General features: G+C 60.7%; 96 protein-coding genes and 9 tRNA genes (2 of these 105 running past the window's edge). 58 read left to right on the forward strand and 47 right to left on the reverse strand.

Annotation, left to right across the window (positions count from 1 at the left end):
- Window positions 1-484, reverse strand: the 5' portion of a protein-coding gene (locus tag AACW87_RS12825) for a LysR family transcriptional regulator (RefSeq protein ID WP_241325135.1). It extends 437 nt beyond the left edge of the window; the window shows 484 of its 921 coding nt (coding positions 1-484); its start codon is at window positions 482-484; the stop codon falls past the left edge of the window.
- A gap of 183 nt (window positions 485-667) precedes the next feature.
- Between AACW87_RS12825 and AACW87_RS12830 the strand changes: the two genes are divergently transcribed.
- The 4 genes from AACW87_RS12830 to ygjK all read left to right on the forward strand — a co-directional run bounded on the left by AACW87_RS12830 (window position 668) and on the right by ygjK (window position 6,208).
- Window positions 668-1,924 carry an adenylosuccinate synthetase gene (locus AACW87_RS12830; protein WP_241325136.1) on the forward strand — a complete coding sequence of 419 codons (1,257 nt, stop codon included), beginning with the start codon at window positions 668-670 and terminating at the stop codon, window positions 1,922-1,924.
- Between the two features lie 264 nt (window positions 1,925-2,188).
- Entirely contained in the window at window positions 2,189-2,728 is a 540-nt protein-coding gene (locus tag AACW87_RS12835) for a YbhB/YbcL family Raf kinase inhibitor-like protein (protein WP_241325137.1), read from the forward strand.
- An 11-nt stretch (window positions 2,729-2,739) separates the two neighbouring features.
- The gene (locus AACW87_RS12840; RefSeq protein WP_241325138.1) at window positions 2,740-3,543 is read left to right on the forward strand and encodes a helix-turn-helix transcriptional regulator; all 804 of its coding nucleotides are present in this window, start codon (window positions 2,740-2,742) and stop codon (window positions 3,541-3,543) included.
- A gap of 184 nt (window positions 3,544-3,727) precedes the next feature.
- Window positions 3,728-6,208 carry an alpha-glucosidase gene (gene ygjK / locus AACW87_RS12845; protein WP_241325139.1) on the forward strand — a complete coding sequence of 827 codons (2,481 nt, stop codon included), beginning with the start codon at window positions 3,728-3,730 and terminating at the stop codon, window positions 6,206-6,208.
- Between the two features lie 73 nt (window positions 6,209-6,281).
- On the opposite strand, the gene tyrS is transcribed toward ygjK, so the two are convergent.
- Window positions 6,282-7,481: a tyrosine--tRNA ligase gene (gene tyrS / locus AACW87_RS12850; protein WP_241325140.1), complete on the reverse strand. Its 1,200-nt coding sequence runs from the start codon at window positions 7,479-7,481 to the stop codon at window positions 6,282-6,284.
- A gap of 110 nt (window positions 7,482-7,591) precedes the next feature.
- Between tyrS and AACW87_RS12855 the strand changes: the two genes are divergently transcribed.
- Window positions 7,592-8,914, forward strand: a complete 1,323-nt coding sequence (locus AACW87_RS12855; RefSeq protein WP_043135571.1) for a peptidoglycan DD-metalloendopeptidase family protein — start codon at window positions 7,592-7,594, stop codon at window positions 8,912-8,914.
- 259 nt (window positions 8,915-9,173) lie between these two features.
- On the forward strand, window positions 9,174-10,277 hold the full coding sequence (locus AACW87_RS12860; RefSeq protein WP_241325141.1) for an anhydro-N-acetylmuramic acid kinase: 1,104 nt from the start codon (window positions 9,174-9,176) through the stop codon (window positions 10,275-10,277).
- 107 nt (window positions 10,278-10,384) lie between these two features.
- On the opposite strand, the gene cfa is transcribed toward AACW87_RS12860, so the two are convergent.
- The gene (gene cfa / locus AACW87_RS12865) at window positions 10,385-11,533 is read right to left on the reverse strand and encodes a cyclopropane fatty acyl phospholipid synthase (protein WP_241325142.1); all 1,149 of its coding nucleotides are present in this window, start codon (window positions 11,531-11,533) and stop codon (window positions 10,385-10,387) included.
- 270 nt (window positions 11,534-11,803) lie between these two features.
- Window positions 11,804-12,667 carry a patatin-like phospholipase family protein gene (locus tag AACW87_RS12870; protein WP_098983071.1) on the reverse strand — a complete coding sequence of 288 codons (864 nt, stop codon included), beginning with the start codon at window positions 12,665-12,667 and terminating at the stop codon, window positions 11,804-11,806.
- A 1,308-nt stretch (window positions 12,668-13,975) separates the two neighbouring features.
- Here AACW87_RS12870 and AACW87_RS12875 point away from each other — a divergent pair.
- Both AACW87_RS12875 and AACW87_RS12880 read left to right on the forward strand, forming a co-directional pair.
- Window positions 13,976-15,241 carry a RidA family protein gene (locus AACW87_RS12875; protein WP_241325143.1) on the forward strand — a complete coding sequence of 422 codons (1,266 nt, stop codon included), beginning with the start codon at window positions 13,976-13,978 and terminating at the stop codon, window positions 15,239-15,241.
- Between the two features lie 179 nt (window positions 15,242-15,420).
- On the forward strand, window positions 15,421-16,245 hold the full coding sequence (locus AACW87_RS12880) for a hypothetical protein (RefSeq protein ID WP_241325144.1): 825 nt from the start codon (window positions 15,421-15,423) through the stop codon (window positions 16,243-16,245).
- 85 nt (window positions 16,246-16,330) lie between these two features.
- On the opposite strand, the gene tkt is transcribed toward AACW87_RS12880, so the two are convergent.
- A complete protein-coding gene (tkt, locus tag AACW87_RS12885; protein WP_241325145.1) occupies window positions 16,331-18,322 on the reverse strand; it encodes a transketolase in 1,992 nt (663 codons plus the stop codon).
- Window positions 18,323-18,664: 342 nt separating this feature from the next.
- Here tkt and metK point away from each other — a divergent pair, with 342 nt between their 5' ends.
- The 5 genes from metK to gshB all read left to right on the forward strand — a co-directional run bounded on the left by metK (window position 18,665) and on the right by gshB (window position 23,036).
- Window positions 18,665-19,816, forward strand: coding sequence for a methionine adenosyltransferase (metK, locus tag AACW87_RS12890; protein ID WP_043135581.1), 1,152 nt, complete (start codon window positions 18,665-18,667; stop codon window positions 19,814-19,816).
- A gap of 68 nt (window positions 19,817-19,884) precedes the next feature.
- Window positions 19,885-20,418 (forward strand): SprT family zinc-dependent metalloprotease, encoded by a 534-nt coding sequence (locus AACW87_RS12895; RefSeq protein ID WP_241325146.1) that lies wholly within the window; start codon window positions 19,885-19,887, stop codon window positions 20,416-20,418.
- A gap of 72 nt (window positions 20,419-20,490) precedes the next feature.
- A complete protein-coding gene (locus AACW87_RS12900) occupies window positions 20,491-21,174 on the forward strand; it encodes an endonuclease (protein ID WP_241325147.1) in 684 nt (227 codons plus the stop codon).
- Window positions 21,175-21,299: 125 nt separating this feature from the next.
- Complete coding sequence (gene rsmE / locus AACW87_RS12905) at window positions 21,300-22,031, forward strand: 16S rRNA (uracil(1498)-N(3))-methyltransferase (protein WP_241325148.1); 732 nt, start codon at window positions 21,300-21,302, stop codon at window positions 22,029-22,031.
- A gap of 51 nt (window positions 22,032-22,082) precedes the next feature.
- Window positions 22,083-23,036: a glutathione synthase gene (gshB, locus tag AACW87_RS12910; RefSeq protein ID WP_241325149.1), complete on the forward strand. Its 954-nt coding sequence runs from the start codon at window positions 22,083-22,085 to the stop codon at window positions 23,034-23,036.
- Between the two features lie 87 nt (window positions 23,037-23,123).
- On the opposite strand, the gene AACW87_RS12915 is transcribed toward gshB, so the two are convergent.
- Complete coding sequence (locus tag AACW87_RS12915; protein WP_241325150.1) at window positions 23,124-24,749, reverse strand: methyl-accepting chemotaxis protein; 1,626 nt, start codon at window positions 24,747-24,749, stop codon at window positions 23,124-23,126.
- Between the two features lie 118 nt (window positions 24,750-24,867).
- Here AACW87_RS12915 and AACW87_RS12920 point away from each other — a divergent pair, with 118 nt between their 5' ends.
- Both AACW87_RS12920 and ruvX read left to right on the forward strand, forming a co-directional pair.
- On the forward strand, window positions 24,868-25,422 hold the full coding sequence (locus tag AACW87_RS12920; protein WP_042037546.1) for a YqgE/AlgH family protein: 555 nt from the start codon (window positions 24,868-24,870) through the stop codon (window positions 25,420-25,422).
- Between the two features lie 46 nt (window positions 25,423-25,468).
- The gene (ruvX, locus tag AACW87_RS12925; protein ID WP_042867427.1) at window positions 25,469-25,891 is read left to right on the forward strand and encodes a Holliday junction resolvase RuvX; all 423 of its coding nucleotides are present in this window, start codon (window positions 25,469-25,471) and stop codon (window positions 25,889-25,891) included.
- A 48-nt stretch (window positions 25,892-25,939) separates the two neighbouring features.
- Here the strand turns inward: ruvX and dtpB are convergent, their stop codons facing one another.
- The gene (gene dtpB / locus AACW87_RS12930) at window positions 25,940-27,442 is read right to left on the reverse strand and encodes a dipeptide/tripeptide permease DtpB (protein WP_043135594.1); all 1,503 of its coding nucleotides are present in this window, start codon (window positions 27,440-27,442) and stop codon (window positions 25,940-25,942) included.
- Between the two features lie 745 nt (window positions 27,443-28,187).
- Between dtpB and AACW87_RS12935 the strand changes: the two genes are divergently transcribed.
- Window positions 28,188-28,589, forward strand: coding sequence for a DUF6232 family protein (locus AACW87_RS12935; protein ID WP_241325151.1), 402 nt, complete (start codon window positions 28,188-28,190; stop codon window positions 28,587-28,589).
- Between the two features lie 97 nt (window positions 28,590-28,686).
- Here AACW87_RS12935 and ampC read toward each other — a convergent pair whose 3' ends face one another.
- Entirely contained in the window at window positions 28,687-29,835 is a 1,149-nt protein-coding gene (ampC, locus tag AACW87_RS12940) for an FOX/MOX family class C beta-lactamase (RefSeq protein ID WP_241325152.1), read from the reverse strand.
- Window positions 29,836-30,059: 224 nt separating this feature from the next.
- Here ampC and AACW87_RS12945 point away from each other — a divergent pair, with 224 nt between their 5' ends.
- Genes AACW87_RS12945 through AACW87_RS12955 form a run of 3 tightly spaced genes read left to right on the forward strand, consistent with a single transcriptional unit; the run spans window position 30,060 to window position 33,944 of the window.
- Window positions 30,060-30,980, forward strand: coding sequence for an AAA family ATPase (locus tag AACW87_RS12945; RefSeq protein WP_043556310.1), 921 nt, complete (start codon window positions 30,060-30,062; stop codon window positions 30,978-30,980).
- 14 nt (window positions 30,981-30,994) lie between these two features.
- Window positions 30,995-31,984, forward strand: a complete 990-nt coding sequence (locus AACW87_RS12950; RefSeq protein WP_241325311.1) for a DUF58 domain-containing protein — start codon at window positions 30,995-30,997, stop codon at window positions 31,982-31,984.
- Window positions 31,971-33,944 (forward strand): transglutaminase TgpA family protein, encoded by a 1,974-nt coding sequence (locus tag AACW87_RS12955; RefSeq protein ID WP_241325153.1) that lies wholly within the window; start codon window positions 31,971-31,973, stop codon window positions 33,942-33,944. Before AACW87_RS12950 ends, AACW87_RS12955 begins: the two co-directional genes overlap by 14 nt.
- An 84-nt stretch (window positions 33,945-34,028) precedes the next feature.
- On the opposite strand, the gene AACW87_RS12960 is transcribed toward AACW87_RS12955, so the two are convergent.
- Window positions 34,029-35,471: an alanine/glycine:cation symporter family protein gene (locus AACW87_RS12960; protein WP_043135606.1), complete on the reverse strand. Its 1,443-nt coding sequence runs from the start codon at window positions 35,469-35,471 to the stop codon at window positions 34,029-34,031.
- Window positions 35,472-36,193: 722 nt separating this feature from the next.
- On the opposite strand from AACW87_RS12960, the gene tal reads away from it, so the two are divergent.
- Window positions 36,194-37,144 (forward strand): transaldolase, encoded by a 951-nt coding sequence (gene tal / locus AACW87_RS12965; RefSeq protein ID WP_043135607.1) that lies wholly within the window; start codon window positions 36,194-36,196, stop codon window positions 37,142-37,144.
- A gap of 160 nt (window positions 37,145-37,304) precedes the next feature.
- Window positions 37,305-37,487: a DUF3545 family protein gene (locus AACW87_RS12970; RefSeq protein WP_042867775.1), complete on the forward strand. Its 183-nt coding sequence runs from the start codon at window positions 37,305-37,307 to the stop codon at window positions 37,485-37,487.
- A gap of 50 nt (window positions 37,488-37,537) precedes the next feature.
- Here the strand turns inward: AACW87_RS12970 and AACW87_RS12975 are convergent, their stop codons facing one another.
- Together AACW87_RS12975 and ung are read right to left on the reverse strand one after the other, a co-directional pair.
- Window positions 37,538-38,086 carry a hemerythrin domain-containing protein gene (locus AACW87_RS12975; RefSeq protein WP_043135610.1) on the reverse strand — a complete coding sequence of 183 codons (549 nt, stop codon included), beginning with the start codon at window positions 38,084-38,086 and terminating at the stop codon, window positions 37,538-37,540.
- A 224-nt stretch (window positions 38,087-38,310) separates the two neighbouring features.
- Window positions 38,311-38,979 (reverse strand): uracil-DNA glycosylase, encoded by a 669-nt coding sequence (ung, locus tag AACW87_RS12980; RefSeq protein WP_241325154.1) that lies wholly within the window; start codon window positions 38,977-38,979, stop codon window positions 38,311-38,313.
- 734 nt (window positions 38,980-39,713) lie between these two features.
- Here ung and grcA point away from each other — a divergent pair.
- Complete coding sequence (gene grcA / locus AACW87_RS12985; RefSeq protein ID WP_042867771.1) at window positions 39,714-40,094, forward strand: autonomous glycyl radical cofactor GrcA; 381 nt, start codon at window positions 39,714-39,716, stop codon at window positions 40,092-40,094.
- A gap of 163 nt (window positions 40,095-40,257) precedes the next feature.
- On the opposite strand, the gene AACW87_RS12990 is transcribed toward grcA, so the two are convergent.
- The 7 genes from AACW87_RS12990 to hemA all read right to left on the reverse strand — a co-directional run bounded on the left by AACW87_RS12990 (window position 40,258) and on the right by hemA (window position 47,391).
- Complete coding sequence (locus AACW87_RS12990) at window positions 40,258-41,535, reverse strand: dicarboxylate/amino acid:cation symporter (protein WP_043135611.1); 1,278 nt, start codon at window positions 41,533-41,535, stop codon at window positions 40,258-40,260.
- 304 nt (window positions 41,536-41,839) lie between these two features.
- Window positions 41,840-42,694, reverse strand: a complete 855-nt coding sequence (gene kdsA, locus AACW87_RS12995; protein WP_042037513.1) for a 3-deoxy-8-phosphooctulonate synthase — start codon at window positions 42,692-42,694, stop codon at window positions 41,840-41,842.
- 155 nt (window positions 42,695-42,849) lie between these two features.
- Window positions 42,850-43,650, reverse strand: coding sequence for a SirB1 family protein (locus tag AACW87_RS13000; protein WP_103471016.1), 801 nt, complete (start codon window positions 43,648-43,650; stop codon window positions 42,850-42,852).
- An 11-nt stretch (window positions 43,651-43,661) separates the two neighbouring features.
- On the reverse strand, window positions 43,662-44,045 hold the full coding sequence (locus AACW87_RS13005; protein WP_103471015.1) for a SirB2 family protein: 384 nt from the start codon (window positions 44,043-44,045) through the stop codon (window positions 43,662-43,664).
- A gap of 43 nt (window positions 44,046-44,088) precedes the next feature.
- Window positions 44,089-44,943, reverse strand: a complete 855-nt coding sequence (gene prmC, locus AACW87_RS13010) for a peptide chain release factor N(5)-glutamine methyltransferase (RefSeq protein ID WP_241325312.1) — start codon at window positions 44,941-44,943, stop codon at window positions 44,089-44,091.
- 49 nt (window positions 44,944-44,992) lie between these two features.
- A complete protein-coding gene (prfA, locus tag AACW87_RS13015) occupies window positions 44,993-46,081 on the reverse strand; it encodes a peptide chain release factor 1 (RefSeq protein WP_005317010.1) in 1,089 nt (362 codons plus the stop codon).
- Window positions 46,082-46,134: 53 nt separating this feature from the next.
- Window positions 46,135-47,391 carry a glutamyl-tRNA reductase gene (hemA, locus tag AACW87_RS13020; protein ID WP_043135619.1) on the reverse strand — a complete coding sequence of 419 codons (1,257 nt, stop codon included), beginning with the start codon at window positions 47,389-47,391 and terminating at the stop codon, window positions 46,135-46,137.
- 121 nt (window positions 47,392-47,512) lie between these two features.
- On the opposite strand from hemA, the gene lolB reads away from it, so the two are divergent.
- From lolB to AACW87_RS13095, 15 genes are all read left to right on the forward strand, one after another.
- Window positions 47,513-48,097, forward strand: a complete 585-nt coding sequence (gene lolB / locus AACW87_RS13025) for a lipoprotein insertase outer membrane protein LolB (protein WP_043135621.1) — start codon at window positions 47,513-47,515, stop codon at window positions 48,095-48,097.
- Between the two features lie 26 nt (window positions 48,098-48,123).
- Window positions 48,124-48,993, forward strand: coding sequence for a 4-(cytidine 5'-diphospho)-2-C-methyl-D-erythritol kinase (gene ispE, locus AACW87_RS13030; RefSeq protein ID WP_241325155.1), 870 nt, complete (start codon window positions 48,124-48,126; stop codon window positions 48,991-48,993).
- Window positions 48,973-49,047: transfer RNA gene (locus AACW87_RS13035), tRNA-Gln, on the forward strand. The genes ispE and AACW87_RS13035 overlap by 21 nt, the downstream gene beginning before the upstream one ends.
- Window positions 49,048-49,358: 311 nt before the next feature.
- On the forward strand, window positions 49,359-50,306 hold the full coding sequence (locus AACW87_RS13040; protein WP_033131039.1) for a ribose-phosphate pyrophosphokinase: 948 nt from the start codon (window positions 49,359-49,361) through the stop codon (window positions 50,304-50,306).
- A gap of 99 nt (window positions 50,307-50,405) precedes the next feature.
- A complete protein-coding gene (locus AACW87_RS13045) occupies window positions 50,406-52,394 on the forward strand; it encodes a bifunctional metallophosphatase/5'-nucleotidase (protein ID WP_241325156.1) in 1,989 nt (662 codons plus the stop codon).
- Between the two features lie 197 nt (window positions 52,395-52,591).
- On the forward strand, window positions 52,592-53,188 hold the full coding sequence (pth, locus tag AACW87_RS13050; protein WP_042065624.1) for an aminoacyl-tRNA hydrolase: 597 nt from the start codon (window positions 52,592-52,594) through the stop codon (window positions 53,186-53,188).
- 232 nt (window positions 53,189-53,420) lie between these two features.
- On the forward strand, window positions 53,421-54,512 hold the full coding sequence (gene ychF, locus AACW87_RS13055) for a redox-regulated ATPase YchF (RefSeq protein ID WP_098983018.1): 1,092 nt from the start codon (window positions 53,421-53,423) through the stop codon (window positions 54,510-54,512).
- A 235-nt stretch (window positions 54,513-54,747) separates the two neighbouring features.
- Window positions 54,748-54,824, forward strand: a tRNA-Met gene (locus AACW87_RS13060).
- Window positions 54,825-54,837: 13 nt separating this feature from the next.
- Window positions 54,838-54,912 (forward strand) — tRNA-Gln (locus AACW87_RS13065).
- Window positions 54,913-54,959: 47 nt separating this feature from the next.
- Window positions 54,960-55,034: transfer RNA gene (locus AACW87_RS13070), tRNA-Gln, on the forward strand.
- Between the two features lie 146 nt (window positions 55,035-55,180).
- Window positions 55,181-55,255 (forward strand) — tRNA-Gln (locus AACW87_RS13075).
- Window positions 55,256-55,388: 133 nt separating this feature from the next.
- Window positions 55,389-55,465: transfer RNA gene (locus tag AACW87_RS13080), tRNA-Met, on the forward strand.
- 17 nt (window positions 55,466-55,482) lie between these two features.
- A tRNA-Gln gene (locus tag AACW87_RS13085) sits at window positions 55,483-55,557 on the forward strand.
- Between the two features lie 36 nt (window positions 55,558-55,593).
- Window positions 55,594-55,670 (forward strand) — tRNA-Met (locus AACW87_RS13090).
- An 8-nt stretch (window positions 55,671-55,678) separates the two neighbouring features.
- Window positions 55,679-55,762: transfer RNA gene (locus AACW87_RS13095), tRNA-Leu, on the forward strand.
- Between the two features lie 182 nt (window positions 55,763-55,944).
- On the opposite strand, the gene AACW87_RS13100 is transcribed toward AACW87_RS13095, so the two are convergent.
- Window positions 55,945-57,777: an SLC13 family permease gene (locus AACW87_RS13100; protein ID WP_241325157.1), complete on the reverse strand. Its 1,833-nt coding sequence runs from the start codon at window positions 57,775-57,777 to the stop codon at window positions 55,945-55,947.
- Between the two features lie 297 nt (window positions 57,778-58,074).
- Here AACW87_RS13100 and pnuC point away from each other — a divergent pair, with 297 nt between their 5' ends.
- The 11 genes from pnuC (at window position 58,075) to nifJ (ending at window position 72,188) form a co-directional block, all read left to right on the forward strand.
- Window positions 58,075-58,797, forward strand: a complete 723-nt coding sequence (gene pnuC / locus AACW87_RS13105; RefSeq protein WP_098983013.1) for a nicotinamide riboside transporter PnuC — start codon at window positions 58,075-58,077, stop codon at window positions 58,795-58,797.
- Window positions 58,794-59,519, forward strand: a complete 726-nt coding sequence (locus AACW87_RS13110) for a nucleoside phosphorylase (protein ID WP_241325158.1) — start codon at window positions 58,794-58,796, stop codon at window positions 59,517-59,519. Before pnuC ends, AACW87_RS13110 begins: the two co-directional genes overlap by 4 nt.
- A gap of 128 nt (window positions 59,520-59,647) precedes the next feature.
- Window positions 59,648-60,319 (forward strand): Crp/Fnr family transcriptional regulator, encoded by a 672-nt coding sequence (locus AACW87_RS13115; RefSeq protein WP_043555232.1) that lies wholly within the window; start codon window positions 59,648-59,650, stop codon window positions 60,317-60,319.
- 34 nt (window positions 60,320-60,353) lie between these two features.
- On the forward strand, window positions 60,354-60,671 hold the full coding sequence (yqfB, locus tag AACW87_RS13120) for a N(4)-acetylcytidine aminohydrolase (protein ID WP_241325159.1): 318 nt from the start codon (window positions 60,354-60,356) through the stop codon (window positions 60,669-60,671).
- 78 nt (window positions 60,672-60,749) lie between these two features.
- The gene (locus AACW87_RS13125; protein ID WP_241325160.1) at window positions 60,750-61,130 is read left to right on the forward strand and encodes a DUF1622 domain-containing protein; all 381 of its coding nucleotides are present in this window, start codon (window positions 60,750-60,752) and stop codon (window positions 61,128-61,130) included.
- A gap of 200 nt (window positions 61,131-61,330) precedes the next feature.
- Complete coding sequence (locus AACW87_RS13130; RefSeq protein WP_241325161.1) at window positions 61,331-62,971, forward strand: alpha-glucosidase; 1,641 nt, start codon at window positions 61,331-61,333, stop codon at window positions 62,969-62,971.
- Between the two features lie 399 nt (window positions 62,972-63,370).
- Window positions 63,371-65,161: a protein bicaudal D homolog gene (locus tag AACW87_RS13135; protein WP_241325162.1), complete on the forward strand. Its 1,791-nt coding sequence runs from the start codon at window positions 63,371-63,373 to the stop codon at window positions 65,159-65,161.
- A 380-nt stretch (window positions 65,162-65,541) separates the two neighbouring features.
- Window positions 65,542-66,870 (forward strand): ABC-F family ATP-binding cassette domain-containing protein, encoded by a 1,329-nt coding sequence (locus tag AACW87_RS13140; protein WP_241325163.1) that lies wholly within the window; start codon window positions 65,542-65,544, stop codon window positions 66,868-66,870.
- Window positions 66,871-66,876: 6 nt separating this feature from the next.
- Window positions 66,877-67,101 (forward strand): hypothetical protein, encoded by a 225-nt coding sequence (locus AACW87_RS13145; protein WP_241325164.1) that lies wholly within the window; start codon window positions 66,877-66,879, stop codon window positions 67,099-67,101.
- Window positions 67,102-67,111: 10 nt separating this feature from the next.
- A complete protein-coding gene (locus AACW87_RS13150) occupies window positions 67,112-68,248 on the forward strand; it encodes an MFS transporter (protein ID WP_241325165.1) in 1,137 nt (378 codons plus the stop codon).
- Window positions 68,249-68,657: 409 nt separating this feature from the next.
- Window positions 68,658-72,188 carry a pyruvate:ferredoxin (flavodoxin) oxidoreductase gene (nifJ, locus tag AACW87_RS13155; protein ID WP_241325166.1) on the forward strand — a complete coding sequence of 1,177 codons (3,531 nt, stop codon included), beginning with the start codon at window positions 68,658-68,660 and terminating at the stop codon, window positions 72,186-72,188.
- 84 nt (window positions 72,189-72,272) lie between these two features.
- Here nifJ and AACW87_RS13160 read toward each other — a convergent pair whose 3' ends face one another.
- Window positions 72,273-73,637, reverse strand: coding sequence for an MDR family MFS transporter (locus tag AACW87_RS13160; RefSeq protein WP_241325167.1), 1,365 nt, complete (start codon window positions 73,635-73,637; stop codon window positions 72,273-72,275).
- 185 nt (window positions 73,638-73,822) lie between these two features.
- On the opposite strand from AACW87_RS13160, the gene AACW87_RS13165 reads away from it, so the two are divergent.
- Complete coding sequence (locus tag AACW87_RS13165) at window positions 73,823-74,419, forward strand: HAD family hydrolase (protein WP_241325168.1); 597 nt, start codon at window positions 73,823-73,825, stop codon at window positions 74,417-74,419.
- Between the two features lie 7 nt (window positions 74,420-74,426).
- On the opposite strand, the gene AACW87_RS13170 is transcribed toward AACW87_RS13165, so the two are convergent.
- The 21 genes from AACW87_RS13170 to tapM form a co-directional block, all read right to left on the reverse strand.
- Window positions 74,427-74,642: a hypothetical protein gene (locus tag AACW87_RS13170; RefSeq protein WP_241325169.1), complete on the reverse strand. Its 216-nt coding sequence runs from the start codon at window positions 74,640-74,642 to the stop codon at window positions 74,427-74,429.
- Complete coding sequence (locus AACW87_RS13175; protein WP_241325170.1) at window positions 74,642-74,893, reverse strand: hypothetical protein; 252 nt, start codon at window positions 74,891-74,893, stop codon at window positions 74,642-74,644. Before AACW87_RS13175 ends, AACW87_RS13170 begins: the two co-directional genes overlap by 1 nt.
- 81 nt (window positions 74,894-74,974) lie before the next feature.
- On the reverse strand, window positions 74,975-75,235 hold the full coding sequence (locus AACW87_RS13180; RefSeq protein WP_043555167.1) for a hypothetical protein: 261 nt from the start codon (window positions 75,233-75,235) through the stop codon (window positions 74,975-74,977).
- A 185-nt stretch (window positions 75,236-75,420) separates the two neighbouring features.
- Window positions 75,421-76,218 (reverse strand): DUF1338 domain-containing protein, encoded by a 798-nt coding sequence (locus tag AACW87_RS13185; protein WP_219591097.1) that lies wholly within the window; start codon window positions 76,216-76,218, stop codon window positions 75,421-75,423.
- Window positions 76,219-76,481: 263 nt separating this feature from the next.
- Window positions 76,482-77,951: a succinylglutamate-semialdehyde dehydrogenase gene (astD, locus tag AACW87_RS13190; RefSeq protein WP_241325171.1), complete on the reverse strand. Its 1,470-nt coding sequence runs from the start codon at window positions 77,949-77,951 to the stop codon at window positions 76,482-76,484.
- A 71-nt stretch (window positions 77,952-78,022) separates the two neighbouring features.
- The gene (astA, locus tag AACW87_RS13195) at window positions 78,023-79,042 is read right to left on the reverse strand and encodes an arginine N-succinyltransferase (RefSeq protein ID WP_042867721.1); all 1,020 of its coding nucleotides are present in this window, start codon (window positions 79,040-79,042) and stop codon (window positions 78,023-78,025) included.
- A 75-nt stretch (window positions 79,043-79,117) separates the two neighbouring features.
- Window positions 79,118-80,335, reverse strand: a complete 1,218-nt coding sequence (locus AACW87_RS13200; RefSeq protein WP_241278504.1) for an aspartate aminotransferase family protein — start codon at window positions 80,333-80,335, stop codon at window positions 79,118-79,120.
- A gap of 277 nt (window positions 80,336-80,612) precedes the next feature.
- Window positions 80,613-81,194 carry an aminodeoxychorismate synthase component II gene (locus tag AACW87_RS13205; protein ID WP_241325172.1) on the reverse strand — a complete coding sequence of 194 codons (582 nt, stop codon included), beginning with the start codon at window positions 81,192-81,194 and terminating at the stop codon, window positions 80,613-80,615.
- A 21-nt stretch (window positions 81,195-81,215) separates the two neighbouring features.
- Window positions 81,216-81,431, reverse strand: coding sequence for a hypothetical protein (locus AACW87_RS13210; RefSeq protein ID WP_042867714.1), 216 nt, complete (start codon window positions 81,429-81,431; stop codon window positions 81,216-81,218).
- A 123-nt stretch (window positions 81,432-81,554) separates the two neighbouring features.
- Window positions 81,555-82,559 (reverse strand): tryptophan--tRNA ligase, encoded by a 1,005-nt coding sequence (gene trpS / locus AACW87_RS13215; protein ID WP_042867712.1) that lies wholly within the window; start codon window positions 82,557-82,559, stop codon window positions 81,555-81,557.
- Between the two features lie 39 nt (window positions 82,560-82,598).
- On the reverse strand, window positions 82,599-83,270 hold the full coding sequence (locus tag AACW87_RS13220; RefSeq protein WP_241325173.1) for a phosphoglycolate phosphatase: 672 nt from the start codon (window positions 83,268-83,270) through the stop codon (window positions 82,599-82,601).
- A complete protein-coding gene (rpe, locus tag AACW87_RS13225) occupies window positions 83,257-83,931 on the reverse strand; it encodes a ribulose-phosphate 3-epimerase (RefSeq protein WP_108536660.1) in 675 nt (224 codons plus the stop codon). Before rpe ends, AACW87_RS13220 begins: the two co-directional genes overlap by 14 nt.
- Before the next feature lie 435 nt (window positions 83,932-84,366).
- Window positions 84,367-85,239 (reverse strand): Dam family site-specific DNA-(adenine-N6)-methyltransferase, encoded by an 873-nt coding sequence (locus tag AACW87_RS13230; protein ID WP_241325174.1) that lies wholly within the window; start codon window positions 85,237-85,239, stop codon window positions 84,367-84,369.
- Window positions 85,240-85,309: 70 nt separating this feature from the next.
- Window positions 85,310-86,911: an SPOR domain-containing protein gene (locus AACW87_RS13235; protein WP_241325175.1), complete on the reverse strand. Its 1,602-nt coding sequence runs from the start codon at window positions 86,909-86,911 to the stop codon at window positions 85,310-85,312.
- Window positions 86,904-87,983, reverse strand: coding sequence for a 3-dehydroquinate synthase (aroB, locus tag AACW87_RS13240; protein WP_241325176.1), 1,080 nt, complete (start codon window positions 87,981-87,983; stop codon window positions 86,904-86,906). The genes AACW87_RS13235 and aroB overlap by 8 nt, the downstream gene beginning before the upstream one ends.
- A gap of 14 nt (window positions 87,984-87,997) precedes the next feature.
- A complete protein-coding gene (aroK, locus tag AACW87_RS13245) occupies window positions 87,998-88,516 on the reverse strand; it encodes a shikimate kinase AroK (protein WP_005298388.1) in 519 nt (172 codons plus the stop codon).
- 191 nt (window positions 88,517-88,707) lie between these two features.
- The gene (locus tag AACW87_RS13250) at window positions 88,708-90,906 is read right to left on the reverse strand and encodes a type IV pilus secretin PilQ (protein ID WP_043135665.1); all 2,199 of its coding nucleotides are present in this window, start codon (window positions 90,904-90,906) and stop codon (window positions 88,708-88,710) included.
- A 15-nt stretch (window positions 90,907-90,921) separates the two neighbouring features.
- Window positions 90,922-91,452, reverse strand: a complete 531-nt coding sequence (locus AACW87_RS13255) for a pilus assembly protein PilP (RefSeq protein ID WP_241325177.1) — start codon at window positions 91,450-91,452, stop codon at window positions 90,922-90,924.
- Window positions 91,449-92,048, reverse strand: a complete 600-nt coding sequence (gene tapO / locus AACW87_RS13260) for a PilO family type IV pilus biogenesis protein TapO (protein WP_103470993.1) — start codon at window positions 92,046-92,048, stop codon at window positions 91,449-91,451. Before tapO ends, AACW87_RS13255 begins: the two co-directional genes overlap by 4 nt.
- The gene (gene tapN / locus AACW87_RS13265) at window positions 92,045-92,623 is read right to left on the reverse strand and encodes a PilN family type IV pilus biogenesis protein TapN (protein ID WP_043135670.1); all 579 of its coding nucleotides are present in this window, start codon (window positions 92,621-92,623) and stop codon (window positions 92,045-92,047) included. Before tapN ends, tapO begins: the two co-directional genes overlap by 4 nt.
- On the reverse strand, window positions 92,611-93,684 hold the full coding sequence (gene tapM / locus AACW87_RS13270) for a PilM family type IVa pilus assembly protein TapM (RefSeq protein WP_241325178.1): 1,074 nt from the start codon (window positions 93,682-93,684) through the stop codon (window positions 92,611-92,613). Before tapM ends, tapN begins: the two co-directional genes overlap by 13 nt.
- Before the next feature lie 285 nt (window positions 93,685-93,969).
- On the opposite strand from tapM, the gene AACW87_RS13275 reads away from it, so the two are divergent.
- Window positions 93,970-96,459: a penicillin-binding protein 1A gene (locus tag AACW87_RS13275; protein ID WP_241325179.1), complete on the forward strand. Its 2,490-nt coding sequence runs from the start codon at window positions 93,970-93,972 to the stop codon at window positions 96,457-96,459.
- 64 nt (window positions 96,460-96,523) lie between these two features.
- Here the strand turns inward: AACW87_RS13275 and oxyR are convergent, their stop codons facing one another.
- The 4 genes from oxyR to AACW87_RS13295 form a co-directional block, all read right to left on the reverse strand.
- A complete protein-coding gene (gene oxyR / locus AACW87_RS13280; RefSeq protein ID WP_241325180.1) occupies window positions 96,524-97,420 on the reverse strand; it encodes a DNA-binding transcriptional regulator OxyR in 897 nt (298 codons plus the stop codon).
- 161 nt (window positions 97,421-97,581) lie between these two features.
- Window positions 97,582-99,222: a methyl-accepting chemotaxis protein gene (locus AACW87_RS13285; protein WP_241278513.1), complete on the reverse strand. Its 1,641-nt coding sequence runs from the start codon at window positions 99,220-99,222 to the stop codon at window positions 97,582-97,584.
- Window positions 99,223-99,447: 225 nt separating this feature from the next.
- The gene (locus AACW87_RS13290) at window positions 99,448-100,083 is read right to left on the reverse strand and encodes a DsbA family protein (protein ID WP_241325181.1); all 636 of its coding nucleotides are present in this window, start codon (window positions 100,081-100,083) and stop codon (window positions 99,448-99,450) included.
- An 82-nt stretch (window positions 100,084-100,165) separates the two neighbouring features.
- The gene (locus tag AACW87_RS13295; protein ID WP_043555148.1) at window positions 100,166-101,026 is read right to left on the reverse strand and encodes a Vmh family MBL fold metallo-hydrolase; all 861 of its coding nucleotides are present in this window, start codon (window positions 101,024-101,026) and stop codon (window positions 100,166-100,168) included.
- Between the two features lie 127 nt (window positions 101,027-101,153).
- Here AACW87_RS13295 and AACW87_RS13300 point away from each other — a divergent pair, with 127 nt between their 5' ends.
- Complete coding sequence (locus tag AACW87_RS13300; RefSeq protein WP_043135682.1) at window positions 101,154-102,053, forward strand: LysR family transcriptional regulator; 900 nt, start codon at window positions 101,154-101,156, stop codon at window positions 102,051-102,053.
- A 66-nt stretch (window positions 102,054-102,119) separates the two neighbouring features.
- Here the strand turns inward: AACW87_RS13300 and AACW87_RS13305 are convergent, their stop codons facing one another.
- Window positions 102,120-102,896 carry a BPSS1780 family membrane protein gene (locus tag AACW87_RS13305; RefSeq protein WP_241325182.1) on the reverse strand — a complete coding sequence of 259 codons (777 nt, stop codon included), beginning with the start codon at window positions 102,894-102,896 and terminating at the stop codon, window positions 102,120-102,122.
- A 177-nt stretch (window positions 102,897-103,073) separates the two neighbouring features.
- Between AACW87_RS13305 and AACW87_RS13310 the strand changes: the two genes are divergently transcribed.
- Both AACW87_RS13310 and AACW87_RS13315 read left to right on the forward strand, forming a co-directional pair.
- Window positions 103,074-103,919 (forward strand): hypothetical protein, encoded by an 846-nt coding sequence (locus tag AACW87_RS13310; protein ID WP_241325183.1) that lies wholly within the window; start codon window positions 103,074-103,076, stop codon window positions 103,917-103,919.
- A 47-nt stretch (window positions 103,920-103,966) separates the two neighbouring features.
- Window positions 103,967-104,791 carry a M23 family metallopeptidase gene (locus tag AACW87_RS13315; RefSeq protein WP_241325184.1) on the forward strand — a complete coding sequence of 275 codons (825 nt, stop codon included), beginning with the start codon at window positions 103,967-103,969 and terminating at the stop codon, window positions 104,789-104,791.
- A 74-nt stretch (window positions 104,792-104,865) separates the two neighbouring features.
- Here the strand turns inward: AACW87_RS13315 and AACW87_RS13320 are convergent, their stop codons facing one another.
- Window positions 104,866-106,212 (reverse strand): MATE family efflux transporter, encoded by a 1,347-nt coding sequence (locus AACW87_RS13320; protein WP_241325185.1) that lies wholly within the window; start codon window positions 106,210-106,212, stop codon window positions 104,866-104,868.
- Between the two features lie 155 nt (window positions 106,213-106,367).
- On the opposite strand from AACW87_RS13320, the gene mscM reads away from it, so the two are divergent.
- The 5 genes from mscM to AACW87_RS13345 form a co-directional block, all read left to right on the forward strand.
- A complete protein-coding gene (gene mscM, locus AACW87_RS13325; RefSeq protein WP_241325186.1) occupies window positions 106,368-109,649 on the forward strand; it encodes a miniconductance mechanosensitive channel MscM in 3,282 nt (1,093 codons plus the stop codon).
- Window positions 109,650-109,673: 24 nt separating this feature from the next.
- Window positions 109,674-110,360, forward strand: a complete 687-nt coding sequence (locus AACW87_RS13330) for a glycerophosphodiester phosphodiesterase (RefSeq protein WP_241325187.1) — start codon at window positions 109,674-109,676, stop codon at window positions 110,358-110,360.
- A 156-nt stretch (window positions 110,361-110,516) separates the two neighbouring features.
- Complete coding sequence (locus AACW87_RS13335) at window positions 110,517-112,394, forward strand: methyl-accepting chemotaxis protein (protein WP_043555132.1); 1,878 nt, start codon at window positions 110,517-110,519, stop codon at window positions 112,392-112,394.
- A gap of 517 nt (window positions 112,395-112,911) precedes the next feature.
- A complete protein-coding gene (gene frdA, locus AACW87_RS13340; RefSeq protein WP_043555131.1) occupies window positions 112,912-114,696 on the forward strand; it encodes a fumarate reductase (quinol) flavoprotein subunit in 1,785 nt (594 codons plus the stop codon).
- Window positions 114,689-115,343 carry the 5' portion of a succinate dehydrogenase/fumarate reductase iron-sulfur subunit gene (locus AACW87_RS13345; RefSeq protein ID WP_241325188.1) on the forward strand. The gene runs 80 nt beyond the window's last position, so the window shows 655 of its 735 coding nt (coding positions 1-655); it begins with the start codon at window positions 114,689-114,691; the stop codon falls past the right edge of the window. The genes frdA and AACW87_RS13345 overlap by 8 nt, the downstream gene beginning before the upstream one ends.

Below are 115,343 nucleotides of genomic sequence, written 5' to 3' on the forward strand. Positions count from 1 at the left end.
CCTGCTGCAACTCTGTGTAGAACAGCGGTTCGCTGCGCTTTTGCGCCATCACGAAGCCGAGATCCGCCTTGCCGGCCTTGACCAGCTCGGCCGCCTGATCCGAGGTGGTGTTGAACAGGGTGAGATCGATGCCGGGAAAGGCCTGCTTGAAGCGCTGGAACGGCTGGATCAGCAGCAGACGGGAGATGATGTCGCTGGCGGCAATGGCCAGCGTGCCCTGGCTCAGCTGGTTGAGGGCATTGAGATCGGACTGGCACAACAGCAGCTCGTTGATGGCGCGCTCGGCGCTTTGCAGCAGTCGCTCACCGGCCTGGGTCAGCCGAAACGGGCTGCGTTCAATCAGCTTGACCCGGGTGGCCTGCTCCAGATTCTTGAGATGCAGGCTGACGTTGGGCTGGGTCATGTGCAATTCGGTGGCAGTCTGGCCGAAGTGCTGCAGGCGGGCCAGGGTAACGAAGGTGTGCAGCCAGTGAATGTCCAGCATGAGGGTCCTCTTGTTTTTCCACATCTGCGCCCATGACGCGGGCCAGCGCGGCAACACTGGGTGTCTTGCCGGTAAATTCACCACGATTATATGGTTTTCTTATCGGAATTATAAAGATAATTAATTTTTCTAATCCGCCCCAGCCTCCTAGGATGGACGCCTAACGTCTTAGGAGAAAGAGTCATGTCGTCTATCGTAGTCGTAGGTGCTAACTGGGGTGATGAAGGCAAAGGCCGCATCGTCGATTATCTGGCAGGTCAATCCGCCGCCAGCATCCGTTTTCAGGGCGGCAACAACGCCGGCCACACCGTCGTCAACGACCTGGGCACCTTCAAGCTGCACCAGTTGCCGAGCGGCGTATTCAACCCGGACTGCCTGGTTGTCCTCGGCCCTGGCATGGTCATCAGCCCGGAGCCGCTGACCCGCGAGCTGGCTGAAGTGAAAGCCGCCGGCGTGACCCCGAAACTGGCCATCTCCGATCGCGCCACCTTCTGCCTGCCGATCCATGCGCTGGAAGACACCCTGGAAGAAGTCCGTCTGGGTGATGGCGCCTATGGCTCCACCCGTCAGGGCATAGCCCCGGCTTACGGTGATCGGGTCATGAAAAAAGCGATCCTGGTCGGCTGGCTGAAACAGCCGGACGTACTGGTCGAGCGCATCCAGTTCTTCCTCGACTGGAAACTGCCGCAGCTCAAAGCCCTCTACCCGAGCTTCGAATTCAGCCAGACCGCCCAGGAAATGGCCGACTGGCTGCTGGAAGTATCCGCCCCCTGGATCGACGCCGTCTGCAACGTCAGCGAGCCGCTCAAGGCCATCCAGGCCCAGAACGGCACCCTGCTGTTCGAAGCCCAGCTGGGCGCCGGCCGTGACCTCATCTACGGCGAGTACCCCTGGGTGACCTCTTCCCACGTTTCCGGCGCCTACGCCGGTATCGGTGGCGGCCTGCCGGCCCTGCGCCCCGAGCGCGTGATTGCCGTGGCCAAGGCGTTCAGTACCTCTGTCGGTACCGGCACCCTGATCACCGCCATGGAGAACCAGGAAGAGTTCCGCAAGTTCGCCAACGAGTTCGGTGCCACCACAGGCCGTCCCCGTGACATCGGCTACTTCGACGCCGTTGCCACCAAGCAGGGTCTGGAGATCCAGGCCGCCAACGAGATCGCCCTGACCAAGCTGGACTGCCTCTCCGGCATGCCGGATCTGAAGATCTGCGTGGCCTACGAAGGCGCCAACACCGAGAACCCGATCTGGCCGCAGACCGCCGGTCTGAAGCCGGTGTACGAGTCCATGGAAGCCTGGAGCGAAGACATCTCCCACATCCGCAAGTTCGAAGACTTGCCCAAGGCTGCCCAGCACTACGTGCTGCGCATCGAAGCCCTGCTGGGTGTGCCGGTTCCCATGGTCTCCGTCGGCCCGGGCCGCGAGCAGATGATACTGCGCTAAGCCGCCTCGCTGCTGCCAGCAAGATGTCAAAACCGGCCTCCATGAGGCCGGTTTTTTTATGGCCGCCGCACCACGAGCCGTCCACTCCCTTGCCACCTCGCCGTCCCACTCTTTTCCCACCCAGATGCAGTTCGGCTCACAATCAGCCACCGACAACCCGATATTGAGCCTTTGGGTTGCACCAGAATCGCCCCGCTTCGCTAGACTGATCCCGTCATCAGGATCCTCTCGGCGGGATCCCCTCATCCATAAAGGAGCACCACAATGAAATTACCCCTGCGTTCCACCCTGCTCTCCCTACTGTGCCTGGCGGCCCTGCCCGCCTCTGCCATGACCTTGAAGAGCACTGACATTCAGGAAGGCCAGCTGATGGACAAGGCGTTCAGCTTCAACGGCTTCGGCTGCAAGGGGGAGAACCGCTCGCCCCAGCTGAGCTGGCAGGACCTGCCGGCCGGCACCAAGAGCGTCGCCATCACCGCCTATGATCCCGACGCCCCCACCGGCAGCGGCTGGTGGCACTGGCTGGTGGTGAACCTGCCGGCCAACCAGAGTTCACTTGCCAGCAACGTCTCCGGCAAACTCAAACAGGGCCTTGAGCTGAGAACCGACTTCGGCAGCCAGGGCTACGGCGGCCCCTGCCCGCCCGCCGGTCACGGCATGCACCGCTACCAGTTCACCGCCTGGGCTCTGCCCGAAGCCACACTCGAGGTGAAGGCAGATACCCCGCCCGCCATGGTAGGCTACATGCTCAATGCCATGGCGCTGGGCAAGGCCACCCTGACCGCCACCTTCGTCACCCCCTAGGAGCCCGCCGGATGAGCGCCCCCTTGCTGCAACTGCATCACTATCTCGGGATCCGTCAGCAGCCGCTGCACAGGGTGCTCATCTATGCGCCGACCATCATCTGGGTACAACAGGGCCACAAGCAGCTGTGGTGGCAGGACAGGCGCCTGTCGTTTGACAAGGGGAGCTGGCTGCTGATCCCGGCAGGCCACCAGCTCACCTTCGTCAACCAGCCCGAACAGGGCAAGTTCAGCTCCCATGCCCTGACCCTGCTGACCCCGCCCCCTACTGAGTGGCTGACTGACGCCCCGGGCACCCGGCTCAGGGAACCACGCCTTGAGATAAGTCCGGCGCTGGCGTTCTGCTTCGAGCTGATCTGCTCCATGGCCAGCCGCACGCTGAGCCAGGCCACCCAGACCCAGCTGCTGCACGGCTTCTATGCCGAGCTGCAGGCCGCCGGCGGTCTCGACCTGCTGTTTCCCGCCAGCACAATGACGCTCGGGGAGCGGCTGGCCCGCTACCTCGGGGTGGAGCCGGGCGCCGACCACAGGCTGGAGACCATAGCCCCCCACTTCGCCATGAGCCGCGCCTCCCTGGTGCGCAAGCTGGCCGCCGAGGGGCGCAGCTTTCGCCAGCTGCTGACCCAGGTGCGCATGAGCCACGCCCTCACCCTGCTGCAACAGGCCCTCACTCCGCTGGAGGTGGCCCTCGCCTGCGGTTATGACTCTCCCAGCCGCTTCGCCGCCCGTTTCAAGCAGGAGTTCGGTCTGACTCCCCACCAATATCTGCGTACCTGTCCCTCAATGGACACTCAACGCCAAGTAAATAGTTACTAAAACACCCTGCAATGTAACCTCGTGTAACCCGGTGATCCGGCTCACATCCCCTCGCTCCACAGTGTGACGAAGCGCCAATATGGCCCGCAGCATTCCCCTACAATGTCTCTTGCAAAAGATTTCACTAAAATAAACGCTAAAAAAGCACCTTCCTTAACCTACAAAATCGTAATTGGAGCGAGACATGTTTCGTAAAAGTTTACTTTCCATCACCCTGAGCGTCGCCCTGTTTGGCCTCACCGCCTGCAACGGCAATGACTCCAGCGCCCCGACTCCGCCCAGTGCGACCCTGGCGAGCCAGTACCAGAACGTGATCGATCGCAGCGGTACCCCGCTCCAGTTCCGAGACTTTGACGGCTACTCCAACCTCAAATACAACCCGCTGCTCGATCTGGGGGCCTGGCACGGCTTCCTGCTGCCCGCCAGCGACAGCGAATGGGGTGGTTTCACCGGCCCCATGGTCATCTCGGAGGAGTACAGCCTCTTCTTCGCCAGCGAGCTGGACCGGCTCAGCCTGAGCGATGAGAGCGGCCGCTCCTATCCGCTCACCGCCGCCAGCAAGTACGAGATCTACGCCATCCCGGGGGCGCTCATCCAGCGATTCGAGTTCGCGCCCTTCACCCTGGAGTTGGAGCTGCGCTACGGCGATGCCCGCACGGCCCTGGTCCGAACCCGACTCATCAACAATCAGGACGCGCCGCTCACCCTCAACCTGACCTGGCAGGGGGAGTTGCTCCAGCAGTGGGATGCCAACAAGACGGTGGCCGAGCAGTACCCGGATTGGACCCGCACCATCAGCCAGAGCGAGCAAGGCATAGAGTTCCAGTTCGGCGAGCTGCGCAGCACCTGGAACATGATGCAGAGCGGCAGCGCCCGCTATCGCATCGATCGCACCCTGCCCAGCCGCACCATCCTGGACGAGAAGGCACTCGGCTACCGGAGCGAGGCCAGCCTCACCCTGGCCGCCAAGGGGAGCGAGGATATCTACACCCTGCAGAGCTACGTTCACAGCAGCGATGACGCCAGCCGCTTCCAGCAGAGCCGCAACGCCCTGCTGGCCAAGCCTGCCAGCTATTTCGACGACTCCATCCGCCGCTGGGAAGGCTATCTCGAGCGCGGCCTCTCCAACCAGGGGATCCCGGAAGCCGAGCGACGCATCGCGGTCAAGGCGATGGAGACCCTCAACGGCAACTGGCGCTCACCGGCCGGCGCCATCCTCCACGACGGGGTCACCCCCTCCAACACGGCTCGCTGGTTCGACGGCGTCTGGGCCTGGGACAGCTGGAAGCACGCCTACGCCATGGCCCACTTCAACCCCGAGGTGGCCAAGAACAACGTGCGCGCCATGTATGACTACCAGGTCCAGCCCGATGATCCGGTCCGCCCGCAGGATGCCGGTATGGTGATCGACGCCGTCTTCTACAACAAGCTCTCCGATCGCGGCGGCGATGGCGGCAACTGGAACGAGCGGGACACCAAGCCGCCGCTCTCCGCCTGGGCCATCTGGGAGATCTACGGCGCGACCAAGGACAAGGCCTTCATCGCCGAGATGTATCCGAAGATCCAGGCCTATCACGACTGGTGGTACCGGGCGCGGGACAACAACCGCAACGGCATCATCGAATACGGCGCCACCAAGCACGTCGAGCACAACGACGAATTCGGCAATATCACCTTCAAGGTGCAGTACGCCAGTGACGTGCCCGCCGGGCTGGATCTGTCGAGCTGCACCAACGAGGGGGACGGCTGGTATGGCTGTGCCGGCATGGCGCTCTATCAGCAGGTGCTGAGCGTCGGCGGCTATGCCGACATGGATATCGGTGCCCAGCACGGCGCCGGCTGGGAGTCCGGCATGGACAACGCCGCCCGCTTCGGCTTCATCGAGCCGGATCAGCTGCAGCGCTACGCCGACAAGACTTACGCAGGGGATCTAGCCAAGGCGCGCCAGGACTGGAACGTCGCCTTCTTCGAGAACCACGAAGATGACGGCAGCCTCATCGGCTTTTCCATCGATCAGGAGTCGGTGGAGCTGAACGCCTTCCTCGCCAAGGAGAAGCGCATCCTGGCGGACATGGCCGATCTCCTCGGCAAGCCGGACGAAGCGAGCCGCTATCGCGAGGGCGCTACCCAGCTCGCCGGCTATATCAATACCTGTTTGTTCGATGAGACGTCGGGCTTCTATTACGACCGCCAGATCCATCAAGGGGATGTGGCGGACGGCAACGGCTGCGTCGGCAAGCTGCTGACCGCCCGTGGCCGTGGCCCGGAAGGCTGGAGCCCGCTCTGGGCCGAGGTGGCGGACAAGGAGAAGGCCGCGCGGGTGCGCGAGGTGATGCTGAGTAGCCAGGAGTTCAACACCAGGGTGCCGCTCGGCACGGCGGCCCTGACCAACCCGGCCTATGACCCCGACATCTACTGGCGCGGCCGGGTCTGGCTGGATCAGTTCTACTTCGGGGTGAAGGGGCTGGAGAACTACGGCTATCGCAGCGATGCCCAGATGCTGGTCAACAAGCTGTTTGCCAACGCCGAAGGGCTGGCGGGCAGCGGCCCCATCCGCGAAAACTACAACCCGGAGACAGGCGCCATGCAGGGGGCCAGCAACTTCAGCTGGAGCTCGGCCCACCTCTATATGCTCTATCGCAACTTCCTTAAAACAGAGGGCTAATCCCTTCTTCCAGCGGGAATGAGCCAACAAAAAGGCCTCCATATGGAGGCCTTTTTTAGCAGGAAGGTTTGGCTTACTTGACCGTCACCCGGGCAAACTTGCGCTTGCCGACCTGATAGACGGCGGTGCCGGCACCTATGAGTGCCTTGCCATCGTCCAGCTTGTCGCCATCAACCTTGACCGCGCCCTGCTTGATCATGCGCAGCGCCTCTGAGGTGGTGGTCACCAGATCGGCATCCTTGAGCAGGTTGGCGATCGGCAGACCTTCGCCTTCCAGTGCCAGCTCGACTTCCGGCATCTCGTCCGGAATGGCGTTCTTGGAGAAACGCTGGGTGAAATCTTCGTGAGCCGCTTCGGCTGCCGCTTCATCGTGGTAGCGGGTGATGATCTCTTTCGCCAGCCAGATCTTAACATCGCGCGGGTTCAGGGTAGCGGCAGCGATGCCCGCCTTGAAGCCTTCGATGTCGGAAAGCGGGCGAGAGGAGAGCAGCTCGTAGTAGTTCCACATCAGGTCATCTGTGATGGACATGATCTTGCCGAACATCTCGCCCGGGGCATCGTGCACGCCTATGTAGTTGGCGGCGGACTTGGACATCTTCTTGACGCCGTCCAGACCGACCAAGAGCGGCATCATCAGCACGCACTGGGCGGCCATGCCGGCATCTTTTTGCAGCTCGCGGCCCATCAGCAGGTTGAACTTCTGATCGGTACCACCCAGCTCGACGTCCGCCTTCAGCGCGACCGAGTCATAGCCTTGCAGCAGCGGATAGAGGAATTCGTGAATCGCGATGGATTGGCCGCCGGTGTAGCGCTTCTTGAAGTCGTCGCGCTCCATCATGCGGGCTACGGTCTGCTTGGCCGCCAGCTTGATCATGCCGGTCGCGCCCAACTCGCCCAGCCAGCTGGAGTTGTACTCGATGCGGGTCTTGGCGGGATCGAGGATCTTGAACGCCTGCTCGGCATAGGTGAGGGCGTTGTGCTTGATGGCCTCTTCGGAGAGCGGCGGACGGGTGCTGTTCTTGCCGGAGGGATCACCCACCATGGCGGTGAAGTCACCGATCAGCAGGATGATCTCGTGGCCCAGATCCTGGAAGGTCTTCAGCTTGTTGAGGATCACGGTATGACCCAGGTGAATGTCGGGAGCCGTCGGATCCATCCCCAACTTGATGCGCAGCGGGCGCCCTTCCTTCAACTTGGCGACAAGTTCTTCTTCCACCAGAATTTCTTCCGCTCCGCGCTTGATCTCGGCTAGCGCCACCTCGAGCTGGGACATTTTTTGACTCTCCAATCACGATTCCACAGGGCCAAACATATTACTGGAATGGCGGGCCAATTGGAAAGGCTGTAAAATCCGCCCATTCTGCCCGACTTCGTCAGCTTCGCATGGTTATTTGGAACGCCTTCAACTCTCTCCCCACCTGGCACCGCAAGATGGTGCTGATCCTGAGCATCATGGTGATGATGCTGGCGGCCTGGCCAAGCGAACAGGCGGTCGCCACTCGGGTCGATGACAACGGCAACGAGCTTGCCGCCGAGCCGCAAGCCGACGAGGACGAGCTGCTGGCCCAGGCCGAGCTGCCCGTCACCCCGCCCAAGCCCAGCTACATCACCAAACAGGTGAAGGTACGCAGCGGCGACAACATGGGGGTCATCTTCCAGCGCCTTGGCCTCAGCACCACGGATCTGCACCTGATCGATCAGCTCGAGGGCACGGATACACTGCGCCTGCTCAAACCCGGTCAGGAGCTCACCTTCAAGCTCACCAAAAATGGCGATCTGCACAGCCTCTATTATCCCCACAGCCTGGAACAGGCGCTGAAAGTGAGCCGCAAGGCCGACAGCTTCGTGGCCAGACCGGTCAAGCTGGAACTCGATACCCGCGAGCAAGTGGCCAAGGGCGAGATCCGCTCCAGCTTCTGGGGCGCCGCCGCCGAGGCGGGCATGACAGAAGATCAGATCATGGATCTCGCCGCCATCTTCGGCTGGGACATCGACTTCGCCCAGGACCTGCAACCGGGAGACAGCTTTCGGGTGGTCTATCAGGAGAAGTATCAGGATGACGAGCGGGTGGCCTCCGGCGACATCCTGGCCGCCGAGTTCGTCAACCAGGGCGCCACCTATCGCGCCGTGCTGAACGAAGATGGCAACTACTACACGCCGGAGGGCAAGGCGATGCGCAAGAGCTTCCTGCGCGCGCCGGTCAACTTCAAGTACATCAGTTCCAACTTCAATCCGCGCCGCCTGCACCCGGTCACCGGCAAGATCCGTCCCCACAACGGCATCGACTATGTGGCACCTGTGGGCACCCCCATCATGGCGGCGGGTTCCGGCAGCGTGGTGGCAGCCGGTTACAACCAGTTCAACGGCAACTACGTCTTCATCAAGCACGCCGGCAACTATGTGACCAAGTACCTGCACCTCTCCCAGCGCACCGTCAACAAGGGACAGCGGGTGAAGCAGGGCCAGACCATAGGCAAGCTGGGCGGTACCGGGCGCGTCACGGGCCCGCACCTGCACTATGAATTCGTGGTGGGCGGCGTGCACAAGAACCCGCGCACCCTCAATCTGCCCCAGGCCGAGACGCTCAGCGGACGGGAGCTGGCCAACTTCAAACTGCTGGCGATGCCGCAACTGGCCAAACTCGACCAGCTTGACAAACCTGAGCTGCAGCTGGCCCAGAACAAGCGGACCAACGGCGGTAACTGAGCCGCCGTTGCGGGCCAGAGACCTCGACCCACAAGGAGCAGTCATGAGCGAACGCTATATCGGATGGGTGTCGGGCGCCAGAATACGGTACGGGATAGAGGCCGCGCCCTCTCTCAAGTACTTTTTCCCGGCCTGCAAGTAAGGAAGCCCCATGACCGAACGCTATATAGGCTTGATGTCCGGCACCAGAATACGGTATGGGATCGAGGCCGCGCCCTCTCTCAAGTACTTTTTCCCGGCCTGCAAGTAAGGAAGCCCCATGACTGAACGCTATATAGGCTTGATGTCCGGCACCAGCATGGATGGTATCGACGCAGTGCTGGTGCTGATCGAGGGGGATGAACTGCGGGTCGAAGCGGCCCTCAGTCACCCCTGGCCCACCGCTCACGAGCTACACCAGCTCTGCACCCCGGGCGACAACGAGATCGACCGTATGGGGGTTGCCGACAACCTGGTCGCCCGCGAGTTTGCCGCCGCCACCCACGCCCTGCTGGCCAAGGCCGGCCTCACGCCTGCCGATATTCGTGCCATCGGCAGCCACGGCCAGACCATCCGCCACCGCCCCCAGCTCGGCTTTACCCTGCAGATCGGCAACGCGGCCCTGCTGGCGGCGCTGACCGGCATCGATGTGGTGGCCGATTTTCGCACCATGGACATGGCCCTCGGCGGCCAGGGGGCACCGCTGGTACCCGCCTTCCATCAGGCTTTCTTTGCCCGCCCCGGCGCCCTGCGGGTGGTGCTCAACCTCGGCGGCATCGCCAATATCTCTGTGCTGCCGGGCCAGGCCGACGGCGTCTATGGCTTCGATACCGGCCCGGCCAATACCCTGCTCGACGGCTGGTATCGCCGTCATCACCCCAAGGGTGCCGGCTACGATGCCGGCGGCCAGTGGGCGGCCAGCGGCAGGTTTATCCCTGCACTGCTGGAGCAGTTGCTGGCTCACCCCTACTTTGCCGCCCCCCACCCCAAGAGCACGGGGCGGGAGATGTTCACCCTCGACTGGCTCGATGGCGAACTGGCCGGCCACGCCCATGCCCCGGCGGATGTGCAGCGCACCCTGCAGGCGCTCACCTGCCACAGCATAGCCCGCCAGCTGCCCGCACTGGCTGATGCGCAAAGCCGGCCCGAGCTGTATGTCTGCGGCGGCGGCGCCCATAACGCCCCGCTGCTGGCGGAGCTGGCCAGCCTGCTGCCCGGCTGGCGCATAGCCAACACGGCCGAGCTGGGGATCGCCCCCGACTGGATGGAGGGCGCGGCATTTGCCTGGCTGGCGCAGCGCTTTATCCACCGCAAACCCGGCAACCTGCCCGCCGTTACCGGTGCCAGCCGTCTTGCAGTCCTGGGCGCCCTCTATCCCGCCTGAGCACCAACCTGGATCACCACCTTTACCTATCAACGGCGCCATTGAGTGCACAATGGCAGGAATGGCAGGATCAGACAGGCTCCCATTGAACGGATGCCGGCATGCCGCTATCGAGGCACCCGGATCCCGCCGGCCACCCCTTTCGGGCTGAAGAGCACCTGCCAGAGCTGGATATTCCGGGCACGAAATGCCCCGGCACAGGCGCCCAGATAATAGGTGAACATCCTGTAGAATTGCTCATCGTAATTTGCCTTCAATTTTTTCCAATTGGCATTGAAACGGGCTAACCAGGCCATCAGCGTGCGATCATAATCCGCACCGAAGTTATGCCAATCCTCCATGACAAAATGCTTTTCACTGCTCTGTGAAATCTGAAGTACCGAGGGAAGGCAACCGTTTGGGAATATGTATTTATCGATCCAAGGATCCACATCAAGATCGCTTTTATTGGAACCTATGCTGTGCAACAAAAATAATCCATCATCAACCAGACTCTTTGCTACCACATCAAAGTAGGCGGCATAGTTTTTCGGCCCAACGTGCTCAAACATCCCAACCGAGACGATTCGATCAAATTGCTCATCAAGATCGCGATAATCTTGCAAGCGAATATCCACGGGCAAACCGGCACAATTTTTCTGCGCCAGAACCTGCTGCTCCGCCGATATGGTCAGCCCGACGACAGAAACACCATAATGCTCTGCGGCAAAACGGGCTAATCCTCCCCAGCCACAGCCAATATCCAGCAGCCGCATATTTTTCTGCAGTTGCAGCTTCTCGCATATCAGATGCAACTTGTCGTTCTGCGCCTGCTCCAACCCGCTGGCATTAGCCCAGTAGCCACAGGAGTACTGCATGTAGGGATCCAACATAAGCTCGAACAGATCGTTACCCAGATCGTAGTGCTCCCTGCCTACCTGCCACGCCCGCTTACGGCTCTGCTTGTTGATGAGACGGCTCGACAGCACATAAAGAATATCGGCAAAGTGACGCGGCATGCGCTCCTCCACCCCGGTGGCAAGCAAGCGACTGAACAATATGTCGAGGCGTGGGCACTCCCACCACCCATCCATATAACTCTCGCCCAATCCTAGTGATCCCTCTTTAATGACTCGCTGAAAGAAGAGGGGATTATGTACATGAATATCATAGGGATGGGGACCATTAATCGTGATCCCAGAATATAAGAGCAGTTCTTCGACAATCTTATAATAATGGTTTTTAGGCACATTCAGATTCAACACTTTTGTTGCCATTGCAATATTCCTGTTTTTTATTTTTATGCGACTGACCATGACATTAAGACAGTCGCAACGGGTGAACTTGGTAAAAAGTTGAAAAATGCTGACATTCTCGATGCAGAGATAATTAAAAAACATCTGGCATATCATTCATCCAAGCTTATGAAGTCAATTCATGCACATCCCGGTCTGGTAGGGATATATAACGAAGAGGCGAGGCGTCAAACAACAGGGTGTTATTATTCTGGCTCGGACAAACCGGCAGCACAGCCTCATCGGTCAGGCTCAGGCCACCTCTCTCGCCTCGTCGGCAGCCCGCAGCAGGCTCTGGCGACCGAGCCAGTAACCCTGCAGATACCCGGACTCCAGCTTGGAGAGATCCTGAGTAAAACGGGAGACCCGAAAATCGGCCGGCGGCGCTATCACCTCGATCTCGCAATCGGCGGGAGGATTGGCGATGAAGTCGAGGGCACTGTTGTAGGAACGATCCCGCTCCAGCAGGGCCTGCACCAGTGCCGGCTGGGTTTTCAGCAGCGCTTTCAACATCCAGCAGAAGCGGGGGGGCTTCTTGCGATAGCCATGGGGTTCAGATAACACCACCGTCATCCGGCGCACACCACGGCGATAGGCTTCTATCACAGGTATGGAGTCGCTGATCCCACCATCGGCCATGGGGCGGCCATCGACGCAAGGGGTATCGTGCTGCACCACCGGCAGGGCACAGGTCGCGGTGAGCACCTCGTCCATGTTATCGGGCCGAACCTGCAGGTAGACGGCGGCGCCTGTCGTTACATCGGTCGCGACCGCATAGAAGGGGATCTGGTGGGCGCAGAAGGTCTCGAGATCCAGCGGAAAACGATGACGACTGGTCCGCCACAGCCAGCCAATATCCACCAAGTCTCCCCCTTTTACGAAGCGCATGGGATCGAGAAAATCGCTGCTACAGGCCAGCTCGGTGATGATGTGATGGCTGCGGCGCGGCTGTTCGCTCAGGTAGGAGACCAGATTGGTCGCACCGGCCGACACCCCGATGATCAGATCGAAGGGGTAGTAACGGCTTTCAACAAAGGCATCGAGCACACCGCTGGCAAAGATGCCGCGCATCGCACCTCCCTCGACAATCAGGGCGGCAGAATGAGAACTTAACATGACAAGGCTCCGTCAGCTGTAATAGGCACAGGGAATAATCCTGCCCAGCGATGGACGCCTTCATGCAGAACACCAAGACGCCGCAGCAGGACGGATCAGGCAAGCATTCTGCGAGGCGGGGGCCAGGCAGGTGCAAACCTGAGACCGTGAAGCGGCTCCCAGTATATGCAGAGCCATAACCTTCAAAAAATGAATTTAAATAATAAAAAACATGCCATTTTGGAATGTTTTGTTTCACCACAGCCTGGCTGACGAAATGCATCCGCCTGCAGTGGCCTGCCCGGATCAGGGCAGACCCGGTCAGGAGGTCTCTTTGGGGGGCTCTATGGTAGTCCCTGACAGCCAACATCCCCCCGGCAACGGCTGGTCTAGCTCAAACAACCGCCGCTGATGAGCTTGGCAAACCGGGAGAGCAATCGCTGCTCAAGAACTTGTTGTAGTTCGACCAGTTGACGACAGGGTGACTGGATTTCCCCATGGTGAGGCTAAGAGACTGACACCACAGGCTGCAAGACTTCGTCCTGCCCTCCCTACCTCTGGCGGCGAGACGGCTCTCATATCATCCAGGTGCCTCTGCAAGAATGCGGCGATGGCCTCGCCGGCGAGGAACGTTGTCAGCCCCCATTGATACGCGATCGATGGCGGCAGATCCCGTCATCAAGGTGGCACGCCCAGAGACTGGCAGCGGATCTCTTGCCCCGTGGCTTATCAACGAGAGCGGGCCGGAAAATATATGCCTGATCCAATGAGCAATATCGCGCCCCGGCGCCTCCCTGATACATTCCCCATGCAGAATGACTGAATCATATTTCAGGGGCATCTTATTGGCGGCAAACTGGTCGTCGGCTAGCATATTTCGAGTCGGCTTGATAGCCCCTGAAAGGGTTTTAAAATACATATCTATGCACAATAAAAACTATTAACTGCAGGATGGCGAATATTTTTAACGCCTCATTCACAGCACTGCCCCTCCCTACTGGAGGGAAGAACCCAGTCCACACGGGCTCGCCCGCGATACCAGACCTGTTTGATCCACCCAGGAATGGTATTCACCCTGAATTGAATAGCAAAACAGCTATATTTCCAAGCGTTGAGCCATCTCATAGAAACGCAATCACCGGTTTGCATCCCCTGATGGCCACTCATAGAATCGCCTCGTCTGAAATAATCAACCCCGTCCCTTCCTCTCTTATCCCATTCAGCTAGTGAGTGGATAAAACATAATAACCTGGGATGCACCCGCTGGCGCACTCGGACGGGACGAACCTGTACCTGAGTTAACAACGAATACTAAAAAGAGGAATATCTATGAGTGGCACCATCATCAAGGCTGCAAGAAATACCACCAATGCCCCCCAGGATCTGGGTCCCTACACCCAGACGGTGGCTTTCTCTCATTACAACAATATTTCTGCCCAGCTGCCGGTCGATCCCAAGACCGGCAAGATGGTGAGTGGCGACGTCAAGGTACAGGCCAGACAGTGCCTGAATAACCTCAAGGCGATCATAGAGAGCATCGGCCACGTCATGGACGATATGGTCAAAGCCACCATCTTCCTGAAAGACATGGCGGATCTGGAAGCGGTCGACGCCGTCTATCGCGAATTCTTCCCGGGCTACCTGCCGACCCGCACCACACTCGCCGTGGCCGCCCTGCCGCTGGATGCCCAGGTGCAGATCGACGCCATCATCTCCAATGGCGAAGGCACCTTCCCGCAGGCGCCCTGCGCCCTGGTGAAGCTGGCCCGCAACAGCGACAAGGCCCCGCACAACCCGCTCTCGACCCATACCGTTGCCTTCTCTCACTACAACAACATAGGCGCGCAACTGCCGGTCGATGCGGCCTCGGGCCAGCTGGTCGCCGGTGGCATCCGCGAACAGGCGGGTCAGTGTCTACGCAACATCAAAACCGTGCTGGAAAGCATCGACGTGCCGTTTGACGACATCGTCAAGGTGAACATCTACCTGACCAGCCTCGCCGATCTGGACGCCGTCAACGAGGTCTACACCACCTTCTTCCCGGACTCCGCCATTGCCCGCGCCGTCGCCTATCTGCCGGCCCGCTCCGTGATCAGCGCAGCAGCGCTGCCGCTGGGTGCCAGGGTGCAGATGGATGCGGTCATCTCCCACGGTGACGGCACACCGCCGCAACTGGTGGAAGACAGACACAACCTGGTGATCAGCGCCCGCAATACCGACAAGGCGCCACGCAGCCCGCTCCATTGCCAGACAGTCGCCTTCTCCCACTACAACCATCTGGCCGCTCAACTGCCGCTGGATATCACCACAGGCAAGACCCTGACCGGTTGTGTCAAAGAGCAGACCGCCCAGTGCCTCAGCCATATCAAGGCCATCGTCGAGAGCATCGATCATGTGATGGACGATATCGTCAAGGTCAATATCCAGGTCAAAAACATCGCGGATCTGGACGCAGTCAACGCCATCTACACCAAATACTTCCCGAGCTATCTGCCGGCCCGCACCGTGATTGGCGTGAGCGAACTGCCCGCCGGCGCCTTGGTGCAGATGGATGCCGTGCTCTCCAATGCAGAAAGTACCCCGCCGCAAGCGTAAAGGTTGCGGAAATAAAAAAGAGACCGGCTATATGCCGGTCTCTTTTTATGTAACATGTGGGGCATTATTTTTATGGCATCGTCTTAAAGAACGCGAACGTCCGATTACGCTTCGCTAATCGAACCTACGAGCTCATGCATATAATTGATGTCACTACAGATACTTTGGGATGGTTAGTGATGAGTAAAATTTCAGAAAGAGTAAGACATGTAAAAATCAGAGATGGATATTGTCTAATTTGTGGAAAATTTGGCACACTCTCGATAGATCATGTTCCACCGCAGGGTTCAATTACTGTAACTAAGGTTGAACAACGTCATATTATGGAAATGATGGGGGCAGGTGCTAAATCAATAAAAGGCGTGCCATCAACCAATGGAAGCAAATTCAGAACGATCTGCAGCAACTGTAATAGTAATATCTTAGGAGGCAATGATGGCGAGGTTGCGGATGCAAATAAAAAGCTGACAAGTAAAATTCGTAATTATTTTCAGAATCCAATCTCCCCATATAATACCGTATCTATTGACATAAACCCTATCAAATATGCCAGAGCGATGATAGGCCATATTCTATCTGCGACATCAGTTACCGAGTGTAAAGAGCCACCACAAAAATCTCCGTACTTTGACCCACTAAAGAAATTTGTACTAGGGGATGACCATGCCATTACAAAAACCCATGATATATATTATTGGTTTTATCCTTACGATCGTCACTTGAGCGCAAAGTGTGTGAGCTTTTTCAATCAAGGGCATTCTACAGTACTAAGCTTATTGTCATTTTTCCCAATCGCATTTCTCGTAACCCCAAAAGATGAAGGTATATACCCAACCCATGCCGCGCGCTTTGATTTCAGTTCTAGTAAATTAGTTCTAGATTTATCCAGTTACAACATTCATTTTTCTGACTTTCCTTTTTCAGAACTAAAAGGAAATCAGATGTGTTTACTAAACGATTGTCAGACAATAATAAGTTATCCAATTAAGAACCAAGATATATAATATATTTTCCGTAACTATTTTTATTACACTAAAAAAGCGCCTCCCAAGGGAGGCGCTTTTCAATTCAGTATCAAGCAATCAGCTATTACAGGGATTCAGCGGTCGCAACCACGTTTTCCACGGTAAAGCCGAATTCCTTGAACAGCAGCTCGGCCGGTGCAGACTCACCGAAGGTGGTCATGCCGATGATCTTGCCGCCAAAGCCCACATACTTGTACCAGTAGTCGGCGATACCCGCTTCGATGGCCACACGCTTGGTAACGGCAGCCGGCAGGACGGACTCTTTGTATTCGGCAGATTGTGCGTCGAACACATCGGTACAAGGCAGGGAGACCACGCGCACGGCACGGCCCTTGGCAGTCAGCTGATCAAAGGCGGCCACGGCCAGTTCCACTTCGGAACCGGTGGCGATCAGGATGAGTTCCGGGGTACCGGCGCAATCCTTCAGCACATAACCACCCTTGGCGGTATCGGCCAGTTGCTGGCTGGTACGGTCCATCTGGGCCAGGTTCTGGCGGGAGAAGATCAGGGAAGTCGGACCGTCGGTACGCTCGATGGCGTGCTTCCAGGCGATCGCGGATTCAACCTGGTCACACGGGCGCCAGGTGCTCATGTTCGGGGTCAGACGCAGGGAGGCGATCTGCTCAACCGGCTGGTGAGTCGGGCCATCTTCACCCAGACCGATGGAGTCGTGGGTGTAAACGAAGATGACGCGCTGCTTCATCAGGGCGGCCATGCGCAGGGCGTTGCGGGCGTACTCCATGAACATCATGAAGGTGGCGCCGTAGGGGATGAAACCACCGTGCAGGGCGATGCCGTTCATGATGGCGGACATGCCGAACTCGCGCACACCGTAGTGGATGTAGTTGCCTGCCGCGCTCTCGGGGGTGAGAGACTTGGAACCGGACCACATGGTCAGGTTGGACGGAGCCAGGTCAGCGGAACCACCCATGAACTCGGGCAGCAGCTTGCCGAAGGCTTCCAGAGAGTTCTGGGACGCTTTACGGGTCGCGATCTTGGCCGGGTTGGCTTGCAGGGTTTCGATGATCTTGGCAGATTCAGCGGCCCAGTTGGCCGGCAGCTCGCCTGCGGTACGGCGCTTGAATTCGGCAGCCAGCGCCGGGTAAGCGGCTTCATAGGCGGCAAACTTGGCAGCCCAGTCGGCTTCCAGCTTGGTACCTTTCTCCTGACCGTTCCACTCAGCGGCGATGTCTGACGGAATAACGAACGGCGCATGGTCCCACTTCAGGAAGGCACGAGCGGCGGCGATCTCGTCGTTGCCCAGCGGTGAGCCGTGGCAATCGTGAGAACCGGACTTGTTCGGTGAACCGTAGCCTATGATGGTGCGGCAGCAGATCAGGGTCGGCTTGCCGGTCTCGGCCTTGGCGGCTTCGATGGCGGCATTGATGGCTTCCGGGCTGTGACCGTCAACGGCGGCAATCACGTGCCAGCCGTAAGCTTCGAAGCGCTTGACGGTGTCGTCGGTGAACCAGCCTTCAACGTGACCGTCGATGGAGATGCCGTTGTCATCCCAGAACGCAATCAGTTTGCCCAGTTGCAGGGTGCCTGCCAGGGAGCAAGCTTCGTGGGAGATGCCTTCCATCAGGCAGCCGTCGCCCATGAAGGCGTAGGTGTAGTGGTCGACGATGTCGTGACCCGGCTGGTTGAACTGCTCGGCCATGGCCTTCTCGGCGATCGCCATGCCCACGGCATTGGTGATGCCCTGACCCAGCGGACCCGTGGTGGTTTCCACGCCCGGCGCATAGCCGTACTCGGGGTGACCCGGGGTACGAGAGTGCAGTTGGCGGAAATTTTTCAGGTCGTCGATGGAGAGGTCATAACCGGAGAGGTGCAGCAGGGAGTACAGCAGCATGGAGCCGTGGCCGTTAGACAGAATGAAACGGTCGCGGTCGGCCCACTTGGGGTTGTTCGGGTTATGCTTGAGGTGGCTGCGCCACAACACTTCGGCGATATCTGCCATTCCCATGGGGGCGCCCGGGTGACCGGAGTTGGCTTTTTGAACGGCATCCATACTCAATGCGCGAATGGCATTGGCAAGCTCTTTACGAGAAGGCATCTGTATCTCCTGCGATTGCTTCATTTGATGGCCAAGATTAAGGCGCGTTATTGTCCCAGCAGGGCGCGTGCGGTGCAAATATTATCTGGGCGAATAAAGTGGCTTTGGGAGCTCAATCGCTTTTCTGGCCGGGGCAAACGATTGAGTTGTAAACGGCTTGCATCCCAAATGGGGTAAAGCACGTATCTTGTTCGGCCAGCGCGCGGCAAAACCAAAATAGTGCTGGCAATCGAGGGGGGCGCTAACTAAAATGGACGTCCAGATGTAGATACCTCTACAATCATCCTATCATCACCCGGTTATTGCTGTGGCGATAACCCCAGACAAGCTGAGAATCCCATCATGGCAAAGCTGTTTACTTCCGAGTCGGTCTCCGAAGGCCATCCCGACAAGATTGCGGACCAGATCTCCGATGCGGTACTGGACGCCATCCTCAAGCAAGATACCAAGGCCCGTGTCGCCTGTGAGACCCTGGTCAAGACCGGCATGGTCATGGTGGCCGGTGAAGTAACCACCTCTGCCTGGGTTGATATCGAAGAGATAGTGCGCAACACAGTGCGTGACATCGGTTACACCCACTCCGACATGGGCTTCGACGCTGACTCCTGCGCCGTGCTGAACGCCATCGGCAAGCAGTCCCCGGACATCAACCAGGGTGTTGACCGCAGCGATCCGCTGGAGCAGGGCGCCGGTGACCAGGGCCTGATGTTCGGCTACGCCACCAACGAAACCGACGTGCTGATGCCCGCCCCCATCACCTACTCTCACCTGCTGGTGAAGCGTCAGGCCGAAGTGCGCAAAAACGGCACCCTGCCGTGGCTGCGTCCGGATGCCAAGAGCCAGCTGACCTTCGCCTACGACGACGCGGGCAAGATCCTGGGTGTGGATGCCGTTGTGCTCTCTACCCAGCACAGCGAGTCCATCAGCCATAAAGATCTGGTGGAAGCTGTGCGCGAAGAGATCATCAAGCCGGTGCTGCCGGCCGAGTGGATCACCAAGGACACCAAATACTTCATCAACCCGACCGGCCGTTTCGTCATCGGCGGCCCCATGGGTGACTGCGGTCTGACCGGTCGCAAGATCATCGTCGACACCTACGGCGGCATGGCCCGTCACGGTGGTGGCGCCTTCTCCGGCAAAGATCCGTCCAAGGTTGACCGCTCCGCCGCCTATGCCGCCCGCTACGTGGCCAAGAACATAGTCGCCGCCGGTCTGGCGGATCGCTGCGAGATCCAGATCTCCTACGCCATCGGCGTGGCCGAGCCGACCTCCATCAGCGTCGAGACCTTCGGCACCGCCAAGGTGGCCGAGGATCTGCTGGTCAAGCTGGTACGCGAGCACTTCGAACTGCGCCCGTACGGCCTGATCCAGATGCTGGATCTGAAACGCCCCATCTACCAGGCTACCGCTGCCTACGGTCACTTCGGTCGCGAAGAGTTCCCGTGGGAGCAGACCGACAAGGCCGAGCTGCTGCGCTCCGCCGCTGGCCTCTAAGCCACTCAGTTGTGATAAAAGGGGAGCCTGGCTCCCCTTTTGCTTGTCTGCCGACCGACGGAAATCCCATGTCTGCCACCCCAGCTCAACTCGAACAACTGCTGCATCAGCGGGTCGAGGCCTGTTTCGTGCAGGCCGAGGCGCGCCTCGGCCGCACCTTTGCCCGCCCGCGCATCCACTGCAACATGCGGGGCCGGGCGGCGGGCTCGGCGCGGCTGCAGACCTGGGAGCTGCGCTTCAATCCGGCCCTCTATCAGGCCAACCAGCAGGCGTTTCTGGCCGAGGTGGTGCCCCACGAGGTGGCCCATCTGCTGGTCTATGCGCTCTGGGGCGAAGGGCGCGGCAAGGCACGGGTGCTGCCCCACGGCCAGCAGTGGCAGTCGATGATGCGGGAGCTGTTCGGCCTTGAGCCCAGAACCACCCACAGCTTCGATCTGACTGTGCTGGCCCAGCGCACTGTGCCCTATCGCTGTCACTGCCAGCAGCATCAGCTGTCGGTGCGCCGCCACAACAAGGTGGTGCGCGGCGAGGCCCGCTATCACTGCCGCCGCTGCAAGCAGCCGCTGGAACGGGAACGGCAGGTGCCTGTGCCTGCGCAGTAAGCCAGCCCGTGTCGCAACCCTGTGCTAGGGTGCCCCTCTCTTCATCCAACCACTTCATTGCCAAGGATCTTCATGTTTCGTCCCCTGTTTTTGTTCACCCTGGCCCTGCTGGTCAGCCTGCCCCTGCATGCCCAGACCTTTCGCGCCGCCAAGCAGGATCTGAACCGCCTCTATCAGGATCACCCCGTCACCTTCTACTGCGGCTGCAAGATTGAGTATCAGGGCAAGAAAATGAGCCCGGATCTGGCCAGCTGCGGCTATGAACCGCGCAAGCAGGCCAAGCGCGCCAACCGCATCGAGTGGGAACACGTGGTGCCGGCCTGGGAATTCGGCCACCAGCTGCAGTGCTGGCAGCAGGGTGGTCGCAAGAACTGCGGCAAGAGCGACGAGTTCAACCAGATGGAGGGGGACATGCACAACCTCTTCCCCGCCATCGGCGAGGTGAACGGGGATCGCGCCAACTACCGCTTCTCCGACTGGAACGGCACCCCGGATCAGTACGGCCAGTGCCAGATGCTGGTGGATTTCAAGGCGCGTCAGGTACAGCCGCCCAAGGGGCTGGTACGGGGCCAGATCGCCCGCGCCTACCTCTACATGAGCCAGCAGTATGGGCTGCGCCTCGCGGCGCAACAGCGTAAACTGTTCGAAGCTTGGGACAGGCAGTACCCGGCCGATGGCTGGGAGTGCGAACGCAATCGCCGCATCGGCAAGTTGCAGGGCAATACCAATCCCTTCATTGAAAAGCAGTGCCAATAACCCCATTTGACAGGGAGGGCTCACACCCCTCCCATAACGAGACGCGTCAATAGTCGAGTGAGCCGTGAACCCGGCCTCGCAGCAAGACCTTGACGCGTTTCCAAGCAAGAGACTGACACTTAGCCATGCGCATTCCACGTATCTATGAAGCGGCCGCCCTGCAGGTTGGCCAGACCCTAGCCCTGTCGGAAGACGGCGCCAACCATATAGGCCGGGTGCTGCGCATGCAGCCGGGCCAGCAGCTGGAGCTGTTCAATGGCGACGGCAATCAATATGCCGCCACCATAGCCCTGGTCGGCAAGAAGTCGGTGGAAGTGACCATAGACGGCTGCGAGGCTCAATCTGTGGAGTCCCCCTTCGCCATCCATCTGGGCCAGGTGATCAGCCGGGGTGACAAGATGGACTTCACCATCCAGAAATCCGTCGAGCTGGGCGTCACCTGCATCACCCCGCTCTTCTCCGAGCGCTGCGGCGTCAAGCTGCCGGCGGACAGGCTGGAGAAGAAGCGCGAGCAGTGGCAGAAGGTGGTGATCAGCGCCTGCGAACAGTGCGGCCGCAACCTGGTACCCGAAGTTCGGATACCCATGGAGCTGGACGCCTGGCTGGCGGAAGAGACCAAAGAGCTCAAGCTCAACCTGCATCCGCGCGCCGAGTACAGCATCAGCACACTGCCGGTGCCGGAGCACGGGGTGCGCCTGCTGATAGGTCCGGAAGGGGGCTTGTCCGGCGACGAGATCGCCCGTACCGTGCAGGAAGGTTTCAAGGAGATGTTGCTGGGTCCGCGGGTGCTGCGCACCGAAACCGCCGCCCTGACCGCAATAACAGCGCTGCAGTGCCGCTTCGGCGATCTGGCCTGAAACGGGTTCTGACAATCTCAAACGCAATCGAGCTACCAGAAGGACATTCGGATGACCATTAAACTCGGCATAGTGATGGACCCCATCTCGGCCATCAATATCAAGAAGGACTCCAGCTTCGCCATGCTCGAAGAGGCGCAAAAGCGTGGCTATGAGCTCTTCTATCTGGAGATGTCGGATCTTTACATGGAGGCGGGCCGCGCCTTTGGCACCATGCGACCGCTGACGGTCAAATATGACTACGCCGACTGGTTCAGCCTGGGCGAGGTGGTGGATCAGCCCCTCTCCACCCTGGACGTGATCCTGATGCGCAAGGATCCGCCGTTCGACACCGAGTTCATCTACGCCACCTATATGCTGGAGCGGGCCGAGGATGAGGGCTGCCTCATCGTCAACAAGCCGCAGAGCCTGCGCGACGCCAACGAGAAGCTCTACACCGCCTGGTTTGCCGAGCACACCCCGACCACGCTCGTCACTCGCAGAGCAGACAAGCTGCGCGCCTTCCACGCCCGGCACAAGGACGTGATCTTGAAGCCCTTGGACGGCATGGGCGGCGCCTCCATCTTCCGCATGAAGGAAGATGATGCCAACGTGGGCGTCATCATCGAAACCCTCACCGAGCACGGTAGCCAGTACTGCATGGCCCAGACCTATCTGCCCGCCATCAAGGATGGCGACAAGCGGGTGCTGGTGGTGGACGGCGAACCGGTTCCCTACTGCCTGGCCCGCATTCCGGCGAAGGGGGAGACCCGTGGCAACCTGGCGGCCGGTGGCCGTGGCGAGGCGCGCCCCTTGAGCGAAGCTGACTGGGCCATCGCCCGCGCCGTCGGCCCGACCCTCAAGGCCAAGGGCCTCATTTTCGTCGGCCTCGACATCATAGGCGATCGGTTGACCGAGATTAACGTCACCAGCCCGACCTGCATCCGCGAGATCGAGGCCGCCTTCCCGGTACATATCACCGGCATGCTGATGGATGCCATCGAGCGTCGGCTGGCGAAAGCCTGAGTGGCCCGAAGCTAAACGGCAATAACAACAGAGGCGGCCCCGGGGCCGCCTCTGTTGTTTCTCCTGCCAGAACGCCGGGCACGCCCCTCAGCAACGGAACTGCCCCACCTTCACCTTGAGGTCGCTGGAGAGCTGCTCCAGCTCGTGGCAACTCTGATTCAGCTCGGAGGCCGCCGCCGTCGACTCGGTGGCAATGTGGGCGATATTGACCACGTTGCGGCTGATGTCCTCCGCCACCTTGCTCTGCTCCTCCGCCGCCGTGGCGATCTGGGTGTTCATCTCGTTGATCACGTTGACCGCGCTCACTATCTCGCCGAGTGCCTGACCGCAGGCCAGCACGGTGCGATTGGACTCTTCCACCTGACTCAGTCCCAGCTCCATGCTGGAAGCCGCCTGAGTGGCCCCCTGCTGCAGCTTGACTATGGTCTTGCCGATCTCTTCGGTCGAACGCTGCGTGCGCTGGGCCAGGGTACGCACCTCGTCGGCCACCACCGCAAAACCACGGCCCTGATCGCCGGCCCGCGCCGCCTCGATCGCCGCATTGAGCGCCAGCAGATTGGTCTGCTCGGCGATGCCGCGGATGGCATCCATCACGCTGCTGATATTGCGGCTGTCATCCGCCAGCTGGGTGATCATGGCGGCCGTGTTCTGGATCTGGGCGGAGAGACCGGACATGCGCAAGATAGCATCTTCGACTATGTGGTGACCGTGACGGGCGCTCTCGTCAGCATGGTGCGCCGCATCCGCGGCGGCGTTGGAGCTGTTCGCCACCTCGGCCACTGTGGCGCTCATCTGGTTCATGGCGGTCGCTGTCTGATCCGTCTCCGCCTGTTGCTGGGCGAAACGGCCCCGGCTCTGGGTGCCGATATGGGCCAGGTGAGCCGACTCTTTGGCGAGCTGCTCCGCCATGCCGTTGATCTGGGTGATGAGGTCACGAAAATGACAGATCACCTCGTTGAGGGAGTGGGCCAGCCCGCCCATCTCGTCCTTGCGCAGCACGGGCGCCAGCTTGCTCAGGTCGAGATCCGTCTGCATGCCGCGCAGGATCCCGCCCATGGCCGCCAACGGCTGGCTGACGCTGCGCCCCGCCCACACGCCGAAGAACAGGATACAGGCGCCACCCACCACAAACAGCAGGATGAACAACCGGATCAACTGCACCCTGAGCTCATTGAGCTCGGCCATGTTCTTCTCGGCCTCCTGCAACTGGTACTCCACCAGGGCGCTGACCCCGTCACTGACCGGGTCGATCACCCGATAGAGCGGCATGATATGGGCGGCCAGCTGGCCCTGGTTGTCACCCTGCATGCTTGCCAGTATCTGCATCACGGACTCAATTTCCCGATCCGCCGCCGCGAACAGCGCCTGCATCTTGTCGGCCTCCCGCTGCTCGGCCTGGCTCATCTCCTGACCGCGATACTCTCGCCAGATCCGGTTGATCTCCTGCTGGGCTGCGCTCATGTCCGCGCGCGACTTGGCGGGGTCAAAGCCCCCCACATTGGCCTTGTTGGCGGCGTCTATCACCTTGACCGCGTAGAGATCGGCGATCTGCTTGAGCTCCTTGAGCTGGACGACCTCCCCCTGATACATGGCATTCATGCCCGCCATCAACTGGGACATGGCCTGGGTCGCCCCTATCACCAGCAGCAGGAGCGTCAGCAGGGGAACCACACACCCCAGGATCAACTTCTGTCTGATCGAAATACCTTCCATGGCGTTCTCTCCATCCTGACCATGTCGCTGGACAGGACCGCAAGCGATAAAAAGCGGTTTTGCCCGACACAGTGAGCTGCCATAATTGACCCAAATACCTTTGCAATATTTGGCCCATATGCAAACACTGCAAAATCATTTCCTGCTCGCCATGCCGAGCCTCTCCGATCCCTATTTCGAGCGTTCGCTGGTCTACCTGTGCGAACACAACGAGGAGGGTGCCATGGGGCTGGTGGTCAACATACCGGTGGACATGTCGCTGGACGCCATGCTGACCCAGCTCAAGCTCGCCCCCCCGGCCAGCCCGGACCTCAAGCAGCCCGTGCTGCAAGGAGGGCCGGTACACGCCGATCGCGGTTTCGTGCTGCACAGCTTCCGCCCTGGGTTCAACTCCACCCTGCAGGTGGGGGATGAACTCATGGTCACCACTTCCAAGGATATACTGGAAACCCTGGGCACAGAGCAGGCCCCGGATCACTGGCTGGTGGCGCTCGGCTACGCCGGCTGGAGTGCGGGTCAACTGGAACAGGAGCTGGTGGACGGCGCCTGGCTGGTGATACCGCCCAACCCGGATCTGGTCTTCAAGACCCCGATCCATCAGCGCTGGCAGCAAGCGGCCGCCAGCATAGGGGTCAATCCCATTCATCTATCCAGCGACATCGGCCACAGCTGATGCCGTTTGCCACGCATTTTGCGATGCGTTTTGAGGAAACAATTCAATGTCATCACGCAGTATCATGGGCTTTGACTACGGCACCAAGAGCATAGGGGTCGCCATCGGCCAGGAGCTCACCGGCACGGCCCAGCCCCTGCGCGCCATCAAGGCCAATGACGGTGTCCCCAACTGGGACGACGTCGAGAAGCTGCTCAAGGAGTGGCAACCAGACCTGCTGGTGGTCGGCCTGCCGCTCAACATGGATGGCACAGAGCAGGAGATCACGGTACGGGCCCGCAAGTTCGGCAACCGTCTGCACGGCCGCTTCGGCAAGCAGGTGGAGTTCAAGGACGAGCGGCTCACTACCACGGATGCCCGCGCCCGCCTGTTTGAACGGGGTGGCTACAAGGCGCTCGACAAGGGCAGCGTGGACGGAGTCTCAGCCCAGCTTATCGTCGAAGCCTGGATGGAAGAGCAGTACGGTTGACCGGCAAGGGGGAGGCAGCGAACGCCTGCCTCCCTCTCACCATATCCATCAGGCCTTGGCCTGTTGCGGGAGCACATCCTCTTCATCCGCCGGGCCGGCATTCATCATGCGGTTGAGCCAGGGCACCATCAGCGCCATCACCACGGCCACCAGCAGCGTCGCCAGTCCTATCTTGCCAAATACATCCGTATAGATGGGCAGCGTCAGCAGCGGATCAGTCACCCCTTGCGGCACTGCGGTAAAGGTCGCCACATAGCCCCCCAGCAGGGATGCCATCGCCTGGGTCAGGAACCACATCCCCAGGATGAAGCCCATCAACCGCTGCGGTACCAGCGCCGCCACCATGGCCAGCCCCAGGGCGCTGATCATCAGCTCGCCCAGGCTCTGGAACAGGTAGATGAGCACCATGAACCAGGGCGAAGTCAGCCCGCCGGCATCGGCAAACCAGATGCCCGCCGCCGCCGCGGTCAGGAAGCCGAGGGAGCAGAAGAACATGCCCAGGGTAAACTTGAGCGGCATGGTCAGATCCCGCCCCTGGCTGCCCATGCGGGTATAGATCATGGCCAGCACCGGGCTGCCCACCACCACCCAGAAGGGGTTCAGGGCCTGAAAGCTGATCGGATTGACGGTAAAGCCCAGCATCTCGTGATGCATGTTGTTGATGGCGAAGAAATTAAGCGAGGTCGGCATCTGGGCATAGAGCACGTAGAACACCACGGCCTCCAGCATCAGCACGAAGGCCACGTACATCTTGTTGCGGTGGATGCGATCCAGCTTGAACGCCTCGCGGAAGAAGAAGATCACCACCACCAGGGTCACCGTCATCAACACCATGTTGGCGATCACCACGTGGTGCATCAGCCAGGCGCAGAAGAAGACCAGCGCCACCGCCCCCAGCAAGACCAGCAGCAGCTTGCCGTAATCGAGCGGCAGATGATCCGGCTCCGAGCCTATGTCCCTGACCATGTTGCGGCAGGCAAAGAAGGTCAGCAGCGCTATGATGAGGCCGACCCCGCACAGGTTGTAGGTCACCGTATAGCCGTAATGATCGGCAATGACCGGGGCCAGCGAGAGGGAGATCAGGGAGCCAATGTTGATCGACATGTAGAACAGGGTGAAGGCCCCGTCCAGACGGGGATCCCTTGGCCCATAGCACTTGGCGAGCAGGCTGGCCGGGTTGGCCTTGAACAAACAGTTGCCCACGGCAATGGTGCCCAGGGCATAGAAGATGAGGTCGGGATTGTAGATCGACATGCCGGTCATGAAATAGCCGATGACCAGCACTATGGCCCCCAATACCATGGTGCGCTTGGTGCCCAGAATATGGTCACCCACATAGCCGCCGACCGAGATCAGCCCATATACCAGTGCCGAGAAGGCGCCGAAGGTAATAAACGACTGCTCCTGTGAAAAACCCAGTTGCTGGACAAAGAAAACCGCCAGAATGCCTTGTACGCCGTAATAGCCAAAGCGTTCCCAGAGTTCGACGAAGAAGATCATGAAAAACGGTTTGGGTTGCTGTAACAACCCGGTCGGAGCGGATGGATGCATACTAACCTACCTGTGTGTATGTTCTTTTATTCATGTCAAAGCGGCAGGGGCCACGCATTGATGCGCAGTCCTGCGCCTGATATGTCATATGGGGCGACAGCCAGATCCGACGAGATGAATATTCATCTACCCGCAGTCACGCTTATTTGGCCTGTATCAGAGTGCCTGTTTAAATATCGGAGACGGACACTGGGTCCACTTGGCAAATGGCTAAATAGCGCGGCCTCGCGCAGACAGCATTGCCTGATCTCACCCGCGCCTCCTCTCCCCCGGATCAGGTTCCCTATTCTGATGTGATGGCGCCTGGTACCCCGCTCACCGGCTCGGCCAGCAGGCAAGGCCGCACTTCGCAACCAACCAGACAAGGTTAAAACCACACATTCAAGGATTGGCATGCTATATCACTAGCATCTGACGAACTTAATGGTTGATCACACTAAAAGATAACCAATTAATGACATTTTCTAATGAAACCGGATTACTTTTTTTAGCGCAAGGAGCGCCATATGGGGCGTGAATTTTCGACCCTGACATGCCTGGCAAGCGAGCAGGAGGAGTGGTGAACAAGGTGGCGACAACCACCATCACTGACATGAAGAGAGGGGCAACAGGCCCGTCATGACCCAGGTACTGACAAATACTGATACGCACCCGCGAGTATTAACCAATCTGGTCCGTTGACGCCCCCGGGCATATCAATTCCAATGGGCCGCCCGCATGATGTCGGGCGCTGTGGGAGTGAAACATGTATCAGTCATCGGATTTTGATATCAATGGAGATCGACTCAGGATCAAGCGGGAGCAATATCCGCTCGCCAAAATAGTGAATATCAAGGCCAGACAATCCAGCCTGACAAAACAGCTGCTGCGGGCGGCCGGCATAGGCCTGATATTTTCCTTCGCCGTCTGGCTGCTGCCCCTGTTTAATACAGCGCCCGAGGTGACGACCATATTGGCCCCCCTGCTGTTTATTGCGGGCATGCTGTTCGCACTGCTGCAATATGCCAGATATGAGTTGCTCATCGAGGTGCGACATGGGGATGAGACCGGCATTCAATGGGTCACTGTGGCCAGAAGCCGCCGCCAGCAAGACTTCGCCCTGTTCCGGCAACAGGCGGATATTCTCACCCGTCGGCTGATGCAATAGTCCGGGCGCCTGACACGAATACGCCGGGGCAGCCCCGGCGTATTTCACGACATTTATCCATCGCCCCCTTGGCCGACAGACAGATGGATACGGCTGATCACAACGCCAGCTGGCTCAGGATGGCGTGGGCCGCCTTGACCCTGGCCTCGTTGGGATAGTTGCGGTTGGCCAGCATGACGATGCCGATTCCCTTGGCGGGCACGAACGCCACATAGGCGCCAAAGCCGTTGGTCGAGCCCGTCTTGTTATAGAGTCGCGCCAACCCCGTCTCTTGGGACGCGGCAACAGGTTTGACCGGGTTGGCATTGTAAATCACCGCCGAGGAGTTGCCCGCCAGCAATGTCTGCTCGGTGACGGGATAGGCGTAACTCTCCCAGCCCAGTCCCTGGGTCATGTCCCCCACAGAGTAGAAACCTGTGTGGGTCAGCGCGATCGCGCTCTTGACCGCCTCATCCCCTTGATAGCCGATGTTGGCCTCGACAAATCTCAGCAGATCCGCCGAGCCGGTCTTGATGCCATAGGCCTCTGCCGCCAGCACACCCGGATTGACCCTGATGGGCTTGTCTTCCTTCGAATAGCCATAGGCATAGTTCGCCATGGCCGCGTCGGGGACCTGAATATAGGTGTGGTGCAGACCCAGCCTGGGCAGCAGGGTCTGGCTCATCAGTTGCTCAAACGGCTGGCCCAGGCTGCTCGCCGCCAGGTGGCCGAACAGGCCTATGCTGGGGTTGGAATATTGGCGATGGCTGCCCGCCGGATAGGCCGGTGCCCAATGCCGGTAATACGCCTGCATCTTGTCGCTCGAATCCACCTCGTCGGGGAACTGCAGCGGCAGGCCACCCGCGCTGTAGGTGGCGAGCTCAGCCATTGTGATGCCATCAAAGGCGGAGCCTTTGAGCCAGGGCGCATGCTGGCTCGCCTTGTCCTCCAGCTGAAAACCACCCTTGACCGCGGCATAGGCGCCAAGGGTCGCGGTCAGTGTTTTGCTGACCGAGCCAATCTCGAACAGGGTCTGCTCGCTGACGCGAGCACCGCTCTCCCGATCCGCCACCCCGTAGTTGAAGTAGTGCGCCTTGCCATCCTTGAGCACGGCGACCGCCATGCCCGGGATCCTGTGCTGCTTGAGCAGAGGCTGGATGGCGCCGTCGACCACGGTCGTAAGGGGATCCGCCCCCTCGCCGTGGGACAGGGGGGAGAGCAGCAGGGCACTCAGTGCAAGCAGTGACACGGCAGTGTTTTGTTTCATTGGATGAGTCTCGCGATGGATAAAGGCGCCGGCATGGTGGCAGGCGCGGTCAAGGTGTGAGGCCAGCATAACCGGCCAGCATGTGTCCACTGTGCGCCTGGGTGAAGTCTGTGTGAAGTCGCCCCCAAACATGACCCCTCTCAAGGGTTTATCCCGGAGTTGCCCGCCTTCTCCCGCCGCTGACGTATAAGCTGTAGGGGCGAAAGGAGACAAGGGAGGCGCGGGTGAAGGGACAAGAGCACATAGCACGACTGCTGGCGGCACTGGAGCAGGTGATCCTGGGCAAGCCGCTGCAACTCAAGATAGCCCTGGTGACCCTGCTGGCCCGTGGTCACCTGCTGATCGAGGATCTGCCCGGCATGGGCAAGACCACCCTGGCCCACGGGCTGGCGCAGGTGCTGGGGCTGGACTGTCGACGGGTACAGTTCACCGCCGATCTGCTGCCGGCCGACCTGCTGGGGTTGCAGATCTTTGACCCCCACCAGCAGCAATTTCGCTTTCACCCCGGCCCCGTCTTTACCCAGGTGCTGCTGGCGGACGAGATCAACCGCGCCAGCCCCAAGGTGCAGAGCGCCCTGCTGGAGGCCATGGCCGAGGGCAAGGTGAGCATAGAGGGCCACACCCACCCGCTCCCCTCTCCTTTCTTCGTCATCGCCACCCAGAATCCGGCGGATCAGGCGGGCACCTATCCACTGCCGGAATCCCAGCTCGACCGCTTCGCCGTTCGGCTGTCGCTCGGCTTTCCACCACGGGAAGCGGAGCGTCAGCTGCTGCGCGGCCACCGCCAGAGCCAGCCCCTGACCCCGCAGCTGCATGCCACCGAGCTTGCTGCCCTGCAGGCCGAAGGGGATGCCATCCATGTCTCCGATGCCACTCTCGACTACCTGCTGGCGCTGGTGCAACAGAGCCGTTTCGATGCCGAGCTGCCCCAGCCCCTCTCCCCCAGAGCGGCCCAGACTCTGCTGGCGGTGAGCCGAGCCTGGGCGCTGGTGGCGGGGCGCCGCTTCGTCACTGTGGAAGATGTGCAAGCCGTCTTCCCCTATGTGGCCGAGCACAGGCTCAGGGGCAGCTTCGGCGTGCAGCGCGGCGAGGCCTGCCCCCTGAGCCAGCGCCTGCTGGCCAGGGTCGATCCGGACAATCCTTGATGAGACGCTCCCTGATGGGCTGGCGCCAGTGGAGGGAGCGCTGGCAGCGACGCTGGCTGGCCCGCCGCATCCCCCCGGCCCGCCAGATGACCCTGGGGCCGCGCAGCCTGTTTATCCTGCCTACTCGCATGGGGCTGCTCTATCTGCTGGTGATGATCGCCATCTATCTGCTCGGCACCAACTACCAGAACAACCTGGTGCTGCTGGTATCTTATTGCCTCGGCAGCCTCTTCATGGCCGCCATGTGGCTCACCCATCGCAACCTGCTGGGGCTGGCATTGCTGGGAGGACCCGCTGTGCTGGGAGAGGCGGGCAGCCAGCTGCCCATGCGGGTGACGGTGCAGAGCCCGCACCCGGTGCAGGCGCTGCACTTCAGTCTCAACGAGGGGTCGCTCTGGCTGGCGCAGGCCGGCTCGGCTCCCCAGTGCCTGACCCTGCCGGTGCAGGGCCTGCGACGGGGCCGTCTGCCATTGGGCCGCTTGCGGGTGGAGAGCCGCTACCCCCTCGGTCTGTTTCGCTGCTGGTCGCTGCTGGACCTGCAACTGGAGGCCTGGCTCTCCCCCAAGCCTCTGCATGGGCTGTTGCGAAGCGAGGAGCTGTCGGCTCAGCACGGCGCGCAGGGCCAGCCAGGCCCGGCCCCCCTCGGCGACTTTGACATGCTGCGGGCATACCAGAGTGGGGAGCCTTTCGGCCGGATCGCCTGGAAGCAGCTCGCCCAGGGGCGCGGCCTGCTGGTCAAGCAGTTCCACGAGCCGAGGCAGGATGACACGCACCTCAGCCTGGCGCAGGTAACGGGCACGGATCTGGAGCAGCGGCTGGCGGTGCTGGCCTGGTGGTGTGGTGATTACGGCAGGCGGGGCATTCCCTTCACCCTGACTCTGGCGGGGCAGACGCTCGGCCCTGACTGTGGCCCCGCCTTTCTCCAGCGCTGCCAGCTGGCGCTGGCCAGCGTCGACAACCCGCAGGCTCAGGCAGACGAGGCCAGCCCGTATGCTGCTCGATAACCGGCGCCTGCTGCCCCTCATCGCCCTGCAACAGCTGCTGCTGGTGCTGGCACTCTGGCCTCAGCTGCAGCTCTGGATCGTCGCCGTCGGCGCCCTCACCCTGAGCGTGCGAGCCATGATGCTGTGGCGGGGCTGGCGCGCCCCCCCCGCTCGTGCACTGGCGCTGCTGGCCATCACAGGGGCCCTGCTGCTGGCCTGGCAGTGGCGGGCACTGGGCACCTTGCCGGCCCTCATCAACCTGCTCTGGCTCGGCTACAGCCTGAAGATCATCGAAGTGCGGCGGGAACGGGATATAGAGCAGGTATTGCTGCTCGCCTTCTTTCTCATCGCACTGACGCTGGTGCAGCGCCAAAGCATGGGCTGGACCCTGGCGATGGCGGGGGCCCTCTGGCTGGCGGTGACGGCGCTGGTGACCGCCGTGGCCCCCGAACAGAAACAACCGTGGCGCAGCGCGGGTTTCTCGCTGCTGCTGGCCCTTCCCCTTCTGCTGACCCTGTTTCTGGTGCTGCCCAGGCTGCCGCCGCTCTGGCAGATGCCGACCACCAGCCGCGCCCTGTCGGGTCTTTCGGAAGAGGTGGCCCCCGGCGACATCAGCGAGCTGGTCAACTCTTCCGAGCTGGCCTTTCGTGTCACCTTTGCCGACGGCCCGCCCCCCGCCAATGAGCGCTATTTTCCCGTGATGCGCCAGGAGCTGTTCGATGGCCGGCGCTGGCGGCTGAGCGCCGAGATCCGGCAGTGGCAACAAGCCCAACCCATGCAGACTGCGCCCCTTCAGGCCAGTGCAGGGGCCCTGCCTGGCGCCAGCTACGAGGTGATTGCCGAACCCCAGCGCCACCGCTGGACCCTGGCCCTGCCCAGGCCCAGGGTGGTGAGCGGCCCGGTGCAAGTCAGCCCGCTCACCACCCTCTATCGCCGGGACCGGGGGGATCAAAGGATCAGCTACCGGGTCACCAGCGAGCCAACAGCGCCCAAGACCGACCTCGCCGCCCGGCGGCTCAACCTGCAACTGCCCCCGGCCGGCAACCCCAGGGCCCGCGCCCATGCCCTCACCTTGGCAGCCCGTTATCCCGACCGGGCAGCGCTGGCCTCGGCCCTGCTCGATGAGTTTCGGCGCGAACCCTTTTACTACACACTGCAACCGCCGCTGCTGGGACCGGATGGGGTGGATGACTTCCTGTTCAACAGTCGGCGCGGCTTCTGCGGCCACTACGCCATGGCCACCGCCTTCGTGCTGCGGGCGGCCGGCATTCCGGCGCGGCTGGTGACCGGCTATCTCGGCGGTGAGTGGAACCCCAGGGGCAACTACCTAGAAGTGCATCAGTTCGATGCCCACGCCTGGGTGGAATACCTGAATGAGCAGGACGACTGGCAGCGGCTGGACCCCACGGCGGCGGTGGCACCGCAACGGATAGAGGGGGGCATGACGGCGGCCCTGAGCGACGAGTTCACCGCCGCCGATCCCCTCTCACTGCAGCGCTATCGCAACTGGGCCCTGCTCAACCAGTTGCGCTGGTGGGGCGCCAATCTCGACTACCAGTGGACCCGGCGGGTGCTCAACTACGATGCAGCCCTGTTGTGGCAACAGGTGGGAGCGCGCTGGCCTGTGCTGGCCAGCCACACTGCCTGGCTGATCCTGGCCTGCCTGCTGGGGGTGGCCGCCCTGGTGGGCACGCTGCTGTTGTGGCCGGGGCGGGCGCCGCCGCAACAGCGGCTGTGGCGCCCCCTGCGCCGGCGTGCCGCCCGCCAGGGGTGGCAACCCGCCGAGGGGGAGAGTCTGGCCAGCTGGTGCGCGCGGCTCGGCTCCCTTGTCCCTCTGCTGGCGCGACCGCTGGCACGCTGCGCCTGGCTCTATCGGCGCTGGCGCTACGCCCCCCTCTCCCCGAGACAACGACAGCGAGTCTGGCAGCAACTGCAGCGACGGCTGCGCCAGACCTGCCGCGCATGGGATGGGCAGAGATAGCGCCGGGCACCCATCAGGATCCCGCGCAAGCAAAAGGGGAGCCAGTGGCTCCCCTTGTTCATCAGGCAACAGCGAGCGTCAGGCTCAGGCCTGCTTGCTGCTCTGGGGCGGGTTGTCCCAGATCCCCTCTTCCAGCTGGCTGCGGATCTCGGGGTACTTGTTGGCATCGAAGGTGGGCACCTTGCCCAGCTTGAGCTGATCGTTGTAGTCCTTGGCCAGCTTGATGGCCACGCCGGAGAGCAGCAATATGGCCACCAGGTTGACGATGGCCATCAGCCCCATGGAGACATCCGCCATGGCCCACACGGTCGGCAGCTCACCCACGGAACCGAACATCACCATGCCCAGCACGAACATCCGGAACAGCATCAGGCCGCCCTTGTGGTTGTGCTCTAGGAACACCAGGTTGGTCTCGGCGTAGGAGTAGTTCGCCACTATGGAGGTGAAGGCGAAGAAGAAGATGGCCGCCGCGATGAAGATGTTGCCACCGCCACCTATCTGGGAGGAGAGCGCCCGCTGGGTCAGCTCGACCCCTGTGATGCCGGAGCCAGGTTCAAACTGGCCGGACATCAGTATGATGGCCGCGGTACAGGTACAGATGACGATAGTGTCGAGGAAAACCCCCAACATCTGCACATAACCCTGGGAGGCCGGGTGCGGCGGATAGGGGGTCGCGGTCGCGGCGGCGTTGGGGGCTGAACCCATACCGGCTTCGTTGGAGAAGAGACCGCGCTTGATGCCGTTGATCATCGCCTGGGAGATGGCGTAACCCATGGCGCCGGAACCCGCCTGCTCGATGCCGAAGGCCGACTTGATGATCAGCACAAACACCCCTGGCAGTTCGCTGATGTTCATCGCCACCACGAACAGCGCCATCAGTATGTAGGCCAGCGCCATGAAGGGCACCACCAGTTCGGCGAAGCGGGCTATGCCACGAATGCCGCCGAAGATGATGAGGCCGGAGAGCACCACCAGCGCCAGGCCGGTCGCCCAGTCAGGAATGCCGAACGCCACGTTCATCGCCAGGCTGATGGAGTTGGCCTGCACCGCGTTGAACACCAGGCCGAATGCCAGCAACAGACAGAGGGAGAACACCACCCCCATCCAGCGCATGCCGAGGCCGCGCTCCATGTAGTAGGCGGGGCCACCACGGTAGTTGCCATCCTCGTCCTTCACCTTGTAGAGCTGGGCCAGAGTGCTCTCCACGAAGGCCGTCGCCATGCCGATGAAGGCGATCAGCCACATCCAGAAGATGGCACCCGGGCCACCTAGGTAGATGGCCACGGCCACACCGGCCAGGTTGCCGGTACCCACGCGGGCGGCAAGGCTGGTACAGAGTGCCTGGAAGGAGGAGATGCCGGCCTTGTCCGATTTGCGGCTATTGCGCAACACGGAGAACATGTGGCCGAAATGGCGGATCTGGATAAAGCCCAGCCGGAAGGTAAAGAAGATGCCGACCCCGATGAGCAGGTAGATGAGCACGGCTCCCCACATCAGGTCGTTAATCATTGCGATCAAGGTGTCCATATTTCTCTCGTTGTTATCACGTCCATGGCCAGTCTGCGCTGGCCCCTTGCTGTCTGTTTCTGAATTAGCGGTTCACTAAAGGGGCGGAATCTAGCATAGCGAGGGAGTTCAGAATAGTGATCGCGATCACTGAGAAAACAAAAAACGAGCTGTCCGGCGCAATAAAGCTTCATTTAACACGCAAATTTTCAACAAAACTTGAAACTCAATCAATCAGCCGACAAATTAGACCCAAAAGAGCACAACTTGGCAATTATCTACATAGAGGTAGATGCGTTCACGGGGAAGCAAACTAGGGCGCAAGCGTTTACCTGAAATGGATTTCAAAATGGCCCCATTTTGCCAAACGTTTTACACGTAATAAAATTTCAAGTGGCTGACCACACAATTTATGTGATCGATGACACAAAACCGATAATCAACCAAAAAAGTTGTTTTTATCGGGGGATAAATCCATTTGCTAAAAATGGATAAAAGTCGTTTTTTATCAATAACTTTTATCCACTTCTTCCCCGCGCCGCCGGCGACTGGCTGATAAGCATACAAGCCCCCCTATTGCAGGATGCGCCACATCCGTATTAATTAGGCAGGCAATGGCGATGGGCCTCCCCCATCGTGCTTTTCTGAGCCTGAGCCGCCGGGATTTTGTAATTTTATTTCAGAACTGTCGTCTCACGCCCGCAACCCCGGGATCCCTCCCTCATTAAGAGATGATATTTGCTATGGCCGATAAATTAACCCAGCTGAAAGCCCTGACCACAGTTGTCGCCGATACCGGTGATATCGAAGCCATCAAGCGCTACCAGCCCATCGATGCCACCACCAACCCCTCCCTGGTGTTGAAGGCATCCGAGATCCCCGAATACGCGGCGCTGATCGAAGACGCCATCAACTGGGCCAAAGCCCAGAGCCAGGACAAGGCACAGCAAATCATCGACGCGGGCGACAAGCTGGCGGTCAACATAGGTCTGGAAATCCTGAAAATCGTTCCGGGCCGCATCTCCACCGAAGTGGACGCCCGTCTCTCCTTCGATACCGCCGCCAGCATCGCCAAGGCCCGCAAACTGATCCGCCTCTACAACGAAGCCGGTATCAGCAACGATCGCATCCTGATCAAGCTGGCCTCCACCTGGGAAGGGATCCGTGCCGCCGAGGTGCTGGAGAAAGAGGGTATCCAGTGCAACCTGACCCTGCTGTTCTCCTTCGCCCAGGCCCGTGCCTGTGCCGAAGCCGGCGCCTTCCTGATCTCCCCGTTCGTGGGCCGCATCCTCGACTGGTACAAGGCCAAGCACAACCGTGACTACACCGCGAGCGAAGATCCGGGCGTGGTTTCCGTCACCGCCATCTACGACTACTACAAGCAGCACGACTACCCGACCGTGGTCATGGGTGCCAGCTTCCGCAACACAGGCGAGATCCTGGAACTGGCCGGCTGCGACCGCCTGACCATAGGCCCGGCCCTGCTGGAAGAGCTGAGCAAGACCGAAGGCGCCGTGGTACGCAAGCTGAACTACACAGGCGAGCGCAAGGCCAAACCGGCTCCGATGAGCGAGGCCGAATTCCGCTGGGAACTGAACCAGGACGCCATGGCCCACGAGAAGCTGGGCGAGGGCATCCGCATGTTCGCCATCGACCAGGGCAAGCTGGAAACCATGCTGGCCAGCCGCCTCTAATCAGGGCGCCAAGAGCAGACAAGAACCGGACTCCCGCGAGGGAGTCCGGTTTTTTTATGGGCGCTGGATCCCCTGTCATGAGTTCGTCACGAAAACGTTTTAATTTTAATGGCGTTATGTTATACGGGTGATGAAAACGAGAATAACCAAGGAGGGAGCCATGGAAATGTTCAACTTCGATTATGACGATGTAGTTGAGCTCGGTTCACGTAGCCGCGGGACAACGGGAAAGAAACGTAAATGGCGTGAGATTGAGGCGTTGAAAGACAAGCATCGCCTGCAGAAGGAGCTGCAATCCATCGACATCGCCTACGAAGGTCTCTCGGAAGAGATCGAACTGTAAAAACAGCGCCCCGGTTAACCGGGGCGCTGTTTTTTAGTGGCTTGTGACTGTCAGGAGGAGAGTGGCAACGACAGGCGTTTGGCCAGCTCCTGGAAGTGTTGGCTGATCTCGGCGCCAAACAGGGGATCCCCTATGGCCCGGTTATGCCAGATCTGCTCCAGGTGACGCCAATCATCCTCGGTCAGCGAATCGCGCAGATGGGGGAAGATGACCCCCTCTTCATAGTTCATGTGCGCCTCTTGCAGCGCCACAAACTGCTCCAGCTTGGCCGTGAACTGATCCAGCGGGATGACGGCATCCATCAGTATCATCTCCACCATCTCCTTGAGCTCGGCACCGGCCTCCAGCAGTCTGGCGTGCTCCTCCTGCAACCGGTTGGCGACCTCGCCCTCCACCACCCGGTATTTCAGGTAGTAGTCGTAGATCATGTCCTCTTTCGGGTGGTGGTACTTGTCCGACACCTCCCGCAAATAATCCACCACATCCCGGATCAGGAAGTAGCTGACCGGCTGTTCACTGCGAATGGCGGCAAGCTTGTTCTTGAGCAATTGCAACAGCTTGGCGATGTTGAGGTGGTCCTTATGCAGACTGGCTAACATGGGCACTCCTTGCACTGATTTGAGAAAGATCCTGTCTCGAGTATACGGTCATTTATTACGCTAACTTTGCACTCAATCAAATCTGACGCAGACAATCCCGGCTCATACCCCCTCCTTCAGATGACCTCGATTGCCGTCTTCTCCCTGTCCGCAGACGACCAGAAACAGTGCGAGCCCTCTCGGGCTCGCACTGTCGGGGGTCACATCCGTCTGGCCTGGGCAGGCTACTCGCAGACCGAATGCCAGTTGATGGGGCTCATCCCCTGCTGGGCCAGCAGGCGGTTGGTTTCGGAGAAGTGGCCGCAACCAATGAAGCCGCGATGGGCGGAGAGCGGGCTGGGATGAGGCGCGCTCAGCACGTGATGGCGCTGCCGATCGATGAAACGGCCCTTCTTCTGGGCATGAGCCCCCCACAGCAGGAAGACAACCCCCTGACAGCTGGCGTTGATCTGCTCTATGACCCTGTCGGTGAAGGTTTCCCAGCCCAGATGGGCGTGAGAATGGGCCATGCCTGCCTGCACCGTCAGCACCGTATTGAGCAACAGCACGCCCTGCTGGGCCCAGGACTCCAGAAAACCGTGATTGGGTGTGACAAAACCCGGCAGATCCCGCAGCATCTCCTTGTAGATGTTGACCAGCGAGGGAGGCGTGCGCACCCCGGGCAACACGGAGAAGCAGAGGCCATGGGCCTGGTTCGGGCCGTGATACGGGTCCTGACCCAGGATCACTACCCTGACCCGATCCAGCTCGGTCAGCTTGAAGGCGTTGAACACCTCGGTCGCCGGGGGGTAGATCAGCTTGCCCGCTTCCCGCTCGCTCCTGACGGTCGCCAGGGTCGCCTTGAAATAGTCCTGCTCTTTCTCAGAGCCAATCACATCTGTCCAGCTCGGCACCCCAGCCTCCTCAATCAATGCGGCAGGATCAGACCCCTGCGGTCCTCTCCCTTTCTCCTCTTTCTCCGAATCCAGTACATCTGTCCAGGTCAGCACCCCAATATCCTCAATTAATGCGGCAAGGGGCTCAGGATAGGGGGGCAGACCACAAGACGCAACCGCAGCGCCACCGGCTGAGCCCCATATGGCTGGTCGCCATGGCCATTATGCCCCCTTCATCGAGAGCGGCAGAAAACGCGGGGGGCCGAACCAGCCCGCTTCGCCAAGTATGCCAAGGCGGAGGGCCTTACCTTCCTCTGACCCCCTGCCGGCGGATCCGCTTCCTTTTATAGCGAAGACGAGAATCCTGGGTTGCCGGACGATGGACATCCAGCCCTGCACCCTGGCCCAGTCAACCGGTGGGGCCGGCTGCGCCCTGACTTCCACGGAGTGAAATAGCCATAACATGTAGTTAAATTACTAGATTTAATTAATGAAAGATGCATAATCTGGATATCTTACATAATCAGAAAAATGACCTATTTTTGATTAATCTCAATAATTTAATCCCTACAGACAGGCACAAATCGCGTATTTTTTGATTTAGATCAATTTTCGTATTATTACCATCGTGGTATATATGACCCAACAAAGTAAAGGTGTAAGGCAAGGGCCCTTTAAATCATCCCGGTGGTTTAAATACATCAGGGTAATTTCCTTACAGTTGAATCCGCTTTCCTATGAGGAGTCATACCATGATCAAGGGCATCCAAATCACCCAGTCCACCAACGCAGCGCTGCTGAATTCTTTCTGGCTGCTGGACGAAGAGAAGCAACAGGCTCGTTGCATCTGCGCCAAGGGCGACACCTTCACCGCCGATCAGGAAGTCAGCGTCTCTGACCTGGGTCAGTTCGAATACCGTGAGCTGCCGGTTCAAGCCGAACCTGCCGTGGAAGGTGGTCAGCACCTGAACGTCAACGTCCTGCGTCGCGAGACCCTGGAAGACGCCATCGCCAACCCGGAGAAGTACCCGCAGCTGACCATACGTGTTTCCGGCTATGCCGTGCGCTTCAACGCACTGACCCCGGAACAGCAGCGTGACGTGGTCACCCGTACCTTTACCCAGAGCCTGTAATTCCCTCTGCGGTGATCTGCACCATGAAAAACGGCCCTCTCGGGCCGTTTTTTTATGTCTGACTGTCCGCCCCTGGCTGGCCTATGGGTCAGTGCCTGCGGGCGGCAAATCTGGCTCTGGCAGGGCTCGGGGCATGACAGCCATGCCGCAAGCTCGCTCGTCGCTATCCCTGTTGATCCGCCTTCTGGGCCGACGATCCCAGCACCTCGTGCATCTGCTGCTCATCGAGCTGATCGCAGTAACGGGCCACCACGACTGTGGCCACCCCGTTGCCGATCAGGTTGGTCAGGGCACGCGCCTCCGACATGAAGCGATCTATGCCCAGGATCAGCGCCAACCCGGCGAGCGGCAGGTGCCCCACCGCCGATATGGTGGCCGCCAGCACGATGAAGCCACTGCCGGTGACGCCGGCCGCCCCTTTCGAAGAGATGAGCAGCACCACCAGCAGGGTGATCTGCTGGAACAGATCCAGCGGCGTGTTGGTCGCCTGGGCGATGAAGATGGCCGCCATGGTCAGATAGATGGAAGTGCCATCCAGGTTGAAGGAGTAACCGGTCGGGATCACCAGCCCCACCACCGACTTCTTGCAGCCGAGCGCCTCCATCTTGACCAGCATGCGCGGCAACACGGATTCGGAAGAGGAGGTTCCCAGCACGATCAGCAGCTCTTCCTTGATGTAGGAAATAAAACGCAGGATGCTGAAACCATTCGCCCTGGCAATGCTGCCCAACACCAGAAAAATGAACAGCAGACAGGTCATATAGAAGCAGGCGATCAATTGGCCCAGCTGGATCAGCGAGCCGATACCGTATTTCCCTATGGTAAAGGCCATGGCACCAAATGCCCCGACCGGCGCCAGTCGCATGATCATGTTGATGATGCCGAAAATAACCTGGGAGAAGCTGTCGATGACATTGAAGATTAATTTTCCCTTCTCGCCAATATGATGCAGGGAGAAACCAAACAGCACAGCAAACAGCAACACCTGGAGAATATTGCCGCTGGCAAAGGCGCCGATCACGCTGCCCGGGATCACGTCAAGCAGGAAGGCGATGATGCCCTGCGACTTGGCCTGCTCGGCATAGGCCGAGATGGAACTGGCGTCCAGCGTGGCAGGATCCACGTTCATGCCCACCCCGGGTTGCAGCAGGTTGACCACGCACAGCCCAATGACCAGCGCTATGGTGCTCACCACTTCAAAGTAGAGCAGCGCTATGGCACCGGTTTTCCCCACCGCCTTCATGCTCTCCATGCCGGCGATACCCGTCACCACGGTACAGAAAATAACGGGGGCTATGATCATCTTGATTAATTTAACGAAGCCATCACCCAGTGGCTTCATATCCGCCCCGAGGTCGGGATAGACGTGCCCCAGAAATACCCCCAGGGTGATCGCAAGCAGCACCTGGAAATAAAGGCTGCTGAATATTTTCTTTCGCATTATTAACGTCCTGTTAATTAATCGACATCTCATATGGCAGAAATAAGCATGCAGGGAAGCGTAACGAGAGATCATAGTTCTCTCGCCAGCTTCATGCTATTTCGTCATCGTAACGGCGCCACTTTCACACGTTATAAGAAGCAATTAAGAGACATTAATCACACAACGCATTTAACATCATTAACACCACGGCAACCGTGATATATTTGGTCGGTGATTTATTTAAGGCTTTATTGAATACCTTTCGGATATAAAAATGCCCCGCATGGCGGGGCACTTGGCATCACGACACAGGCGCCGTGGATCAGGCGGAGGTATCGAGGGGCTCGAAGCCCTTGATGAGATCGTCGATCGCCTTCATCTGCTTGAGGAAACCTTCCAGCTTCTCCAGCGGCAGGGCACTCGGGCCATCGCAACGGGCCACTTTCGGGTCCGGGTGTGACTCGATGAACAGACCGGCCAGGCCGACCGCCATGCCGGCACGGGCCAGCTCGGTCACCTGATCCCGACGACCACCCGAGGCAGCCCCCAGCGGATCGCGGCACTGCAATGAGTGGGTCACGTCAAAGATCACCGGATAGCCGCCTGTGCTCTTCTTCATCACCCCCAGACCCAGCATGTCCACCACCAGGTTGTCATAACCGAAGTTGGCGCCGCGCTCGCACAGGATCAGCTGATCGTTGCCGCACTCCTCGAACTTGTCGGTGATGTTCTTCATCTGGCTTGGGCTCAGGAACTGCGGTTTCTTGATGTTGATGACGTTGCCGGTGCGGGCCATGGCCTCCACCAGATCGGTCTGGCGCGCCAGGAAGGCGGGCAGCTGGATGACGTCAACCACTTCGGCCACCGGCTTGGCCTGATGAACCTCATGCAGATCCGAGATGACCGGCATGCCGAAGGTCGCTTTCAGCTCCTGGAAGATCTTCATCCCCTCTTCCAGGCCCGGGCCGCGGTAGGAGTGGATGGAGGAGCGATTGGCCTTGTCCCAGCTCGCCTTGAACACGAATGGTATGCCCAGCTTGCTGGTCACTTCCACGTACTTCTCGCACACCGCCATCGCCATGTCGCGGGATTCCAGCACGTTCATGCCACCGAACAGCACGAACGGTTTGTCGTTGGCTACATCGATGTCATTGATCTTGATATTCTTCTGTTCCATCTCAGGCATCCTTAAGTGAAGGGGCTTGAATCCAAATTAGTCCGTTGCGCCTTGGCACACCGGCCTTGATACTCTGCTGTTTCAGTTCCCAGCCATCCTTGAGTGAAGGGGCCAGGGGCTTGAATCCCAGTTGGTCCGTTGCAGCTCCCGGCCCTTTAATGGAGAGGCTTGGGGCTCAGATCCAGCGCGGCCAGTTGCACCTTGAGCACATCGGCCACAGGATCGTCCGGACATTGTTCAATAAAGTATTCAAAATCGTCGGCGGCGAAGCGCGGGCAGTCGAGCTGCTCGTAGATGAAGCCGCGATCCCGCGTCTCCAGCGGATCGCCAGGCTTCATGCGCAGCAGCAGTTCGCTGCAGCGCAGCGCTTCCGTCATGCGATCTTCCCGCAGCAGGGCACCCTTGCTGACGTTGAGCAGCCGCTCGATGATCTCCCACTGGCCCGAGGGCTGCAGGTGTTCGGAGGTCAGGGTGGCCAGATTGCCAAGGGCGCCGCGCAGCAACAGCTCGATGCGGTGCAGGCTCAACTCGTCGCCGGTGAAGGGGTCCACATAGACCTCGCCCTCGCTGCCGGCGAAGCTCACCAGGAAGTGACCGGGGAAGCAGATCCCCTCCACATCCAGCCCGAGCTTGCGGCCCAGCTGTATGATGAGGATGCCGAGGCTGACCGGAATGCCCTGCTTGCGGGCGAGCACCTGAGCCAGATCGCAATTGGCGGCGGAGAAGTAATCCTGCCAGTCACCGTGAAAACCCAGGGTCTGGTAGAAGCCCTGCAGCAGCTGACGACGCACCTCGTCGCAGTTGCCCTCGTCGATCGTCTCGTCCAGCCAGGCATCGAGCCGGGCCAGCTCGGCATCGCCACGGCCGCCGATACCATGGATCTCGTCGCTCACCGACAACGCCAGCTCGGCGATGTCGTGGGCCTCGAAATCGGTCCATTCGTCTACGCGTATCATAGTCATCATCCTTAACCGAACAGACCGGCCTGCTTCTGCAGCGCAAGCTTGGCGATAAAGAAGAGCCAACCCAGGGCGCCGAGGAAGGCAAACCAGCGGATACCCTTGTTGCGGGCCAGCCGCAGCGCCATCATGGCCAAAAAGGCCACCACCAGGATGGCGGTCAGCTTCTCGCTGAGCCAGGGGGTGCCATTGTTGAGCGGATTGAGATCCAGCACCATGCACAGCAGCACGCCGGAGAGCACCACCAGCCCATTCAACCAGCCGCTCAGTTGCAGGACCCGGCTGCCATAGGCGCCGGCCGTCCCCTTCTGAACCCAGTAAAAACGCAGCATAAACATCAGCACGGCCGAGGCGATCAGCACCAGATGCAGATGTTTGAGAGCAACATACATAACATGTCCTTGAACAGAGGCAGGCCGGGCCCGCCCGTCATCATCACCGAACCAAGCGCCCCAGGGTCACCCGCTCGTTATCGCCGTAATCGCGCACGGTTTCCACCTGGCTGTAGCCGTGCTGCAGCAGGAGTTGACGCACCGCCTCACCCTGTTGCCAGCCGTGCTCCAGCAGGAGCCAGCCACCGGGCAGCAGATGGGCAGGCGCACCGGCCACTATCAGCCGGATATCCGCCAGCCCCTGCTCGTCGGCCACCAGGGCGGAACGGGGTTCGAAACGCACATCCCCCTCGGCCAGATGGGGGTCGGCGCCGTCGATGTAGGGCGGGTTGGAGACTATCATCCCGAAGCACGGCGCGCCCGAGAGCGGTTCAAACCAGCTGCCATCACGCACCGTGATGGGCAACCCCAGCGCGGCGCTGTTGGCGCGCGCCAGTGCGGCCGCCTCCGGCATCCTATCCACCGCCCATACATCGGCATCCGGTCGCTCCGACTTGAGCGCCAGTGCGATGGCGCCGGTGCCCGTGCCCAGATCCAGCAGGGCACAAGGCGCCTGATCCGGCGCGACTGGCCTTGGGGGCAGGCGTGCCAGCGCCTGCTCCACCAGCACCTCGGTGTCGGGGCGCGGGATCAGGGTGGCCGGGCTCACCTTGAGCGGCAGTGACCAGAACTCCCGCTCGCCGATGAGGTGGGCGATGGGCTCGCCGTCGAGGCGACGGCTCAGCCAGCCTTGCAACGTCGCCTGCTGGGCCGCATCCAGGGTGCGCTCCGGCCAGGTCATCAGATAGCTGCGCCGGCAACCGAGCAGATGGCAGAGCAGCACGTCGGCGTCGGCGCGGGGAGACTCGCCCCCGGCCAGGGTCGCCATTATGTGGGCGCGAGCCTGCTGGATCTGCATCAGCGGCGCGCCATCGTCGTGACGGCGATATCTGCACAAACGGGCTGCATCAGCTGTTTTCCGCCAGGGAGGCGAGCTGATCGGCCTGATACTCCTGGATCATGGGGCTGATGATGCAGTCCAGATCCCCTTCCATGATCTCGCCGAGGCGATAGAGGGTGAGGTTGATACGGTGCTCGGAGAGGCGACCCTGCGGGTAGTTGTAGGTGCGGATACGCTCGGAGCGATCGCCGGACCCCACCAGGTTGCGACGGGTGCTCTGCTCGGCGGCGCGGTGGCGCTCATCCTCGGCCGCCTGCAGGCGGGCGGAGAGCACGGACATCGCCTTGGCGCGGTTCTTGTGCTGGGAGCGCTCATCCTGGCACTCCACCACCAGGCCGGTCGGCAGGTGGGTGATGCGGATGGCCGAATCCGTCTTGTTGACGTGCTGGCCACCGGCCCCGGAGGCACGGAAGGTATCTATCTTCAGGTCGTTCGCATTGATCTCGATCTGCTCGGCTTCCGGCACTTCCGGCAGCACGGCGACGGTACAGGCGGAGGTGTGCACCCGGCCCTGGGATTCGGTCTCGGGCACCCGCTGCACCCGGTGACCGCCGGATTCAAACTTGAGGCGGCCGTAGACGTGCTCGCCGTCCACCTTGGCGATCACCTCCTTGTAGCCACCGTGCTCGCCGTCGTTGCAACTGACGATGGAGATGCGCCAGCCCTGACGCTCGGCGTAACGGGAATACATGCGAAACAGGTCACCGGCAAAGATGGCCGCCTCGTCACCGCCGGCACCGGCCCGGATCTCGAGGTAGCAGTTGTTGTCATCCTTGGGATCCCGCGGCAGCAGCATCACCTGCAGCGCCTGCTCCTGCTCCTCCAGCGTGCTCTTGGCCAGCGGCAACTCCTCCTGCGCCATCTCGCGCAGGTCGGCGTCATCCTCTTCCAGCATCAGCTTGGTGGCCTCCAGGTTCTCTTCGGCCTGGCGGAAGCGCTGGAAGGCGTGAACGATATCTTCCAGCTGGGCATATTCCCGGGTCAGGGCGCGGTAGCGATCCTGATCCGAGGCCACCCCGGGCTCGCCGAGCATGGCCTGTACTTCTTCGTGGCGCTCGATGAGGCCTTCCAGCTTTCTGATCAGTGACGGATTCATAAATCTTGTTTTCTCGATGGAGGAAGGGGCCGCCAGCCGGCCACCCCGAACAATTACTCTGGTGACAATCCCAGCACCTGACGCAGGCGGGAGAGCTGATGGTGATCCCCCTGGGCCGCCGCCTGGCGCAGGGCCTGGGTCGGTGCGTGGATCAACTTGTTGGTGAGGCGGTGCGCCATGGCCTTGAGGGCCTGCTCGGCATTCTCGCCCTGTTGCAGGGCCAGCAAGGCACGCTGCAACTCCTCATCGGCCACCTGCTGGGCCTGATGACGATAATCGCGGATGAGGTCCACCGAATGCTGGCTGCGATACCAGCCCATGAACTCATCGCGCTCTTCCTGCACTATGAGCTCCGCCTCGGCGGCGGCCCGTTTGCGGGTCTCCAGGTTCTGCTCGATGATGCCCTGCAGGTCATCCACCGTGTAGAGGTAGGCATCGGAGAGCTCGTCCACCTCGGCCTCGATATCCCGCGGCACGGCGATATCCACCAGGAACATGGGCTTGAAGCGACGGGCCTTGAGGGCGCGCTCCACCATGCCCTTGCCGATGATGGGCAATGGGCTGGCGGTCGAGCTGATGACGATGTCCGCCTCGTGCAGATAATCGGGGATCTCTTCCAGGGTCATCACCCGGGCACCGAACTCCTCGGCCAGCAACTGGGCCCGCTGCAGGGTACGGTTCGCCACCATCATCTGGGTGACGTTTTGCTCGCGCAGATGACGGGCCACCAGTTCTATGGTTTCGCCGGCACCGACCAGCAGCACCTTGGTCTGGGAGAGATCGGAGAAGATGCGGCGACCCAGGCTGACGGCGGCAAAGGCCACCGACACGGCGCTCGCGCCTATCTCTGTGTCCGTGCGCACCCGCTTGGCCACGGAGAAGGATTTCTGGAACAGCCGCTCCAGCGACCCCTTCACCGCCTCGGACTGCTGGGCATGGGCATAGGATTGCTTGATCTGCCCCAGGATCTGCGGCTCCCCCAGCACCAGGGAATCCAGGCCGCAGGCCACCCGCATCAGGTGACGCACCGCCTCTTCGTCCCAGTGCTGGTAGATGGCGGACACCACTTCGGCCGCGTCCAGGGCATGGAAACGTTGCAGCCAGTGCAGTACCTGCTCCCCCTGCCCCTGCGCCAGGCTGCAGTAAAGCTCGGTGCGGTTGCAGGTCGAGACGATCACCGCCTCGCTTACGCCGGGTTGGGTGACCAGCTCACGCAGGGCGCGATCGATGCAGTCCGGGCCGAACGCGACCCGCTCCCGCAAGGCGACACTGGCGGTGTTGTGGTTGATTCCGAGGGCAAGCAAACTCATGAGTGGGTGGTGATCGTATCTGTGCGCTGGGAGTAAAGGCCGTCAATTGTACGAGAAAGGGTAAGGCTTTAAAAGCAATACGGCCGCCCCGTATACTGTGGCAAATCCCCGTATCTGGAGCATGACCTTGTTGTTGCGTATTTTCACCTTCGCCTGCCTGCTGTTGCTGGCCGGTTGTGCCACCACCCAACCCCAGCGGGATCAGGTCAACTGGCAGCAGGAGCGGGCCCGTCTCGAGCAGCTCACCCACTGGCAGCTGTCGGGCAAGATGGCCATCATCACGGCCCAGCAGAAGGGCAGCGCCCGGGTCAACTGGCAGCAGGATGGGGACGACTATCGCCTCAATCTGAGCAGCATAGTTGGCACCCACATACTGGAGCTCTCCCGCAGCAAGGGCGAGATCACCCTGATCGACAACGAGGGCAAGCCGCACCAGAGCCAGGATGCCGAGGCGCTCGTCTATCAGCTCACCGGCTGGAACATACCGGTGCAGGGGCTGCCGGAGTGGATCAAGGGGCTGCCGGGCAAGGCCGAGTTCGAACTCAATCCCGACAGCAGCCTGGCCAGCGTGCGTGACGGCCAGTGGCAGATCGTCTACGGCGACTACCGGGATCAGGACGGCTACCGCCTGCCGCACCAACTGACCATGACGGGCCAGGGCAGCCGCCTCAAGTTGCAGATCAACCAATGGACGCTCGTTCGCTGATGGCTGCGACTGACAAGGAGGCGACAATGACCACCACTCGCTGGCCCGCACCGGCCAAACTCAACCTCTTCCTGCACGTCAATGGTCGTCGTCCGGACGGCTATCACGAGCTGCAGACCCTGTTCATCTTCCTCAGTCACGGCGACTGGCTCGAATTCGAGCCACTGCCGGACACGGACCTGCTTACCCTGAGCCCGGCCATTCCCGGCGTGCCCGATGAGCAGAACCTCATCATACGCGCCGCCCGCCTGTTGCAGGCACGGCTGCCGAGCCCGCAGGGGGCCCACATCCGGCTGGAGAAGGTATTGCCCATGGGCGGCGGCATAGGCGGCGGCTCCTCGGATGCGGCCACCACGCTCGTCGCCCTGAACCATCTCTGGCAGGCGGGCTTGAGTGAAGAGGAGCTGGCGGAGCTTGGCGTGCAGCTGGGGGCCGACGTGCCTGTGTTTGTGCGCGGCCGCGCCGCCTTTGCGGAAGGGGTGGGCGAGCGACTGCAACCGGTCGAATTGCCAAGCGCCTGGTATCTGGTACTCAAGCCCGATTGCCACGTGGCCACCGCCACCGTCTTCCAGGATCCGGACCTGCCCAGAGCGACGCCGAAAATGGCATTTCACAACCTGCTGGAAGGCGAGTGGAAAAACGATTGCGAATTGCTGGTGAAAAAGCGCCACCCCGAGGTTGCCAATGCGCTCGGCTGGTTGCTAGAATACGCGCCGTCAAGAATGACGGGCACAGGAGCCTGCGTCTTTGCTCAATTTGAAGACGAAGAGGCTGCTCGGGAAGTGTTGGCAAAAGTGCCGAAGAGATGGGATGGGTTTGTCGCCAAGGGCGAGAACATATCACCACTGTTCGTGACATTGCAACAAATCAGTGATTGGGGTATCGCCAAGCGGTAAGGCAGCGGGTTTTGATCTCGCCATTCCTAGGTTCGAATCCTAGTACCCCAGCCATTATCTTGGTGATTGACACGGGTGTGTCGGTAAACCGGCCACAGAGGATCTTGACAGAGCGCAATCTCGTCAAGCCCGTCTGCAACCATTATCGTCCCCTTGTCACTCGCAAAGAGGTCATCGATCTCCTGGATGACGGCTGCCTGCAAACGCGACAGCCATCCGATTTGAAACATGTAACGATATGCACCTAGCCTGAAAGCAGCCTATAGTGGCCTGACCCGTCAACTTGATAAATCGTTTGCCCCAAAACGATACGGGTCTGAATCAGACTCCCCCACATACTGGATGCAACCCCGAGGTTTCAAACCGTGCCTGACATGAAGCTGTTTGCTGGTAACGCAACGCCGGAACTAGCCCAGAAGATCGCAGATCGCCTGTTTATCAAACTCGGCAATGCTGCCGTAGGTCGCTTTAGCGACGGCGAGATCAGCGTACAGATCAATGAGAATGTACGCGGTGGCGATATCTTCATCATTCAATCCACCTGTGCCCCGACCAACGACAATTTGATGGAATTGATCGTCATGGTGGATGCTCTGCGTCGTGCTTCAGCTGGCCGTATTACTGCCGTTATCCCCTACTTTGGTTATGCCCGTCAGGACCGCCGCGTCCGCTCCGCCCGTGTACCCATCACCGCCAAGGTTGTCGCCGACTTCCTCTCCAGCGTGGGTGTGGACCGTGTGCTGACCGTTGACCTGCATGCCGAGCAGATCCAGGGCTTCTTCGACGTCCCGGTCGACAACGTGTTCGGCAGCCCTGTGCTGCTGGAAGACATGCAGTCCAAGAACCTCGAATCCCCCGTGGTTGTGTCGCCGGACATCGGCGGCGTGGTGCGTGCCCGTGCCATCGCCAAGCTGCTGGACGATACCGACATCGCCATCATCGACAAGCGTCGTCCCCGCCCGAACGTCTCCCAGGTCATGCACCTGATCGGTGACGTAGCCGGCCGCGACTGCATTATCGTCGACGACATGATCGACACCGGCGGCACCCTGTGCAAAGCCGCGGAAGCCCTGAAAGAGCGCGGCGCCAAGCGTGTATTCGCCTACGCCACTCACCCGGTCTTCTCCGGTTCCGCCGTGGAAAACATCAAGAACTCGGTCATCGACGAGCTGATCATCACCGACTCCATCCCGCTCACCGCGGAGATGAAGGCGGTCGACAAGGTCAAGCAGCTGACCCTGTCAACCGTACTGGCGGAAGCCATTCGTCGTATCAGCAACGAAGAGTCCATCTCTGCCATGTTTGAGCATTGATAGACGCCGTTGTGACAAAAACCGCCAGCTGGCGGTTTTTGTCTTTTTAGCCCAGTTACACCCGGTATTGCCCTGCCCCGGCAGGTTAAGGATAGATCCATGAATCGCTTGCGCCCGCTGCTGCTCCTCGTCCTCTGCAGCTTCCTGTTCGCCTGTCAGCCCGGCAAAGAAAACCAGCCCTTCGTGCTGACCCTGGCGCACATGAACGACACCCACTCCCAGTTTGACCCGGTCAACGCCGAGCTGAAGGGGCCCATCTTTGGCAAGCAGGGGGAAACCGACACCCTCTATACCCGCTTCGGAGGCTATCCGCGCCTGCTCACCATGGCGAAATCCTTTCAGGCCGAGGCGCTTGCCAAGAACCAGCCACTCTTGCTGCTGCACGGTGGCGATGCCTGGCAGGGCAGCGGCTACTTCAAGCTCAACGAGGGAATGGCCAATGCCGAGCTGCTGAGTCAATTCGGGCTCGATGCCATGGCCCTGGGCAATCACGAATTCGATCTCGACAACCACAAGCTGGCCCGCTTCATCCAGGGGGTCAACTTCCCGGTACTGGCCGCCAACCTGGACACCCGTGACGACCCGGATCTGCGCCACGCCACCAACCTCAAGCCGTTCGTGGTCTATGCCTTCGAAGGCAACCGGAAGAGCCCGGTCACCGATCTCAACAACCTGCCCCAGGGCAAGCAGCTGGTCGCCGTGATGGGGCTGGTGCTGGAAGACATGGCCAACATCTCCCCCAACGTCGGCAAGCTGCGCTTTGGCAAGGAGGTCGCCTCGGCCCAGGCGACCGTGGATCTGCTGCGCCAGAAGGGGATCCACCACGTCATCGCCCTGACCCATATCGGCAACCAGCGGGATCTCGCGCTGGCGGCCGAGGTGAACGGGATAGATGCCATCGTCGGCGGCCACTCCCACAGCCTGCTCGGCGACTTCAGCAACATCGGCTGGGGCAAGACAGGCGAATACGCCCAGCTGGTCACCAATCCGGACGGGGTCGGCCTGACCTGCGTGGTGCAGGCGGGCTCCTACGCCCAGGCCATCGGCCTGGCCCGGGTCAGCTTCGACGGCCAGGGCCGGGTCATCGCCTGCAAGGGCCAGAACCAGCTGCTGGCCAGCCGCGACTTCTTCGCCGATCCGGCCCGCAAGCAGGTGCTGGATGAGACGCGTGGCAAGCAGGCGGGCAAGTTCATCGATGCCCAGCCCAACCTGGTGACTGTGGATGAAGACCCGCGTCTGCGCGGCATCATCGACAGCCACTACAAGCCGGCACTGGAGCAGGCGTTCGGGCCCGTCATCGCCACCCTGCCGGCGGCGCTGCAAAATGCCCGCCGCCCCGGCGACAACGGCAGCGACAGCCACGGCTCCGACGTCGCTCCCCTGGTGGCCGAAGGCCAATACTACTGGGCCAACACCCCGGCGGTGCAGGCCCTGACCGGCGGCCCTGTCCACTTCGCCCTGCTGGCGGTGGGAGGCGTGCGCGCCGATCTGCCCGCCGGCGAGTTGCGCGAAGGGGACGCGGCGCTCACCCTGCTGCCGTTCAAGAATCAGCTCTCCGTGCTGACCCTGACCGGTGCCGAGGTACGCGCCCTGCTGACCGAGACCATCACGGCCACCCTGCCTGCCAGCGCCCATGCCGGCAAGTTCCCCTACGGCGGCCACCTGCGTTACACCTTCACCGAAACCGTGCCGGGCAAGCGTGGCGAGCTGACCCGACTGCAATGGCAGAGTACCGAAGGGCAGTGGCAGGATCTGGTCGATGACCAGCGCTACCGGGTGGTGATGAACGCCTACAGTGCCAATGGCAATGACGGCTGGCAGGCGCTCGCCCACGCCCAGCGCCAGCAGGCCGAGCGGCTGGATCTCGCCTGGGTGGATGGCAAGCTGACCGGCTTCCCCATCGAGAAGGTGGAGCAGAGCGGCGATCAGCTGAGCGCCCGTTATGCGCCGGGTCAGCAACTCGACTGCAAGGCCAGCGGCGTCAACTGCGGCACGGATGCGGCCTCCTTCGTGCAATACGTGCGAGAGCAGCGGCCGACCCTGACAGCCCTGACCGAAGAGACGGTCACGCTGCTGCGGGCCAAATAAGCCGCCACCCCAGCCAGCAATGACCAGCACGGGCCTCGACAAGGGGCCCGTTTTGCTGCCATTGGCAACCCGATCAGCGGTTATTCCCTCACGGTTGCCGAGCTTTGGTTGAGTGATCGCCAGTCGGCGGCTAGAATATTGCGTCCCATTGCCTTGGGCAGTCTGCCCATTGCAAGCAGCGAGTGAAGACATCAAGCGTGACAAGCCAAATCAAACTGATCGTGGGACTGGGCAATCCCGGCCCCGAATACGCCAAGACCCGCCATAACGCGGGCGCCTGGTATGTGGAGCAGCTGGCTCGCTGGCACAATGTCAGCCTGCGCGAAGAGCCCAAGTTCTTCGGCCACACGGCCCGCATTCAGGTGGAAGGTCAGGATGTGCGTCTGCTCATCCCGAACACCTACATGAATCTCTCCGGCAAGGCCGTGGCGGCGCTGGCCCGTTTCTACCAGATAGAGCCGGAAGCCATGCTGGTGGCCCACGATGAACTGGACCTGCCCCCCGGCATCGCCAAGTTCAAGCAAGGTGGTGGTCACGGTGGTCATAATGGCCTCAAAGACATCATCGCCAGGATGGGCAACAACAATAACTTCTTCCGGCTGCGCCTCGGGATAGGCCATCCCGGCGCCAAGGAGCTGGTGGCCGGATTCGTCCTGACCAAGGCCCCAAGCAGTGAACAGAGCCTGATCGAGGCCGCATTGGATGAGTCCCTGCGCGCCACCGATATCCTGTTCAAGCAAGACATGACCAAGGCCATGAATCGCTTGCACAGCTTCAAGGCCGAAAAAGTCTGAATACAGATGCCTGACACGCGTCAGGCTCGCACAATATGACAGGGTCGCCCAAGAACCTGTTCACGCACTGTGACGAGAGGTCGTCAGCAAGGTGAAGCGCAGCGCAGGAACCGGAGCGTATAGGCATACGTGAGGATTCCGAGCAGCACATGAGCCTTGATCACGGCCTCGCAGTAAGAGCGTGAACAGGTTAAGCGGCCCTCAACAGCATCCATCAATAAGGTAACAATCCATGGGTTTTAAATGCGGTATCGTGGGCCTGCCCAATGTAGGTAAATCCACCCTGTTCAATGCGCTGACCAAGGCCGGCATCGAAGCCGCCAACTTCCCGTTCTGCACCATTGAGCCGAACACGGGTGTGGTTCCCATGCCGGATCCGCGTCTCGACCAGCTGGCGGCCATCATCAATCCTCAGCGTGTCGTGCCGACCACCATGGAATTCGTGGACATCGCCGGTCTGGTTGCCGGTGCCTCCAAGGGCGAAGGTCTGGGCAACCAGTTCCTGGCCAACATCCGTGAAACCGAAGCCATAGGCCACGTGGTGCGCTGCTTCGAGGACGAGAACATCATTCACGTTGCCGGCAAGGTCTCTCCGGCCGACGACATCGAGGTGATCAACACCGAACTGGCCCTGTCGGATCTGGACGCCTGCGAGCGCGCCATTCACCGCCAGTCCAAGCGCGCCAAGGGCGGCGACAAGGATGCCAAGCTGGAAGTGGAAACCCTGGAGAAGATCCGGGTCGCCCTGGAAAACGGCCAGATGATCCGTGGCATGAAGCTGGACAAGGATGAGCTGGCCGCCGTGAGCCACCTCAACTTCCTGACCCTCAAGCCCACCATGTACATCGCCAACGTGGCGGAAGACGGTTTCGAGAACAACCCCTTCCTCGACAAGGTACGTGAAATTGCCGCTACCGAGAACGCGGTTGTGGTGGTGGTCTGCTGCGCCATCGAATCTGACATCGCCGAGCTGGATGACGACGATCGCGCCGAGTTCATGGCAGATCTTGGCATCGAAGAGCCGGGCCTGAACCGGGTGATCCGCTCAGGTTACGAGCTGCTCAAGCTGCAGACCTATTTCACCGCCGGCGTGAAGGAAGTGCGTGCCTGGACCATTCCAGTCGGCGCCACAGCACCGCAAGCGGCGGGCAAGATCCACACCGACTTTGAAAAAGGCTTTATTCGCGCCCAAACCATCGCCTTCGAAGACTTTATCACCTACAAGGGTGAGCAAGGCGCCAAGGAAGCAGGCAAGATGCGCGCCGAAGGGAAAGACTACATCGTCAAAGATGGCGATATCATGAACTTCCTGTTCAACGTCTAATCCCATGAGAGGCCAGCATTTGCTGGCTTCTCTTTTATCTGGCATAACGCCGTATCTTCCGGCAAATGTCGTAAAAAAAACCAGATTGTTGGGCTTTTGCACGACAGCGACCAATAACTCGCCAAACGCACCCAAATTCGGTTTTTCTGGCAAAAAAAGGGTTGACGCCCCAGAGCCAGATACGCATAATTCGGCCCGCACAGTGACGAGGCAACGACTCACTGGAAGCACGGTTGGCTATGTAGCTCAGTTGGTTAGAGCATCGCACTCATAATGCGAGGGTCACAGGTTCGAATCCCGTCATAGCCACCATTAATTGTTCAGTTGGGGTATCGCCAAGCGGTAAGGCAGCGGGTTTTGATCTCGCCATCCCTAGGTTCGAATCCTAGTACCCCAGCCATTTTTAAAAGTTCTTTGACCAGTCACATGACTGTCGAGGAGCGCTGTTGGGGTATCGCCAAGCGGTAAGGCAGCGGGTTTTGATCTCGCCATCCCTAGGTTCGAATCCTAGTACCCCAGCCATTATTGCCTTTCATCGACCTCGTCGGTGATAGCTGTGGTGAACGTAAGAGGTTTTTATCTCGTCAACGTTCCTAGGTTCGTATCCTAGTGCCACAGCCTTTTTTAAAAGTTCTTTGACCAGTCACATGACTGTTGAAGAGCGCTGTTGGGGTATCGCCAAGCGGTAAGGCAGCGGGTTTTGATCTCGCCATCCCTAGGTTCGAATCCTAGTACCCCAGCCATTTTTACCCGTCATCGATCTGTCGATGATTTGCTGTGGTAAGCGTGAGAGATTTCGATCTCGTCAACGTGCCTAGGTCCAAACCCTAGTACCCAGCCATTTTTACTTGTAGACGACCCTGTCGCATACAAGACGGCTATGTAGCTCAGTTGGTTAGAGCATCGCACTCATAATGCGAGGGTCACAGGTTCGAATCCCGTCATAGCCACCATTTTGCAGTTGTTCAGTTGGGGTATCGCCAAGCGGTAAGGCAGCGGGTTTTGATCTCGCCATCCCTAGGTTCGAATCCTAGTACCCCAGCCATTTTTGACTTGTCAGCAATGACATTGGTGACAAGACGGCTATGTAGCTCAGTTGGTTAGAGCATCGCACTCATAATGCGAGGGTCACAGGTTCGAATCCCGTCATAGCCACCATTAATATTGCGGAAGTGGCGAAATTGGTAGACGCACCAGATTTAGGTTCTGGCGCCCTAGGCGTGAGAGTTCGAGTCTCTCCTTCCGCACCATTAATAGCAGTACCAAACAGACCAGCTCAGGCTGGTTTTTTTGTGCCCGTTTTTCGCCCTCTCCCCTTGCCATCCTGTCTCTGCCTCGCTCCCCCCTCGCTCTGCTGCCACCCGAGCTCATGCGGAGCGACAAAAAAGCGGCCCGCAGGCCGCTTGTCTCTCTTTTCCCTGGATCAACCCGGTCAGAACGGGAAGAACCAGGGGATGGCGATCACGCTCACCACCATCACCAGCAGGGTGAAGGGCACGCCGATGCGCACGAAATCCACGAACTTGTAGTTGCCGGGCCCGAGCACCAGGGTATTGACCGGTGACGAGACCGGCGTCATGAAGGCCGCCGAGGCCGCGATGGCGATGGTCATGGCAAAGGGATAGGGGGAGATCCCCATCTGTTGGGCCGTACCTAGCGCAATGGGCGCCATCAGCACAGCCGTCGCGGTATTGGAGATGAAGAGCCCGATCAGGGCGCACAGGGCAAACAGGCTGGCCAGCATCACGCGAGGGCCCATCTCACCGACGGCCGCGATCAGACCGCCGACAATCAGGTCCACCCCGCCAGTCTTCTGCAGCGCCAGGGCAAAGGGCAGCATGCCGACGATCAGGATCAGGGTGGGCCAGTGGATGGACTTGTAGGCACTCTCCATGTCGATACAGCGGAACTTGCCCATCAGCAGGCAGGCCACCAGCGCCGCGATGACGTTGGGCACGGGATCCGTCACCATCAGCACCACCATGACCCCGAGACAGATAAGGGCGTGGATGGCCTGGCTGCGAGCCGGCGCCATCTCGTCCACCTCGGCGGGCAGGCCGAGCAGCAGGAAGTCGCGACTGTGGGTCTGCAACAGGCGGATCAGGCTCCAGTTGCCCACCACCAGCAGGGAGTCGCCCATCTGCAAGGGATCATCCACCAGCTTGCCGGTCAGTGCCTCGCCGTTGCGGCGGATCCCCACCACGCTCAGACCGTAGTGGGAGCGAAAGGCCACCTCGCGAATGCTCTTGCCGAGCAGACGGGATTCGGGGATGAGCGACACCTCGGCCATGCCCACCTCCCGCGCCTGATCGGAGAAGTACTCCCCGCGCAATATCATGGGCTCGAGCCGCGCCTCGCTGCAGAACTCTCGCACATCCACCTCGGGGTCGGACATGTCGATCAGCAGCACGTCCTTGGCCTGGAACTCGGTGACGCCGGAGACGGTCACCATCACCCGCCGAAACTTGCGCCAGCGCTCCACCCCGATGACGTTGGCGCCATAACGGGCCCGCAATTGCAACTCGTCCAGGGTCTGGCCTATCAGGGGGGAGTCGGGCCGGATCGCCAGCCGGCGGGCGCGCCCGGCCAGCCGGTAATCGCGGATGAGATCGCGCATTGTGCTGCGCCCCGCCTGCTTGCCTTTGCCCTCCTCCCCTTCACGCACCAGGGAGCCCCGCATCAGTAGCATGTAGAGTATGCCCATCACCAGGATAATCAGCCCCATGGGGGTGAAGCCGAAGAAGCCGAAACCCTGGATGCCGTGGCGCATCAGCTCACTGTTGACCACCATGTTGGGCGGGGTCGCCACCAGCGTCATCATGCCGCTGATGAGGCCGGCAAAGCCGAGCGGCATCATCAGGCGACCGGCCGGGATCCCCATGCGATTCGCCACGCTCAGCACCACAGGGATGAAGATGGCCACCACCCCTGTGCTGCTCATCACGGCCCCCAGCAGGGAGACGGCCACCATCAGCAGCACCAGCATGCGGATCTCGCTGCTGCCCGCCACCTTCACCAGCATGTCCCCCACCTGATAGGCGATGCCGGTGCGCACCAGCCCCTCCCCCACCACGAACAGGGCGGCGATCAGAATGACGTTGGGATCACTGAACCCCGCCAGCGCCTCCGGCAGGGTCAGGGTACCGCTCAGCACAAACAATATGATGATCAACAAGGCGACTACGTCCATGCGTACCTTGTTGGTAATAAACAGATAGATGGCGCCCACCAGCATGCAGAGGACCCAGATCAGTTCGGAATTCACACTTGCTCCTTTCGTTCATGTCCGCCACTGCACAATGGGTAAAATGGCGGACTCCATCAGACCACAGCTTGTTCTGCCCCGGTTTGTTACATATCAATAAAGGGCAAGGGCCATCATCGCATATCGGGGCTCCCTGCGGTCCGCAAAAATGGCGAGCCTTTGCCGCCATCCTTTATCCATTCTTTGATGTGGCTCAGGCTGGCTCGGACAAAAGTCCTGCGTTGGCCCCCGCGCAGCCCCTAGAATAGGTCCGTTCCGATAACCCCCCCTTCTTCCAAATTTTCAAAGGAAACGAAAATGAGCATATTCGAGTGGTTCAGCATCAATCACACCCTGGTGACCATACCGCTGGGCGGCGGTTACGCCATGTCGTGGATTGAAGCCATCGGCACCCTGTTCGGCCTGGCCTGCATTTGGTTCGCCAGCCAGGAGAAGACCATCAACTACCTGTTCGGCCTCATCAACGTCAGCCTGTTTGCCATCATCTTCTTCCAGATCCAGCTCTACGGCCTGCTGATGCTGCAGCTGTTCTTCTTCTGCGCCAACGTCTACGGCTGGTACGCCTGGACCCGCCCCGCCAACGAGCAGGGTGACAGCCTGCAGATCCGCTGGCTGAGCAAGTCCAAGCTGATGATGACCGCCGCCCTGAGCGTGCTGGCCATCGCCCTGCTGACCCTGTTTATCGACCCCGTGTTCGCCACCCTGGCACGCACCTCGGTCGCCCTGCTCAACCTGTTCGGGGCCGGCCTGGCTACCCCTGAGCCCTCCCCCGACGCCTTCCCGTTCTGGGATGCCAGCATGACGGTGCTCTCTGTGGTGGCCCAGATCCTGATGACCCGCAAATACGTGGAGAACTGGATCCTCTGGGTGGTCATCAACATCATCAGCATCGGCGTCTATGCCGCCCAGGGCGTCTACGCCATGTCGCTGGAGTACCTGATCCTGCTGTTCATCGCCGCCAACGGCACCCGCCTCTGGATGCTGGCCGCCAAACGCCCGCAGCAGGAAGCGATCGCATGAGCCTGCTGCCCCATCTGCAATGCCGCCCTGACCAGATTGCCGAACGGGTGGTGCTGTGCGGCGATCCGGCCCGGGTCGATCGCATCGCCAGCCAGCTTGAAGGCAGTGAATTGCTCGGCCAGAACCGGGAGTTTCGCCTGATCAACGGCCATCATCAGGGGCTGCCCGTCACCGTTTGCAGCACAGGCATCGGCGGCGCCTCCGCCGTCATAGCGCTGGAGGAGCTGGTGCAGGCGGGTGCCCGGGCGCTGGTCAGGGTCGGCTCCGCCGGTGCCCTCCAGCATGAGATGGCGCTGGGTGATCTCATCGTGGTGGAGGGGGCCGTGCGCCACGAGGGCGCCTCGCTGGCCTATCTGCCCCCCGAGTACCCCGCCTGCGCCGACATTCGGCTGCAGGCCGCCCTGCTCGACCATATCGCCGCCAGCGGCCAGCCTCACTGGCACGGCCTGGTGCGCTCCCACGACAGCTTCTACCGGGATGACGAGCAGGCGGTGTGCCGCTACTGGCACGAACGCGGCCTGCTGGGGGCGGACATGGAGACGGCCTCCCTGCTCACCGTCGGTCGGCTGCGCAAGGTGCGGGTGGCCGCCGTGCTCTGCAACGTGGTGGCCTTCGAGCAGGACGTGCAGCAGGGGGTAAGCGACTACGCCAGCGCAGAAGCGGCCATGATGGCCGGTGAGCGGCTGGCCATCGCCGCCGCGCTCCATGCGCTGGCGCAATAGACCGGGTCTGCCGGGGCCGCAAGGCCCCGGCAAAACGTTAAGCCCGGCACATTCGATGGCTCGGGCGCTGGCATCCGGCCCCCGCTCTTGCTAGCCTCATGGCCCTCGTTTCCCCGCGCGGGTTTCTCATGCAGCAACAACCCTATCCCCTCGGTCGCTTTCACGCCGAACTTGAGCAGCTTGAACCCCGCTTTGCCGCGGCGCTGGAGGCGTGCACCCTGTTTCTGCGCCGCTACCTGCCGGGCGAGCCCATCATGCGTCAGGGGGAGCAGAGCGAATGCCTCTATCTGGTGGAGACGGGACGAGTCTCCCTCAACAGTGCCGTGCACTCGGGGCGTCTGTTTCAGCTCGGGGAGATAGCGTGCCAGCGCCAGATCTTCGGCGAGATGGAGTTCTTCAGCGCCACCCCGGTGCAGTGGAGCGTGGTGGCCGAGACAGAGCTGGATGCCAGCGTCATCTGTGCTCACAAGCTGGCCCAGCGGCTGCTGGCCGAACCCGAGCTGACCCTGTTCTTCGCCTCGGCGCTGGCCAGCGACTATCTGGATACCCTGGACATCACCACCAGCCGCCTGCTGCACCCCATCGCCTACAACATCGCCTTTGAACTGTGGCGCGAGCGCCAGCGCACCCCCATGCTGGGCTCGCGCAAGCGCTCCCACGAGGCGGCGCGCTTTGGCACCACGGAGCGCGTCTACCGCCGCGCCCTCAAGGAGCTGGTCGAACAGGGGATAGTGTGCGAGGGCGCTGACGGCCCCACCATCGCCGATCTGGCCAGGCTGCGCGCCTATCTCGACCTTTAATCTCGATTCACTCTTTACCCCTATCGGAGCATCCATGTCTACCTATCCCGAGTTCACCTTCTTCAGCCGCTTCGTGGCCGATATTCAGGCCGGCCGCAAGACCATCACCATACGCGACGAGAGCGAGGCAAACTGGCAACCCGGCCAGCGTCTGGCCCTGTTCACCAACCCGGAGCAGCAGCCGTTCGGCGCCATAGAGGTACTCTCCGTCAAGGCGGTCGCCTTCGATGAACTGAACGACGAGCACGCCCGCCAGGAGAACATGACCCTCCCTGAGCTCAAACAGGTGATCCGCGACATCTACCCCGCCCTGCCGCCACTCTATGTGATTGAATTCAAACTGATTGCCTGATTGATGACCCGAACCGGATTTGGCCCTGGCCGAGCAATATGTTAATAGTGTTCCTTTTGAATCGTGGAGAAGCCGAACGTGTTTGAGATAGCGAGCCTGAAAGAGGGCATGATGCACGGGGTCGAGCTGTTCCAGCTGCTGCTGGAGATCATCTCCATCGCCTGCGTGGTGATAGGGCTTGGCAAGACGCTCTGGCTGGCGGCACGAGTCCGGGATCACGCCCCCGGTTTCCCCCGTATCCGCCTCTGTTTCGGCAGCTGGCTCATTCTGGCGCTGGAGTTCCAGCTCGCCGCCGACATACTGGCCACCACAGTCGCGCCGAGCAAGGAGGAGCTGATCCGCCTCGCCATCATCGCGGTGATCCGCACCTTCCTGAACTATTTCCTCGGCAAGGAGCTGGAGGCGCAGGCTGAGCGCCAGCAGGAGCAGCGCAGCGAGCAGGCCAAGGCGGCCCAATAGCCCGTTCCTTTGCACAGCATCATCGCTGAGTGTCGTGCCATCCCGACCACCTCCGTGGCTCGGGATGGCCCAGTTGTGACCCTCCCCTCACTTTTGGCAATCAGCCAACTATGGAACCCTTTTCAAGCCTTTCCCCGCCCTGTCGAGGGCCCGCGCATCTGCGTAAGATAAACCATTGCGTCCCCCAACCGGCCCAGCTGATGAACAGAGTTCCTCTCCACCTCGACCAGTGCGTCATCTACCAGATCTACCCCATGAGCTTTCAGGACAGCAACGGCGACGGCATGGGCGACATCAAGGGCATCTGCCAGCGCCTGGACTATCTGGCGACCCTGGGGGTCGACCTGCTCTGGCTCACCCCTGTCTATCGCTCCCCCAAGCGGGACAACGGCTATGACGTGGCGGACTACCGTGCCATAGACCCCGCCTTCGGCACCCTGGCCGAGATGGAACAGCTGATCAGCGATGCGGCCGCCTGCGGCATCGGCATCATGATGGACATGGTCGCCAACCACACCTCCACCGAGCACGCGTGGTTCAGGCAAGCGCTGGCGGGGGATCCCCGCTATCAGGACTACTACGTGTTCAGGGACCAGGCCTTTGTCGATGCCCACCCGGTGGAGTCCATCTTTGGCGGCAGCGGCTGGGAGTATGTGCCAGAGCTTGATCGCTACTATCTGCACAACTTCGACATAAGCCAGGCCGATCTGGACTGGGACAACCCGGCGGTGCGCGCCGAAATGGCGGAGGTGATCAACTTCTGGCTGGCCAAGGGCATAAAGGGGTTCCGCTTCGATGTGATCGACATGGTGAGCAAGGAGTGGTCGCCCCTTGCCATGAGCAACGGCCCCCGCCTGCACGACTATATCCGCGAGCTCAACGCCGCCAGCTTCGGCAACAAGGGGATCGTCACGGTCGGTGAGACCTGGGGGGCGGATCTCGCCCACATGCAGCACTATTCGAACCCGAATGGCAGCGAGTTCAGCATGGTGTTCAACTTCGAACACCTGGGGCTGGGGCAGGACAAGTGGGCGTCGCATTTTGACCCCCTCACCTTCAAGCGGGCCATGGTCCGCCACCAGCAGGGGCTGCACGGCCAGGGCTGGAACAGCCTGTTTCTCAATAACCACGACCTGCCCCGCGCCGTCTCCCGCTTTGGCGACGACAGGCCAAGGTGGCGCGAGCCGAGTGCCAAGCTCTGGGCCCTGGTGCTACACATGATGCAGGGCACTCCCTTCATCTATCAGGGGGAGGAGCTGGGCATGACCAACCGCCACTGGCAAACCGATGAGCTGCGCGACGTGGAGGCTATCCACTACAGTGCCAGCCAGCCGGAGCTGACTCCTGCCGAGCTGACTCCTGCCGAGCTGAGCCGACGGCTGGATGCCATCGGCCGCGACAACGCCCGCACCCCGATGCAGTGGGATGCCGGCCCTCATGCGGGCTTCAGCACAACCACCCCCTGGATCGCGCTCAACGACAACCACATCGAGATAAATGCCGCCGAGCAGCTGGCCCGCCCCGACTCGCTGTTTCACTGCTATCGCCAGCTGATCGAATTGCGCAAGGCCCATCCCGTCATTCGCCACGGCGACTTCGAGCTGCTGGATGGGGAAGACCCCGAGCGCATCGGCTACCGCCGCCACTGGCAGGATCCGGCAAGCGGAGAGCGGCATACCCTGCTGCTGCTCGCCAACCTCACCGCGGGCACCTTGCCCATGCCCCATCTTGAGCTGGTAGAAAAGGAAGCCACCCTGCTGATGGGCAACTACCCGGACGCACCCACGGCCACCTTCGCCCCCTATCAGGCCGCCGTCTGGCTGATGCAGGCAAGCGAGTAACGGGCAAGACCATCGCTCGGGGGCGGCCCCTGCGCCTCACCCCCTGATGATTCCCCTCGCCCTGGGCTGCCGAGGTGCCCCGGCGATTTACTCACTTAAAAACTTCGCATTTTCAGGCCCGAACAGCCTTGCCAGGCGATATCCGACCTCGTCTTGCTATCGACAATTAAAATAGTTCAACACCATGTTTTAATTGGAAATAATCACCATCAAAAACGACTCCTTTATCATCAAACGGCGATATTCAACGCTGTTTAGTCAGGGTTAAAAGTCAATTCAGATTTGCGCCCTTGTGGTTCTTCGCTGACTCCTTATGGTTTCCATCCGAAGCATGCGGTACTGCACGCCGACGTTCAGGCTCGTGGGATAGGTATCCCGCCATAACAAAAGGTAAACACCATGCGTAAAACCGGAGTGGCGCTCGCCATCTCGACCCTCTTCTGGCTCAATTCGGCCACGGCAACCCCCATCATGTTCCCGGACGACCCGCTGGTCGGCTCTGGAGCAGAGACGCCCGCCCTTGCTCGCACCTTCCAGCTGGCGCAGGACGATCTGGGCAACCGGATCCACCAGCTGCATCTGCCAATTCAGACCGAACCCGAGCTGGTGGCGGAGCTGGAGCAGATCGGCAGGCAGCAGGGATTCTCGGTCAACACCCATGGCGACATGTACACCTGGACCGAGGACAACATGTGGCTGTCACGGGATGGCGCCCTCGTCTTCCGCCCCCGGGCACCGCTGGCCGACAAGGATAGCTACCACGCCTTCGTCACCGCCTTGACCCCAGAGAGCCCGCAGGCCGAGCAGGAGGGGCACCACAGCCTGGGCAGCCAGGACTCCCAGGGGCTGACAGATGGCATGCTGGCCCAGGCCGACCGCTTTGCCAGCGAACAGGGGCGCGAGCTTCTCCCGACCTTCTCCATCATAGATGGCGGCAACATGCTGACCGGCCAGCGCGCCGACGGTACCCCCTATGCCCTGATAGGTCGCGACGCCCTGCTGCAGACCACTCTGCACCACAGCCGGCTGGATCGGGAACGCATCGCCACCCGGCAGGAAACCATGGAGCGCGACGGTGACTTTCGCCTGCAGCTGATCGAGCGCGAGTGGCTGGGCAGCCCCCATACGGTGCAGAACGGCCATGATCCCGAGATTGACCTCATACTGCTGGAGGCAGCCAACCTGCTGCCCCAGGATCTGAGCGCCGAGCAGCGCCACGCATATGCCAGGACCGCGCGCGCCAAGGCCGAGCTGGCGCAGTACCAAGTGGACTGGGACAGCCGGCAGGCCGCACAGGGGCGGATGTTTCTGAGCCGGCAGCAGGGCGCCCTCATCGCCGAGCGCTATCGCGCGCTCCATGGCCAGGCGCTGCCGGCCTCCTTCGATCTGCTGGCTCAGCTGAAACAGGACTACGCCAGCCTGGTGGTCACCGCCGATCTCCACTCTGACTTTGCTGATGACCAGATAGAGAACGAGCTGCAAACCCTGCAGGCCGATGCCGCCACCCTGACCCGGCTGGGACGCATGCTGCAGGCCGGCGGCTACCAGCGCCAGGAGCTGGCCGGTGCCGAGCTGGATGAGCAGACCCGCCGTTTCCTCGCCATGATGGCCATCAGCCAGCGCCTGATGGCGCAGGAGCTCAAGGTGGCCGAGCGGGACCTGGTGATCCTGGCCCAACCCGGTTTTCACCTCGACATGGCCATGCGCCCGCTGGCCGATGGCCGCATCCTGTTCAACGAACCTGCGGCCGGCGAGGCACTGATCCAGCAGGTACTGACCAGCGACGGCAGCCTGAGCGACAGCGAGCGCCAGGGCCTCACAGAGACGCTTACCAACCTGCGGCAACAGGCCGAGCGCTGGCACAAGATCCACGCCCTCATCCGGCAGCAGCTGACCGATGCCGGTCTGACCCCCATCGCCACCCCGGGCGCCTTCAGCGTCAACAAGCGAGCGGTGAACTGGATGAACGGCATCATGGGCACGGCGCAGCAACCCTTCTACATCACCAACGCCGCCAGCATAGCCCCCCTGAATCAGGCCTTCGGCGCCTGGTTGAAACGAGAGGTGCCCGAGCTGACCACCTATTTCGTGGGCCAGGCGGCCAGTAGCCACAGGGAGGGATTGAACCAGGCGGAGGTCCTGCTCAGGGGCAGCGGTGGCCTGGATTGCATCACCTTACACCACGAGTAGCGAGCGCTTGAGCCAAATGTTCAACCGACGGTGATTTGACTCGCAGGCGGGTTCTGTGTACTTTGCGACCAGAATTTTTGTTGGACCGCTTTTACATGTTGTACATCCTGTTCAAATGCTCTGTCAGGAGGCTGTGCTCCGTGCACTAACACGATGAAGTGTTGCCCGGAGCCATTCCTCTTCTGAATCTTCATCAGCTGCGTGCATGCCCTCTCACAGGGAGGCGGCCCCGCATCTGATGAAAACAGGAGACTCAGGCCGGCGAGATGCTTCATCGCCGGCCTTTTTGTTTCTGATATTCAGGACAAAGTTTCAATATTGCTTGAAACGGGGGGCCGGTACGCCAAGTACCGCCCCCCGTTTTTTATGGATGTAGCACCATGAATTTACTCACCATTCAAAACCTGACTTGTCACCTGGGTGACAAGACCCTCTACCAGCAGGCCAACTTCACCCTCTTCGCCGGTGAGCATATCGGCGTCACGGGCAAAAACGGCGCGGGGAAAAGCACCCTGCTGAAACTGCTGCAGGCGGAGCTGTTGCCCGACGGGGGCGACATCCTCTGGCAGCCCGCGGTGCGCCTCGGTTATCTGGACCAGCATGGCGAGATGGATCCGCAGACCAGGGTGCGCGATCAGCTGCAATCCGCCTTTGCGGATCTCTACCGGCAGGAGGCCGAGATGATGGCCATCTACGCCTGCCCGGTGAAAAGTGTCCAAGCCCGCCATCTGGCACGCGCAGCCACCCTTCAGGCCAGCCTGGAAAACCGGTCGTTTTATCAGATCGACAGCCGCATCAATGCGGTGGCTGATGGCCTGGGGATCACGCCATTGGGCATGCATACCCGACTGGGGGAATTGAGCGGCGGACAAAGGCACAAGGTCATGCTGGCCCGCCTGTTGTTGCTCGCGCCGGATGTCCTGCTGCTGGACGAGCCGACCAATTATCTGGATACCCGTCACCTCGACTGGCTGGTGGACTATCTGGGCGGCTTCAAGGGAGCCTTTATGCTGGTCTCCCACGACCAGGCCTTCCTGAACCGGATTGCCACGGCCATTTGCGACATAGACAGGCAGCAAATCCGCAAATTCAAGGGCAACGTCGACAAGGCCATGGCCCAGAAAGCCAGCGAGGATGCCGCCCACGGGAAGCAATATCTGGCGCAGCAGCGACATATCGAAAAGCTGGAACGGTTCATCGACAAAAACGGGGCCGGGGTCAATGCCAGCATCGCCAATGGCCGCAAGAAGCAGCTGGCACGCATAGACAGGCTGGCCGCACCGGGGCAGGAGAAGCCCCTCTCCTTCTCGTTTTGCTCGGCCCCGCACAATGGCCAGCAGCTGATCGCCGCCTCGAAACTGGTCATTGGCTATCAAGGCCCCTTGCTGGCGCCCATCTCGCTGACCCTGAGCCGTGGCGACAAGCTGGTGATTGCCGGGTTCAACGGCATAGGCAAGTCCACCCTGCTGAAAACCCTGGTGGGCGAACTGCCCGCGCTGGCCGGTCAGCTCGCCCTGTCACCGGCGCTCAAGCTCGGTTATTTCGAGCAGGCGCTGTGCTGGCGCTACCCGGATGCCACACCTGTCAATCTGGTGAAAGCTGTGTGCCCGGGCGTGGATGACAAGGCGGCCCGGCAGCATCTGGCGCGGTTTGGCATCACGGGAAAGCAGGCCGTGCAGCCGATTGCCTCCCTCAGTGGTGGCGAGTAGACCAGAGTGAAGCTGTGCCGACTGGCCCTGCAACCCAGCAACCTGCTGGTGCTGGATGAACCGACCACGCACCTGGATGCCGGTGTCAAAGCGGCCCTGCAACAGGCATTGCAGGACTATCCAGGTACCGTGGTGCTGGTCTGCCACGAACGGGAGTTCGTCGCCCACTGGCCGGATCGGGTGGTGGAGATCCCGTCCCTCACCGCCGCCGACCACATTGAGCATCTTTAAGGTAGAAGATATGTTATTGAAAATATTGCTGTTCTTGATTGCATTCCTGGTGGGTGCCGATGAACTTATGCTGGGCCCCATACTGGCGCCCATAGGCCGGGAGCTGGGGGTTCAGCCCGAGCGTGTGACCCTCTTCATCACGGCCTACAGCCTGGCGCTGGCGATGATAGCCCCCTTGCTGGGCACCCTCTCGGATCGTCTGGGCCGAATGAAGGTGATGCTGCCTGCCACCCTGCTGTTTGGCGCCGCCTCTGTGGGCACGGGTCTGGTGGAGAACTTTGAATGGGGGCTGGCAAGCCGGGTGCTCACCGGCCTCGCCAGTGCCGGCATGTTGCCCATCGCCTTTGCCATGGCCGCGGATAGCGCAGGAACAGACGCCATGAAGCGCATTGCCTGGGTCCAGGCCGGCCTGACCCTGGGCATGATAGCGAGCCCGGCCGTCGGGGCTCTGCTGACCCAATGGCTCTCCTGGCGGGCTGCCTTCATCCTGCTCGGCGTGTGCGCCTGGGGGGTGGCGGCGGCGCTGGCCTTGCTCCCCGCTGGTCAAGATCCGGCAGAAAAATCGGCTGCGCATCGGGAGGACAAGGGCCCCCGCCTGCTGGCCATCCCGGGCGCGGTCGGGGCCCTGCTGGCCATGTGCCTGGGTCTTGGCGGCGGCATAGGTCTGTTCAATCTCGTCGGTCAGCACCTGCGCGATGCCCAGGAGTGGTCCATCGGGTCCGTGGGGGGCTTGTACGCTCTGCTTGGCGTCATCAGCGTCGTCGGCAACCTGCTGATGCCCCGCCTCTCTCGCCGGGTCGAGAGCGGGCGTACCCTGATGCGCCTGGCCTTGATGGTCTGCCTGCTGGTCAGCGTCTGCTTCTATCTCTCTCCGGCCGGGCAACTCATGCTGCCGATACTGCTGCTGTGGGCGCTGGCGGGTGGCATAGGCTCGCCGGCGCTGCAGGGCTATATTGCGCAGCTCTCCAGCGCTCACAGAGGCATGCTGATGTCGCTGGCGATGACCATGATGCACATTGGCGTGGCGCTCTGGTCTGCCGTCGCCGGGTTCGCCTACAGCGCCGGGCCCCTGGCCATGGCGCTGCTGGCCATGCTGCTGTTCGGCAGCGCCATTGCACTGCTGCGCCCCGTCAAGCCCGCCGGCTGAAAAAGGGAGCGCGTACTCCGGGCCCACGCCCATCCAGTACACGGGTCGCCCATCCGCCAGGATCGGCGGCCCCATATCTCACTGTGCCGGCACTACCAGCCCGCACGCTTCCCACTCACACCATACTCGCTGACCCTCAGACCAGGCTCAGCTCTCGCGATGAAGCTTCTTAATCTATTGATTTATCTGACGTAAAAAGCGCATTTCAGCTTGCTCATATCCACCGCCAAATGCGTTGAGGCAAATAGATCCCATTGCGTTCAGGGTGCGGACAATGAATAAAAGATGTATTCACTGATTATTTATCCCGTTTGATGCCTTCTCTCCAACCCTCTTACTATGCCTGCGACCTATCCATGGCCGGTTGCCTGCAACCGGCCTTCAAACTGGCATAGCAAGTGGACAACTCATGATCACCACAGACGGTAACAACGCGGTCGCCTCAGTGGCGTACCGCACCAGCGAAGTCATCGCCATCTACCCCATCACCCCCAGCTCCAGCATGGCGGAGCAGGCGTCGGCCTGGTCGAGCGATCGGGGCAAGAACCTGTGGGGCGACGTGCCTCGTGTGGTCGAGATGCAGTCGGAGGGAGGGGCCATCGCCACCGTCCACGGCGCCTTGCAGACAGGCGCGCTGGCGACTTCCTTTACTTCGTCCCAGGGCCTGCTGCTGATGATCCCCAACCTCTACAAGTTGGCGGGTCAGCTCATTCCCTTCGTACTCCATGTGGCGGCGCGCACCGTCGCGACCCATGCCTTGTCCATCTTCGGCGATCACTCGGACGTAATGGCGGTGCGCCAGACCGGCTGTGCCATGCTCTGCGCCAGCAACGTGCAGGAGGCGCAGGACTTCGCCCTGATCTCCCAGGTCGCCAGCCTCAACAGCCGGCTGCCCTTCATCCACTTCTTCGACGGTTTTCGCACCTCCCACGAGATCACCAAGATAGTGCCGCTGGCGGACGACACCCTGCGTGCCCTGCTGCCGGAGGCGGCCATCCGTGCCCACCGCGATCGCGCCCTGAGCCCGGATCACCCTGTCATTCGCGGCACCGCCGCCAACCCGGACACCTATTTCCAGTGCCGGGAGGCCACCAACCCCTGGTATGACGATGCCTACCGTCACGTGAGCGAGGCGATGCAAGCCTTCGGTGAACAGACCGGCCGTCACTACCAGCCGTTCGAATATCTGGGTCACCCGGAGGCCGAGCGGGTGCTGGTGCTGATGGGTTCCGCCATCGGCACCTGTGAGGAGGTGATAGCGCGGCTGATCGAGCAAGGGGAGAAGGTGGGGCTGGTGAAGGTGCGCCTCTACCGCCCCTTCAGTGCCTCGCATCTGCTGGCGGTCATTCCCGAGAGCGCCCGCAAGATAGCAGTGCTGGATCGCACCAAGGAGCCGGGTGCCCAGGCCGAGCCGCTCTATCTGGACGTGATGAGCGCGCTGGCCGAGGCGGTCAGCCGGGGCGAGCGTGCCAGCCTGCCACGGGTCATCGGCGGCCGCTACGGCCTCTCCTCCAAGGAGTTCAATCCGGCCTGCGTACAGGCCATCTTCGATGAGCTGACGCAGGACAACCCAAGGCCGCGCTTCACCGTCGGCATCTTCGACGACGTCACCGGTCTCTCCCTGCCCCTGCCAGTCCTCGATTATCCTAGCCAGAGCAAGCTGGAGGCGCTCTTCTACGGCCTTGGCAGCGACGGCACCGTCTCGGCGGCCAAGAACAGCATCAAGATCCTCGGCAATCACACCCCGCTCTATCCCCAGGGCTATTTCGTCTACGACTCCAAGAAGGCAGGCGGCCTCACCGTCTCCCACCTGAGGGTGAACGAGCGGCCGGTACAGTCGGCCTACCTGGTGGACGAGGCGGACTTCATCGGCTGCCACCAGTGGCAGTTCATCGACATGTACCAGATGGCGGAGCGACTCAAGCCGAACGGCATCTTCCTACTCAACAGCCCCTACGACGCCGACCAGATCTGGCAGCGACTGCCGCAAGAGGTGCAACAGGTGCTGCGCGAGAAATGCGCCCGCCTCTACACCATCAACGCCGCCAGGATTGCCCGGGAGTGCCAGCTCGGCAGCCGCATCAATACCGTGATGCAGATGGCTTTCTTCCAGCTGACCGCCATCATACCGCCGGCAGAGGCCACCGAGTTGCTCAAGCAGGCCATCGCAGCTAGCTATGGCAACAAGAGCGCCGAGCTGGTCGAGCGCAACTGGCAGGCCCTGGCTGCCACCTGCGAGGCGCTGATCCCGGTGCCGCTGCAGGTGCTTGATCAGTCCAGCCACCAGCGCCCCCCCGTGGTGTCGGCCCAGGCCCCCGACTTCGTCCAGACCGTCACCGCCGCCATGCTGGCGGGGCTCGGCGACAGCCTGCCGGTCTCCGCCTTCCCGCCGGACGGTACCTGGCCGGTGGGCACCACCCGCTGGGAGAAGCGCAACATCGCCAAGGAGGTGCCCATCTGGCAGGCGGATCTCTGCACCCAGTGCAACTACTGCGTGGCCGCCTGCCCCCACTCGGCCATCCGCGCCAAGGTGGTGGACAAGGATGCACTGGAGGGTGCCCCCGCGACCCTGGATGCGCTCGATGTGAAGGCCCGCGACATGCGCGGCCAGCAATATGTGCTGCAGGTGGCGCCTGAGGATTGCACCGGCTGCAACCTCTGCGTCGAGGTCTGCCCGGCCAAGGATCGCACCGATCCGAGCCGCAAGGCGATCAACATGGCGTCCAGGCTCGACCACCTCGATGCCCAGAAGGCGAACTACGACTTCTTCCTGGACCTCCCCGAGCGCACGGCCGAGCAGCTGGAGCGCATCGACATTCGTACCTCCCAGCTCATCTCGCCGCTGTTCGAATACTCGGGCGCCTGCTCCGGCTGCGGCGAGACCCCCTACATCAAGCTGCTGACCCAGCTCTACGGGGATAGATTGCTGATCGCCAACGCCACCGGCTGCTCGTCGATTTATGGCGGCAACCTGCCCACCACCCCCTACACCACCAACGCCGAGGGCCGTGGCCCGGCCTGGGCCAACTCCTTGTTCGAGGACAACGCCGAGTTTGGCTTGGGCTTCAGGCTCACCGTGGATCAGCACCGCGATCGGGTACGCCGCCTGTTGACGGGTCTGGGGGACGCCGTTCCGGCCGAGCTGCAACAGGGGCTGCAAGACGCCAGCCTGCCGGTCTCCGAGCAGCGCGCCCACATTGAGCAGCTGCGCAGCCTGCTGCAGGGTCGCACCGAGCCTGGCGCGGCTGAGTTGGCGAAGGACGCGGATCACCTGGTGGACAAGTCGGTCTGGCTCATCGGTGGCGATGGCTGGGCCTATGACATCGGCTTCGGCGGGCTCGACCACGTGCTGAGCCTGGGGGAGAACATCAACGTGCTGGTGCTCGACACCCAGTGCTACTCCAACACCGGCGGTCAGCAGTCCAAGGCGACGCCGCTCGGCGCCATCACCAAGTTTGGCGAGCAGGGCAAGCGCAAGGGGCGCAAGGATCTCGGTGCCAGCATCATGATGTATGGCCACGTCTATGTGGCGCAGATCTCACTCGGCGCCCAGATGAACCAGACGGTGAAGGCCATTCAGGAGGCGGAAGCCTATCCGGGGCCGTCGCTGATCATCGCCTACAGCCCCTGCGAGGAGCACGGCTACGATCTGGCCCAGAGCCACGAACAGATGAAGCAGCTGACCGCCACCGGCTTCTGGCCGCTCTACCGCTACGACCCCCGTCGCAGCGAAGAGGGCAAGGCGCCGCTGGCGCTGGACTCCAGGGCGCCAAACGCCTCGCTGACCGAGACCCTGCAGCAGGAGCCCCGCTTCAAGCGGCTGGAGCGCCAGCTGCCGGAGATCGCCACCCAGCTCTACCGGGAGGCTGAGCTGGATGCGAACCGCCGCTTCGCCTGGCTGAGCCAGCTCGCCGGCAAGGAGGCCCCCTCGCAGGAGTGATCAAGCTGCCGGCGACCAGTGACACCGGATAACAAAGAGGGCTCCCCGCGGGGAGCCCTCTTGCTATTGCATGCCAGCGGTTAATCAGGCGTGGATGCTGGCCAGCTCGTGGCGTTTCAACGCCAGCAGCGTGATGAGGAAAGCGGCGGTGGCGATCAGCGCCATGCCGATATAGGTGGCACTGAAACCGGGAGCCAGCTCGGCCGGGCTCAGGCTGGCCAGGTTGTGGCTGGTGCCCGCCGGCAGGGCGGAGTGGAACAGCACGGAACAGATGGCGACCCCGACCGCCCCCCCCAGCTCACGGCCGAAGTTGAACAGCGACATGCCGATGCCGCGATCTTCCCGTGGCAGGGCATTTTGCACCACCACGGAGAGCGCTGGCAGCACCAACCCCAGCCCCAGACCGGCGAAGCCCAGCCCCAGATTGGCCCAGACATCGAAATGGATCTGCCACAGCGCCAGCGCCGACAGGGCGAAGCCCACCACCACGAAGCGTTTGTAGTAACCGGTGCGGCCGATCAGCTTGCCGCCGATGAAGGCCCCCGCCGTGATGCAGACCATGAAGATCACCATGTAGAGACCGCTCTCGCTGGCTCCCATCCCCTTCTGCCACTGCATCTGCAACGGCAGATAGACCAGCACGGCAAACATCAGCAGCTGGGAGGCCAGCGCCAGCAGCACGCTCACCAGATAGCCGGGCAGCCGGACCAGATGGGCAGGCAATATGGGGTCATGGGCGCGCCGCTCCACCAGGATCAGCAGCAGCAGGGCAATCGCCAGTCCTGCCGCCAGCCAGATGGCAGGCAGGGCTGTCTCGGGCGAGAGCAGCAGCAGGCTCAGCGTGGTGACTGTGATCAGCAGCGCCGCCCCCTTCCAGTCGAAGCGACTGTGGCGGCGCACATTGAGGTGGCCCAGGTTGCGGTTCACCAGCCAGAGCGCGAGCGCCCCGAGCGGCAGGTTGATCCAGAAGATCCAGCGCCAGCTCAGCTGTTCGGTGAAGTAGCCGCCGAGCAGGGGCCCGGCGATGCTGGAGACCGCATAGACGGCCGAGATGTAGCCCTGATACTTGCCCACCTCCCGCGGCGGTATGCTGTCGGCGATGACGGTGAAGGCGAGCGCAATCAGGCCGCCGCCCCCCAGCCCCTGCAGCACGCGGGCCGCCAGCAGGGTCGGCAGATCCTGGGCCAGGCCGCAGGCCACAGAGCCTGCCAGAAACAGGCCTATGCCGATGTTGAGCATGCGTACCCGGCCGAACATGTCGCTCAGCTTGCCGTAAATGGGCAGGGCGGCGGTGGCCGCCAGCAGGTAGGCGGTGACTACCCAGGTGAGGGCGGCGCCGGCGTTCAGCTCGGCGCCTATGATGGGCAAGGGGGTGGTGACTATGCTCTTTTCCAGTGAACCCAGGGCGATCACCAGGGCCACGCTCGAGAAGATGGTTTTTGGGGACATATAGGGGCTCGCTAATTTGAAATGCCAGGATCTGCGGCGCAGAACTTATTATTGTCTCATAAATCACCAGCCGATGGCCAAAACCACTGCCATGGCGCCGCCAGCCCGCAACCATGACGGCGGTCGCGACACTGCCTCCTGCATTCTGATAGTCTGCCCTTTTACACCCAAGAGGAAGCAGCCCCATGTCCGAGCAGTTCCGGTTTGATCAATTCGACGCCCTGATTTTCGATATGGACGGCACCCTGGTGGACTCCATGCCCCTGCATCTGGATGCCTGGGAGGCAACCAGCGCCGAGTTCGGTCTGCCGTTTGATCGCGCCCAGCTCAATGAATTCGGCGGCATTCCCACCCGCAAGATAGTCGCCATCCTGGCCGAGCAGCATGGGCAGGAGATCGATGTGGATGCCTTCACCCGACGCAAGGTGGCGCTCTATCTGGCGCATATCGACAAGGTCAGCGTGTTTCCCGCCATGTGGGAACTGGTCAAGCGCTGCCACGGCAAGGTGCCCATGGGCATAGGCACGGGCTCATCGCGCGAGCACGCCCTGCACATCCTGAAAAACACCGGTCTGGATGCCTATATCTCTGTGCTGGTCAGCGCCGACGACATCGACAACCACAAGCCCCACCCCGACACCTTTCTGAAAGTGGCCGAGCTGCTCGGCGCCAACCCCGCCAACTGCCTGGTGTTTGAAGATACCCAGATCGGCATTCAGGCAGGCAAGGCCGGCGGTATGACCACCCTGCTGGCCACCGAAGGCGAACTGCAGCGGGTGTGAGACCAGGTTAGCGACGCGCCCGCCACTGCTGCCAGAGTCCGCCAAGGAAGGCGAGCAGGAAGAGGCCCAGGGCCATCTCCCAATGGAAAGTGAAATAGAGATCCTCTGGCAGGGACGCCAGATAGATAAACAGGGCGCTGAACAGGCCGCGACAGAGCGGCCCTTTCAAGACAGACCAGCGCAGCAGCGTGGCAACGCCGGCCCCCTTGCCAGACAGGGCCATCAGCTCATCCCCAGCAGGCCGAGAATGCCGGCGACTGTGTACCACGGATTGTGCACCCTGCGCTCCTCTTCCAGCGCCTCATGATCCTGCAACAATGTCAGCGCCTCGGCCGGGGTATCGGCAAAAGAGGGGGCAATGACAGTCACAAACCCCTGCTCGACCAGTTGGCGACGCTCATCGTCATAACCGACCACCCAGGTATCGAGATAGGTAAATGACTGACCTTGTTTGAAGAAGTGATAGCGAGACATGGCGGGCTCCGAGGCATTGGACCCCCACTCTACACCGGCGGTTGCAAACTGGCTCACCCCGAATGGGTAGCCAGCTCACACTCAGTTTGCCGTCACCTCATCCTCCCCTTCCCCCTTGTCGCCGCCAGGGGCGGCGCCCGTCGGTCTGGCAAAACCCAGCTCGGCCATGCAGCTGTCAAACGCGGCCTCCCCCGGTTTGCCACTCTCCTTGCAGCTCTCAAAGGCCGCCTTCATCTCGGCCGACATCTCGCGAGGCGGCTTGGGCGGGGTGCGACTGCCCTGATCGGCCGCCATGGCGGTGGCAGTGGCGAGGAATAACAACAGGGGCAGAACACTCTTCATGGCATGACTCCGAATAACGCGCGACATCCACCGCCAGAGGGCGGCGATGGCCCGCTCAAGCGGGCGGTTTCATGCTAGCGAAAAATCAGGAAAAGCAGGGTCAAGGCGGGGTAAAGGGGGCGTCAGGCCTGCGTAAAACCCATAAAAAAACGCCCCTCGCGGGGCGTTTTTTTCAACCATCGCCGTTACATGGCGTTGGTGGATTCGAAGATCTTGTCGGCCGAGGCTTCGACGAAGCCCGGATAGAGCACGCCGTCGGCCTGCGGGTAGCGCAGGGCGAACTCGTAGAAGCAGCTCGGAATGGTGCGCACCCCGTCGCTGAAGGGCACATCCGCCTTGTCGGCCATGGTGGAGGATTGCTCCAGCATCACCTGCGGGTCCCCTTTCACCTCGCCACCCACGCCGTTGAGCACGAAGCCGGCCGCCTTGAGGGCGGCGTTGACCTGTTGGATGGTATCGAACTGCTTGAGGCGATTGATGTTGACCGTGAAGTGATTGGCACGATAACCCCAGGCCGCCATCCAGGCTGCGTACTCACTCTCCGCCAGCAGGGTCTGGTAATCATCCCAGGAGACCTGCCAGGGGGCGCCCGTGTAGAGGAATGCCTGGGTATCGGTCAGGTGGTCGGGTACCTGATCCGCCAGCTTGTGAATGATGGCCTGGGCAGCCTCGGAGAGCTCTTCCACTTTCAGCTCGCTGATGAACACCTTGGGAGCATCCGGATCCTTGTGTTCGAAGTGCTTGGCGTAGAGCTTCTTGGCCTTGAACACGTACTCGCCCTTCTGCTCGTAGCCGAGCGCCAGGAAGTGGGCGGCCAACTTCTCGAGGCCCAATTTGGGCAGGTTGTAGGTGCGAAACGCCACATGATCGTTGACGATGGGCTCGCCGCCACCCAGCAGGGTGTGGACCTTGAGGGCACTCGGGGTGACTTGAATGTAGTTATCCCACAAGTGACCGAACAGGGTGTCGATATCCTTTTGCATCTCTCTTTCCTTTGATTGCGGGTACAGACAAGGGCACCTGTTCAGTGCCCCTTTTATTTTTTTGTTATCAGCGCTCAGCGTAGAGGAGACAGTGTCAGCCGTGGCGGCCTTGCTGCCGGCCTCTTCCTTGTTAAAAGGTCAACCCCGGAGACAGCTGATCCGGCATGGCTGCCTTGCTGTCCTCGACCGAGGCAACCGGGGATATAGCACAGCAGTCGGCGGCATTGGCCCCTCTCCTGCTGCATCAAGATCCCCATTCACGATTAAAAGGTCAAACCCGGAGACAACTGATCCGGCATGGCTGCCTTGCTGTCCTCGACGGAGGCAACCGGGTAAGCACAGTAGTCGGCGGCGTAGTAGGCACTCGCCCTGTGGTTGCCGGAGGCACCTATGCCGCCAAACGGCGCGGCGCTGGAGGCGCCCGTGATGGGCTTGTTCCAGTTGACGATACCGGCGCGGATCCGCTTGAAGAAGTGCTGCCAGTCCGCCTCGCGGTCACCCAGCAGGCCGGCCGATAGGCCGAAGCTGGTGGCGTTGCCCTGATCGATGGCGGCATCGAAATCGTCGTAACGAATGAGCTGCAGCAGCGGGCCGAAGTACTCTTCGTCCGGCAGCGCGCTCACAGCAGTGACATCTATGATGCCCGGGGAGACGAAGCCGGTGCCCGCTTCCAGGTGCTGGAGGGTGAGCAGACTCTCGCCACCCAGCCCTTGCAGCTTGGCTTGCGCCTCAACCATGCCGAGCGCAGCTCGCTCGCTGATCATGGCGCCCATAAAGGGTTGTTCGGCGGCGTCATAGAGGCCGACCTTGATCTGGCCGACCACCTCCACCAGACGCTTGACCAGGGCATCGCCCCGGGCGCCGCGCTCGACAAACAGACGGCGCGAGCAGGTGCAGCGCTGACCGGAGGTGATGAAGGCGGACTGCACTATGGCGTGAACTGCGCCGTCAATATCGCTCACATCCTTGACGATGAGCGGGTTGTTGCCGCCCATCTCCAGCGCCAGGATCTTGCCGGGCTGACCGGCAAACTGCTGATGCAGGAAGTGGCCGGTACGGGACGAACCGGTGAAGAAGAGACCGTCGATATCCGGATTGCCCGCCAGCGCCTTGCCTGTCTCCACCTCGCCCTGCACCAGGTTGAGCACGCCCTTGGGCAGCCCCGCCTCCTGCCAGATCTTCAGCATGGCCTCGGCCACCATGGGGGTCAGTTCGGAAGGCTTGAACACCACGGCATTGCCGGCGATCAGTGCAGGCACTATATGACCGTTCGGCAGATGGCCCGGGAAGTTGTAGGGGCCGAATACCGCGACCACGCCGTGGGGCTTGTGGCGCACGAACGCCTTGGCGCCCGGCATGGGGTTTTCGACCGTGCCGGTGCGCTCGTCATGGGCGCGGATGGAGATGGCGATCTTGCCCTGCATGGCGGCCACTTCGGTGCGGGTCTCCCACAGCGGTTTGCCGGTTTCGCGGGCTATGGTCAGCGCCAGCGCCTCCTTGTGCTCGCCGAGCTGCTCGGCGTAACGGCGCACTATGGCAAGACGCGCCTCCAGGCTCATATCAGACCAATGGTAGAAGGCGCTGCGGGCGGCCTTGACGGCGGCATCCACCTGGGCGGCGCTGGCGGCGCCCCCTTGCCAGATCACCTCGTTCTTCGCCGGATCCCTTGACTCGAATGGCTTGCCTTCACCGGCAAGCCATTGACCGTCTATCAGTTGTACTAACTGGCTCATCCATTCACTCCCTGTTGTTCGCAAGCAGCCTTGGCTGCCTGTTTCATATGCGGTTTTACTGCCAATACGGCTCAATCGAGATCGACGGCCCGTACCATGTCGCCATCTTGCACCTTGAGTGCCGTCGCCATCTTGGGCGGAATGATGGCCTCGTGCTTGTCCAGATCGACCCGGATATTGCCGTAGCAGGCACGGTAGTGCTCGTAGCGGGTATTGCAGACCAGGTGGATCTTGCCACCTATGGGTTCGCCGATCAGCACCCGCAACTTCTGGCTGCGGCGCACGCTGCGGATATTCTTCACGTCACACTCGACGGTGGGGCCGGCATCAAAGATGTCGACATAGCCCCGGTTCACGAAGCCTTCATCCTGCAGCATCTTGATGGCCGGGCGGGTCTTCTCGTGGGTCTGACCGATGACGGCGCGCGCCTCGTTGCTCAGCAGGTTGACGTAGATGGGATACTTGGGCATCAGCTCGGCGATGAAGCGCTTCTTGCCGATGCCGGTGAGATAGTCGACGGTGGGAAAATCCATCGAGAAGAAATGCTTTTGCAGCCACTCGTAGAAGGGGCTGTGACCATTGCCATCGGAGACGCCACGCATCTCGGCAAAGACGGTATCGTCGAACAGCTCGGGATGTTCGGCCATGAACAGGAAACGGTGCTTGGAGAGCAGACGGCCGTTGAGCCCCTCGCGGGCGCATTCACGCAGAAACAGGGTGCAGAGTTCGGAATTGCCTGTGTAGTCATTGGACAGGGTGAGCGTCTCGACCACGTTGTAGATGCCGAGCTTGGGGGAAGAGTGGACCACCTTGCCGATGTGATAGTTGTAGAACGGCTGGGACAGGCCCACGGCCGCATCGATGGCACAGGTACCGACCATTTCGCCGGTCTCCAGATCCTCAGCCACGAAGAAGTAGAGGCAATCACCCTTACCTGCCGGTTTGTCCGAGAAGGTCTGGGTCGAGGCATCTATCTTGCGCTGCAGCAGTTCATCGTTGACGGGCAACGAGGTCATGCCGGTGCCGGATTCGATGGCACAGGTCTTGAGACCGGCAAAATCTTTTTGCTCGATGGGACGGATAACCAACATAAATGACAACTCCCTTTCATTGACGACAGGTGGGGTCCCGGCTCCTGCCGGGAGGGCTCCCCACCTCAATTTGGATCAGGCGTTAACCACCTGGGCAACCGCTTTTTCGAACCGGGCCAGCCCTTCCTTGATGTCCGCTTCCGGGATAACCAGGGACGGAGCGAAACGCACCACGTTGGTACCCGCGACCAGTGCCATCAGCCCCTGATCGATGGAGGCCAGCAGGAAGTCACGGGAACGGCCCTTGTAGTCGTCGTTCAGCACGGCGCCGAGCAACAGGCCCTTGCCACGCACTTCGCTGAAGCAGTGGTACTTGGCATTGATGGCGTCGAGCCCGGCGCGGAACAGCTGCTCGCGGTGCTTGATGCCGCTCAGCACTTCCGGGGTGTTGACCACGTCGATCACCGCCTCGGCCACGGCGCACGCCAGCGGGTTGCCGCCGTAGGTGGAACCGTGAGTACCCACTTTCAGGTGAGCCGCGATCTCGTTGGTGGTCAGCATGGCACCGATGGGGAAGCCGCCGCCGAGCGCCTTGGCGCTGGTGAGGATGTCAGGCGTGACGCCCAGACCCATGTAGGCAAACAGATCGCCAGTACGGCCGACCCCGGATTGCACCTCGTCATAGACCAGCAGGGCATTGTGCTTGTCGCACAGCTCGCGCACGCCCTTGGCAAACTCGTCGGTCGGACGAATGATGCCCCCCTCCCCTTGCAGCGGCTCCATCACCACGGCGCAGGTATTGTCGGAGATGACGGCAGCCAGCTCCGCCAGATCGTTGTAAGTCACATGGGTGATATCCGCGGGCTTGGGACCGAAACCATCGGAGTAGGCGGCCTGGCCACCGACGCTGACGGTAAAGAAGGTACGACCGTGGAAACCCTGATGGAAGGCGATGATCTGGGTCTTGTGCTCCCCGAACTTCTCGATGGCGTAACGACGGGCCAGCTTGAGGGCCGCCTCGTTGGCTTCGGCGCCCGAGTTGCAGAAATAGACCTTGTCGGCAAAGGTGGCGGCAACCAGCTTCTTGGCCAGACGCAGAGCCGGCTCGTTGGTCATCACGTTGGAAAGGTGCCACAGCTTCTCACCCTGGGTTTTCAGGGCTTCGACCAGCTTGGGATGACAATGGCCGAGGCCATTGACGGCAATCCCGCCGGCAAAATCGACATACTCACGGCCTTCCTGATCCCAGACACGTGACCCTTCACCACGCACCGGGATGATCTTGGCGGGCGCATAGTTGGGAACCATCACTTCATCAAACACTTCACGTGTCACTGCCAACAACTCTGACATATTGCTCTCCTTCGATCTGGCGACAGAATAATCCACCGCCCAAAAGTTAAATCCATGTAAACACATCGGCATTGTCACAGAAAAAAAGCTAAAAGTCTGCAACAAAGCGAGTTACAGGGAACAATGTTCGATTGCCTGTGAGATTTTAGGCAACCGCATTGCATAACGGCTCAGGGGGTATTGGCAAGAGATAATTTGGACAGGGAGGGAGGTGAATAAAGTGTCAGGGAAAATATTTTTGGCCTCATTTCGATTCTGGGAGGCCGATCACAACTCTTCAGGAACTTGCTAAAAAATTGGCCAGCAATTGGTGGCCCTGTTCGCTCAAAATGCTCTCCGGATGGAACTGAACCCCCTCTATATTCAACTGCTTGTGGCGCAGGCCCATGATCTCGTCAAAGGAGCCATCGGCGTGCTCGCTCCAGGCGGTGATCTCGAAACAGTCGGGCAATGTGCCCTGATCCACGATCAGCGAATGATAACGGGTGACCCGCAGCGGGTCGTTCAGACCGCGAAATACACCCTGCCCCTGATGGCGGATGAGCGACATCTTGCCATGCATCACCTGACGGGCGCGCACCACCCGGGCCCCGAAAGCCTGCGCCAGGGATTGATGGCCGAGACAGACGCCCAGAATGGGAAGCTGGCCGGCAAATCGGCTGATGGCAGCAAGGGAAATGCCCGCCTCATTGGGGGTGCAGGGGCCGGGAGAGATCACCAGATAACGGGGGGAGAGCTGCGCTATGGCGTCCAGCGTCAGTTCATCATTGCGCTTCACCACCACCTCTTGTCCCAGGGCGCCAAAATACTGCACCAGGTTCCAGGTAAAGGAGTCGTAGTTATCGATCAGCAACAGCATGGGGTAACCAGAAACAGAGAATCAACGATCCAGATAACGACCCTGTTCCATTTCGCGCTCGCGCTGACACTCGGCCAGATAGATGGCGGCGGCGATGGCAGGGGTCTTGTGGTATTTGTCGATGGCGTTGGAGACCATCAGCTGCAGGGTATTGAGGTTCTTGGCCTTGCGAAATTTACGCAGCCAGTGACCCTTGTCGCCCAGCTCTTCAATCATGGTATTGGATTCGACAGACATGCTTACTCTTGGGGCAGAAGCCCGCGTTTGAAATTGGAAGATGAATTAATGAATAGCTGGTCGGGTAAAACAAAGAAAGCCAGGCAAATACCCAGCTCTCTTCTACTACACCTTCCCAGTATGTCAGGCTCGAGGAACGAAGCCGACTACATCATATACGCTGGTCAGGGTTTTTTCAGCCCTTTCACGTGCCTTTTGTGCACCTGCCGCCAAAATTGTTTGCAGATGAGCCTCATCCTGACGCAGCTCGCGGAAGCGCGCCTGGATGGGTTCCAGCAAGGCGACCACGGCCTCGGCAGTCTCGGTCTTGAGGTGACCGTACATCTTGCCTTCGAAGTGCTGCTCCAGCTCCGGGATGGAGCGCCCCGTCACCCCGGACATCAGGGTCAGCAGATTGGAGACACCCGGCTTGTTTTCCGGATCGAAGCGCACCACGGCCGGTTCGTCGGAGTCGGTTACCGCCCGCTTGATCTTCTTGACGATCTGCTTGGGATCTTCCAGCAGGCCGATGAAGTTGGCCTCGTTGTCGTCAGATTTGGACATCTTCTTGGTCGGATCCTGCAGGCTCATCACCCGCGCCCCGTCGGTGGGGATGAAGGGCTCGGGCAGAGTGAACACCTCGCCGTGCAGGTTGTTGAACCGGGTGCAGATGTCGCGAGTCAGCTCCAGATGCTGCTTCTGATCGTTGCCGACCGGCACCTGATTGGCCTGATAGAGCAGGATATCGGCAGCCATCAGCACCGGATAGCCGAACAGGCCGACGTTGACGTTGTTCTCGAAACGGGCGGACTTGTCCTTGAACTGGGTCATGCGCGACAGCTCGCCCATCTGGGTGTAGCAGTTCAGGATCCAGCCCAGCTCGGCGTGCTGTGGCACGTGAGACTGGATGAAGACGGTGCTCTTGGCCGGATCGATTCCCACCGCCAGATAGAGGGCGGCGGCATCGAGACACGCCTTGCGCAGGGCAGCCGGCTCCTGGCGGGTGGTGATGGCGTGCAGGTCGACGATGCAGTAGAGGCAGTCGAAATCATCCTGCATGTTGACCCACTGACGCAGGGCCCCCAGGTAGTTGCCTATGGTCAGCTGGCCCGACGGTTGGGCCCCGCTCAGTACGATTGGTTTAGTCATGAGAGTGTTAATCCTTGTTATTCGGCCAGCCCAGCAGCCTTATTCGGCCAGCAGCGCATCGAGCTGGGCAAACTGCTCGCATACCCAGTCCGGGCGGGAATCTGCGATGGGGCGGCCGTAGTTATAGCCGTAGGTCAGTCCCACCACCTTCATGCCGGCGGCCTGAGCGGCCAGCACGTCATTCTCGGAGTCGCCCACCATCAGGGTGCGCAACGGGCTGACGCCCAGCTCGTGGCAGGCGTGCAGCAGCGGATCCGGGCTGGGTTTTTTAACGGGCACGCAGTTGCCGCCCAGCCAGAGCGCGAAACAGTCGCCGATGCCGAGGGCATCCAGGATGGGCTGCACGAAGTGACTCGGCTTGTTGGTCACCACGGCCTGTTTGTAACCGAGCTTCTGCAGGCGGCGCAGACTCTGCTCCACCCCGTCATACATGGCCAGCCCTTCCAGCAGACAGGCCTGATAATGCCGATCGAACAGGGGGCGCGCCCTGGCGGCAAACAGCTCGGAAGCCTCGCGGTAATCCAGCGCGCGCTGGATCAGCTTGTCGGCGCCATTGCCGACCCAGGTACGCACCACGGCCTCGTCGGCCTCGGCCAGTCCCAGCTCGGTGAGGGTACGGTTGACCGCCAGCGCCAGTTGAGGGGCGCTGTCGATCAGGGTGCCGTCCAGATCGAACAGCACCAGATCAAAATCACGCTCAGCGTTCAACATGGGCAAGCTCCGCGCGCATACGGTCGATCACTGCCTTGTAGTCCGGCTGGCTGAAGATGGCAGAACCGGCCACGAACATGTCGGCACCGGCTTGTGCTATCTCGCGAATGTTGTCGACCTTGACGCCGCCGTCGATCTCGAGACGAATGTCACGGCCACTCTCGTCGATCAGGCGACGCACCTGGCGCAGCTTGTCGAGGGTGCCGGGGATGAAGCTCTGGCCACCGAAGCCCGGGTTGACCGACATCAGCAGGATCACATCCAGCTTGTCCATCACATACTCGAGGCAGGTGAGCGGCGTCGCCGGGTTCAACACCAGACCCGCCTGACAGCCCTGCTCCTTGATGAGACCCAGGGTGCGATCCACGTGATCGGACGCTTCCGGGTGGAAGGTGATCAGATTGGCGCCCGCCTTGGCGAAGTCCGGGACTATGCGATCCACCGGCTTGACCATCAGGTGCACATCGATGAGCGCCTCTATGCCATAGTCGCGCAGCGCCTGACAGACCATGGGGCCTATGGTCAGGTTGGGGACATAGTGGTTGTCCATCACGTCGAAATGCACCACGTCGGCACCGGCGGTCAGCACCCTGGCGACATCATCGCCCAGACGGGCGAAATCGGCGGAAAGGATCGAGGGGGCAATCAGAAAGTCTTTCATCAGCGTCATCCATTGGCTAGCGGGCAGAAAAAGCGGCGCAATTTTACCGCAAATATCCGATGAAAACGACCCGAACGCGGGGAGGAAAAAATGGGCCGCCAGCTTTACCGCCCATATCCGATAAAAACGCCTCATACACGGGGAGGAAAAAACGGGCCGCCCGCTTTACCGCCCATATCCGATGAAAACACCCCATACACGGGGAGGAAAAAACGGGCCTGCGGCTTTACCGCCCATATCCGATGAAAACACCCCATACACAGGGAGGAAAAAATGGGCCGCGGCTTTACTGCTCATATCCGATAAAAACGCCTCATACACGGGGAGGAAAAAACGGGCCCGCAGCTTTACCGCCCATATCCGGCTAAAACGATGCGAACACAAGGATAGCGACGGGCAGAAACAACGGCGGCACCCAAAGGTGCCGCCAGAAGGTCAGCCGAGTGAGACAAGCTCGGCGTCGCTGGGGTAGTAACCCTGCTCCGGCTCGATACCAGGCGGATAGAGCGCCAGCAGCTCGGCCACCTTGTTGCGGCTGCCGCCGTTGCGGCTGATGGTGCGCTTGACCAGGATCTCGTCCAGTCGCGCACCACGATAGAGCTCGCGGGTCAGCTCTATGTCGTGGTTGCTGATGAGCACGGGCACCCCCTTGCGGGCCGCCGTGTGACGGGCCAGCCGCGCCAGTACGGCCTGATCATCCAGCGTGAAGCCACCTGCGGAATAGGTAGTGAAACTCGCCGTGGTGGAGAGCGGCGCATAGGGAGGATCGCAGTAGATCACCCAGTCCGGTTCGGCACGCTTGATGGCATCGGCGTAGCTTTCGCAGATGAAGGTCGCCTTCTGCGCCTTCTCGGCAAAAGCCCACAGCTCTTTCTCCGGGAAGTAGGGCTTCTTGTAGGAACCGAATGGCACATTGAAGCCACCCTTCTTGTTATAGCGACACAAACCATTGAAACCGTGACGGTTGAGAAACAGGAACAGCAGCGCCCGCTCGAAGGTGGTCTCGGTCTGGTTGAACTGGGTACGCAGCCGATAGTAGGCCGCCTTGTGGTTGTGCTCGGCCACAAACAACTTGCGCGCCTCGGCGATGAATCGGTCAGGCGTCAGCTTGAGATGGTTGTAAAGGCAGATCAGATCCGGATTGATGTCGTTGAGCACATAGGCGTCGTAGTCGGTGTTGAGAAACACGGACCCGGCCCCGACGAAGGGCTCCAGCAACACACGCCCGGCCGGCAAGCGCTCGGCAATCTCTTCAACCAGGGAGTATTTTCCCCCGGCCCATTTTAAAAAAGCGCGTGTTTTTTTCATGGAAATCCGGTGTTAAGAAGGCATCGACCAAAAAAGGGGGACGATTCTACCCCCTTACCGGGCGCAATGGCTATTGCTTCAACTCTTTTTGTACCTGAGCAAACGACTTGGGCCAGGGCTGACCCTTGAGCAGGGCGGGCGAGAGCTTGCGAATGGCGGCCTTGGCCTGGGCGGCGTTGGCATAATCCCCTTGCAGTACCACGTACCAGGGGCTGCCACGGAACTGGGTTTTGTAAACCCAGATATTGCCGGCCAGCGCATGCTCGGCCACGAACTTGTCGACGGCCTTGGTGTTGCTCGCCCCCATCAGCTGGACGCTGTAATGATTCCTGGGCTTCTTGTTCAGGGTCGCCGCCGGCGTCAATACCACCTTGGGTGAGGGTGCCGCCACGGGTTCAACCGCGGCTGGCTTGGCCGCCGGTTTGGTTGCAACCGAGGTACTCTGGGTCTTGGGCGCAGGGGTCGGCTTGGCAAGCAGGCCCTGAGTCGATGCATTCTGAGCCTGGGCAACCTGAGTCGCAACGGCCTGGGAACCGGCACCGGTCAGCTCATCCACCACAGCCGTGGGCAAGGCACCGCTGACATCGGGCTGCTTCATCAGTTTCTCGACCACTTCATCTGAGATCACCACCCGGCGTCCCTCGTAGTTGGTCGATTCCGTGGTCACAGTCTCGCTCTCGACCGCCTTGGGCAGCACCTTGGCATCCGGCTGCCAATCGCGCACCACACCGCCAGAATTGCCAGCGCCACCATCATGGGTTGCGTTCTGATTGCCATTCTGGCTGGTGTTACTGCCGCCTATGGTCAGCGGATCCCCACCCGACACGGGAATAGGAAAGGCGGTGGTTTGCGCAGGTTCCAGCGCAGTGCTCTTGCTCTCACCGTTGAACAGGGCTGGCAGCAGATAGCTCAGGGCCAGTAAACCGGCGGCAACCAGTGCCAGCACGGTCGCAATCTTCTTGACGGGCAACTCGGCCTGACGCTTCTTGGGCCTTCTGTCGGTCATGATATCCTCCAGTAACTGCATGATGGTGGACGGATGTCCATTTGCCGCTTTCAGGATCTCTTCCACTTTCAGCTTGGGCAAGAGGGCTGTCGGGATCTTGAGCTCTTTGGCTTTCTCATACAAGAAGATACGTTGCTCTGGCGCGCTCAGTGGCGCGACTTCCAGCTCCAGTGCAGGCATGGCCCGCCCTTTCAGCTGCGCCTTCTGGTTGCGACACCAGACGTCACTGCCGGAGAGCACTATGGCCAGCTGATGGGGCACGGACAGGGTATCGTTGTGACGACAGAGGCTCCACAGCTCGCCGACCAGCTCGGCGGGCAACTCGTCGGCGCGTTCGATCAGCAACAGCAGGGTGGCAGGTTTGCCTTCCAGCATGCGAAAGAAGCTGTCGGCCAGCGCATCCTGTGGATTGAACAACGGCCTTGCCACCACCTGCGGCAACAGCAACTGGCGCACGTCCGCCATCTTCATGGCTGAGCTGCCAATCAGGCTCACGACCCGTACTTTTTCGGGCAGGGCGCCGAGCAGAGATTCACACAGGGTGCCGCGACCACTGCCGTGCTTGCCACAGAGGAAAATAAAGGGGTGATTGAATTCAATCAGGTGCAGCAGCCGGTCAACCAGCTGCCGCTGGGAAGGAAGCTTAAGCAGTTTATTATTACTCACGACCAGACTCGATCACCGCCAACAATTCAGCATCAGAGACATCGGCCACCACCTGTGCATGACCGATACCGACTGGCAGCACCAGTCGCAGTTTGCCTTCCAGTACCTTCTTGTCACGCCGCATATGGCGAATGAAGGCATCGAAATCCATCTCGGCCGGTGCCTGGATGGGCAGATTGGCGGCCAGCAGCAGATCGCGAATACGGGCGACCTGCCGGTTATCCAGCTCGCCACGCGCCTCGGCCGTGAATGCAGCCAGCATCATGCCTGCGGCAACGGCTTCGCCGTGCAGCCAGTTGCCATAGCCTTTCTCGGCCTCGATGGCGTGACCAAAGGTGTGGCCCAGGTTCAACAGGGCACGCACACCGTGCTCTGTCTCGTCCTGCCCCACCACATCGGCCTTGATCTCGCAGCAGCGACGAATGGCATACGCCAGAGCAGCCGGTTCCAGCGCCTGCAGACGGGACATGTTGGTTTCGAGCCAGGAGAAGAATTCGGCGTCCCAGATGATGCCGTACTTGATGACCTCGGCCATGCCGGCGGCAAATTCACGGGCAGGCAGGGTCTTGAGGCATTCGGTGTCGATGACCACATGCTTGGGCTGATAGAAGGCACCAATCATGTTCTTGCCGAGGGGATGATTGACGGCGGTCTTGCCGCCGACGGAGGAATCAACCTGGGAGAGCAGTGTGGTAGGCACTTGAATAAAAGGAATGCCACGTTGGTAGCTTGCCGCAGCAAAGCCGACAACATCCCCTATCACACCGCCCCCCAGGGCGATCAGTGTAGTGTCCCGACCATGGTTGGTTTCCAGCAGAGCAGACATGATCCGCTCGAAGGTTGCCAGGGTCTTGTAGGCCTCACCGTCCGGCAGGATCAGGTGTTCTACCTGAAAACCGGACAGCAACTGGATAATCCGCTCAAGATACAAGGGTGCGACAACGGTATTGGTCACTATCATGACCCGCTTGCCCTTGATGGTTTGTGTCAGCACCTCTGTATGCTGCAACAGACCCGCCGCTATCTCGATGGGATAACTGCGTTCACCCAGTTCGACCTTCAACCTTTCCATGGACGTCCTCTAGATTACATGCCAATCAACTTAACAATTTGATTAGCAACAACTTTAGCGCTCTGATCATCTGTCTGGATGACAAAGTCAGCCACTTCTTCATACAGCGCATTGCGCTCTTGTGCCAGACGCTCGAGTACTTCGCGCGGCGGCTCTTCGGTTTGCAGCAGTGGGCGGCGCTTGTCTCTTTGTGTGCGCGCCAGCTGCTTTTCAATCGTTGTTTCGAGGTACACCACGATACCGCGAGCAGAGAGCTTGTTCCGTGTTTCACGGCTCTTGATGGCACCGCCACCCGTCGCCAGCACGATACCCTGCTGTTCTGAAAGGTCGCCTATGACCTTCTCTTCGCGGATCCGGAAACCCTCTTCGCCTTCAACATCGAACACCCAGCCGATATCGGCACCACTGCGGCGCTCAATCTCATGATCTGAGTCGAAAAACTCCATATGCAGTTGTTCTGCCAGATGTCTACCTATGGTGCTCTTGCCCGCACCCATGGGACCTATCAGGAAAATATTGCGTTTCTCAGCCATGTCTTTTCATTAGTAATTACAAACTGTACGACCCCGACAAACACTCGATCGGGGTACCTATGAACCTTGTCTTGCGATGGATCAGGAGGGGGATTATCTCAATAGAAATCGGGACTGGCAACCGCAGCCCTTACGCCCCAGCCTCATTGGGGCGTAAGGTTATATGTGTTTTACCCTCACATGTAAAGCATTCAGAAGGCGTCGGTGACTATCTTCGGCGTCACGAAAATCAGCAATTCCCGCTTTTTATTCTCGCTGGTTGTCTTGCGAAACAACACGCCAAGACCCGGGATATCACCGAGCAGAGGCACCTTGCTGACGTCGCTCTTGATGGTCTGTTGATAGATACCGCCAAGCACCAGAGTCTCGCCATTGTTGACCAGCACCTGGGTGGTGATGGACTGGGCATTGATGGAGACGGCATCGCCAGTACCGGTTGGTACCGTCTCACCCTTGGTGTCCTGGGTCACGGTCAGATCCAGGATCACCCGGTTGTCCGGCGTGATTTGCGGTGTGACCTTGAGGCTCAATACTGCCTTCTTGAAGGTGACCGAGGTGGCACCACTGGAGGAGGACTCCACATAGGGGATCTCGGTCCCCTGCTCGATCAGCGCCGGTTTCTGGTTGGCCGTGGTAACACGGGGGCTGGCGATGATTTCGGCCTTGCTCTCTTTTTCCAGCGCCGACAGCTCGAGGTCCAGCAGGGTGCCATCCGCCAGGCGGGCCACCTGGAATGCCAGGGTGCCAGCGGCATTGGTCACCGGCAGATTGACGTTCAATCTGTCATCCACCCCGGGACGGGTGATGGCCGAACCGCCGTTGTTATTGCCGGAGCCGTCGTTGCCTTCGATGGAACCCGATGTGCTGTTGCCGTGACCATCGTTCTTGGTCACCCCCCAACGCACCCCGAGCGCCTCGTCGAAACCATCATCTATGGTCACCATGCGCGCTTCGATCACCACCTGTTTGACCGGAATATCCAGAATGTCCAGCATGCGCTTGATGTTGCTGATGACATCTGCCGTGTCCTTGACCACCAGCACGTTGGTCCGTTCATCGACACTCACGGCCCCCTTGGAAGAGAGCAGCTTGGTGCTTTCGGACGAGAGCAGCGCCGCCACCTCGGATGCCTTGGCATAGTTGATCTGCAGATACTCGGTATAAAGCGGTGCCAGATCGGCGACCTGATTGCGGCTCTCCAGCTGCTGTTTCTCGCGAGCGGCTATCTCTTCGGCCGGCGCCACCAGCAGAATGTTGTTATCCAGCCGCTTGTCGAGACCCCGCACCTTCAAGATGATGTCGAGTGCCTGCTCCCAGGGCACGCCATCGAGCCGCAGCGTGATATTGCCCGACACCGAGTCCGTGGTGACCAGGTTGAGGTTGTTGAAATCAGCGATGAGCTGCAGCACGGTGCGCACCGGGATGTCCTGGAAGTTCAGCGAAATCGGCTTGCCCTGATACTGCTTGCCAGCTGTCACCGCGGTGCGTTTTTTCACCTCGACGATGAACGTCTTGTCCGCCTGATCGTAGCGATAATCAAACTGGCCGTTGATGGAGAGCTCGAACAGGGTGTCATTGCCCTGACGGAACACCTCTACCTGGGAGACGGGGGTGGCAAAGTCCTGCACATTGATCAGATTGAGCAGGTCGTCCGGCACCCTGGTACCATGGAACTTGGCCAGCACAGTCTGGCCACGGCTGCTGACATCGACTGCCGCCGAGCTGTTGTCCAGCGTGACCAGAAACTCCCCCTGCCCCTCCTTGCCACGTCTGAAGTCCACCCCCTTGACGGAGTTGAAATAGGCGCCGCTCGCTCCGGTCTGAGCCGCAGGCAAGACGGGTTTACTGGCCACTGGCGCTGCCACCGGGGCTGACTGGGCAACCAGCTGGGTGTTAATCAGGGCTGATTGCGCCACAGGTTGAGGATTGACAAAGGCGGGCGACGCCGCTGGTGATGAGACCATGCCAGCTGACTGGGTCGAAGCCGGCAGCGGCATGGTTGCCTTTTCTCCCAGAGCGACCAGCAACTTGTTGCCCTGCTGGTGCACCTGATAAGGGGTCAATTGATCGAGCGCTATCTTGATGTCGAGCCCGGCGCCCTTGCCCTCGACCTTGAGGTTATCAACACCCTGCTGCTTGATGGGCAGCGGATTGACATTGAGTGCCCCCACGGCTCCCGGCACATGCAGCAACAGCTGATTGGGCTCATAGGATAGCCGGTCGGTAAAACCGCTTACCGGTTCACTGAAGCTCAACTCCAGCAACAGCTGGTCGGCCATCAGCGGATTCACCTTCACCTCTTGCAAGGTGGCCACAGCCCAGGCCTGGCTCCATGCTCCGGCGCAAAACAGCAGGGCAACTCTGGTTACAGTCCCGATTGTTGTTCTCATCGCAGTCATCCCTGATTATCGTTTTGCTTCAAGATTGGCCATGCCCAACTGGGTTTCTCTGGTGACCCAGCATCCTTTGCCATCCGGTATAGTCTCAATCAAATCCACGTAAGTATCAGTGATCCTGATCACCCGACCCTGATCCAGTCCCATATGTTGGTTGAGACCCACCCGGACGGATTGGCCATCCGGCGTCCGGATCAAGGCCCACAACTGGCCCTGCTTGCCGAGCGAGCCCTGCATGATCAGGCTGGCCAGTGAATAGCTCTCCAACACTTCCTTCTCTCTGTTGGCAACTATCTGGGCACAATTCGGTTTCACCTTGGAATCCACCTTGGCGCTGCTGGCCTCTGGCTGGGGCGCAATGAAGGGGCTGCGCTGATCGCTGAGGTGATAGGCCATGGGCGAAAATGGTTTGATTTCAGGCAGCGGCTCGATAGGCACAGGCTGTCTGGCCTTGGTCTGAGCCACATAGTTGTCCATGTCATCCTGCCCACCGCAGGCTGTCAGCAGACAGACGGGCAACAGTACGCAGATCATTCTCATTTTTTCTGCCCCACTGTCTTGCCGTTGTACTTGTAGGTCTTGGCCAGCATCGACATGCCGATCATCTCGTCCGGCTCCTTGCTCTGACCCAGGGTGAACGACTCCAGGATGACGATCCGCGGCAGCGCCGCCATGTCGGCCGTGAACTTGCCAATCTCATGGTAGGTGCCCACCACCTCGATCCGCATGGGCAGTTCGGTGGAAAACTCGTGCTTTATCTCGGGCTCCCAGTTGATGCGATTCAATTTGAGACCATTGTCGGTCGCAATGAAGCTGATATCGTCCAGCAAGCCGGCCACTTCGTGCGTATTGGGTAACTGTTTGAGCTGGGTATCGACCAACTGCTCAAGCTGCACCATCTGTATCTTGTATGCGCCCAGATTGGCCGCCAGCATCGCCTTGCTCTCGAACTGCGCCTTCAGTTCAGCCTCCTTGTTGGTTTCCTGGGTCAACAAGGTCAATGAATGCGCAATCACGTAGTAATAGATGGCGCCGCCCAGCAAGGCACAGAAAAACAGGATGAAAATGCCCTTGGCCAACTTGGGCCAGCCGGCAATGTTGTTGAGATCCAGTTCATTGAGCTGTTGCAGGTTCATTCTTGCCCCTTAACCGCATCGACGGTGGCGCCAGCCGCAGCTGCGACCTGGAACATCATGGAGAACTGGCTCAGCGAGACAGGCGCAACGTCGGCCGCAAAAATCGTGCTGATCTGTGACTGCCCCAGCCAGCCGGAGCCATCGATGCGTCGCATCATGCTGGCAACCCGGCCATAGGCCTCGGTCTTGCCGTTGACGTCGATCCGGTTGTCTTGCAAGGCCAGCGTGTTCAGATACACACCATTGGGCACCAGCGAGGGCAACTGGTTGAACAGCCGAACCGGCAGATTGCGACGCATCTGCAGATGCTCGATCAGTTGCATGCGATCGATCAGCTCCTTGCGCCTCTCTTTGAGCAAGCGGATCTCGCCGAGCTGTGCGTCGAGTATGGTCATCTCCTGCTGCAAGCGTTGATTGCGCTGCTGTTGATGACTGATCTGCTGCTCCACCAGCCAGTCGGCGGCAAAGCCGAGGGAAGCGGTGATCGCCAGGAAAATCCCGAGCATGACCCCGAACTGTTTCTTCTGTCGCTGAGCTCTGGCTTCGCGCCAGGGGAGTAGGTTTATATTTGACATGGCGTGAAGCTCCTCAATGCCAGACCCAGCGCCGTCATGTACTTGGCACCATGGGCAAGCCCCCCCTCCCCTTTGGGTTTGCCAAACAGGGCGAAGGGATCGGGATGCAATACTTCACAATTGAGTTCATTGCCGACCTGGGCGACCAGCCCGGGTAGCAGGCTGCCACCGCCAGTCAGCACCAGCTTGGAGAGCTCCCTGTATCCGGAGGAGCTGCAAAACAGCTGAACGTTGCGCCTGACTTGCTGCAGCAAGGCATTAATGTGAGGCAGCAGCACATCCAGCTCGTAATCAACCGGCAATTTGCCCTGCAGCTTGGCCTGCTCTGCATCGTCCAGCGATAGGTTGTAGAAAGAGGCCAATGCCTGGCTGTATTGATCACCGCCGAAATTCTGCAGACGGGAGTAGATCACCTCGCCCTTGACTAGGGCGGCAAAGGTCATGGCACTGGCACCGATATCGATAACGCCAACCGGCTTTTCCCAGGCAAGCAAATCGGGCAGACAGGCGAGGACGGCGCGGCCCAGCGCATGAGCCCCCACGTCCACTACCTTGGTGGTCATCTCGGCTTCGGCCAGTGCCGTGACCCGACCGCTCACGCTCTCGGTACGGGCGGCGCTCAGCAGCACCTCCTGGCGATCCTGATCATTGACCTTGCCGAGGATCTCAAAATCCAGGCTCACTTCATCGAGGGGGAAGGGGATGAGCTGTTCGGCCTCCATCTGGACCTGATTTTCCAGCTCGTTCTCACCCAGGCTGGCATCAACCTGAATGACTTTGGTGATCACATTGGAACCGGTGACGGCCGTCGCCACGTACTGGCTGTTGCCAGAGATGAGGCGCTTGAGGGCCTTGAGAGACTGGCTGACCCGTTCGATATCCTGCAGCTGATAATCGACCAGGGTGCCCTTGGGGGTCGCCACTTCGGCCACAGATTCAAAATGCAGCTTGCCGGGGCGCCCGGTGATAGTGACAGCCTTGATGGTCTGGCTCCCAAAATCAATACCCGCCAGAGGAAGCAGGGAACCTTTATTGAATAGCCCAAACATATACACATCCATGCGTTATTGGGTTTTAGGATTGATTGTAGGACAGCTAATCAGATGATGATGACTTAACTCATCCTAAATGCTCTATCTATCAATGTCATAAAGTTTACACCGAAAAGTGATGCATCTCGCTTTCTTGCCGCCCCCGCCTCCCCTTGGTTATTGAGCCGCAGAATGCTAACCTCCCGCCTCTTCTCGAGGAGCCTGACTGCTGACAGGAAAACCTCGAATTCCCGGAGGCAAAAGGGCTATACTCTGCGCCCGTTGGCTAATTTTAAGACGATTGGTAGTTCTTCCATGCTGAAATGGCTCGTACGCCTGTTTATTGTCATGATGCTGGGTGCAGTGCTGGGTGTTGCCAGCCTCATCGGCATCTACTTCTACATCAAGCCCCAGTTGCCCGATGTGACCGCGCTGCGCGACGTCAAGCTGGCCACCCCGATGAAGGTGTACAGCCGGGATGGGGAATTGATCTCCCAATTTGGCGAAATTCGTCGCATCCCGCTGCGTCTGGATGAAATTCCCCAGTCCATGATAGATGCCGTGCTCGCGACCGAGGATGCCCGCTTCTATGAGCACCCGGGCATAGACCCGATCGGTATCATTCGAGCCGCCACCGTCTGGGCCGTCTCCGGCCATGCCCGTCAGGGCGCCAGTACCATCACCCAGCAGGTCGCCCGCAACTTCTTCCTGAGCAATGAGAAGACCATAGTGCGCAAGGTCAAGGAAGTGTTCCTGGCCTGGCGTATCGAGCAGAATCTCTCCAAGGACGAGATACTGCAGCTCTACCTCAACAAGATACCGCTCGGTTACCGCGCGTTCGGGATAGGTGCCGCCGCTCAGGTCTACTTCGGCAAAGAGGTCAAAGACCTGACCCTGGACGAGATCGCCATCATAGCCGGCCTGCCCAAGGCGCCGTCCATGTTGAACCCGATCCGTTCACCGGAGCGTGCCTTCGCCCGCCGCAACGTAGTGCTGGGTCGCATGCTGGAAACCGGCAAGATCACCCAGGCCCAGTATGACGAGGCCTCCAAGATGCCGATCAAGGCCCGCTATCACGGCGCCGAGATCACCCTCAATGCCCCTTATTTGGGGGAGATGGTGCGCCAGAAGATGGTGGAGCAGTTTGGTGAAGACGCCTACACCATGGGCCTGCACGTCTACACCACGGTTACTGCCAAGCGCCAGCGTGCCGCCCGTCTGGCCCTGCTGGATGGCGTGTTCGACTACGATACCCGTCATGGCTACCGTGGCACGACAGCCCAGCTGTGGAAAGTGGGAGAAGCCGACTGGGATTACGACCAGATCATGGCGCACCTGGCCAAGCAGCCCACTTACGAGCCTCTGATGGCCGCCGTGGTCACCAAGCTGGGTGACAAGAGTGCGACCCTGGTGCTGAAAAATGGCAAGCAGGCAGAACTCGGCTGGAACGGCATCAAATGGGCTCGCGCCTTCATCACCGATGATCGCCAGGGTTTCGCCCCCCGCTCCGCCCGCGACATGCTGAAAGTCGGCGCCCAAATCTGGGTGCGGGAGAAGGGTGAAGAGCTGCTGCTCTCCCAGATCCCCGAGGTCAACGCAGCCCTGGTGGCCATGAACCCGCAGGATGGTGCCATCGAGGCCCTGGTCGGCGGCTTCAGCTTCGAGCTGTCCAAATTCAACCGGGTCGATCAGGCGCGCCGTCAGATAGGCTCCAACATCAAGCCCTTCCTCTATGCCACCGCGCTGGAGCAGGGCTATACCCTGGCCTCCCTCATCAATGATGCGCCGATCAACCAGTGGGACCCCTCCAAGGGCCCCATGTGGCAGCCCAAGAACTCCCCGGCCATCTACGAAGGTCCCACCTCGCTGCGGCTCGGTCTTGCCAAGTCCAAGAACGTGATGTCGGTGCGACTGATGCGCGCCATCGGTCTGGATACCTATATCGACGGCCTGACCCGCTTCGGGTTCGCACGCGACACCATATCCCGCAATGAATCGCTGGCGCTGGGCGCCGCCGAATTCACCCCGCTGGAAGTGGTGCGCGGTTATTCCGTCATGGCCAACGGCGGCTTCCAGGTGACCCCCTATTTCATCACGGACGTGACCGACAGCTTCGGGGAGCCCCTGTATCAGGCCAACCCTGCCGCCGCCTGTCGTGATTGCGGCGTGCTGGCCGCGGCCGGTCTCGACAGTGCCGATGCCTACGCCAATACCGGCGGCGACTGGAAGGCCCAGTGTCCGATCGATCCTGTCGTGCCCAACAACATGGCACCGCAGACCATCAGTGCCCAGAGCACCTTCCTGGTCACGGATACCCTGACCACCGCCATCTGGGGTGGCAACGGCTGGCGCGGTACCGGCTGGCGGGCGGCTCGCGACCTCAAGCGTCACGACATCTCCGGCAAGACGGGAACCACCAACGAATCCCGTGATGCCTGGTTCTCCGGTTACACGCCGAACCTGGTCGCCACCTCCTGGATAGGTTTTGACAACCACCAGCGGGGTCTTGGCCGGGCCGAGTTCGGCGGCGGCGCAGCCCAGCCTATCTGGATCGACTTCATGAAGACGGCGCTCAAGCAGGTGCCCGAGCGCAAGATGCCGGTACCCGAGGGGATCATCACGGTACGGGTAGATCGCGAGACCGGTCTGCTGACCAATCGCACCGATGGCAGCAGCACTGAGGAGTTCTTCAAGGAAGGCACTGAGCCGACCCGCTATGCGACCCAGAGCTCGGACGGCAATCAGGTGTATGGCGGCGACGGCTCGCCCACTGACGGACCCGTCTCTACCGACGATATCTTCTAAGCGACAGCTCAAGATAAAAAAACCGGCGCCTTGGCGCCGGTTTTCTTTTTCTGCTTCGGAAATATCAGCCGAGCAGGCTCTTCATCAGGCTGGAGATGCGGACAGCCAGCTCGTTGAAGCAGGGCCTGCGTACCGAGTAGTGGCGATAGAGCAACGAGATGGCACGGCCCGGCACCGGGTCGATCACGGGGCGATAGCTGACGCCTCCTTCCTCCGCATTGGCAGGCACGGCCAGTTTGGGCACCAGCGTCATGCCGCTGCCCGCGGCCACCATGTTGCGCAACGTCTCCAGGCTGGTGCCCTTGAAGCGCTGATCCTCACCGATACCCGCGGCGAAGCAGAACCCCATCGCCTGATCCCGCAGACAGTGGCCATCGGCCAGCATCAGCAGTTTCTTGCCCTTGAGATTGCTGAGCGGTACCGACTTGGCCCTGGCTTCCGGGTGATGCTGCGGTACCGCCAGCCACATGGGCTCCTGATAGAGGGGAATCGAGCCAAACCCTTCCATACCCTCAAGTTCGGCGAGGATGAGACAGTCCAGCTCCCCTTCCTCCAGCCGCTTGAGCAGCACCTGGGTCTGCTCCTCATAGAGATAGAACTCCAGCTTGGGAAAATGCTCGCGCAGATCCTGGATGATGTGGGGCAGCAGATAGGGGCCGACGGTGGGAATGAAACCGATATGGATCTCGCCGGACATGGGTTCGGCGAAGTGCTGGCCTATGCTCTTGAGCTCACGCACCTCTTTTAGCACCTTGCGGGCCTGATGGGCCATGGCGTCACCGGCCGGGGTAAACAGCACCTTGCGGGAGGTGCGCTCGATCAGGATCACCCCCAGCTCGTCCTCCAGCTTGCGCAGCTGGCCGCTCAGGGTCGGCTGGCTGACGAAGCAGCGCTCCGCCGCCTTGCGAAAGTGCTTCTCCTCTTCCAATGCCACCAAATACTCGAGATCGCGAAGGTTCATACATCCAGAATCCTGCCAACCAATTGGGCCATTAGCATGCCCAAGAAAGACTGGAGGGACAAGGGATGGTGACTAAATGGAAAAAGAGGGGTAGATGGAAAAACAAAACGGGCCCGGATCCAGGATCCGGGCCCGCTCAAGCGGCGAGTGTCAAACCGTCATTACACCCGGAAGCGACGTACCATCTCCTGCAACTGGGTCGCCAGGTGATTGAGGTCGTTGCAGGCCTGAGCCATCTGGGTCGCGCCAGCCGCCACCTCTTCCGAGGCATGGCTAATGTTGACCACGTTGCGGTTGAGCTCTTCACTCACCGCCCCCTGCTCTTCGGTCGCGGTCGCAATCTGTATGTTCATGTGAGAGATGCTCTCCACAGAGCCACTGATCTCGGAAATGGACGCTCCCGCCTCCCGCGCCGTGCTCACTGTGGAGTTCATCATGTCCTGGCTCTGCTGCATGGTGGTGCCGGCCTGTTCGGCCCGCTGCTGCAGTTCGGCAATGATGGTGTTGATCTGGGAGGTGGAATCCTGAGTCCGTTTCGCCAGGGTACGCACCTCATCGGCCACCACGGCGAAACCACGACCCTGTTCACCGGCCCGGGCCGCCTCGATGGCGGCGTTGAGCGCCAGCAGGTTGGTCTGTTCGGCGATCCCGCGGATCACCTCCAGCACCATGCCTATGTTGCGGCTGTCATCACCGAGCTGGCGGATCACCACGGCGGTACTTTCGATGGCACCGGCCACCTGTTCAATACGCTTGATGGAGTCGTTGACGGTGCGAGCCCCCAGCTCGGCCGTGCTGCTGGCGGCACTGGCAGCACTGGCGGCATCACTGGTGTTGCGGGACACCTCCTGCACCGTGGCCTGCATCTCGTTCATGGCGGTCGCCAGCTGGTTCAACTCATGCTGCTGGCTGTTCATATTGTTGGCAGACTGACGGGCCACGGCGCTGATCTCTTCCGCCGCCGAGCTGAGCTGTACAACTGAGCCGGACACCTCGCTGACCAGGTTGCGCAAGTTTTTCTGCATCTCGCCAAAGCCTTTGGCCAGCTGGCCCAGCTCGTCGTTGTTGAACTGTCTCAAGTCGAGGTGCGTCGCCAGATCGCCGGCCGACACCTTGCGAGTCTGCTCCAGCAGGGCCATGACGGGATTACGGATCTGGCCGGTCAGCAACCAGGCCACGACGACGACGAACGCCAGCGTCATCACTCCCACCAGGATGCTCATATTGCGCGAGTTGCTGTAAAGCTCGGCGACCGATTTGACCATGCCGTCGGCAATTTCGTTGTTGATCTCGCGCAGACGATAGGATTTGGAACCCACCTCCTCCAGTGCGATCCGGGTCTCGTTCTTGCGCAGGCTCTTGACCTTCTCCAGATCCCCGTTGGCAAAGGCGGCCACCAGCTCCTCATGCACGGAGAAATATTTGGCACCGGCAGCAATCAACTGCTCGTAGGTCTGCCGCTCTTCATCCGTGCTGAAGGGCAGCGAGCCATATTTTTGCGCCGCCGCATCAAACTCCTGCTTCGCCTTGTTAAAGGTGGCGGTGCGATCACTGACCTCCTGGGCATCCTTGTTCAGGCCGCCGATGACCTGAGCCAGCTCGGAGCGACGAGCATCGAGAATGGCCACATGCATCTGGCTGGCATAGCGGGTCGATGGCAACAAATTCCCGGAGATGGTTTCAGTATCACCGTAGAGGCGTGACAGCTGAGCGATGGAAAACCACGCCAACCCCAGAACCAGCAAGGCCAATACGGCAAAGCCGGCACTCAACTTCTGACCTATAGACATATTTTTGAACATGATTGGTATCCTTGGCGGCTAGACGCAAACCCGTGGAGCCGAACTCCCGAGCCATCACCCATAGAGCATAGCGCGATGATCGCAAGCGGATGATTTTCAAACTATCCGCTAGTCAATATATCGTCATGCCCACGGATAGCATGAGGATCAAGCGGGTAGGAAAAATCTGCCCCTCTCAGCCTGGGTTTGCTCGTCATCCTGCCCACCAATCGACAAGACGGGGTTTCAGCGTCCCATCACTGCCTGGATCTGGCGGGCAAAGGCCGCCGGCTCGCCCAGGAAGGAAGAGGCGGACAGCGGCGTCACCTTGTCCCCTTGCACCAAACCCAGCGTGGGGTAGCCCTGCCCACCGAGGCGGCGCATCCAGCCCTGGCTGGCTGCCAGATGGCCGGCCAGATCCACGTTCTGATAAGCATCTGCAAATGCCGCGGCATCAATGCCCTGCTCCGCCGCCAGGCGGCTCAGGTGCTCGAGGGAACCGATCCAGATGCCGTCGTGGTAGTGGGACTGCTGGATGCGATGCAGCAGGGTCAGACCATTGCCGCCCAACGTCGACATCGCCAATATGGCGCGGATGGGTTGCTCCGAGTCGAGCAGCAGGCCATCGCGCAGCAGCAAGTCGTTGAAATAACCCTCACCGAAGGGCTGGCCAGTCAGGGCCTGGATCCGCTCGTCATGAGGGCGGACGTAGTCACGCAGGGCCTGACCCATGGGCTGACGACGCTCGCCCAGCCAGAGGCCGCCGGCATGCAGCTCTATGTGAAGACCGGGGATCCCGGCCGCCGCTTGCAGCAAGGGGGCAGCGCCATAGCACCAGCCGCAGAGGGGGTCGTATACGTAATGCAGGCTTGTCTCGTTCATGTGATTCATTCTCGATTGTTTGGCTAAAAAAACCGGGCCCTTGGGCCCGGTAAAAAAACACAGGGAAGCAGGCGTCAGGCAATTACCACTTCATTTCACCGGTGTTGACCTTGGCACCTATGGCCAGACCATCGTCGACCGGCAGAGACGGGAAGGCTTTCTTCAGGCCTTCAATCAGCTCGCCGGAGTTTTTGGACTTGGCCAGCTCCTGCTCGAAGCGCTGGACATAGTCACGGGTGAAGGTCACGGCTTCGGTACCCTTGGGCGCAGTCCCCAGGAAGTGGCCTGGCACGACACGCTCGGGTTTCATGGCCAGCAGCTCGTTGAGGGTCTTCACCCAGTGAGCGCGGGCTTCCTTGGTCTGGCTGTCCGCCATCCAGACGTGCACGCCGCTGTAGACGGGCACACCACCCAATGCTGTCTTGATGGACGGCGCCCACAGGTAAGCGGTCGGCGTGTTCATCTCCTTGATCTCGATCTTCTCGCCTTCGAGGGTCAGGTAAGAGGCGGTCATCACTTCCGGTACCGTCAGGGCTTTGGGTGCACCTGCGCCCAGGATGGGTCCCCAATAGGTCAGCTTGTCATCCTTGGTCTTGTTGATGTGGTCAACCACATGCTGGTCCGCCAGGACTTTGACTTTCGGAAACGCCTTCATGATGGGCTCCAGACCAAAGTAGAAGTCGGGATCACCTGCGCTGATATAGACGGTGGTCAGCTGCTTGCCGCTTTGCTTGATCATGTCGACCAGGGCCTGGCCATTTTTCACATCAAACTGGGCATCGATCAGAATGGCCTCTTTGTCACCGGCCACCAGGGAAGAGGAGACAGGGAAGATGGCCTTCTCGCCCGGGTTGTAGACGGTCACTGTCAGGGGGGCAGCCATGGCGGCGCCACTCAGCAGGGTGGTGGCCAGGGTCAGGTTGCGGATCAGGGTGTTGTTCATCGGGTATTCCTCATCAAGTCATCAGGGGTTCATCAGATGGACACAGTTTATTGGATCATTAACGGTACAAATACAGCATAATAAGCACATCACTGTTGCATTAATCGAGCATATAGAGGGCCTGCACATGGATCGACTGACCGCATTACGGGTCTTTGTCAGCGTAGTCGAACAGGGCAGCCTGAGCGGCGCCGGGGAGAAGCTGGAGATGTCGCGCGCCATGGTGACGCGCTACCTGGCTGAACTGGAGCAGTGGATGGGGGCCCGTCTGCTGCACCGCACCACCCGCCGGCTCAGTCTGACAGGACCTGGTGAAGAGGCATTGAACCGCGCCAGGGCCATGCTGGCACTGGGGGAGGAGATGGAGCAGATCGCCATCCGCGGCGATGAGGCGCCCAAGGGGCAACTGCGCATCACCAGCAGTTATTCCCTCTCAGAGGCCCTGCTGGTGGGAGCCGCCAACGACTATCTGGCCCAGTATGCGGGCACCGCCATCGACATCCTGCTGCTGGACCGCACCGTCAACCTGGTGGAGGAGCGGATCGATCTGGCCATTCGCATCACCAATGATCTGGATCCCAACCTGGTGGCCCGCCGGCTCGGCACCTGCCACTCAGTGGTCTGTGCCAGCCCGGCCTATCTGGCCAGACACCCGACGCCGCACAAGGTGCAGGATCTCGCCCTGCACAACTGCCTCACCTACACCTATTTCGGCAAGAGCCTGTGGGAGTTTCAGGGACCCGCCGGACCTGAATCCGTGCCGGTCAGCGGCAATCTCAGTGCCAACATCTCCAACCTGCTGCTGGAGGCGACCCTGGGTGGCGCCGGCATCAGCATGCAGCCCCGCTACTCGGTGCAATCCCAGCTGGAGAGTGGCGCCCTGGTGCCCCTGCTCGAGGCATGGCAACCCAAGCGCCTCGGAGTCTACGGTGTCTATGGCACCCGCAAGCAGATGTCGCCCCTGCTGCGCAGCTTCCTCGATTTCCTGGTGGTGCGCATGGCAGCCGATCCCATGTGGCAGGAGTAACGCCGCCATGCAAAAGGGGCCCGCAGGCCCCTTCTTGTTCATGACATCCGATTACCTGCATCCGGATCAGGCTTCGAAGCCGGTCAGCGGAGCCTCGGACGACGCCTCCTGCGACACATCCAGATAGATGTCCCGGTACGCCACATAGATGGAGTAATTGAGGGCCGGTATCACCACCAGCAGGCCGATCAACATCAGGGCGGCGCCAAACAGCATCAACCCTGCGGCGATCAGCCCCCACCAGAAGAAGGGCCACATGTTGGTCAGGCAACCTTTGAAACTGAGCTTGGCGGCCTGCAATATGCCGACATCGTGGAAATAGATGAGGGCGGGCGCGAAGGTGATGGCCATCAACACCGGGATCAACAGTGCCAGCCCCAGCAGCAGGCAGAGCAGCAGCCCCTGCGCCTGCGCCACGCTCACCACCATGGACTCGGGATCCTGGGTCAGCAGGGAGGTCAACCCCCACATGGAGAGCAGCCCGAGGCAGATGAGCCCGATCAGAATGAACAGGGCCAGCACCAGCAGGCCACCCAGCATCAGCGGGGTCAGCTTGTTGCGAAACCCGGCGAAGAAGTCGGCAAACTTGAGCTGATTGCCCTCGTAGCCACGCTGGGCCACCACCACCCAGCCCGCGCCCCACACCATGTAGAGCAGCTGGGAGATGAGGCCGCCCGCCGGCAGGCGTTCCAGCAGCAGGCCGACCGCGAACCAGATCAGGACCATGGCGACACTGACGCCCATGCCCTTGTTGAAAATATCGAAGCCGGATCGCACCCAGACCCAGCCACGCCCGATGGGGTGACGGGCGGGCTCGGCGCGCAGGGGGGACAATCCATTCATAACGTTTCCTCAGATGATGACGGGCTGGCTGCCGATTCTAGAGCCATGGGCCGGCTGACTCAATGGCGGACGATCGCCGGTTGCGGCTTCGCACGTCAGGGCTGCTTGTATCAGGCGTTACGGTTATCATAAGAGACCCCCGCACCAGGGGCATTCACTTATTCAAGAGAATCCAAGATGCGTACACTTCATCTGGCGCCGATCCTGCTGGCCTCCCTGCTGCTCAACCTCTGGCAATGGCAGGATCAATCCGCCCCCCCAGCGCCCCAGCCGCAACCCGACGCCGCTGACGGCCCAGCCCTGGCCCAGTGCGACACAGCGGCCAGCCAGAGCGCCAGTCAGAACCTGATGGCCAAGCTGCCCGGCAAGGGAGCGCAGGGTGAACCCGCCCCCGCACAGGAGGCCATGGCCCCCAATCCGGAGCTGGAGGCCGCCATCAGCCAGTGGAGCCAGTCCAGCGACGGCTCTGTGCTGATAGAGCGGCTCTACGATGCCGAGCAGGGCAGCCAGCTCACCACAGTGTTCGATCGGCTGGACGTGGTAGAGGACGTGCGCGCTCAGGTGCAGGAGCAGCTGCGCGAGCTCTATCGCCTCGGCTTCGATCACCCCGATGCCTACGAGCAGGAGAGCCAGCGCATCTGGAGCAACATCAGCAACCTGCTGGGTGACGACACCCGCACCCGGCTGGAACAGGAGCTCTACTCGGGCGACATCAACCGCCTGCTGGAGATCCAGGGCCGACTGGCGGAGCGCGGCGAGCTGCTGGCCCCGACCCAGCGCCAATCCCTGACGCGTCTGCTGAGCGATGCCAACCAGCAACTGGCCCAGCAGGAGAGCGGCGATGCCGGCACCTATCTGGAGAACCAGAAGGCCTATACCCAGCGCGTGCTGGAGAGCAGCCGCGCCTTCCTCAACCCGAGCCAGCTGAAAGTCGTGCAGGACATGCTGGAGCTGGATCTGGTCCGCCAGGAGGTGTCGGTCCAGATGGAAGCCATCTATCAGCGCTTCCAGCCCGCGTCCTGATGCCCTTGCCCTGGTTCGTTTGACCCAACCCATAACGTGGAACCGTCATGAGAGTCGTTTGTTGTATCTTGTTGCTGCTGGCCAGCCAGTGTGCCCTCGCCGAGGGATTTATCAGCCGTCTGCTCAACCATCCGGTGCCGGGCGGCGTTGCCGTGGTGCCGCTTGGCAATGCAGCGCAGGCCCCCGCCGCCCGTTATCAGGGCAAGCCCGTGCTGGTGGTGCGGGAAGAGGATCGCCGCTGGATCGCCATCGTCGGCATTCCCCTCAAAAGCCAGCAAGGGGCTCATACCCTGACGGTGAATGATGGTCGCAGCCTCGGCTTCACGGTCGGCAACAAGCACTACCGCGAGCAGCACATCAAGCTCAAAAACAGCCGCCAGGTCAACCCGCTGGCCGAAGACATGACCCGCATCAACCGCGAACTGGCGGAGCAGACCCTGGCCTATCAAACCTTCAGCCCTGCCCAGCCCAGCAACCTGCTGTTCGACAAGCCGGTGCAGGGCCCGCTCTCCAGCCCGTTCGGCCTGCGCCGCTTCTTCAACGGCGAAGAGCGCAACCCCCACTCAGGCCTCGACTTCGCGGTCGGTGCCGGCACTCCCATCAAGTCACCAGCGGCGGGCAAGGTGATCCTGATCGGCAACTACTTCTTCAATGGCAACACCGTCTTCGTCGACCACGGCCAGGGGTTGATCAGCATGTTCTGCCACATGTCGAAGATCGACGTGAAGCTGGGCCAGACCCTGCCCCGTGGCGGCATAGTCGGCCGAGTCGGCGCCACCGGCCGCGCCACCGGTCCCCACATGCACTGGAACGTCAGCCTCAACGATGCCCGGGTCGATCCCGCCATCTTTATCGGGGCCTTCAAGCCCTGAGGCGGACCACGAATGCAGAAGAGGCAGCCCTGGGCTGCCTCTTCTTGTTATGACGATAGACTCACCTTCTCTGGCTACTGCGCCAGGCCCGACGCGGCGTGCAGACCGGCCTCCTTGCGCATGGCCCACCACATCACCAGCACCAGCACAGTGCTGCAAGTCGGCAACGCCAGCCAGACCCCGGCCACCCCCCACAGGGAGGAGAAGCCCCACAGGAAGCCGCCGATCAGCACCAGCTTGCCACCGGTAAGCAGGGAGGCGATGCGAGCCCGGTTGATGGCCTGGAAGTAGGTGGCCCCCACCAGCAACAGCCCTTCCATCGGCAGGCCCCAGAAGTAGAGCCAGATGCCGAGGCTCGCCACCGGCAAGAGGGCCGCGTTGTCGCCGGCAAACAGGTAGACCACCCCTTCCGGCCACAGATAGAGCGGGATCATGCCGCACAGCGCCACCAGCAGGGTGACGCCCAGCGCCAGGTTGCGCACCCGCAGCACCCGTTGCCAGTTGCCCGCCCCCGCGTTGAAGCTGGCGATGGGCTGTATGCCCATGGCGATCCCCTCGAAGATGAGATAGAAGAAGGCCTCGCTGTAGCTGATGACGCCATAGGCGGCCACGTGCAGCGAGCTGCCCACCGCCAGCAGCGCCTTATTGTGCAGCGCCAGCACCACCGACAGGTAGAGGTACATCAGAAAGCTCGATACCCCGAGCCGCAGCGTCTCCCGCATCAGTCGCCAGTCCGGTACCAGCGTATCCCAGCGAATGCGCAACTGGCTGCGCGGGGTGAAGAAGTGCCACAGACAGAGGCCGCCGGTCACCGCCTGGGAGAGCATGGTGGCGATGGCCGCCCCCGCCAGGCCCCAGGGGACGACCGCCATCAGCAGGTAATCGAGCAAGACGTTGAGTACGCCGCCGCCCACCAGGATCCAGGTAGCGAGACCGGGTCGTCCGTCATTGCGCAGCAGGGCGGTGAACGCCATGGAGAGCACGGCAAATACTCCGAGCCAGGCGTACCACTGCAGATAGGCGAGCCCTGCGTCGAATATGAGCCCCTCGGCCCCCATCCAGGCCAGCATCTCATCCCCATAATTGATGCCGATAAAGGCGAGCACGGCCGAAGCGAGCAGCACCATCACCAGCGCATTGCCGACTATGTGGCGCGCCTTCGCCTGCTCCCCCTTGCCGAGGTAGAAGGAGGCGAGCGACGAGGAACCCATGCCGATCAGCGCCCCCACCGCATAGAGCACGGCGCAGATGGGATACGCCAGCATCATGCCCGCCAGCCCGTCCTGGCCCAGGATATGGCCGACGAAGATGCCGTCTATGGTGACATAGATACCGGTGACCAGCATGGCGGCCACGGTCGGCGTGACGTAGCGCCAAAACAGGCGGGAAAGGGGGGCCGTGCCCAGATCGACTGCTGACATAAGATGCTCTAAGGAGGGGAAAACGGCCGGAATAATAGCCAAACAAGGTCCGGATCGCCCGTTATTTATGTTACAAATCATTAATATGGAAAACTTTACCCGCCTCGGCCCCTGCTTTAGGCTAGGGCGACCTCTCATGAACGGAAACGTGCGCCATGTTGCAACGCCTGCTCTCCCTGCTGCTGCTCTCCCTCTGCCTCTCCCCTGCATTCGCTCAGGCCAATGACGCCATCACCCAGGTGGAGGAGCTGCTGCAGAGCGTGCCCAAGACCGACAGCCCGGAAAACCAGAAGTTGCGGGAAAGTTATCAGCAGGCGCTGCAATTTGCCCGGGAAGCCCAGCGCTATCGCGAGCAGGGCAAGGCCTATCAGCAGATCCTCATCGACTACCCCAAGGAGTCGGCCCGCCTCAAGGAGAGCCTGCACAACTATCAGCCCCAGTCTCGCCCGCCGCTCTCCTCCCTCAAGGAGGAGCCGCTGCGCCAGGCCATAGGCCTGAGCAGCAACCGCCAGCTCAACCTGCGCAAGGAGCGCCAGGCTGTGATGGACAGCCTCAACCAGCTGGAGAGCACGGGCCAGGAGTATCACCTGCGGGTCGACGAGCTGCGCAAGCAGTTGCAACAGACCCGCACCCTGCTCGATCGGCTCAGCTTCAGCAGCGAATCGGATCGCCAGCAGGAGGCACAGCAGCTGGTCACCCGCCTCAAAGAGCAGAGCCTGTCCGACCGGATCCAGATGCTGGAGCTGGAGCAGCTCTCCGCCCAGCAGCGCAACGATCTCGGCAAGCTGAAGCTGCAGGAGCTCAACCTCGCCATCACGGACGAGGACGAGTGGCAGACCAGCCTGCTCAACCAGCAAAACCAGCTGCGACGGGAGAAGACGGAGCTGGCGCTGGCGGAGAGCGAGCGGCTGCGCAAGCAGCTCACCTCCGACATGCCGCTGCTGCTGGAGCAGCAACAGCAGAACCAGGCGCTCTCCATCCAGCTCGGTGCGCTGGAAGATCAGATAGAGAGGGTGCAGGACGATCAAAGGGCCATCGACAAGAACCTCTCGGCCCTGAACGATCTGGTCAACTCGGTGCGGGAGCAATTGGAGTGGCTGCAGATCAGCAATGCCTACGGCGAGAACTTGCGCAGCAAGCTCTCCGATCTGCCGGCCTACTTCCCCCTCGACAAGCTGGAATCCGCCATCGTCAACGCGCGCATGGCCAAGTACCAGTACGAGACGGAGCAGGACGCGCTCAAGGATCCGCGCCAGCTGCGCGAGCAGCTGATGGCCACCGATGAAATGGCCCTCGACCGATCCCAGCAGGCTGTGCTCGACAACCTGCTCAAGGCCAGGCGGCAACTGCTGACCCGGCTCAACGACGCCTCCGACAGCCTGATCCAGGAGCAGACCCGGCTCAAGCTGCTCTACAGTCGCCAGAACAGCAAGATCGACGAGATCCGCGATCTCAGTGCCAGCCACCTGTTCTGGATGCCGGATGTGCGCCCGCTCACCCCGGCCGTGCTGCTCGGGGTACCGGCGGCCCTCGGCCTCGCCCTCAACCCGGTCAACTGGTTGCAACTGCCCCAGGCCATCGCCGAGAACAACCCCATCACCCTCACCTTCGCCGGCATAGGCATCCTGGTGCTGGCCTGGTGCTGGTTCAAGCTGGCCCGCCATCTGACCCAATACAGCCAGCACATAGCGCCCCGCATCGGCAAGGTGACCCAAGACAAGTTCAGCCTCACCAGCCGGCTGCTGATGCGCTCCCTGCTCGCCTCCCTGCCCCTGCCCGCCATGGTGCTGATGGTGCGCGGCCTGCTCGACGGCGCCTGGCAATATCCGTTCGCGGTGGCGGTGGCCCGCGGTCTCGGCGAGATCTGGTTCCTGCTGCTGGCACTCTTGATGGCGCGTCACCTGACGCTGGAGAAGGGGATCCTGATCCTCCATTTTCGCTGGCAGAAGGAGCGGGTGCAGAAGGTATGGAGCCAGTTTCGTACCCTGCTGTTGGTGATCATCCCCAGCTTCTTCGTGCAGGGCATGGCCAACAGCTATCAGGATCACGCCTTCTACGACTCCCTCGGCCGGATGGCCTTCATCGTCGGCGCCCTCTGGCTGCTGCTGTTCTTCGCCCGTCTCAACCGGGAGCGGCTGCCGCTCACCTGGGGCCAGGCCGACATGACCAAGCCGCATTTGCTGCACCACTTCATCTGGAACAGCCTGATGCTGGCGCCCCTGCTGGCTGTGATCGGCTCCCTGCTCGGCTACTTCTACACCTCGCGCATCCTGCTGCGCCAGCTGGAGCTGAGCCTGCTGATGGGGCTGGGCTGCCTGCTCGTCTACTATCTGGCGCACCGCTGGATGCTGATCCAGCGCCGCCGTCTCGCCTTCGAGCGGGCCAAGAGCAAACGGGCCGAGATACTGGCCCAGCGCGGCCGGGAGGAGGGGCACGACGAGCTCAGCTCGGAGATCCCGGACGTGGTGGAAGATACAGAACTGGATCTCGATACCATCAGCGCCCAGTCGCTGGGGCTGGTGCGTACCCTGCTGATGCTGGGCTTCACCATGCTGGTGGTGGTGCAGTGGTCCGAACTCAACTCGGCGTTCAGCTTCCTGCGCAGCATAGAGGTGTGGCAAGTCACCAGCAAGATTGGCGGCATAGAGCAGCTTTCCGCCATCACATTGCAGGATCTGATGCTGACGGCGTTTACCTTCATCCTGACCGTGGTCACGGCCCGCAACCTGCCTGGCCTGATGGAGCTGACCCTGCTCCAGCACCTGAGCCTCTCCCCCGGCACCGGCTTTGCCATCACCACTGTCACCAAATACATAGTGCTGGTGGTGGGGGCGCTGAGCGGTTTCTCCATCCTCGGCATCGACTGGTCCAAGGCGCAGTGGATGGTGGCAGCCCTCTCTCTCGGCCTGGGTTTCGGCCTGCAGGAGATCTTCGCCAACTTCGTCTCGGGTCTCATCATTTTGTTCGAGAAACCGATCCGGCTCGGCGACACAGTCACCATCCGCGAGCTGACCGGCACAGTCACCAAGATCAAGACCCGCGCCACCACCATAGTGGATTGGGACAGGAAGGAGATCATCGTCCCCAACAAGGCCTTCATCACAGAGCAGTTCATCAACTGGTCCCTGTCAGATGCCATCACCCGGGTACGACTGCGCATCCGCATCGGCCTGACCCAGGAGCCCAGGCGGGTACAGACCATTCTGGAAGAGTCGATCCGGGCCTCCACCCTGGTGCTGGAGACCCCCTCCCCCGAGGTGTTCCTGATCGAATTCACCGACTCGGCGCTGATCTACGAGATCCGGCTCTATGTGAACAGCATGGATCACCGCATGCCCATCACTCACGAGGTGCACTCGCTGGTGCTGGAGAAGCTGCAACAACAGGGGCTGGGGCTGCCGCACCAGCAGATCGACATTCGACTGAGCCGCGCCTGATCGCGGCGCAACAGGAGCCATATCATGCAGATCATCGCCCATCGCGGAGCCAGCGGGCTGGCACCGGAAAATACCCTCAAGGCCATCCGGCTGGCGCTGACACTGGGCGCCCAGGCCATAGAGATAGATGTACAGCGGGCCGACGGCGAGTTGTGGGTCTTCCACGACCGGCGACTGGAGCGCTGCACCGACGGCAGCGGCGTGCTGACGGCGCAATCCCGTGCCTATCTGGCGGGACTTGATGCGGGGGAAGGAGAGCCCATCCCGACCCTGTGGCAGGTGATGGAGGCCATCGCCGGCAAGGCCGAGCTGCATATCGAGCTGAAAGGGGCGCAAACAGCCGACGAGGTGGCCCGACTGACCCTGCGTGCCGAGGCGGAGCTCGGCTTCACGCCAGCGCACTGGGTCGTCTCCTCCTTCCACCATCCTGAGCTGGCCCGCTTTGCCGCCTTGCGGCCCGAGATCCGGCTGGGGGCACTGACTTCCACCATTCCACTCACTCTCGCCAAGTTTGCGGCCGAGCTCGGAGCCTGGTCGCTCAACTGCGACCTGGACTTTGTCGACGAAGCACTGGTCATGGATGCCCATCGACGGGGATTGAAGGTGCTGGTCTATACGGTCGATCACACTGCCGACCTGACGGTACTGGCCGCCATGGGGGTGGACGGGATATTTACCAACCGGCCGGACCGCTTCCTTACTGCGGCCTGATCGGACTCATTATTTCGGCAGGAGATCGATAAACGCTGATTTAGGCTATAAATTTAAGTGCGCACCGGGATACAAAAAGTTCTACTTTGGCCGATAACAGTTGGCTCATAACAATAAAACGACACATCGCAGACTGACGCTCACAAGGATGTAAATATGAACTTATCCATCAAGAACAAGCTTGTCCTCGCCATCGGGGTCATTATCCTGGTCATCACAGGCCTGCAGGTCTGGTACAACACCTCCCAACTGAGAAGCGAAACCCAACGCCTTATCTGGAGTTTCATCGACGACAGCTCGGCTGCCAATGTGAAAGGCATCTCCCGCTGGCTGGATGCCCGGATCAGCATGGTCACCTCCACCAAGGAGGCCTTCACCAAGGAAGACGAACCCATCAGCCATCTGGCCCAATCCATGAATGCCGGCAACTTCGATCTGGTCTATGCGGGCACGAAAGATGGCAAGATGATCCAGAGCAAGCCGACCAATCTGCCGGCCGGCTATGACCCCCGTCAGCGCCCCTGGTACAAGGACGCCATGGCTGCCGGCAAGCTCGCCATCACGGCGCCCTACGCCGACATCACCACGGGTCAACTCATCATCACCATCGCCGAGCCCTTCACCCGCGGCAATACCCAGGGGGTGATCGCCGGTGACGTCTCCATCGATGCGCTGGTACGCGATGTGCTGGCCATCAACTCGGAAGGCACCTACGCCATCCTGGTGGACAGCAATGGCACCATCATAGCCCACCCGGACAAGGAGCTGGCCCTCAAACAGGCGACCGCCATCTCCCCGGATCTGACAGCCGCCAAGGTCAACGAACTGGCCCATGACAACACCATCTCCGAGATGGAGATCAGCGGCAAACCCAGCGTGTTCGACCTGACCGAGATCCCCAACACCAACTGGTATTTCGGCATAGTGGTGGATGAGGCGGTTGCCTATCAGTCCGTATCGCGCATGGTCACCTCCGCCCTGCTGCAAGGCCTGCTCACCATTCTCATCGTGGCCGGCTTCTCCTATGTGGCCATCAACGGCTCCCTGGCCCCGCTGAAAACCCTGGGGGAAGCCATCGCCGACCTCTCTCGCGGCAACGGTGACCTGACTCGCCGCGTCAAGATCGAGCGTGAAGACGAGGTGGGGGTCGTGGCCAAGCACGTCAACACCTTCATCGATCGCATCCACGTGATGGTGCAGGATATCTCCAACTCCTCCGGCCAACTGAACCAGCAGGCCAAGTCCTCCCACAACATGGCGGAGAAATCCAGCCAGGGCTTGGCTCGCCAGCAAAACGAGATCTCCCAGATCGCAACTGCGGTGCACGAGATGTCCGCCACCGCGGTGGAAGTGGCCAGCAACGCCGAACAGACCGCAGATGCGGCCCGCAGCTCCTCCAGCAGCTGTGATCACGGCAAGCAGGTTATCGCCCGCAACCAGCGCTCCATCACGGATCTCGCCACCCAGGTCAAACAGGCCTCCGGCATCATTCAGGAACTGGAGAAGAACGCGCAGGAGATCAACACCATACTCTCCACCATCCAGGGCATAGCCGAGCAGACCAACCTGCTGGCACTGAACGCCGCCATCGAGGCTGCGCGGGCCGGTGAACAGGGTCGTGGCTTTGCCGTGGTGGCCGACGAGGTGCGGGTGTTGTCACAGCGTACCCACAGCTCCACCGTCGAGATCCGCAGCATGATAGAGACGCTGCAACGCAACACCCAGGGCGCCGTCAGTACCATGCACGAAGGCCAGCTGCTGGCCCAGAACAGCGTGGAAGATGCGAACGATGCCACGCAGGCGCTGGAGCAGATCACCGCCTCCATCAACCAGATCTCCGACATGGCCACCCAGATCTCCAGCGCCGCCGAGGAGCAGCGCGCCGTGACCGACGAGGTCAGCCGCAACATCCAGGCGGTCAAGGATGTGTCGGACGAACTGGCGGTAGACGCCGACAGTTCTCGCCATCTGTCTGAACAACTTAAAAATATTTCAGGTGAACTGAGCAATCAGGTCGGCATGTTCCGCATCTGATCGGCGTAAATCAAAGGGGCCACACAGGCCCCTTTTTTTATGAAAAAATGCTTTTGTTTCAATAGTTATTACCACATCAACGATCGGGACTATGGGGATAAAAATTCTCATACGAAGCGGTATCTCGTCATAAAGCAACGCACCACGATCGACATTCGGATTAGTTTTTTGAACCCATCCGCGCCATTAGCCAATCCGTGAATAATTCTTATTAAATATTTTTGATAAAAAACTTAAAAACTTTATGGGTAATACCTAAAAAGAGAGGTGTTTCTCATTTTTTTGAAAGAAAACTACGTATAATCCTGAGCTTAAAATAACCATAGCAATGACAGCGGCTGATACCGATAACTGAAGGATGGCGATAATTACGGCGTTTTCATCCATGGAATGGGGTGATTTTGATAAAAGTCACCATTGCCAAGCACTAAAACAAACCAGTTTGACTTGCATCAAGCCTGAATTTTTTTCATAGAGCAAAATCGTGCCCAGCAAATCTATCCCTAAGGAGGCAGATGTGGATATTATCAAGACCGATGTCGCCATCATCGGTGCCGGTGGTGGTGGCCTGCGTGCCGCAATCGCCATAGCAGAAGCACACCCGGATCTGGACATCGCCCTGATCTCCAAGGTCTACCCGATGCGCAGCCACACAGTGGCCGCAGAAGGCGGTGCCGCCGGTGTTGTCCGTGATGATGACTCCCTCGAAAACCACTTCAACGACACCGTATCCGGTGGCGACTGGTTGTGTGAGCAGGACGTGGTCGACTACTTCGTCAACAACGCCACCAACGAGATGATCCAGCTGGAGCACTGGGGTTGCCCCTGGAGCCGCAAGCCGGACGGCAAGGCCAACGTGCGTCGTTTCGGCGGGATGAAGATCCCGCGGACCTGGTTCGCGGCAGACAAATCCGGTTTCCACATTCTGCACACCCTGTTCCAGACCTCCATCAAGTACCCGAGCATCAAGCGCTTCGATGAGCACTTCTGCATGGACTTGATCGTGGACGACGGTCGCGTCCAGGGCGTGCTGACCTTCGATATCCAGAACGGCGTCTCCCGCTTCATCCAGGCCAAGTCCGTCATTCTGGCCACAGGTGGCGCCGGTCGCGTTTACCGCTACAACACCAACGGCGGCATAGTCACAGGTGACGGCATGGCGCTGGCCTACCGCCACGGCGTGCCGCTGCGCGACATGGAATTCGTTCAGTATCACCCGACCGGTCTGCCGGGCACCGGCATACTGATGACCGAAGGTTGTCGTGGTGAAGGCGGCATCCTGGTCAACAAGGATGGTTACCGCTACCTGCAAGACTACGGCCTGGGCCCGGAAACTCCGGTCGGCCAGCCGAAGAATAAACACATGGAGCTGGGTCCGCGCGATCGTCTCTCCCAGGCATTCTGGCAAGAGCAGCAGAAAGGCCGCGTGATCCAGGGCCCCATGGGCGACGTGGTTCACCTCGACTTGCGCCACCTCGGCGAGAAGTACCTGAAAGAGCGTCTGCCCTTCATCTGCGAGCTGGCCAAGGCCTACGTGGGTGTGGATCCGGTCAAGGAACCTATCCCGGTACGTCCGACCGCCCACTACACCATGGGTGGTATCGAGACCAACGGTCAGTGCGCCACCCGCATGCCGGGCCTCTACGCCCTGGGCGAGTGTGCCTCCGTCGGTCTGCACGGCGCCAACCGTCTGGGCTCCAACTCCCTGTCCGAGATAGTGGTATTCGGCAAGGTAGCGGGCGAGCACGCCGGTGAATTCGCCAAGACCCAGGCGCACGGCGACACCCAGGCACTGGCCGCTAAGGCCGAGCAGTTGATCAAGCAACACCTCTCGCTGATGGACATAGACGGCACCGAAAACCCGGCCGATATCCGCAACGAGTTGGGCATGTCCATGGAAGCCGGTGTCGGTATCTACCGTACCGAAGAGCTGATGCAGGGCACCATCGACAAGATCAACGAGCTGAAGGCCCGTTACAAGAAGGTCAAGATCAACGACAAGTCCTCTGTCTTCAACACGGATCTGCTGTACGCCATCGAACTGGGCTACATGCTGGACGTGGCCGAAGCCATGGCACATTCCGCCATCAACCGGAAAGAGTCCCGCGGTTCCCACCAGCGTCTGGACGGTTATGAAGAGCGGGATGACGTGAACTACCTCAAGCACTCCCTCTCCTTCTACAACCAGGAAGGCGCCCCGACCATCGATTACTCCGATGTGAAGATCACTAAATCCCAACCGGCAAAACGCGTATACGGTTCCGAGGGTGAGAAACAAGACGAGGCTAAGAAGAATGGCTGAGATGATCGAAATTGAAATCCTGCGTTATCGCCCTGAGCAGGACAACGAGCCCTGGATGCAGACCTTCCAGGTGCCTTATCTGAAAGAGATGTCCCTGCTGGATGCGCTGCAATACATCAAGGATCAGCTCGACTCCACCCTGAGCTTCCGCTGGTCCTGCCGCATGGCGATCTGCGGCTCCTGCGGCATGATGGTAAACGGTATTCCGAAGCTGGGTTGCAAGACCTTCCTGCGTGACTATCTGCCGGGCAAGATGACCATAGAGCCGCTCAACAACTTCCCGATCGAGCGCGATCTGGTGGTCGACATGTCCGATTTCATCGAGAAGCTGGAGAGCATCAAGCCCTACATCATCCCGAGCGAACCGCGCAGCCTGTGCGAGGGCGAGTACACCCAGACCCCGGCCGACATGGCGAAGTATCACCAGTTCTCCATGTGTATCAACTGTGGTCTGTGCTACGCCGCCTGCCCGCAGTATGGCATCAACAAGAAGTTCACCGGTCCGGCGGCCCTGGCACTGGCCTATCGCTACAACGCCGACAACCGCGACAGCGCGTCCAAAGAGCGGATGAAGATCCTCAGCCAGGACGAGGGCGTCTGGGGTTGTACCTTCGTGGGTTATTGCTCCGATGTCTGCCCCAAGGGTG

It is taken from the genome of Aeromonas sp. MR7, from assembly GCF_963899385.1.
GTDB classification, from domain to species: Bacteria; Pseudomonadota; Gammaproteobacteria; order Enterobacterales; family Aeromonadaceae; genus Aeromonas; species Aeromonas bestiarum.

Excerpts from the sequence above, each read along its gene's own strand:
- AACW87_RS12830 (WP_241325136.1), top strand. The coding sequence starts at position 668 with ATGTCGTCTATCGTAGTCGTAGGTGCTAACTGGGGTGATGAAGGCAAA.
- AACW87_RS12835 (WP_241325137.1), top strand. The coding sequence starts at position 2,189 with ATGAAATTACCCCTGCGTTCCACCCTGCTCTCCCTACTGTGCCTGGCG.
- AACW87_RS12840 (WP_241325138.1), top strand. The coding sequence starts at position 2,740 with ATGAGCGCCCCCTTGCTGCAACTGCATCACTATCTCGGGATCCGTCAG.
- ygjK (WP_241325139.1), top strand. The coding sequence starts at position 3,728 with ATGTTTCGTAAAAGTTTACTTTCCATCACCCTGAGCGTCGCCCTGTTT.
- tyrS (WP_241325140.1), bottom strand. The coding sequence starts at position 7,481 with ATGTCCCAGCTCGAGGTGGCGCTAGCCGAGATCAAGCGCGGAGCGGAA.
- AACW87_RS12855 (WP_043135571.1), top strand. The coding sequence starts at position 7,592 with ATGGTTATTTGGAACGCCTTCAACTCTCTCCCCACCTGGCACCGCAAG.
- AACW87_RS12860 (WP_241325141.1), top strand. The coding sequence starts at position 9,174 with ATGACTGAACGCTATATAGGCTTGATGTCCGGCACCAGCATGGATGGT.
- cfa (WP_241325142.1), bottom strand. The coding sequence starts at position 11,533 with ATGGCAACAAAAGTGTTGAATCTGAATGTGCCTAAAAACCATTATTAT.
- AACW87_RS12870 (WP_098983071.1), bottom strand. The coding sequence starts at position 12,667 with ATGTTAAGTTCTCATTCTGCCGCCCTGATTGTCGAGGGAGGTGCGATG.
- AACW87_RS12875 (WP_241325143.1), top strand. The coding sequence starts at position 13,976 with ATGAGTGGCACCATCATCAAGGCTGCAAGAAATACCACCAATGCCCCC.
- AACW87_RS12880 (WP_241325144.1), top strand. The coding sequence starts at position 15,421 with ATGAGTAAAATTTCAGAAAGAGTAAGACATGTAAAAATCAGAGATGGA.
- tkt (WP_241325145.1), bottom strand. The coding sequence starts at position 18,322 with ATGCCTTCTCGTAAAGAGCTTGCCAATGCCATTCGCGCATTGAGTATG.
- metK (WP_043135581.1), top strand. The coding sequence starts at position 18,665 with ATGGCAAAGCTGTTTACTTCCGAGTCGGTCTCCGAAGGCCATCCCGAC.
- AACW87_RS12895 (WP_241325146.1), top strand. The coding sequence starts at position 19,885 with ATGTCTGCCACCCCAGCTCAACTCGAACAACTGCTGCATCAGCGGGTC.
- AACW87_RS12900 (WP_241325147.1), top strand. The coding sequence starts at position 20,491 with ATGTTTCGTCCCCTGTTTTTGTTCACCCTGGCCCTGCTGGTCAGCCTG.
- rsmE (WP_241325148.1), top strand. The coding sequence starts at position 21,300 with ATGCGCATTCCACGTATCTATGAAGCGGCCGCCCTGCAGGTTGGCCAG.
- gshB (WP_241325149.1), top strand. The coding sequence starts at position 22,083 with ATGACCATTAAACTCGGCATAGTGATGGACCCCATCTCGGCCATCAAT.
- AACW87_RS12915 (WP_241325150.1), bottom strand. The coding sequence starts at position 24,749 with ATGGAAGGTATTTCGATCAGACAGAAGTTGATCCTGGGGTGTGTGGTT.
- AACW87_RS12920 (WP_042037546.1), top strand. The coding sequence starts at position 24,868 with ATGCAAACACTGCAAAATCATTTCCTGCTCGCCATGCCGAGCCTCTCC.
- ruvX (WP_042867427.1), top strand. The coding sequence starts at position 25,469 with ATGTCATCACGCAGTATCATGGGCTTTGACTACGGCACCAAGAGCATA.
- dtpB (WP_043135594.1), bottom strand. The coding sequence starts at position 27,442 with ATGCATCCATCCGCTCCGACCGGGTTGTTACAGCAACCCAAACCGTTT.
- AACW87_RS12935 (WP_241325151.1), top strand. The coding sequence starts at position 28,188 with ATGTATCAGTCATCGGATTTTGATATCAATGGAGATCGACTCAGGATC.
- ampC (WP_241325152.1), bottom strand. The coding sequence starts at position 29,835 with ATGAAACAAAACACTGCCGTGTCACTGCTTGCACTGAGTGCCCTGCTG.
- AACW87_RS12950 (WP_241325311.1), top strand. The coding sequence starts at position 30,995 with ATGGGCTGGCGCCAGTGGAGGGAGCGCTGGCAGCGACGCTGGCTGGCC.
- AACW87_RS12955 (WP_241325153.1), top strand. The coding sequence starts at position 31,971 with ATGCTGCTCGATAACCGGCGCCTGCTGCCCCTCATCGCCCTGCAACAG.
- AACW87_RS12960 (WP_043135606.1), bottom strand. The coding sequence starts at position 35,471 with ATGGACACCTTGATCGCAATGATTAACGACCTGATGTGGGGAGCCGTG.
- tal (WP_043135607.1), top strand. The coding sequence starts at position 36,194 with ATGGCCGATAAATTAACCCAGCTGAAAGCCCTGACCACAGTTGTCGCC.
- AACW87_RS12970 (WP_042867775.1), top strand. The coding sequence starts at position 37,305 with ATGGAAATGTTCAACTTCGATTATGACGATGTAGTTGAGCTCGGTTCA.
- AACW87_RS12975 (WP_043135610.1), bottom strand. The coding sequence starts at position 38,086 with ATGTTAGCCAGTCTGCATAAGGACCACCTCAACATCGCCAAGCTGTTG.
- grcA (WP_042867771.1), top strand. The coding sequence starts at position 39,714 with ATGATCAAGGGCATCCAAATCACCCAGTCCACCAACGCAGCGCTGCTG.
- AACW87_RS12990 (WP_043135611.1), bottom strand. The coding sequence starts at position 41,535 with ATGCGAAAGAAAATATTCAGCAGCCTTTATTTCCAGGTGCTGCTTGCG.
- kdsA (WP_042037513.1), bottom strand. The coding sequence starts at position 42,694 with ATGGAACAGAAGAATATCAAGATCAATGACATCGATGTAGCCAACGAC.
- AACW87_RS13000 (WP_103471016.1), bottom strand. The coding sequence starts at position 43,650 with ATGATACGCGTAGACGAATGGACCGATTTCGAGGCCCACGACATCGCC.
- AACW87_RS13005 (WP_103471015.1), bottom strand. The coding sequence starts at position 44,045 with ATGTATGTTGCTCTCAAACATCTGCATCTGGTGCTGATCGCCTCGGCC.
- prmC (WP_241325312.1), bottom strand. The coding sequence starts at position 44,943 with ATGCAGATCCAGCAGGCTCGCGCCCACATAATGGCGACCCTGGCCGGG.
- prfA (WP_005317010.1), bottom strand. The coding sequence starts at position 46,081 with ATGAATCCGTCACTGATCAGAAAGCTGGAAGGCCTCATCGAGCGCCAC.
- hemA (WP_043135619.1), bottom strand. The coding sequence starts at position 47,391 with ATGAGTTTGCTTGCCCTCGGAATCAACCACAACACCGCCAGTGTCGCC.
- lolB (WP_043135621.1), top strand. The coding sequence starts at position 47,513 with ATGACCTTGTTGTTGCGTATTTTCACCTTCGCCTGCCTGCTGTTGCTG.
- ispE (WP_241325155.1), top strand. The coding sequence starts at position 48,124 with ATGACCACCACTCGCTGGCCCGCACCGGCCAAACTCAACCTCTTCCTG.
- AACW87_RS13045 (WP_241325156.1), top strand. The coding sequence starts at position 50,406 with ATGAATCGCTTGCGCCCGCTGCTGCTCCTCGTCCTCTGCAGCTTCCTG.
- ychF (WP_098983018.1), top strand. The coding sequence starts at position 53,421 with ATGGGTTTTAAATGCGGTATCGTGGGCCTGCCCAATGTAGGTAAATCC.
- pnuC (WP_098983013.1), top strand. The coding sequence starts at position 58,075 with ATGAGCATATTCGAGTGGTTCAGCATCAATCACACCCTGGTGACCATA.
- AACW87_RS13110 (WP_241325158.1), top strand. The coding sequence starts at position 58,794 with ATGAGCCTGCTGCCCCATCTGCAATGCCGCCCTGACCAGATTGCCGAA.
- AACW87_RS13115 (WP_043555232.1), top strand. The coding sequence starts at position 59,648 with ATGCAGCAACAACCCTATCCCCTCGGTCGCTTTCACGCCGAACTTGAG.
- yqfB (WP_241325159.1), top strand. The coding sequence starts at position 60,354 with ATGTCTACCTATCCCGAGTTCACCTTCTTCAGCCGCTTCGTGGCCGAT.
- AACW87_RS13130 (WP_241325161.1), top strand. The coding sequence starts at position 61,331 with ATGAACAGAGTTCCTCTCCACCTCGACCAGTGCGTCATCTACCAGATC.
- AACW87_RS13135 (WP_241325162.1), top strand. The coding sequence starts at position 63,371 with ATGCGTAAAACCGGAGTGGCGCTCGCCATCTCGACCCTCTTCTGGCTC.
- AACW87_RS13140 (WP_241325163.1), top strand. The coding sequence starts at position 65,542 with ATGAATTTACTCACCATTCAAAACCTGACTTGTCACCTGGGTGACAAG.
- AACW87_RS13150 (WP_241325165.1), top strand. The coding sequence starts at position 67,112 with ATGTTATTGAAAATATTGCTGTTCTTGATTGCATTCCTGGTGGGTGCC.
- nifJ (WP_241325166.1), top strand. The coding sequence starts at position 68,658 with ATGATCACCACAGACGGTAACAACGCGGTCGCCTCAGTGGCGTACCGC.
- AACW87_RS13160 (WP_241325167.1), bottom strand. The coding sequence starts at position 73,637 with ATGTCCCCAAAAACCATCTTCTCGAGCGTGGCCCTGGTGATCGCCCTG.
- AACW87_RS13165 (WP_241325168.1), top strand. The coding sequence starts at position 73,823 with ATGTCCGAGCAGTTCCGGTTTGATCAATTCGACGCCCTGATTTTCGAT.
- AACW87_RS13170 (WP_241325169.1), bottom strand. The coding sequence starts at position 74,642 with ATGGCCCTGTCTGGCAAGGGGGCCGGCGTTGCCACGCTGCTGCGCTGG.
- AACW87_RS13175 (WP_241325170.1), bottom strand. The coding sequence starts at position 74,893 with ATGTCTCGCTATCACTTCTTCAAACAAGGTCAGTCATTTACCTATCTC.
- AACW87_RS13180 (WP_043555167.1), bottom strand. The coding sequence starts at position 75,235 with ATGAAGAGTGTTCTGCCCCTGTTGTTATTCCTCGCCACTGCCACCGCC.
- AACW87_RS13185 (WP_219591097.1), bottom strand. The coding sequence starts at position 76,218 with ATGCAAAAGGATATCGACACCCTGTTCGGTCACTTGTGGGATAACTAC.
- astD (WP_241325171.1), bottom strand. The coding sequence starts at position 77,951 with ATGAGCCAGTTAGTACAACTGATAGACGGTCAATGGCTTGCCGGTGAA.
- astA (WP_042867721.1), bottom strand. The coding sequence starts at position 79,042 with ATGTTGGTTATCCGTCCCATCGAGCAAAAAGATTTTGCCGGTCTCAAG.
- AACW87_RS13200 (WP_241278504.1), bottom strand. The coding sequence starts at position 80,335 with ATGTCAGAGTTGTTGGCAGTGACACGTGAAGTGTTTGATGAAGTGATG.
- AACW87_RS13205 (WP_241325172.1), bottom strand. The coding sequence starts at position 81,194 with ATGCTGTTGCTGATCGATAACTACGACTCCTTTACCTGGAACCTGGTG.
- AACW87_RS13210 (WP_042867714.1), bottom strand. The coding sequence starts at position 81,431 with ATGTCTGTCGAATCCAATACCATGATTGAAGAGCTGGGCGACAAGGGT.
- trpS (WP_042867712.1), bottom strand. The coding sequence starts at position 82,559 with ATGACTAAACCAATCGTACTGAGCGGGGCCCAACCGTCGGGCCAGCTG.
- AACW87_RS13220 (WP_241325173.1), bottom strand. The coding sequence starts at position 83,270 with ATGTTGAACGCTGAGCGTGATTTTGATCTGGTGCTGTTCGATCTGGAC.
- rpe (WP_108536660.1), bottom strand. The coding sequence starts at position 83,931 with ATGAAAGACTTTCTGATTGCCCCCTCGATCCTTTCCGCCGATTTCGCC.
- AACW87_RS13230 (WP_241325174.1), bottom strand. The coding sequence starts at position 85,239 with ATGAAAAAAACACGCGCTTTTTTAAAATGGGCCGGGGGAAAATACTCC.
- aroB (WP_241325176.1), bottom strand. The coding sequence starts at position 87,983 with ATGGAAAGGTTGAAGGTCGAACTGGGTGAACGCAGTTATCCCATCGAG.
- aroK (WP_005298388.1), bottom strand. The coding sequence starts at position 88,516 with ATGGCTGAGAAACGCAATATTTTCCTGATAGGTCCCATGGGTGCGGGC.
- AACW87_RS13250 (WP_043135665.1), bottom strand. The coding sequence starts at position 90,906 with ATGAGAACAACAATCGGGACTGTAACCAGAGTTGCCCTGCTGTTTTGC.
- AACW87_RS13255 (WP_241325177.1), bottom strand. The coding sequence starts at position 91,452 with ATGAGAATGATCTGCGTACTGTTGCCCGTCTGTCTGCTGACAGCCTGC.
- tapO (WP_103470993.1), bottom strand. The coding sequence starts at position 92,048 with ATGAACCTGCAACAGCTCAATGAACTGGATCTCAACAACATTGCCGGC.
- tapN (WP_043135670.1), bottom strand. The coding sequence starts at position 92,623 with ATGTCAAATATAAACCTACTCCCCTGGCGCGAAGCCAGAGCTCAGCGA.
- tapM (WP_241325178.1), bottom strand. The coding sequence starts at position 93,684 with ATGGATGTGTATATGTTTGGGCTATTCAATAAAGGTTCCCTGCTTCCT.
- AACW87_RS13275 (WP_241325179.1), top strand. The coding sequence starts at position 93,970 with ATGCTGAAATGGCTCGTACGCCTGTTTATTGTCATGATGCTGGGTGCA.
- oxyR (WP_241325180.1), bottom strand. The coding sequence starts at position 97,420 with ATGAACCTTCGCGATCTCGAGTATTTGGTGGCATTGGAAGAGGAGAAG.
- AACW87_RS13285 (WP_241278513.1), bottom strand. The coding sequence starts at position 99,222 with ATGTTCAAAAATATGTCTATAGGTCAGAAGTTGAGTGCCGGCTTTGCC.
- AACW87_RS13290 (WP_241325181.1), bottom strand. The coding sequence starts at position 100,083 with ATGAACGAGACAAGCCTGCATTACGTATACGACCCCCTCTGCGGCTGG.
- AACW87_RS13295 (WP_043555148.1), bottom strand. The coding sequence starts at position 101,026 with ATGAACAACACCCTGATCCGCAACCTGACCCTGGCCACCACCCTGCTG.
- AACW87_RS13300 (WP_043135682.1), top strand. The coding sequence starts at position 101,154 with ATGGATCGACTGACCGCATTACGGGTCTTTGTCAGCGTAGTCGAACAG.
- AACW87_RS13305 (WP_241325182.1), bottom strand. The coding sequence starts at position 102,896 with ATGAATGGATTGTCCCCCCTGCGCGCCGAGCCCGCCCGTCACCCCATC.
- AACW87_RS13310 (WP_241325183.1), top strand. The coding sequence starts at position 103,074 with ATGCGTACACTTCATCTGGCGCCGATCCTGCTGGCCTCCCTGCTGCTC.
- AACW87_RS13315 (WP_241325184.1), top strand. The coding sequence starts at position 103,967 with ATGAGAGTCGTTTGTTGTATCTTGTTGCTGCTGGCCAGCCAGTGTGCC.
- AACW87_RS13320 (WP_241325185.1), bottom strand. The coding sequence starts at position 106,212 with ATGTCAGCAGTCGATCTGGGCACGGCCCCCCTTTCCCGCCTGTTTTGG.
- mscM (WP_241325186.1), top strand. The coding sequence starts at position 106,368 with ATGTTGCAACGCCTGCTCTCCCTGCTGCTGCTCTCCCTCTGCCTCTCC.
- AACW87_RS13330 (WP_241325187.1), top strand. The coding sequence starts at position 109,674 with ATGCAGATCATCGCCCATCGCGGAGCCAGCGGGCTGGCACCGGAAAAT.
- AACW87_RS13335 (WP_043555132.1), top strand. The coding sequence starts at position 110,517 with ATGAACTTATCCATCAAGAACAAGCTTGTCCTCGCCATCGGGGTCATT.